The 90,243-nt window shown below is 60.7% G+C and carries 74 protein-coding genes, 8 tRNA genes and 2 pseudogenes (1 of these 84 only partly in view); 26 read left to right on the top strand and 58 right to left on the bottom strand.

Features of this window, described 5'->3' with window-relative positions; translation table 11 throughout:
- From tuf (FFR93_RS25235) to rpsL, 4 genes are all read right to left on the bottom strand, one after another.
- A partial coding sequence (gene tuf / locus FFR93_RS25235) for an elongation factor Tu (protein WP_138395162.1) occupies positions 1–1,148 on the bottom strand: 1,148 nt, incomplete at its 3' end.
- Between the two features lie 68 nt (positions 1,149–1,216).
- The gene (fusA, locus tag FFR93_RS25230; RefSeq protein ID WP_064706974.1) at positions 1,217–3,316 is read right to left on the bottom strand and encodes an elongation factor G; all 2,100 of its coding nucleotides are present in this window, start codon (positions 3,314–3,316) and stop codon (positions 1,217–1,219) included.
- Positions 3,317–3,345: 29 nt separating this feature from the next.
- Positions 3,346–3,816, bottom strand: coding sequence for a 30S ribosomal protein S7 (gene rpsG, locus FFR93_RS25225; protein WP_004669085.1), 471 nt, complete (start codon positions 3,814–3,816; stop codon positions 3,346–3,348).
- A 78-nt stretch (positions 3,817–3,894) separates the two neighbouring features.
- A complete protein-coding gene (rpsL, locus tag FFR93_RS25220; RefSeq protein WP_003547537.1) occupies positions 3,895–4,266 on the bottom strand; it encodes a 30S ribosomal protein S12 in 372 nt (123 codons plus the stop codon).
- A gap of 495 nt (positions 4,267–4,761) precedes the next feature.
- On the opposite strand from rpsL, the gene FFR93_RS25215 reads away from it, so the two are divergent.
- A complete protein-coding gene (locus FFR93_RS25215) occupies positions 4,762–5,055 on the top strand; it encodes a hypothetical protein (RefSeq protein ID WP_064706973.1) in 294 nt (97 codons plus the stop codon).
- Between the two features lie 101 nt (positions 5,056–5,156).
- Here FFR93_RS25215 and rpoC read toward each other — a convergent pair whose 3' ends face one another.
- From rpoC to FFR93_RS25150, 14 genes are all read right to left on the bottom strand, one after another.
- Complete coding sequence (rpoC, locus tag FFR93_RS25210) at positions 5,157–9,365, bottom strand: DNA-directed RNA polymerase subunit beta' (RefSeq protein WP_064706972.1); 4,209 nt, start codon at positions 9,363–9,365, stop codon at positions 5,157–5,159.
- A 189-nt stretch (positions 9,366–9,554) separates the two neighbouring features.
- A complete protein-coding gene (rpoB, locus tag FFR93_RS25205; protein ID WP_064706971.1) occupies positions 9,555–13,697 on the bottom strand; it encodes a DNA-directed RNA polymerase subunit beta in 4,143 nt (1,380 codons plus the stop codon).
- 259 nt (positions 13,698–13,956) lie between these two features.
- On the bottom strand, positions 13,957–14,340 hold the full coding sequence (gene rplL, locus FFR93_RS25200; RefSeq protein ID WP_011424974.1) for a 50S ribosomal protein L7/L12: 384 nt from the start codon (positions 14,338–14,340) through the stop codon (positions 13,957–13,959).
- 56 nt (positions 14,341–14,396) lie between these two features.
- On the bottom strand, positions 14,397–14,915 hold the full coding sequence (rplJ, locus tag FFR93_RS25195; RefSeq protein WP_008521410.1) for a 50S ribosomal protein L10: 519 nt from the start codon (positions 14,913–14,915) through the stop codon (positions 14,397–14,399).
- A 330-nt stretch (positions 14,916–15,245) separates the two neighbouring features.
- Positions 15,246–15,947, bottom strand: coding sequence for a 50S ribosomal protein L1 (gene rplA, locus FFR93_RS25190; RefSeq protein ID WP_064706970.1), 702 nt, complete (start codon positions 15,945–15,947; stop codon positions 15,246–15,248).
- Between the two features lie 4 nt (positions 15,948–15,951).
- Positions 15,952–16,383, bottom strand: coding sequence for a 50S ribosomal protein L11 (gene rplK / locus FFR93_RS25185; RefSeq protein ID WP_064706969.1), 432 nt, complete (start codon positions 16,381–16,383; stop codon positions 15,952–15,954).
- A 177-nt stretch (positions 16,384–16,560) separates the two neighbouring features.
- On the bottom strand, positions 16,561–17,091 hold the full coding sequence (nusG, locus tag FFR93_RS25180) for a transcription termination/antitermination protein NusG (RefSeq protein ID WP_007791989.1): 531 nt from the start codon (positions 17,089–17,091) through the stop codon (positions 16,561–16,563).
- A gap of 17 nt (positions 17,092–17,108) precedes the next feature.
- The gene (gene secE, locus FFR93_RS25175) at positions 17,109–17,309 is read right to left on the bottom strand and encodes a preprotein translocase subunit SecE (RefSeq protein ID WP_064706968.1); all 201 of its coding nucleotides are present in this window, start codon (positions 17,307–17,309) and stop codon (positions 17,109–17,111) included.
- A gap of 193 nt (positions 17,310–17,502) precedes the next feature.
- Positions 17,503–17,578 (bottom strand) — tRNA-Trp (locus tag FFR93_RS25170).
- Between the two features lie 166 nt (positions 17,579–17,744).
- Positions 17,745–18,638 carry an NAD(P)-dependent oxidoreductase gene (locus FFR93_RS25165; protein ID WP_138395161.1) on the bottom strand — a complete coding sequence of 298 codons (894 nt, stop codon included), beginning with the start codon at positions 18,636–18,638 and terminating at the stop codon, positions 17,745–17,747.
- A 172-nt stretch (positions 18,639–18,810) separates the two neighbouring features.
- Entirely contained in the window at positions 18,811–18,945 is a 135-nt protein-coding gene (locus FFR93_RS41975) for a hypothetical protein (RefSeq protein ID WP_009996098.1), read from the bottom strand.
- Between the two features lie 202 nt (positions 18,946–19,147).
- Positions 19,148–20,323 (bottom strand): elongation factor Tu, encoded by a 1,176-nt coding sequence (gene tuf / locus FFR93_RS25160; protein WP_064706966.1) that lies wholly within the window; start codon positions 20,321–20,323, stop codon positions 19,148–19,150.
- Positions 20,324–20,666: 343 nt separating this feature from the next.
- Positions 20,667–20,740: transfer RNA gene (locus FFR93_RS25155), tRNA-Gly, on the bottom strand.
- A gap of 24 nt (positions 20,741–20,764) precedes the next feature.
- Positions 20,765–20,849: transfer RNA gene (locus tag FFR93_RS25150), tRNA-Tyr, on the bottom strand.
- A 202-nt stretch (positions 20,850–21,051) separates the two neighbouring features.
- On the opposite strand from FFR93_RS25150, the gene rlmB reads away from it, so the two are divergent.
- Together rlmB and FFR93_RS41025 are read left to right on the top strand one after the other, a co-directional pair.
- Complete coding sequence (gene rlmB, locus FFR93_RS25145) at positions 21,052–21,966, top strand: 23S rRNA (guanosine(2251)-2'-O)-methyltransferase RlmB (protein WP_138395160.1); 915 nt, start codon at positions 21,052–21,054, stop codon at positions 21,964–21,966.
- 122 nt (positions 21,967–22,088) lie between these two features.
- Complete coding sequence (locus FFR93_RS41025; RefSeq protein WP_171049253.1) at positions 22,089–22,247, top strand: hypothetical protein; 159 nt, start codon at positions 22,089–22,091, stop codon at positions 22,245–22,247.
- A 216-nt stretch (positions 22,248–22,463) separates the two neighbouring features.
- Here the strand turns inward: FFR93_RS41025 and FFR93_RS41595 are convergent.
- Positions 22,464–22,861, bottom strand: a pseudogene (locus FFR93_RS41595) (hypothetical protein).
- A 42-nt stretch (positions 22,862–22,903) separates the two neighbouring features.
- Positions 22,904–22,979 (bottom strand) — tRNA-Thr (locus FFR93_RS25135).
- Positions 22,980–23,134: 155 nt separating this feature from the next.
- Here FFR93_RS25135 and FFR93_RS25130 point away from each other — a divergent pair.
- Genes FFR93_RS25130 through FFR93_RS25120 form a run of 3 tightly spaced genes read left to right on the top strand, consistent with a single transcriptional unit; the run spans position 23,135 to position 25,468 of the window.
- Positions 23,135–23,908: an NAD kinase gene (locus FFR93_RS25130; protein ID WP_064706963.1), complete on the top strand. Its 774-nt coding sequence runs from the start codon at positions 23,135–23,137 to the stop codon at positions 23,906–23,908.
- A 4-nt stretch (positions 23,909–23,912) separates the two neighbouring features.
- On the top strand, positions 23,913–24,416 hold the full coding sequence (locus FFR93_RS25125) for a hypothetical protein (protein WP_064711309.1): 504 nt from the start codon (positions 23,913–23,915) through the stop codon (positions 24,414–24,416).
- Between the two features lie 32 nt (positions 24,417–24,448).
- The gene (locus FFR93_RS25120; protein WP_138395158.1) at positions 24,449–25,468 is read left to right on the top strand and encodes a dienelactone hydrolase; all 1,020 of its coding nucleotides are present in this window, start codon (positions 24,449–24,451) and stop codon (positions 25,466–25,468) included.
- A gap of 53 nt (positions 25,469–25,521) precedes the next feature.
- Here the strand turns inward: FFR93_RS25120 and prfB are convergent.
- The 3 genes from prfB to FFR93_RS25105 form a co-directional block, all read right to left on the bottom strand.
- Positions 25,522–26,653, bottom strand: a protein-coding gene (gene prfB / locus FFR93_RS25115) for a peptide chain release factor 2 (protein ID WP_171049251.1) whose coding sequence is annotated in 2 segments (ribosomal slippage) — positions 25,522–26,583 and positions 26,585–26,653 — 1,131 coding nt in all. Because the reading frame shifts where the segments join, the coding sequence is not laid out codon by codon here.
- 101 nt (positions 26,654–26,754) lie between these two features.
- Positions 26,755–29,214, bottom strand: coding sequence for a penicillin-binding protein 1A (locus FFR93_RS25110; RefSeq protein ID WP_138395156.1), 2,460 nt, complete (start codon positions 29,212–29,214; stop codon positions 26,755–26,757).
- A 361-nt stretch (positions 29,215–29,575) separates the two neighbouring features.
- The gene (locus FFR93_RS25105; RefSeq protein ID WP_064706960.1) at positions 29,576–30,835 is read right to left on the bottom strand and encodes an N-acetylmuramoyl-L-alanine amidase; all 1,260 of its coding nucleotides are present in this window, start codon (positions 30,833–30,835) and stop codon (positions 29,576–29,578) included.
- A gap of 621 nt (positions 30,836–31,456) precedes the next feature.
- Here FFR93_RS25105 and FFR93_RS25100 point away from each other — a divergent pair.
- Positions 31,457–34,321 (top strand): ribonuclease E/G, encoded by a 2,865-nt coding sequence (locus FFR93_RS25100; RefSeq protein ID WP_138395155.1) that lies wholly within the window; start codon positions 31,457–31,459, stop codon positions 34,319–34,321.
- Between the two features lie 261 nt (positions 34,322–34,582).
- On the opposite strand, the gene FFR93_RS25095 is transcribed toward FFR93_RS25100, so the two are convergent.
- Positions 34,583–36,241, bottom strand: coding sequence for an acyl-CoA dehydrogenase family protein (locus FFR93_RS25095; protein WP_138395154.1), 1,659 nt, complete (start codon positions 36,239–36,241; stop codon positions 34,583–34,585).
- 177 nt (positions 36,242–36,418) lie between these two features.
- Here FFR93_RS25095 and FFR93_RS25090 point away from each other — a divergent pair, with 177 nt between their 5' ends.
- The 9 genes from FFR93_RS25090 to rpmG all read left to right on the top strand — a co-directional run bounded on the left by FFR93_RS25090 (position 36,419) and on the right by rpmG (position 47,995).
- Positions 36,419–37,375 carry an aspartate carbamoyltransferase catalytic subunit gene (locus FFR93_RS25090; protein ID WP_064706957.1) on the top strand — a complete coding sequence of 319 codons (957 nt, stop codon included), beginning with the start codon at positions 36,419–36,421 and terminating at the stop codon, positions 37,373–37,375.
- A complete protein-coding gene (locus FFR93_RS25085; protein ID WP_064711227.1) occupies positions 37,372–38,661 on the top strand; it encodes a dihydroorotase in 1,290 nt (429 codons plus the stop codon). The genes FFR93_RS25090 and FFR93_RS25085 overlap by 4 nt, the downstream gene beginning before the upstream one ends.
- 76 nt (positions 38,662–38,737) lie before the next feature.
- Positions 38,738–39,358, top strand: a complete 621-nt coding sequence (gene plsY, locus FFR93_RS25080) for a glycerol-3-phosphate 1-O-acyltransferase PlsY (RefSeq protein WP_138395153.1) — start codon at positions 38,738–38,740, stop codon at positions 39,356–39,358.
- Positions 39,358–40,500, top strand: a complete 1,143-nt coding sequence (gene dprA, locus FFR93_RS25075; RefSeq protein ID WP_138395152.1) for a DNA-processing protein DprA — start codon at positions 39,358–39,360, stop codon at positions 40,498–40,500. The genes plsY and dprA overlap by 1 nt, the downstream gene beginning before the upstream one ends.
- Positions 40,501–40,749: 249 nt before the next feature.
- Positions 40,750–43,404, top strand: a complete 2,655-nt coding sequence (gene topA / locus FFR93_RS25070) for a type I DNA topoisomerase (RefSeq protein ID WP_138395151.1) — start codon at positions 40,750–40,752, stop codon at positions 43,402–43,404.
- Position 43,405: 1 nt separating this feature from the next.
- Entirely contained in the window at positions 43,406–45,778 is a 2,373-nt protein-coding gene (rnr, locus tag FFR93_RS25065; protein ID WP_138395150.1) for a ribonuclease R, read from the top strand.
- 71 nt (positions 45,779–45,849) lie between these two features.
- On the top strand, positions 45,850–46,302 hold the full coding sequence (locus tag FFR93_RS25060; RefSeq protein ID WP_138395149.1) for a DUF983 domain-containing protein: 453 nt from the start codon (positions 45,850–45,852) through the stop codon (positions 46,300–46,302).
- A gap of 248 nt (positions 46,303–46,550) precedes the next feature.
- Entirely contained in the window at positions 46,551–47,735 is a 1,185-nt protein-coding gene (locus FFR93_RS25055; RefSeq protein ID WP_064706950.1) for an MFS transporter, read from the top strand.
- A gap of 92 nt (positions 47,736–47,827) precedes the next feature.
- Positions 47,828–47,995 carry a 50S ribosomal protein L33 gene (gene rpmG / locus FFR93_RS25050; protein WP_003587245.1) on the top strand — a complete coding sequence of 56 codons (168 nt, stop codon included), beginning with the start codon at positions 47,828–47,830 and terminating at the stop codon, positions 47,993–47,995.
- A 743-nt stretch (positions 47,996–48,738) separates the two neighbouring features.
- On the opposite strand, the gene FFR93_RS25045 is transcribed toward rpmG, so the two are convergent.
- Together FFR93_RS25045 and FFR93_RS25040 are read right to left on the bottom strand one after the other, a co-directional pair.
- Positions 48,739–50,112, bottom strand: a complete 1,374-nt coding sequence (locus FFR93_RS25045) for a PleD family two-component system response regulator (protein ID WP_138395148.1) — start codon at positions 50,110–50,112, stop codon at positions 48,739–48,741.
- 18 nt (positions 50,113–50,130) lie between these two features.
- On the bottom strand, positions 50,131–50,502 hold the full coding sequence (locus tag FFR93_RS25040) for a response regulator (protein WP_003547430.1): 372 nt from the start codon (positions 50,500–50,502) through the stop codon (positions 50,131–50,133).
- A gap of 133 nt (positions 50,503–50,635) precedes the next feature.
- Between FFR93_RS25040 and FFR93_RS25035 the strand changes: the two genes are divergently transcribed.
- Positions 50,636–50,944, top strand: coding sequence for a DUF3572 domain-containing protein (locus tag FFR93_RS25035; protein ID WP_064706948.1), 309 nt, complete (start codon positions 50,636–50,638; stop codon positions 50,942–50,944).
- A complete protein-coding gene (locus FFR93_RS25030; RefSeq protein WP_171049255.1) occupies positions 50,941–51,615 on the top strand; it encodes a hypothetical protein in 675 nt (224 codons plus the stop codon). The genes FFR93_RS25035 and FFR93_RS25030 overlap by 4 nt, the downstream gene beginning before the upstream one ends.
- Here FFR93_RS25030 and FFR93_RS25025 read toward each other — a convergent pair.
- Positions 51,596–52,177 (bottom strand): annotated as a pseudogene (locus tag FFR93_RS25025) (GNAT family N-acetyltransferase); the annotation flags it as partial. The gene FFR93_RS25030 and the pseudogene FFR93_RS25025 overlap by 20 nt on opposite strands.
- A 76-nt stretch (positions 52,178–52,253) precedes the next feature.
- Between FFR93_RS25025 and FFR93_RS25020 the strand changes: the two are divergent.
- Entirely contained in the window at positions 52,254–53,546 is a 1,293-nt protein-coding gene (locus tag FFR93_RS25020; RefSeq protein WP_138395146.1) for a DNA polymerase IV, read from the top strand.
- 520 nt (positions 53,547–54,066) lie between these two features.
- Positions 54,067–55,314, top strand: coding sequence for a L,D-transpeptidase family protein (locus FFR93_RS25005; protein ID WP_138395145.1), 1,248 nt, complete (start codon positions 54,067–54,069; stop codon positions 55,312–55,314).
- 3 nt (positions 55,315–55,317) lie between these two features.
- On the opposite strand, the gene FFR93_RS25000 is transcribed toward FFR93_RS25005, so the two are convergent.
- Entirely contained in the window at positions 55,318–55,749 is a 432-nt protein-coding gene (locus tag FFR93_RS25000; RefSeq protein ID WP_138395144.1) for a helix-turn-helix domain-containing protein, read from the bottom strand.
- Positions 55,750–55,853: 104 nt separating this feature from the next.
- Here FFR93_RS25000 and FFR93_RS24995 point away from each other — a divergent pair, with 104 nt between their 5' ends.
- Positions 55,854–57,290, top strand: a complete 1,437-nt coding sequence (locus FFR93_RS24995) for an MFS transporter (RefSeq protein ID WP_138395143.1) — start codon at positions 55,854–55,856, stop codon at positions 57,288–57,290.
- 44 nt (positions 57,291–57,334) lie between these two features.
- Here the strand turns inward: FFR93_RS24995 and dnaE are convergent, their stop codons facing one another.
- Entirely contained in the window at positions 57,335–60,832 is a 3,498-nt protein-coding gene (gene dnaE, locus FFR93_RS24990) for a DNA polymerase III subunit alpha (RefSeq protein WP_138395142.1), read from the bottom strand.
- A gap of 509 nt (positions 60,833–61,341) precedes the next feature.
- Between dnaE and FFR93_RS24985 the strand changes: the two genes are divergently transcribed.
- On the top strand, positions 61,342–61,806 hold the full coding sequence (locus FFR93_RS24985; RefSeq protein ID WP_138395141.1) for a DUF5680 domain-containing protein: 465 nt from the start codon (positions 61,342–61,344) through the stop codon (positions 61,804–61,806).
- A gap of 5 nt (positions 61,807–61,811) precedes the next feature.
- On the opposite strand, the gene FFR93_RS24980 is transcribed toward FFR93_RS24985, so the two are convergent.
- The 26 genes from FFR93_RS24980 to FFR93_RS24855 all read right to left on the bottom strand — a co-directional run bounded on the left by FFR93_RS24980 (position 61,812) and on the right by FFR93_RS24855 (position 85,846).
- Positions 61,812–62,495 (bottom strand): ABC transporter ATP-binding protein, encoded by a 684-nt coding sequence (locus FFR93_RS24980; RefSeq protein ID WP_064706941.1) that lies wholly within the window; start codon positions 62,493–62,495, stop codon positions 61,812–61,814.
- A 14-nt stretch (positions 62,496–62,509) separates the two neighbouring features.
- Positions 62,510–63,814, bottom strand: a complete 1,305-nt coding sequence (locus FFR93_RS24975) for a lipoprotein-releasing ABC transporter permease subunit (protein WP_138395140.1) — start codon at positions 63,812–63,814, stop codon at positions 62,510–62,512.
- Between the two features lie 15 nt (positions 63,815–63,829).
- Positions 63,830–65,152 carry a proline--tRNA ligase gene (gene proS / locus FFR93_RS24970; RefSeq protein ID WP_138395139.1) on the bottom strand — a complete coding sequence of 441 codons (1,323 nt, stop codon included), beginning with the start codon at positions 65,150–65,152 and terminating at the stop codon, positions 63,830–63,832.
- 587 nt (positions 65,153–65,739) lie between these two features.
- The gene (locus tag FFR93_RS24965) at positions 65,740–66,015 is read right to left on the bottom strand and encodes a DUF1467 family protein (protein WP_138395138.1); all 276 of its coding nucleotides are present in this window, start codon (positions 66,013–66,015) and stop codon (positions 65,740–65,742) included.
- A gap of 162 nt (positions 66,016–66,177) precedes the next feature.
- Positions 66,178–66,582: a methylmalonyl-CoA epimerase gene (mce, locus tag FFR93_RS24960; protein WP_138395137.1), complete on the bottom strand. Its 405-nt coding sequence runs from the start codon at positions 66,580–66,582 to the stop codon at positions 66,178–66,180.
- Between the two features lie 2 nt (positions 66,583–66,584).
- Positions 66,585–68,255, bottom strand: a complete 1,671-nt coding sequence (locus FFR93_RS24955) for a ribonuclease J (RefSeq protein WP_138395136.1) — start codon at positions 68,253–68,255, stop codon at positions 66,585–66,587.
- 17 nt (positions 68,256–68,272) lie between these two features.
- Entirely contained in the window at positions 68,273–69,037 is a 765-nt protein-coding gene (locus tag FFR93_RS24950; protein WP_064711216.1) for a biotin--[acetyl-CoA-carboxylase] ligase, read from the bottom strand.
- Complete coding sequence (gene nuoN, locus FFR93_RS24945) at positions 69,037–70,482, bottom strand: NADH-quinone oxidoreductase subunit NuoN (RefSeq protein ID WP_064711215.1); 1,446 nt, start codon at positions 70,480–70,482, stop codon at positions 69,037–69,039. The genes FFR93_RS24950 and nuoN overlap by 1 nt, the downstream gene beginning before the upstream one ends.
- 18 nt (positions 70,483–70,500) lie before the next feature.
- On the bottom strand, positions 70,501–72,012 hold the full coding sequence (locus FFR93_RS24940; RefSeq protein ID WP_138395135.1) for an NADH-quinone oxidoreductase subunit M: 1,512 nt from the start codon (positions 72,010–72,012) through the stop codon (positions 70,501–70,503).
- Complete coding sequence (nuoL, locus tag FFR93_RS24935; protein WP_064711213.1) at positions 72,012–74,012, bottom strand: NADH-quinone oxidoreductase subunit L; 2,001 nt, start codon at positions 74,010–74,012, stop codon at positions 72,012–72,014. The genes FFR93_RS24940 and nuoL overlap by 1 nt, the downstream gene beginning before the upstream one ends.
- A 7-nt stretch (positions 74,013–74,019) precedes the next feature.
- A complete protein-coding gene (nuoK, locus tag FFR93_RS24930) occupies positions 74,020–74,328 on the bottom strand; it encodes an NADH-quinone oxidoreductase subunit NuoK (RefSeq protein ID WP_003587269.1) in 309 nt (102 codons plus the stop codon).
- 23 nt (positions 74,329–74,351) lie between these two features.
- A complete protein-coding gene (locus FFR93_RS24925) occupies positions 74,352–74,966 on the bottom strand; it encodes an NADH-quinone oxidoreductase subunit J (protein WP_038692451.1) in 615 nt (204 codons plus the stop codon).
- A gap of 140 nt (positions 74,967–75,106) precedes the next feature.
- Complete coding sequence (nuoI, locus tag FFR93_RS24920; RefSeq protein WP_004680064.1) at positions 75,107–75,598, bottom strand: NADH-quinone oxidoreductase subunit NuoI; 492 nt, start codon at positions 75,596–75,598, stop codon at positions 75,107–75,109.
- A 40-nt stretch (positions 75,599–75,638) separates the two neighbouring features.
- Entirely contained in the window at positions 75,639–76,682 is a 1,044-nt protein-coding gene (gene nuoH, locus FFR93_RS24915) for an NADH-quinone oxidoreductase subunit NuoH (protein ID WP_064706931.1), read from the bottom strand.
- Between the two features lie 12 nt (positions 76,683–76,694).
- Positions 76,695–78,776, bottom strand: coding sequence for an NADH-quinone oxidoreductase subunit NuoG (gene nuoG, locus FFR93_RS24910; protein WP_138395134.1), 2,082 nt, complete (start codon positions 78,774–78,776; stop codon positions 76,695–76,697).
- Between the two features lie 219 nt (positions 78,777–78,995).
- Positions 78,996–79,679: a 5' DNA nuclease gene (locus FFR93_RS24905; RefSeq protein WP_138395133.1), complete on the bottom strand. Its 684-nt coding sequence runs from the start codon at positions 79,677–79,679 to the stop codon at positions 78,996–78,998.
- Between the two features lie 2 nt (positions 79,680–79,681).
- Complete coding sequence (nuoF, locus tag FFR93_RS24900; RefSeq protein WP_064706928.1) at positions 79,682–80,986, bottom strand: NADH-quinone oxidoreductase subunit NuoF; 1,305 nt, start codon at positions 80,984–80,986, stop codon at positions 79,682–79,684.
- A gap of 10 nt (positions 80,987–80,996) precedes the next feature.
- Positions 80,997–82,160, bottom strand: coding sequence for an NADH-quinone oxidoreductase subunit E (locus FFR93_RS24895; protein WP_138395132.1), 1,164 nt, complete (start codon positions 82,158–82,160; stop codon positions 80,997–80,999).
- Between the two features lie 16 nt (positions 82,161–82,176).
- A complete protein-coding gene (locus tag FFR93_RS24890; protein ID WP_064706926.1) occupies positions 82,177–82,449 on the bottom strand; it encodes a hypothetical protein in 273 nt (90 codons plus the stop codon).
- Entirely contained in the window at positions 82,449–83,639 is a 1,191-nt protein-coding gene (locus tag FFR93_RS24885) for an NADH-quinone oxidoreductase subunit D (protein ID WP_064706925.1), read from the bottom strand. Before FFR93_RS24885 ends, FFR93_RS24890 begins: the two co-directional genes overlap by 1 nt.
- Positions 83,640–83,704: 65 nt before the next feature.
- Positions 83,705–84,307: an NADH-quinone oxidoreductase subunit C gene (locus FFR93_RS24880; protein ID WP_138395131.1), complete on the bottom strand. Its 603-nt coding sequence runs from the start codon at positions 84,305–84,307 to the stop codon at positions 83,705–83,707.
- An 18-nt stretch (positions 84,308–84,325) separates the two neighbouring features.
- Complete coding sequence (locus FFR93_RS24875; protein WP_138395130.1) at positions 84,326–84,910, bottom strand: NADH-quinone oxidoreductase subunit B; 585 nt, start codon at positions 84,908–84,910, stop codon at positions 84,326–84,328.
- Entirely contained in the window at positions 84,901–85,266 is a 366-nt protein-coding gene (locus FFR93_RS24870) for an NADH-quinone oxidoreductase subunit A (protein ID WP_007626195.1), read from the bottom strand. Before FFR93_RS24870 ends, FFR93_RS24875 begins: the two co-directional genes overlap by 10 nt.
- A 247-nt stretch (positions 85,267–85,513) precedes the next feature.
- Positions 85,514–85,590 (bottom strand) — tRNA-Asp (locus FFR93_RS24865).
- A 51-nt stretch (positions 85,591–85,641) separates the two neighbouring features.
- Positions 85,642–85,718 (bottom strand) — tRNA-Asp (locus FFR93_RS24860).
- A gap of 51 nt (positions 85,719–85,769) precedes the next feature.
- Positions 85,770–85,846: transfer RNA gene (locus FFR93_RS24855), tRNA-Asp, on the bottom strand.
- A 412-nt stretch (positions 85,847–86,258) separates the two neighbouring features.
- Here FFR93_RS24855 and FFR93_RS24850 point away from each other — a divergent pair.
- A tRNA-Val gene (locus FFR93_RS24850) sits at positions 86,259–86,334 on the top strand.
- A 310-nt stretch (positions 86,335–86,644) separates the two neighbouring features.
- Positions 86,645–86,857 carry a hypothetical protein gene (locus tag FFR93_RS42080; RefSeq protein WP_138395129.1) on the top strand — a complete coding sequence of 71 codons (213 nt, stop codon included), beginning with the start codon at positions 86,645–86,647 and terminating at the stop codon, positions 86,855–86,857.
- A 25-nt stretch (positions 86,858–86,882) separates the two neighbouring features.
- Here FFR93_RS42080 and FFR93_RS24840 read toward each other — a convergent pair whose 3' ends face one another.
- Positions 86,883–87,431 (bottom strand): glutathione peroxidase, encoded by a 549-nt coding sequence (locus FFR93_RS24840; protein ID WP_138395128.1) that lies wholly within the window; start codon positions 87,429–87,431, stop codon positions 86,883–86,885.
- Positions 87,432–87,911: 480 nt separating this feature from the next.
- The gene (locus FFR93_RS24825) at positions 87,912–88,274 is read right to left on the bottom strand and encodes a hypothetical protein (RefSeq protein WP_064706921.1); all 363 of its coding nucleotides are present in this window, start codon (positions 88,272–88,274) and stop codon (positions 87,912–87,914) included.
- A gap of 164 nt (positions 88,275–88,438) precedes the next feature.
- Between FFR93_RS24825 and FFR93_RS24820 the strand changes: the two genes are divergently transcribed.
- Positions 88,439–89,044: a class I SAM-dependent methyltransferase gene (locus FFR93_RS24820; RefSeq protein WP_138395127.1), complete on the top strand. Its 606-nt coding sequence runs from the start codon at positions 88,439–88,441 to the stop codon at positions 89,042–89,044.
- 5 nt (positions 89,045–89,049) lie between these two features.
- Here the strand turns inward: FFR93_RS24820 and FFR93_RS24815 are convergent, their stop codons facing one another.
- Entirely contained in the window at positions 89,050–89,451 is a 402-nt protein-coding gene (locus tag FFR93_RS24815) for a cupin domain-containing protein (RefSeq protein ID WP_064706919.1), read from the bottom strand.
- A 145-nt stretch (positions 89,452–89,596) separates the two neighbouring features.
- Here FFR93_RS24815 and FFR93_RS24810 point away from each other — a divergent pair, with 145 nt between their 5' ends.
- Positions 89,597–90,243, top strand: the 5' portion of a protein-coding gene (locus tag FFR93_RS24810; RefSeq protein WP_064707081.1) for an aldo/keto reductase. Its footprint extends 340 nt past the window's final position; 647 of the gene's 987 nt are visible here — the first part of the coding sequence; it begins with the start codon at positions 89,597–89,599; the stop codon falls past the right edge of the window.

Raw genomic sequence — 90,243 nt, 5'->3', positions numbered from 1 at the left:
GCGCCGACGGTGCGGCCGCCTTCGCGGATCGCGAAGCGCAGCTTTTCTTCCATCGCGATCGGAACGATCAGCTCGACGTCAACCGTGACGTTGTCGCCCGGCATGACCATTTCCGTGCCTTCCGGCAGCGTCACGATGCCGGTAACGTCGGTCGTGCGGAAGTAGAACTGCGGACGGTAGTTGGTGAAGAACGGCGTATGACGGCCGCCTTCTTCCTTCGTCAGGATGTAGGCTTCTGCCTTGAACTTCTTGTGCGGCTTGACAGAGCCCGGCTTGCACAGGATCTGACCACGCTCGACACCGTCACGGTTAACACCGCGGATCAGCGCGCCGATGTTGTCGCCAGCCTGGCCCTGGTCGAGCAGCTTGCGGAACATTTCAACGCCGGTCACCGTCGTCTTCGACGTCGGACGGATGCCGACGATCTCGACTTCTTCACCAACCTTGACGATGCCACGCTCGACGCGGCCGGTCACCACAGTACCACGGCCCGAGATCGAGAACACGTCTTCGATCGGCATCAGGAACGGCTGGTCAACCGGACGCTCAGGCGTCGGGATATAGGAGTCAACCGCAGCCATCAGTTCGCGGATCGCGTCTTCGCCGATCTTCTTGTCCGAATCTTCAAGAGCAGCAAGCGCCGAACCCTTGACTACCGGAATGTCGTCGCCCGGGAAGTCGTAGGACGACAGAAGCTCGCGAACCTCAAGCTCAACAAGCTCGAGAAGCTCGGCGTCGTCAACCTGGTCGACCTTGTTCAGGAACACAACGATCGCCGGAACGCCGACCTGGCGGGCCAGCAGGATGTGTTCACGCGTCTGCGGCATCGGGCCGTCAGCAGCCGAGCAAACCAGGATCGCGCCGTCCATCTGCGCTGCACCGGTGATCATGTTCTTAACGTAGTCGGCATGGCCGGGGCAGTCGACGTGCGCGTAGTGGCGGTTCGGGGTCTCATACTCAACGTGCGCCGTCGAGATCGTGATGCCGCGCGCCTTCTCTTCCGGAGCCGCGTCGATCTGGTCATACGCCTTGAACTCACCGAAGTACTTCGTGATCGCTGCCGTCAGAGACGTCTTGCCGTGGTCAACGTGGCCGATCGTGCCAATGTTGACGTGCGGCTTGTTGCGCTCAAACTTACTCTTTGCCATTTTCGGCTCTCCGTTTTGCTAGTCCCCGAGGGGATCTAATTCTTGTTATCGGTCAATTGGTATTCCGGTCACTTCTGACCGGAATACTTTGCCTGGATTTCGGTTGCGACGTTCGAGGGGACCGGTGCGTAGTGATCGAAGGTCATCGTGTACTGAGCGCGGCCCTGCGACATGGAACGCAGGTTGTCGACGTACTTGAACATGTTCGCCAGCGGAACGTTGGCGCTGATGACAACCGCGATACCACGGCTTTCCTGACCCTGGATCTGGCCACGGCGGGAGTTGAGGTCGCCGATAACGTCGCCGACGTAATCTTCCGGGGTGACGACTTCGACCTTCATCATCGGCTCGAGGAGCTGAGCGCCGGCCTTCTTGGCTGCTTCACGGAAGCAAGCGCGGGAAGCGATTTCGAACGCCAGGACCGAGGAGTCGACGTCGTGGAAGGCGCCGTCGATGAGGGTCGCCTTGACGCCGAGCATCGGGAAACCAGCCAGGGGACCAGAGGACAGGACGCTTTCGATACCCTTCTGAACGCCGGGGATGTATTCCTTCGGAACGGCACCGCCGACGATCTTGGATTCGAACTTGAAGTCTTCGCCATCCGGGTTCGGTTCGAAGATGATCTTGACGCGCGCGAACTGGCCGGTACCACCGGTCTGCTTCTTGTGCGTGTAGTCTTCTTCGGTCTGGCGCGTGATCGTTTCGCGATAAGCAACCTGCGGCGCACCGACGTTTGCTTCAACCTTGAACTCGCGGCGCATGCGGTCGACGATGATGTCGAGGTGCAGTTCGCCCATGCCGGCAATGATCGTCTGACCGGATTCCTGGTCCGTCTTCACGCGGAAGGACGGGTCTTCAGCTGCCAGGCGGTTGAGCGCAAGGCCCATCTTTTCCTGGTCACCCTTAGACTTCGGCTCGATGGCGATCTGGATCACCGGCTCGGGGAATTCCATGCGCTCGAGGATAACCGGCTTCAGCGGGTCGCAGAGCGTATCGCCAGTGGTGGTTTCCTTGAGGCCGGCGAGAGCAACGATGTCGCCTGCAAAGGCTTCTTCAATGTCTTCACGCGAGTTGGAATGCATCTGCAGCATGCGGCCGACGCGCTCGCGCTTGTCCTTGACCGTGTTCAGAACCGAAGAGCCCTTTTCAAGCTTGCCGGAGTAGATGCGGGCAAAGGTGAGCGAACCGACGAAGGGGTCGTTCATGATCTTGAAGGCCAGCATCGAAAGCGGCTCGGCATCGTCTGCATGACGCTCGATGTCGGCTTCGGTCTTGAAGTCGATGCCCTTGATCGCCGGAATGTCGAGCGGCGACGGCAGGTAGTCGACGACGGCGTCGAGCAGCGGCTGAACGCCCTTGTTCTTGAAGGCGGTACCGCAGAACATCGGATGGAACTTGACGTCGATTGTACCGCGGCGAACGAGCTCACGGATCTTATCGTTGTCGGGCATGTTGCCTTCGAGATAGGCTTCCATCGCAGCTTCGTCGATCTCGACAACGGTCTCGATCAGCTTCTCGCGATATTCTTCAGCCTTGGCCTTCAGGTCATCCGGGATCTCGACGACGTCCCACTGAGCGCCGAGCGATTCGTCACGCCAGATCAGGGCGTTCATTTCGACGAGGTCGACAACGCCCTTGAAGTCGCTTTCAGCGCCGATCGGCAGCTGCATGACGACAGCGGTGGCGCCAAGACGAGTCTTGATCATCTCGACCGAGCGGTAGAAGTCCGCACCGGTCTTGTCCATCTTGTTGCAGAAGATCATCCGCGGAACGTTATACTTCTCAGCCTGGCGCCAGACGGTTTCCGTCTGCGGCTCCACGCCGGCGTTGGCGTCGAGCAGCGCGATGGCGCCGTCGAGAACACGCAGCGAACGCTCGACTTCGATGGTGAAGTCGACGTGGCCGGGAGTGTCGATGATGTTGAAGCGGCGCATCTTGCCGTCACGGCCCTTCCAGAAGGTCGTGGTAGCAGCCGAGGTGATCGTGATGCCACGCTCCTGCTCCTGCTCCATCCAGTCCATGGTGGCTGCGCCGTCGTGGACTTCGCCGATCTTGTGCGACTTGCCGGTGTAGTAAAGGATACGCTCGGTGGTCGTGGTCTTGCCGGCGTCGATATGCGCCATGATACCGAAATTACGGTAGTCTTCGATCTTATATTCGCGAGCCATGGTGGACTGCCTTTCGATACCGTTCGGAATTACCAGCGATAATGCGAGAACGCGCGGTTGGCGTCAGCCATCTTGTGCGTATCTTCGCGCTTCTTGACGGCCGAGCCGCGGTTGTTGGACGCATCGAGCAGTTCGCCGGACAGACGGTCGATCATGGTAGTTTCGTTGCGCTTGCGGGCGGCAGCAATCAGCCAGCGAATGGCGAGAGCCTGGCGGCGCTCCGGACGGACATCGACCGGAACCTGGTAGGTCGCACCACCGACGCGGCGCGAGCGGACTTCAACGTGCGGGGCAATGTTGTCGAGCGCAGAATGGAAAACCGAAAGCGGCTCCTGCTTGGACTTACCCTGGACGGCGTCGAACGCACCGTAGACGATGTTTTCAGCAACGGACTTCTTACCATCGAGCATGATGGCATTCATGAACTTGGTCACGACGAGGTCACCGAACTTCGGATCCGGATTGATCTCGCGCTTTTCTGCTTTATGACGTCTGGACATACTTTTTCGTCTCTTCAACCGTTAAGGCGCTTTACCACGCGGAGGACCTCGCGCAGCGCCGGATTATTCAAACCCGAATTACTTCGGACGCTTCGCGCCGTACTTGGAGCGGCGCTGCTTGCGGTTCTTGACACCCTGGGTATCGAGAACGCCGCGGATGATGTGGTAGCGGACACCCGGAAGGTCCTTGACGCGGCCGCCACGGATCATGACGACAGAGTGTTCCTGAAGGTTGTGACCTTCGCCGGGAATATAACCAATGACTTCGAAGCCGTTGGTCAGGCGGATCTTTGCGACCTTACGCAGAGCCGAGTTCGGCTTCTTCGGCGTGGTCGTGTAGACGCGCGTGCAAACGCCGCGCTTCTGCGGGTTCTCCTGGAGAGCGGGAACCTTATTACGCTTTACGTTCGCCTGGCGAGGCTTGCGGATCAGCTGGTTTACGGTAGGCATTCAACCATCCCTTACGTTTATCTCAGTACCCTTGCGGGCTTGAACTCACGCCGTCTCCGGCAATGACGCACACTTTCTGTCAATGCGCAAAATATGGCCCGATCCGCTTCCGCAGATGGACCACAAGGAGCAGAGGACGCATGAAACCATGCGTCATGCGTGCAGCATCATGACTTCAACGTGCGTTTAGAACCTTGTTTGAGGTGAACTTCAGGGCGCGTCGCTCCGAACAGCCAAGCCTCACATGGGATCTGATGGGCGGGGTACTACTGGTTTCCACCCTTCTCGTCAAGGCCGATTAAGAAATAAACTTGGCCACATCACCTTGATATGCGGGCCGAACGCCCTGTTTTCATCCTTCTAGACGCATTCAGGGACGTGCGCCAAGATAAAAACTTGGGCCTTGCAGCAAAAGCGGTTAAGGAATCAGCAATTGCGGCGTTAGGTCCTCTCAGCGGATTCGACAAAGCGAATCTCCAGAACCGAGGACAGGCGATGATCACGACACCTGACAACGACAATAACTTCGACGGGCCTATGATCTTCATCATCATCGGCAAGGGCTACGAGTCCGAGGCCAGCGAAGGCATCGACCTGCACATTCTGCTGAAGGCGCCCGATGACGACACCGCGGTGCGCGAAGCCTTGAACGCCCTTGCCGAGGAGGGCTTCATCGAGGCTGATCTCGATCAGATCGGCATGCTAACCGAAGTTCCGGCGGAAGAGCCGCACGCCTCGGCCTATCAGGGTGCGATTGATGGCGAGGTCGCGATCATCCGGTTCAACTGACGGGAACGCCTTCCCTCCCCCGATCAATCAGAGAATAGCACAAACGAAAACCGCCCGGATCGCTCCGGGCGGTTTTTCAATTCGTGGGCGTCAGCTGCGAATTATTCCGCGGCCGGAGCGTTTTCAGCCATATCCTGCAGCATCGGGGTGGCAACGGCTGCGCCGCTGCCCTTGCGCCGCTCTTCGAGGATCAGCTCGTCGCGCGAGGTGGCGATACGGCGGATCTGGGTCATGGTGCCACCGGTACCGGCCGGAATGAGGCGGCCGACGATGACGTTTTCCTTCAGACCCTGCAGGCCGTCGGTCTTGCCGGCGATCGCAGCTTCCGTCAGCACCTTGGTCGTTTCCTGGAAGGACGCGGCCGAGATGAAGGACGGAGTCTGCAGCGACGCCTTGGTGATGCCGAGAAGGACCGGCTCGCCGCGGGCGGGCTTCTTGCCCTGCTCGATCAGGTGGTCGTTGACGTCTTCGAGCTCGATCCGATCGACATTGTCGCCGACGATATAGGTCGAGTCGCCTGCATCGGTGATCTCCACCTTCTGCAGCATCTGACGGACGATGACCTCGATGTGCTTGTCGTTAATGACCACGCCCTGCAGACGATAGACTTCCTGGATTTCGTTGACGAGGTAGGAAGCCAAAGCCTCTACGCCCTTGATCGCCAGGATGTCGTGCGGAGCCGGGTTACCATCGAGGATATAATCACCCTTTTCGATATAGTCGCCGTCCTGAAGGTGGAAGGGCTTGCCCTTCGGGATCAGGTATTCGACAGGCTCGACACCGTCTTCAGCCGGCTCGATGATGACGCGACGCTTGTTCTTGTAGTCGCGGCCGAGGCGGATCGTACCATCGATCTCTGCGATGATGGCATGGTCTTTCGGACGGCGTGCCTCGAACAGCTCGGCAACGCGCGGCAGACCACCGGTGATGTCCTTGGTCTTGGCGCTTTCGAGCGGCGAACGGGCGAGAACGTCACCTTGGGAGACCTTCGTGCCCGGCTCGACGGACAAAATCGCGTCGACCGACAGCAGGAAGCGAGCGTCGCCACCGCGAGACAGCTTGGCGACATTGCCATTGGCGTCCTTGATGACGATTGCCGGCTTAAGGTCCGAACCGCGTGGTGTCGAACGCCAGTCGATGACCTGGCGCTTGGTGATGCCGGTGGATTCGTCGGTCGCTTCGAGAACCGAGAGGCCGTCGACGAGGTCTTCGAACTGAACGGTACCGGCGACTTCCGTCATCATCGGACGGGTATACGGGTCCCACTCAGCCAGACGCTGCCCGCGCTTGACCTTGTCGCCTTCGTCCACATGCAGCTTCGAACCGTAGGCGACGCGCTGCGAGGAGCGCTCGACGCCGCGCTCGTCCAGAATCTGGACGGTCATGTTACGGCCCATGGCAACGAGGCTGCCTTCGGAGTTGCGCAGAACGTTGCGGTTCTTGATCTGCACCGTACCTTCGTACGAGGCTTCCAGGAACGACTGGTCGACCACGGTTGCCGTACCGCCAAGGTGGAAGGTACGCATGGTGAGCTGGGTTCCCGGCTCGCCGATCGACTGAGCGGCAATGACGCCGACGGCTTCGCCCATGTTGACAGGCGTACCGCGCGCGAGGTCGCGGCCGTAGCAGACCGAGCAGACGCCCGTCTGGATTTCGCAGGTCAGGGCCGAGCGGATGCGGATCGACTGGATACCGGCCTTCTCGATCTCGATGACATCGGGCTCGAGGATCATTTTGCCGGCATCGACGATGCGCTCACCCGTCACCGGATGGTCGATGTCGTCAAGCGCCGTGCGGCCGAGGATACGGGCGCCGAGCGAAGCGACGACCTGGCCCGCATCGACGATGGCGGTCATGGTCAGGCCGGTTTCGGTGCCGCAATCGACGTGCGTAACAATGCAATCCTGCGCGACGTCGACGAGACGGCGGGTCAGGTAGCCGGAGTTGGCGGTCTTCAGGGCGGTGTCTGCCAGACCCTTACGGGCGCCGTGCGTTGAGTTGAAGTACTCGTTGACGGTCAGACCTTCCTTGAAGTTCGAGATAATCGGCGTCTCGATGATTTCACCCGACGGCTTGGCCATGAGGCCGCGCATGCCGCCCAGCTGGCGCATCTGGTTCGGAGAACCGCGGGCGCCGGAATGGCTCATCATGTAGATCGAGTTCATCGGCTTCTGACGGCCGGTGTTCTCGTCGAATTCCACCGCCTTGATGCGCGCCATCATCTCTTCGGCGACCTTTTCGGTCGCCTTGCCCCAGGCGTCGACAACCTTGTTGTACTTTTCGCCCTGCGTGATGAGACCGTCATTGTACTGCTGCTCGTATTCCTTCACCAGGTTTTCGGTGTCGGCAACGATCTTCGCCTTGGTGGCCGGAATGACCATGTCGTCCTTGCCGAACGAAATGCCGGCGCGGCAGGCGTGGGCGAAGCCGAGCTGCATGATGCGGTCGCAGAAGATGACCGTGTCCTTCTGGCCGCAATGGCGGTAGACCGTGTCGATCATCTTGGAGATGTTCTTCTTGGTCATTTCCTGGTTGCAGATGTCGAAGGGAACCTTGCCGTTCTTCGGCAGTAGTTCGCCGATGAGCAGACGGCCAGGCGTCGTCTCATAGATCTTCGAGTAAGGCTTGCCATCCTCGCCAATCGACTTGAAGCGGCCGCGGATCTTGGTGTGCAGCGTGACGACCTTGTTTTCCAGTGCGTGATGCAGCTCGCCGAGATCGGAGAAGGCCATGCCTTCGCCCGGCTCGTTCTGATTCAGGATCGACAGGTAGTAAAGGCCGAGAACCATATCCTGCGAGGGAACGATGATCGGAGCGCCGTTCGCCGGATGCAGGATGTTGTTGGTCGACATCATCAGCACGCGGGCTTCGAGCTGAGCTTCGAGCGACAGCGGCACGTGAACAGCCATCTGGTCGCCATCGAAGTCGGCGTTGAAGGCCGTGCAGACGAGCGGGTGCAGCTGGATGGCCTTGCCTTCGACCAGGGTGGGTTCGAAGGCCTGGATGCCCAGGCGGTGCAGCGTCGGTGCGCGGTTCAGGAGAACCGGATGTTCGCGGATGACCTCGTCGAGGATATCCCAGACCTCAGGCTTTTCCTTCTCGACGAGCTTCTTGGCCTGCTTGACGGTCGAGGAATAACCTTTCGCATCGAGACGGGCATAGATGAAGGGCTTGAAGAGCTCGAGCGCCATCTTCTTCGGAAGACCGCACTGATGCAGCTTCAGCTCCGGACCGGTGACGATAACCGAACGGCCGGAATAGTCGACGCGCTTGCCGAGCAGGTTCTGACGGAAGCGACCCTGTTTGCCCTTCAGCATGTCGGACAGCGACTTCAGCGGACGCTTGTTGGCGCCGGTGATGACGCGGCCGCGGCGGCCGTTATCGAAGAGCGCGTCGACAGATTCCTGCAGCATGCGCTTTTCGTTGCGGATGATGATGCCGGGGGCGCGCAATTCGATCAGGCGCTTCAGACGATTGTTACGGTTGATGACGCGGCGATAGAGATCGTTGAGATCGGACGTCGCGAAACGGCCACCGTCGAGCGGAACGAGCGGGCGCAGATCCGGCGGGATCACCGGAACGACCTTCATGATCATCCATTCCGGGCGGTTGCCAGACTCCATGAAGTTCTCGACGATCTTCAGGCGCTTCATCAGCTTCTTCTGCTTGAGGTCCGACGTGGTGTCGGCAAGCTCGGAACGCAGATCGCCAGCGATCTTTTCCAGGTTCATCGATGCGAGCATCTCATAGATGGCTTCCGCACCGATCATGGCCGTGAACTGGTCTTCGCCGTATTCGTCGACGGCAAGCATGTACTCTTCTTCCGTCAGGAGCTGGTGCTCCTTGAGCGCGGTCAGGCCCGGCTCGGTGACGATATAGTTTTCGAAGTAGAGGACGCGCTCGACATCCTTCAGCGTCATGTCGAGCAGCGTCGAAATGCGCGACGGCAGCGACTTCAAGAACCAGATGTGGGCAACGGGAGCGGCGAGCTCGATATGGCCCATGCGCTCACGGCGAACGCGCGACAGCGTGACTTCGACGCCGCACTTTTCGCAGATGATGCCCTTGTACTTCATTCGCTTGTACTTGCCGCACAGGCATTCGTAGTCCTTGATCGGCCCGAAGATGCGCGCGCAAAACAGACCGTCGCGTTCAGGCTTGAACGTACGGTAGTTGATGGTTTCCGGCTTCTTGATCTCACCGTAGGACCAGGAGAGGATCTTCTCCGGAGACGCGATCGAAATCCGTATGGAATCGAAATTCTGTGCAGGCACCTGCGGATTGAAAAGATTCATGACCTCTTGGTTCATGCCTGTCTCCTTCATGGGCGAAAGCGCCCTTAGCTTGCGAGGTTGGCGGCAAATCCCGGGAGCCGCGCCATCGCTTAAAACGACAATAACCGCAGAATGCGGCAAAAGCGTCCCTGCCCGGCCGACACGTTACGGGGCCTTGGCGGGAACGGTGTGCGCCCTTTTAAGAGCGCACACCCTATCAAGTGGTTACTCGGCGGCGTCCGGCAGCTGACTTGCAGCCTGCAGATCCTCGACCTTGGAGTTCTCCAGCTCGACCGAGAGACCCAGCGAGCGCATTTCCTTGACGAGAACGTTGAAGCTTTCCGGAATGCCCGCCTCGAAGGTGTCGTCGCCACGGACGATCGCCTCGTAGACCTTGGTGCGGCCGGCGACGTCGTCCGACTTCACCGTGAGCATTTCCTGCAGTGTGTAGGCTGCGCCATAAGCTTCGAGCGCCCAGACTTCCATTTCGCCGAAGCGCTGACCGCCGAACTGCGCCTTGCCGCCCAGCGGCTGCTGGGTCACGAGCGAGTAAGGACCGATCGAACGGGCGTGGATCTTGTCGTCGACCAGGTGGTTGAGCTTCAGCATGTAGATGTAGCCCACTGTCACCTGGCGGTCGAACTGCTCGCCGGTACGGCCGTCGTAAAGCGTCGACTGGCCGGTGTCCTTGAGACCTGCCAGACGCAGCATCTCGTTGACATCGCCTTCGTTCGCGCCGTCGAACACCGGCGTTGCAATCGAAACGCCGCGCTTCCACTGATCGGCGAGACGCAGAACGGACTCGTCGTCGAAGTCCTGGACCTGCTCGGCCTTCGGACCGGCACCGACGACATCGCCGATGGTCTTGCGCAGCGGCTCGATGTTGCCGTTCGCCTTATAAGCTTCGATCAGTTCACCGATCTGGCGACCCATGCCGGCGCAAGCCCAACCCAGGTGCGTTTCCAGGATCTGGCCCACGTTCATGCGCGAGGGCACGCCGAGCGGGTTCAGAACGACGTCGACATGCGTGCCGTCTTCGAGGAACGGCATGTCCTCGACAGGCACAATGCGCGAGACCACGCCCTTGTTCCCGTGACGGCCGGCCATCTTGTCGCCCGGCTGGATCTTACGCTTCACGGCGACGAAGACCTTGACCATCTTCATGACGCCCGGAGGCATTTCATCGCCGCGCTGAACCTTCTCGACCTTATCCATGAAGCGCTGTTCAAGGCGCGACTTGGACTCGTCGTACTGGCCGCGGAGCGCTTCGAGTTCGCTCTGGACCTTCTCGTCCTCGACGGCGAACATCCACCACTGCGAGCGGGGATATTCGGAGACGACGGCGTTCGAAAGTTCGGTACCCTTCTTGAAGCCCTTCGGGCCGGCAATCGAGACTTGGCCGCGCAGCATGTCGATCAGACGACCATAGACGTTACGGTCGAGGATCGCCTGCTCGTCGTCGCGGTCCTTTGCGAGACGCTCGATCTCTTCGCGTTCGATCGCCATCGCGCGCTCGTCCTTCTCGACGCCATGGCGGTTGAAGACACGGACTTCGACGATCGTACCGTAGGTGCCGGGCGGCATGCGCATGGACGTGTCGCGCACGTCGGAGGCCTTTTCGCCGAAGATGGCGCGCAGAAGCTTTTCTTCCGGCGTCATCGGGCTTTCGCCCTTCGGCGTGATCTTGCCGACGAGGATATCACCTGGCTGAACCTCGGCGCCGATGTAGACGATGCCGGCTTCGTCGAGGTTCTTCAGCGCTTCTTCCGAAACGTTCGGGATATCGCGGGTAATTTCCTCCGGGCCAAGCTTGGTGTCGCGCGCCATCACTTCGAATTCCTCGATGTGGATGGAGGTGAACACGTCGTCGGCAACGATGCGCTCGGAGAGCAGGATCGAGTCTTCGTAGTTGTAGCCGTTCCAGGGCATGAACGCGACGAGCGCGTTGCGGCCGAGCGCCAGGTCGCCGAGATCGGTCGATGGGCCATCGGCGAGAATGTCGCCGCGGTTGACGACGTCACCTACGGTGACCAGCGGACGCTGGTTGACGCAGGTGTTCTGGTTCGAACGCTGGAACTTCTGCAGCCGGTAGATATCGACGCCGGACTTGCCGGCTTCGAGGTCTTCCGTGGCGCGGATAACGATACGCGTCGCGTCGACCTGGTCGACCACGCCGCCGCGGCGGGCACCGATAGCGGCACCGGAGTCACGCGCGACGACCGGCTCCATGCCGGTGCCGACGAACGGCGCTTCGGCACGCAGCAGCGGTACGGCCTGACGCTGCATGTTCGAGCCCATGAGGGCGCGGTTGGCGTCGTCATTTTCCAGGAACGGAATGAGCGCTGCGGCAACCGAAACAACCTGCTTCGGCGAAACGTCCATCAGGTTCATGCTGTCGCGGGGCGCGAGCATAACTTCACCCGCGTGACGGCAGACGACGAATTCGTCGACGAAAGAACCATCGGCGTTGAGCTCGGCGTTGGCCTGGGCGACGTAATACTTCGCCTCTTCCATGGCGGAGAGGTAGAGCACGTCGTTCGTCACCTTGCCGTCGACGATGCGGCGGTACGGGCTTTCGATGAAGCCGTATTTGTTGACGCGGGCAAAGGTCGCAAGCGAGTTGATCAGACCGATGTTCGGGCCTTCCGGCGTTTCGATCGGGCAGATGCGGCCGTAATGGGTCGGATGCACGTCGCGGACTTCGAAGCCGGCGCGCTCGCGGGTCAGACCGCCCGGGCCAAGGGCCGAAAGACGGCGCTTGTGGGTGATTTCCGAGAGCGGGTTGACCTGATCCATGAACTGCGAGAGCTGCGAGGAACCGAAGAATTCGCGGACGGCTGCGGCAGCCGGCTTGGCGTTGATCAGGTCCTGCGGCATGACCGTGTCGATCTCGATCGAGGACATGCGTTCCTTGATCGCGCGCTCCATGCGGAGCAGGCCGAGACGATACTGGTTCTCCATCAACTCGCCGACCGAGCGGACGCGACGGTTGCCGAGGTTATCGATGTCGTCGATCTCGCCCTTGCCGTCACGCAGTTCGACCAGCATCTTGACCACAGCCAGGATGTCATCCTTGCGCAGGATGCGAACGGTGTCCTCTACGTTGAGATCGAGACGCATGTTCATCTTGACGCGGCCGACGGCGGAGAGGTCGTAACGCTCCGCGTCGAAGAACAGCGAGTTGAACATGGCTTCGGCCGATTCCATCGTCGGCGGTTCACCCGGGCGCATGACGCGATAGATGTCGAACAGAGCATCCTGACGGTTCTCGTTCTTGTCTGCAGCAAGCGTGTTACGGATATAGGCGCCGACATTGATGTGGTCGATGCCGAGAACCGGGATCTCGTCGAAACCGTTCGCGAGGATAACGGCAAGCGTCTTCTCGTCGATCTCGTCGCCGGCCTCGAGATAGATCTCACCCGTCGAGTAGTTGACGATATCTTCGGCGAGGTAGTTGCCGTAAAGGTCGTCGTCACCGGCCTTCAAGGCCTTCAGGCCCTTCTCCGAGAGCTGGCGCAGCAGACGCGGGGTCAGCTTCTTGCCGGCTTCCACGACGACTTCGCCAGTATCGGCGTCGATCATGTCGGTGATCGCCTTGGCGCCCTTGAGCGTTTCCGGCTTGAAGGGAATGCGCCAGCCTTCGCCGTCGCGCTTGTAGAGCGACTTCGTGTAGAAGGTGTCGAGGATTTCCTCGCCGTCCATGCCGAGCGCCATCAGGAGCGACGTGACGGGGATCTTACGGCGGCGATCGATACGGGCGTAGACGATGTCCTTGGCGTCGAATTCGATATCGAGCCAGGAGCCGCGATAGGGAATGACGCGGGCAGCAAAGAGCAGCTTGCCGGAAGAATGGCTCTTGCCCTTGTCATGGTCGAAGAAGACGCCTGGCGAACGGTGCATCTGCGAGACGATGACACGCTCGGTGCCGTTGACGATGAACGTGCCGTTGTTGGTCATGAGCGGCATGTCGCCCATGTAGACGGATTGTTCCTTGATGTCCTTGATCGACTTCGCACCGGTATCTTCGTCGATATCGAACACGATGAGACGGAGAGTGACCTTCAGCGGCGCGGCATAGGTCAGGTCGCGCTGGCGGCACTCGTCAACGTCGAACTTCGGCGGCTCGAATTCATAGGACACGAACTCCAGCATCGAGGCGCCGGAGAAGTCGGTGATCGGGAAAACGGACTTAAAGACAGCCTGAAGGCCTTCGTCGGGGCGACCGCCCTTCGGCTCTTCAACCATCAGAAACTGGTCGTAGGACGCCTTCTGAACCTCAATGAGGTTCGGCATTTCTGCGACTTCGGGGATCTTACCAAAAAACTTGCGTACGCGCCTGCGACCATTGAACGAAAGGGTCTGAGCCATCGTCGCTCCTTCAAAAATTGCATCCGGGCCTGCAACGGACGGGAACCGATGGCCAGTCGACCCCGCCGATCAATGAGTAGTTCAACCTCGTCCCACCTCCCGAAACGGCCAGGCCGGATTGCCTTGGCGCTTCGGTTCGAGACCATGCTCTTGAAGAACCCATTACCCAAAAGCCGTTTTCACGCGGCTTTTGGGTAATTCGTTCAGAAAAACGGCAAATGGGAGGCAGTAAATGCCGCCTCCCACGTGCAGTTCAAGATTACTTGACGTCGGCCTTTGCGCCTGCGTCTTCAAGCTTCTTCTTGATGTCGGCAGCTTCAGCCTTGGAAACGCCTTCCTTGACAGCCTTCGGAGCGCCTTCGACGAGGTCCTTGGCTTCCTTGAGGCCGAGGCCGGTGATGGCGCGGACTTCCTTGATGACATTGATCTTGTTGGCGCCAGCATCCGTGAGGATGACGTCAAACTCAGTCTTTTCTTCTTCAGCCGGAGCAGCTGCGCCGCCTGCAGCGCCACCAACGGCAGCAACAGCTACCGGAGCAGCGGCGGAAACGCCCCACTTTTCTTCGAGAAGCTTCGACAGTTCTGCAGCTTCCAGAACGGTCAGCGAGGAGAGGTCTTCAACGATCTTTGCGAGATCAGCCATTTTCTAGTTCCTTTTGTTCGGTTCGAACTGTTGAGTATGTACAGCGAAAAACCGCCTTAAGCGGCTTCGTCCTTCTTGGCGTAGGCCGAGAACACGCGAGCAAGCTGGCTTGCCGGTGCTGCAACAACGCCTGCAATGCGGGTAGCCGGGGTCTGGATCATGCCCAGCAGCTTCGCACGCAGTTCGTCCAGCGAAGGCAGGGTCGCGAGCGACTTGACACCTTCGGCGTTCAGCGTTGTCGTGCCCATGGCGCCGCCGAGAACCACGATCTTGTCGTTGGTCTTGGCGAAATCCATGACGACCTTCGGAGCGGTGATCGGATCATTGCTGTAAGCAATGAGGGTCTGACCCTTGAAGAGATTGGAAATCCCTTCCGCTTCCGTACCCTGAAGGGCAATTTTGGCCAGGCGGTTCTTCGCGACTTTGACGGTGCCGCCAGCAGCGCGCATCTTCGAACGAAAATCGTTCATCTGTGCGACTGTAGCACCAGCATAGTGGGCCACGACAACCGAGCCCGAAGCCTTGAAGACTTCGTTCAGTTCCGTGACGAATTCGCGTTTTTCCGCTCTTTCCACTGCCTATCTCCAGTTGGCGGGACCATTTGAACGGCCCCACCGGGTTGCCTTTTGCCCCTTGGGATCAAAAGCGATCCCAAGCGACGCTTGAGGATCCTGTCCCCTCGCGCTCCGCGCCAATCAAGGCTAAAGAGGCACAAGGCATCCAAGGCTCGAACCGAGTTCCTAGAAGCGAACTTCTTGCAATTCGGGTCTTACCCGTCTCATGCAGGCCAAGTGATTAAGGGAAAACCACCTGCAATCTCGGACAGGATTCCGGATTTCTCCGGAATATTCCGGCCCCTTGCGAGGCCGGAAATTCAGTCGCCGGGCGCAAGCCCGACCATAAACTTATGCAGTCGGAGCCGCGGTGACCGAGCCAACTTCGATCTTGACGCCCGGGCCCATGGTCGAGGAAATCGCCACGCGCTTGACATAGTTGCCCTTGGCGCCAGCCGGCTTCGCCTTGATGACGGCGTCAGCAAAGGCCCGGATGTTTTCTTCCAGAGCCTTGGCGTCGAAAGAGGCCTTGCCGATGCCGGCGTGAACGATGCCAGCCTTTTCGACGCGGAACTCGACGGCGCCACCCTTGGAAGCCTTGACGGCTCCGGCGACGTCCATGGTGACGGTGCCAACCTTCGGGTTCGGCATCATGCCGCGCGGGCCGAGAACCTTACCGAGACGACCGACGAGCGGCATCATGTCGGGGGTGGCGATGCAGCGATCGAATTCGATCTTGCCGCCCTGGACGATTTCGACGAGGTCTTCAGCGCCAACAACATCGGCACCGGCAGCCTTGGCTTCGTCAGCCTTGGCGCCACGAGCGAAGACGGCGACGCGAACCGTACGGCCCGTGCCGTTCGGCAGGTTGACGACGCCGCGAACCATCTGGTCCGCATGGCGGGGGTCAACGCCCAGGTTCATCGAAACTTCGATGGTTTCATCGAATTTCGCGGTAGCCCGCTCCTTGACCATGCCGATGGCCTGGGTCAGAGCGTAGAGCTTGGTGGGATCAACACCTTCGTTGATCTTGCGTGTGCGCTTACCAGCCATGATCTTAACCCACCACTTCCAGGCCCATGGCGCGGGCAGAGCCCTCGATCATCGCCATTGCGCCTTCGATATCCGCTGCATTCAGGTCCTTCATCTTGGCTTCTGCGATCGTCTTGATCTGAGCCTTGGTGAGGGAGCCGGCCTTGGGGCCCTTGCCGGGCGTCTTGGAACCGGAGGTGATCTTTGCTTCCTTCTTCAGCCAATAGCTGACCGGCGGCTGCTTCATCGCGAAGGTGAAGGACTTGTCCTGGTAATAGGTGATGACGACCGGGATCGGCATACCCTTTTCCATTTCCTGCGTGGCGGCATTGAACGCCTTGCAGAATTCCATGATGTTAATACCACGCTGACCAAGCGCCGGACCAATCGGCGGGGACGGGTTTGCCGATCCTGCCTTGACCTGAAGCTTGAGCTGGCCTGCAACTTTCTTAGCCATATCTCTCTGCCTTTCATGAACGGCCGGTCGCCCGGCCCGTGATGCCGGATCGCTCCGGCGGCTGCGGTTGCGTGGTGCGGATCATTGAGGCCCGGCTAAGACCCCTCACCTTCCACGCGGATGCGGACCAGGTCCGCTGGAAGCAGGTCACAAGGACCAGCCTCCAATCTCCAGCGATCAGACCTTCTCGACCTGCGCGTATTCCAGTTCGACCGGCGTTGCACGGCCAAAGATCGACACTTCCACCTTCAGGCGTGAACGCTCTTCATCCACATCCTGAACCGTGCCATTGAACGAGGCGAAGGGGCCGTCGGAAACGCGGACCTGCTCGCCGATCTCGAATGTAACGGATGCCTTCGGCCGCTCGACGCCTTCCTGAACCTGGCCGAGAATGCGCTCGGCTTCATAATCGGGAATCGGAACAGGCTTATTGTCGGAGCCGAGGAAACCCGTGACCTTCGGTGTATTCTTGATCAGATGGTAAGCCTCGTCCGTCAGATTGGCGCGGACCAGGACATAACCCGGGAAGAACTTGCGCTCGCTATCGACCTTGCGGCCGCGACGCACTTCCACAACCTTTTCGGTCGGCACGAGGATCTTCTCGAACAGGTGCTCAAGCCCCTTCTGGCGAGCCTTGTTCTCGATGTCTTCAGCCACCTTCTTTTCAAAATTCGAGTACGCGTGGACGATGTACCAACGTGCCGCCATTTTCATCTCCACCCGTATCAGTTGCCGATATTGAGCACGAAGCTCAGGACCCAGCCGATCAACTGGTCAGCGGCAAAGAAAAACAGCGCGGCAAAAACCACCATCACCAGCACCATAACCGTCGAGATCATCGTCTCGCGGCGCGACGGCCATGTGACCTTGGACGTCTCGGAGCGGACCTGCTGCAGAAACGCAAATGGATTGGATTTGGATGCCATCGACTGCCCACGCAATTACGGCGCGTAAAGCTGAAACTATCAGCCCCACGCACCGCGTGTCTGTTGAACCCTAAATAAACACCGATTTCCGAATACACAAGAGGGAAACCGAAGTTTAACGAAATTACTTGCCACCGATCGATCCCCGGCCGGATTGCCGCGAGCACCGCCGCGCTGTCCGCATCAGGGAAGATGGCAGGGGCAGAGGGGCTCGAACCCCCGACCTGCGGTTTTGGAGACCGCCGCTCTACCAACTGAGCTATACCCCTTCATGCCTATCCTTCAGCGCCCGGGCCAAGGCCCGCAAATCGCTGCCGAAATGCATGGCGCTCCCTTTAAGACGGCGGCAGCGGATTGGCAAGCACGATTTTCGATTTTCAAAGCCCTTATGCGCATTGAAAGCGTCCGGCTTTCAAGCGCGTGGCCGGAAAGCCTTCAGACACTCACATATTTCCGCCAGTCGTGTTCTTCCTTGAACCCCAGCACTTCCCGGATCTTGCGGTTCGAAAGCAGCCCTTCATATTCACCGATCTCGCGGGTGAAGGGCACGTTCGGAAAGAATCGCTTTGCAAGCTCCCTCGAGGGCGTATTGGCCGAAACGGTGTCGTTAGCGGCATTGAAGACCTGGTAACCGAGCCCGTCCTTCTCGATGCAGAGATGGCAGATCTGCCCGAGGTCGCGAGCATCGATATAGCTCCAGGCGATGCGCTTGCGCATCTCGGGATGGGCAAAATAGGTGGGGAACCTCTCGTATTCGTGCGGCTCGATAACGTTGCCGATTCGCAGCGCATAGATGTCGAAGCCCGACCTTTCGGCAAAGGCGCGCGCCGTCTTTTCGTTGACCACTTTGGAAAGCCCGTAGGAATCCATCGGATTGACATCGTAATCCTCCTCCAGCGGAAACTGGTGGAAATCGCGATGACCTTCTGCGAAGCAGACGCCGTAGGTCGTCTCGCTCGACGCGACGATGATCTTCCGGATGTCGAGCTTCACCGCCGCCTCGATGACATTGTAGGTGCCCATCGTGTTGATGCGGAAGGTCTCGTTGTCGGGCTTGATCAGGATGCGCGGAATGGCGGCGAAATGCACGACGGCATCGAAGGGCTGAACGCCCCTGCCCGCGTCGAGATCGGGAAAATCGCGATGCATCGACAGCGCATTGAAGACCTGGCCGCTATCAGTGATGTCGGCGATGAGATTGGTGACGCCGGGGCTGTCCAGCGGCACGAGATCGAGGTTGTGAACCTCGTAGCCTGATTTGACGAGCCACGGCACGGCGTGGCGACCTGCCTTGCCGGAACCGCCTGTGAATAGAATCCGCTTCTTCATGGAAATGTCCTCCGCATCATGAAACCGGAGGCATAGTTAGACGCTTCCGCGCGAAGAGCAAGCGAGCGTCCTGCAAGGGGTTTAACCCCGCCGCGCCAGGAGCACCCGATCCGGGAGCACCTGGCCAATTATTGCCCTATCACCGCAGCCCCTGCGATGAGCTGGAAGCACGTCACTTGACGATGCTTACCTCATCCACCTGCACTCCGGCCGACTGAACGACCTCTTGTGGAATCGCAGCGATGAAAAACATCGTGAAAACATACATTGCGAATATCGTCGCAACGAATGTGGCCTTTGGAATCATCCCGACTCTCCTCTTTACAATAAAGAGTCTGGACTAAAATGAGCCAACCACAACCGCTTTCTGAACGTGAGATGAACAAAATACTGTGACGGGCATTTTTAACGATATTTTTACAACACCTGTTAAACCGCTCGGATCAATCAAAAACGAAAAACCCCGCTGTTTCCAGCGGGGTCTCCGTGACTGTGGATAACCTGAAAGGTTACTCGACGATCGAAGCGACGATACCTGCGCCGACGGTGCGGCCGCCTTCGCGGATCGCGAAGCGCAGCTTTTCTTCCATCGCGATCGGAACGATCAGCTCGACGTCAACCGTGACGTTGTCGCCCGGCATGACCATTTCCGTGCCTTCCGGCAGCGTCACGATGCCGGTAACGTCGGTCGTGCGGAAGTAGAACTGCGGACGGTAGTTGGTGAAGAACGGCGTATGACGGCCGCCTTCTTCCTTCGTCAGGATGTAGGCTTCTGCCTTGAACTTCTTGTGCGGCTTGACAGAGCCCGGCTTGCACAGGATCTGACCACGCTCGACACCGTCACGGTTAACACCGCGGATCAGCGCGCCGATGTTGTCGCCAGCCTGGCCCTGGTCGAGCAGCTTGCGGAACATTTCAACGCCGGTCACCGTCGTCTTCGACGTCGGACGGATGCCGACGATCTCGACTTCTTCACCAACCTTGACGATGCCACGCTCGACGCGGCCGGTCACCACAGTACCACGGCCCGAGATCGAGAACACGTCTTCGATCGGCATCAGGAACGGCTGGTCAACCGGACGCTCAGGCGTCGGGATATAGGAGTCAACCGCAGCCATCAGTTCGCGGATCGCGTCTTCGCCGATCTTCTTGTCCGAATCTTCAAGAGCAGCAAGCGCCGAACCCTTGACTACCGGAATGTCGTCGCCCGGGAAGTCGTAGGACGACAGAAGCTCGCGAACCTCAAGCTCAACAAGCTCGAGAAGCTCGGCGTCGTCAACCTGGTCGACCTTGTTCAGGAACACAACGATCGCCGGAACGCCGACCTGGCGGGCCAGCAGGATGTGTTCACGCGTCTGCGGCATCGGGCCGTCAGCAGCCGAGCAAACCAGGATCGCGCCGTCCATCTGCGCTGCACCGGTGATCATGTTCTTAACGTAGTCGGCATGGCCGGGGCAGTCGACGTGCGCGTAGTGGCGGTTCGGGGTCTCATACTCAACGTGCGCCGTCGAGATCGTGATGCCGCGCGCCTTCTCTTCCGGAGCCGCGTCGATCTGGTCATACGCCTTGAACTCACCGAAGTACTTCGTGATCGCTGCCGTCAGAGACGTCTTGCCGTGGTCAACGTGGCCGATCGTGCCAATGTTGACGTGCGGCTTGTTGCGCTCAAACTTACTCTTTGCCATTTGAATGCTTCCTGTGAACGAAATGGTGGCCCCGGCGAACCGGTTTAGTGCCGCCGTTTAAGGCTTTCGGCGAAATTGCGCAAGACCTAATTACAGACGCCAATCTTGGCGTGACAGCGCATATGGGAGACAATTCGCCGCCTGCAAGGCGATTCGCCTCGGCCCTTCCAAAATTCGCTGGAATCTTAGAGAAAATCGAATGCATCGCCAAGAATGACCCGCAGCCGCCGGCATTGAAACCCCTTGCCTGCGGCAACAGGGGCCAGCCTTACCCGTGCGGCTGGAAAACGTCGCTCGTGACGATTGCGGCTGCGATCGCATCAGCTGACTTTACAGGGGGGACTGGAGCGGGTAGCGGGAATCGAACCCGCGTATTCAGCTTGGAAGGCTGCTGCTCTACCATTGAGCTATACCCGCGGGATGGTCAGATCCGATGACGAATGGTGGAGAGAGTTGGATTTGAACCAACGTAGGCTGAGCCAACGGATTTACAGTCCGTCCCCTTTAACCACTCGGGCATCTCTCCAGTTTTCGTCCGGATCTTGAAGACCAAGTTCGTCAGACTTCGAAGCGTTGCCGCCCGTCGTCTGCGCCGCGTATATGACCGGAGCATTTCCGTCTGTCAACACGATGACAATGGAAAAAACACGAAAAATTTCATTCACTGCCGAAAGCCGGCACATGAAAGAAAGCCTATGCGGCAGCGAACGCCATGGCTATAAAGCCGCATGAGCAAAGACAACAAATCCGGCGGCAAGGCCGCGTCAGACCCATCAGCCAAGGATACGCACTACGCCAATCTGAGGCGTGCGCACCGTGACGCCAAGCGCGAACGCGGGGAGATTCCGACGCCCCAGCCACAGAAGCGCAGGCGTGGAGCCGAGGACTGGAAGCCGCCGGCGCTCGCGCCCGACCAAGTGTATCTATACGGCCTGCATACGGTGCGCGCCGCCCTCGACAATCCAGAGCGCAAGAAGATCAAGCTGTTTACGACCCAGAATGCGCTCGCGCGTCTGGAAATCGATGTCGATACGCTCGGCATTCCCTTCGAAATCGTCCCGCCGCACGAGATCGACAAGGTGCTGGGTCCCGACGCTATCCATCAGGGCGTCATGCTTGAAACACGGCCGCTACCGACGCGCCGGCTCGAGGCGCTAAAGGACAGCCCTCTCCTGCTGGTGCTCGACCAAGTCACCGATCCGCACAATGTCGGCGCGATCATGCGCTCGGCAGTTGCCTTCAATGCCGGTGCCGTTATCACCACCCAGAGACATAGCCCGACCGAGTCAGGCGTGCTCGCCAAATCCGCCTCGGGTGCTCTGGAGCTGATACCTTATATACAGATCACCAATCTCGCCGATGCGATCGGTGAGTTGCACAAGCTCGGCTTTTCCACGATCGGCCTCGATTCGGAAGGGCCGGCGCCGCTCGAAAGCACCTTCTCAGGCGACAAGGTGGCGCTGGTGCTCGGCTCGGAGGGCAAGGGGCTGAGGCAGAAGACGCGCGAAACCGTTAGCGCGCTTGCCCGCCTTGACATGCCCGGCGCAATCAAATCGCTGAACGTTTCCAATGCCGCGGCAATCGCGCTTTATGCGGCGCGGCTCTACCTCAAGCCGGAGTCCGGCGCAAAGGCTGCGCGCTGATCGCGACGCAAGGCTAGAGCCGGGAAAAAGCCAGTTCTGCCTTGGAATGACCTTCTGGAGCTTTATGATCGGGCAGTGATCGATCGTAGCGACCGGTCACAAGCAAGAAGGAGGATTCCTATATGGCCATTCGACCGCTGATTTTCGGTATCCTCTTCATTGCGGCGTTGGTGGGAATCATCCTCAGCATCATCTGGGTGGACACGTCGCATCCCGTCCGCCAGCCCGACCCCCTGTCGCCGACGACGCCCGGCCCCGCGACGCCGGGACCGGTGCAATAGGCCAAGAGGAACGCGGACGACGATTGCGCGTTAATCCCCAGCCGAACGAGGATTAAACGCTTATGCGCATAATGATCGCCATCGTCGCCGTCATGGTCGCCTCTGTGCTCAGCATCGCGATGATGTCACCTTCCGGTGCCGGACAGACCGGCAATGGCGACAGGATTGAGGCGAGAGTCAACGAACCCGTCGCGCATTGAGCCGAACGCCTTATGCTCAGCTGCGGTATAGCCGCGGCATGTCGCGATCGTAACGGCGCCACTCGCGGCGCTCTTCCCAGCGCTCTGCACGCCATGGCCGCCAATGGCGGCGTTCATAACGCCATTCGGATCGGCGCCAATCGCGGCGATCGCCCCAGTCACGATCACCGCGCCAGTCACGGTCGTCTCGCCAACTGTCGTGTCGCCAGCTGTCATGAACCTGGACGATACCGTTTTGCGCGGAGACCGGCGGCCGGCCGACGGGCATGGTTGCGGCAGGCGCAAAGGCCGCAAAGGCCGCACCGAGGGAAATGGCTGCGGTCAGAAAAGCGCGAACTTCATGGCTGTTTCCTCATTGACGATGAGGAGACACTGCGCCGCAGCGGCTGAATTGCTGCTGAAGCAATCCTTCAGGCAGGTTCATCAAGGAAAACGCGCCGGTCGCGCAAAGAGGGATGGTGCCCCCGGCAGGGTTCGAACCCGCGACCCCCTGATTACAAATCAGGTGCTCTACCAACTGAGCTACAAGGGCAATAGCTGCCCAACTAACAGATTCTGCGATCCTGTAAAGGGAAATCCGTGCCGGCGCAGGCAGGTCGGCGTATCCAAAACGCCTTCTCATGCAAAACGGCCTTGTCGCAACTGCCATTTATCCTTTAGCTAGAGCAGCTTCACAAAGGGCATTGCATGGGCCGTTCATTCCAGACGCTTTCCTTTATCGCTTCGCCGACGATGGAGGCGCTCGCAGCGCGCGAAGAGCTGATTCGCATCTACGGCGACGTGCCGGAAGACCAGGCTGATGTCATTGTCGCGCTGGGCGGCGATGGCTTCATGCTGCAGACGCTGCACAGCACTATGAATTCGGGCAAGCTGGTCTACGGCATGAATCGCGGCTCGGTCGGCTTCCTGATGAACGATTACAGCACCGAACGGCTTCAGGAGCGTATCTGCGTCGCCGTCGAAAACGCCTTCCGTCCCTTGAAGATGACGACGGCCAACGCCGATGGTACCAGTTCCACGGCGCTCGCCATCAACGAGGTCTATCTTTTCCGCCAGTCTTATCAGGCTGCCAATCTGAGGGTCGTGGTCGACGGGCGCGTGCGTCTGGAGGAACTGATCTGCGATGGGCTGATGGTGGCCACCCCTGCCGGATCGACGGCCTATAATCTTTCCGCCCATGGGCCGATCCTGCCGCTCGAGGCGCCACTGCTTGCCATGACGCCGGTCAGCGCTTTCAGGCCGCGCCGCTGGAGGGGCGCCCTGCTTCCGAACAAGGTGACTGTCGATATCGACGTGCTCGAGCCGGTGAAGCGGCCGGTGAATGCGGTGGCAGACAATACGGAAGTCAAATCCGTGTTGCATGTCCGCATCGCCCAGTCGGAGCATATGACGGCGCGTATCCTCTCCGATCCGGACCGCTCCTGGTCCGACCGTATTCTCGCCGAGCAGTTCAAGGATTGATATGATAGCAATGCGCCTGACATTGATGACCGCGATTTTCCTCGTCGGATGCTTCGCCGCGATCGCCGCTCCCGCGCAGGATGCAATCCTGCCGGCTTCTGTGATTTTCGCGACCAGCACCGGCTACTGGGAGGACGACGGGAATGCGCCGGCCGTCGAGCGGGCGCCCGCTGCTGCTGAGAGCGTTTCCGACCCTGAGGGGAAGCGCCACGGCTACTATAAGCTCTTTGCCGTGCGTCAGCCGGACAGGACGTCGAAAGTCTATCTGCAGCAGGTCGCCCAGACCGAGACCGGTCCGGCGATTGCCTCAACCGTCGAGCTGCAGGAGATCAGCGATCTGAAGCCTTACGTGACCGATATCCGCCCGGAAAATTCGCGCGGCGTCATCAAGCAACCCGGCCTCTTCGCCACAATCTATCTGAAGACCGATCCTGCGGCCGAGCCGGATGGCTGGACCGTGCTGATCGACGAACTCGGTGACATCACCATCGAGAAAGCGACCAATTAAGCAGTGAGACGCTGTTCGCACAGGCGGCAATGATGAAACTCGGCTTTCGCGAGGGCGTCCTATACGACGACCAAAGACCGAATTGGGACGCAGCCGGTCCAAGGCCGGTCCGCTGGTCGCTGTGGTATCCGGCCGCCGATGACGTGCGGGAATGCGATATCCAGGAAAGAAGCTGGTTTCGGAAGGCGGCGGTCGCTCGCGACGCACCGATCCGGCCCTCGGGCAGGCCTTATCCCCTCGTCCTTCTGTCACACGGCACCGGCGGATCGGCGGCAGGGCTGGAATGGCTGGCGCGGCGCCTCGTCGATCGCGGATTTGCGGCGCTCGGCGTCGACCATCACGGCAATACAAGCAACGAGCCCTATCGTGCCGAAGGTTTTGCCTGTCTCTGGGAACGGGCGCCGGACCTGAGCTTGATGCTCGACCGCTGTGACGATTGGCTCGGCGATCTTGCGGGTGGGATCGATGCGGACCGTGCATTCGCGGCCGGATTTTCGGCCGGAGCCTATAGCGTGACGCTGCTTCTCGGCGCTATCGCCCAGTTCTCGCAGTTCGAACCGTCAAGGCTGAAGCCTGGGGGTCCGCGAGGGCCAAGGGAATTTCCCGACCTCGCCGATCATATCCCCTCATTGCTTCGCACCAGCGATGTGTTTCGCGAATCATGGTCCCGGATGTCACGATCCTATCGGGACGACAGGATCACAGCGGCGGTTCTCTGCGCGCCCGGCCGCTCCGTACTCGGCTTCGGGGAGGAAAGCCTGAAGATTGTCGGGGCGCCCACTCTTATCCTTGTCGGCGACGCCGACAAGGCGGCACCGGCCGAGGAATGCTCTTCGTGGCTTCATCACCGGTTGACCCGTAGCGTCCTGAGAATCTTCGGAGGCGGCTTCGGGCATTATGTTTTTGTGCCCGAGGGCACACGGCTCGGCCTTGCCTTTGCGGCCGAGCTCTTCACCGATCCGCCGGGCATCAAGCGGGCGGCCGTTCATGACGAGATTGCCGACCTATCGGCAGCGCTGTTTCATCATGGCGACGTCGGCGCGATAGCCTGAACAAAAGAAAAGCCCCGTTTCCAGAGCTTTTCTGATTTCCATAATGCTGACTATCAGTCGACATCTTCGACGACGGCATCGGCGGCGCCGCTGATGCGATGGGCAAGTGCAGCTTCCATGAACTCGTTCAGATCGCCGTCGAGCACGTCGTCCGGAGCGGTGCTGGCGACGCCGGTACGCAGGTCCTTGACCAGCTGGTAAGGCTGCAACACGTAGGAGCGGATCTGGTGACCCCAACCGATATCCGTCTTGGAAGCGGCTTCGGCGTTCGCGGCCTCTTCTCGCTTCTTCAACTCTGCTTCGTACATCCGGGCACGCAGCATTTCCCACGCCTTGGCGCGGTTCTTGTGCTGCGAACGTTCCTGCTGGCAGGCCACCACAATCCCGGTCGGGATGTGGGTGATGCGCACGGCCGAGTCCGTCGTGTTGACGTGCTGGCCGCCAGCACCGGACGAACGATAGGTGTCGATGCGGCAATCGCTTTCGTTGATCTCGATGTTGATCGAGTCGTCGACGACCGGATAAACCCAGATCGATGAGAAGGACGTATGGCGACGCGCATTGCTGTCATAGGGCGAAATGCGCACCAGACGATGCACGCCCGATTCCGTTTTCAGCCAGCCATACGCGTTGTGGCCCTTGACGAGCAGCGTCGCGGACTTGATCCCCGCCTCTTCGCCGTCATGGACTTCGAGAAGTTCGACCTTGAAGCGCTGGCGTTCCGCCCAGCGGGTGTACATGCGCAAAAGCATGTTCGCCCAATCCTGGCTTTCGGTGCCGCCGGCGCCCGAATGAACTTCGAGATAGGTGTCGTTGGCATCGGCCTCGCCGGACAGCATCGCCTCCACCTGGCGGCGCGCGGCCTCGGTCTTCAAAGCCTTCAAGGCATCCTCGGCCTCTTTGACGATGCCTTCGTCGCCTTCTTCCTCGCCGAGTTCGACCAGCTCGACATTGTCTTTCAGCTGCTGTTCGAGCTGCCGGACGCCGTTGACGCCGTCATCGAGCTGCTGGCGCTCGCGCATCAGTTTCTGCGCTTCGGCAGCGTCGTTCCAGAGGTTCGGATCCTCTGCCTTGTTGTTCAACCAGTCCAGTCGCCTTATCGCCTGGTCCCAGTCAAAGATGCCTCCTCAGCAGGGTGATAGCCTGCTTGGTTTCATCGACCACGTTTTCGATTTCCGCTCGCATTTTCCGCTTCTCTGTCTCGGTCTTCTCAAGTGCTGGTGACATAGAGACGCCCGCCGCGGATGTAAAGGGCCGCGGCGGGCGTTCAAAAATTCAGATCTCGGTCAGAACAGACCGGGCGTGCCGGTCTGGACGGCCTGGTTGGCCTGCGGCGAGGTCTTCAGGATCTCCTCCGGGGCCATGGTGCTGTCCATGCCGATGACGGAGAAGCTGTCGGCCGGGCCGGTGCCGGGTTTGAAGGCCTCGACGATGGTGTTCGGATCGCCGTCGGCGGCTGCCATGCCGGTCTTGCGGTCGATCGGGATCAGGTTCATGCCTGATGGAATGACGAACTTCGATTCCGGCATGTCCTTGACGGCGGTCTGCATGAATTCGTTGAAAATCGGGGCGGAGAGACCGCCGCCCGTACCGCCGCGGCCAAGCGGCGCCGGTGTATCGAAACCCATATAGAGGCCGGCGACCAGATCCGGCGTGAAACCGACGAACCAGGCATCTTTCTCGTCATTGGTGGTGCCGGTCTTTCCGGCGACGTCACGGCCGCCGAGATCGATCTTGCCTGCGGCGGTGCCGCGCTGGATGACGCCCTGCATCATCGAGGTGATCTGGTAGGCGGTCATCGGGTCGAGAACGGTTTCGCGGTTGTCGACGACATTAGGCTCTTCCTGGTTCTGCCAGTCGCCGGCATTGCAGCCCTCGCACAGGCGCTCCTCATGCTTGAAGATCGTCTTGCCGTAGCGGTCCTGGATGCGGTCGATCAATGTCGGCTTGATCTGCTTGCCACCGTTGGCGATGACCGAATAGGCCGAGACCATACGCAGCACTGTCGTATCGCCAGCACCGAGCGACATGGAAAGAACCGGCAGCATGTGATCATAGATACCGAAACGTTCGGCATATTCGGCAACGATGTTCATGCCGAGATCGTTGGCGAGGCGCACCGTCATCAGGTTGCGCGAATGCTCGATGCCCGAGCGCAGCGTCGACGGGCCGCCGACATCGCCGCCATAGTTTTCCGGCCTCCAGACCTGGCCACCCGAAACGATCTCGATCGGCGCATCCATGATGACGGAGGCCGGCGTATAGCCATTGTCCATAGCCGCTGCGTAGACGAAGGGCTTGAAGGACGAGCCCGGCTGGCGCATCGCCTGGGTGGCCCGATTGAATTCGGACTGGGCATAGGAGAAGCCGCCGACCATGGCGAGCACGCGGCCGGTCTTCGGATCCATGGCGACAAGGCCGCCCTGCACCTTCGGCGGCTGGCGCAGACGGTAGGAGGTCGAGGCGTTGTCACCGAGCTTCTCGACATAGACGACGTCGCCCGCACTCAAGACTCCGGCCGGAGATTTCGCCGTCTTGCGGGAGCCGTCCGCCGAACGGAAAGCCCATTGCATGTTCTTGGCGTCGATGGTGCCGCGCTGACGGTCTGCCGCTACCTTGCCGCTCCCGTTCTTGGCCGGCTGCAGGCCGATGTCGACGTTATCGTCGGAGACGGCGAGCACGACTGCGAGGCGCCATTCCGGAACGTCGGACAGGGCGGGAATATCGGCAAGCGCCTTGCCCCAGTCGCCGCTCGCGTCGATCTGCTTGATGGGCCCGTGGAAACCACGGCGCTCGTCATAGGTTACGAGGCCATCCTGCAGCGCCTTGCGGGCGGCGAGCTGCATCTGCGGATCAAGCGAAGTGCGCACGGAAAGGCCGCCCTCGTAGAGAACCTTCTCGCCATATTGATCGATCAGCTGGCGGCGCACGGCTTCGGCGAAATAATCGGAAGCGAAGAGCGAGGGACCGGTGGTGCGGGCGGTGACGCCAAGCGGCTGCTTCTTAGCTTCCGCGCCGTCACTCTGGCTGACATAGCCGTTCTCCACCATGCGGTCGATGACCCAGTTGCGGCGCTCGAGCGCTGCCTCGGGATGGCGGAACGGATGATAATTGGCTGGGCCTTTCGGCAGCGATGCCAGGTAGGCGGCCTCGGCGACGGTCAGTTCGGTGACCGACTTGTTGAAGTAGGTGAGCGCGGCGCCGGCGATGCCATAGGAATTCAGTCCAAAGAAAATCTCGTTTAGGTAGAGCTCGAGAATCTTGTCCTTGCTGTAGGCCTGCTCGATACGGAACGAGAGGATTGCTTCCTTGATCTTGCGGTCGATCGTCTGGTCCGAGCTCAAAAGGAAGTTCTTAGCCACTTGCTGGGTGATTGTGGAAGCACCGACGGGACGACGGCCGGAACCGAAATTCTGCAGGTTGACGAGAATTGCGCGGCCGAGACCGGTAAGGTCGACGCCCGGATGATTGTAGAAATTCTTGTCTTCGGCTGACAGGAAAGCGGCCTTGACGCGATCTGGAACGGCCTGGATCGGCAGGAAGAGACGCTTTTCCTTGGCATATTCGGCCATGAGAGCGCCGTTTCCGGCATGCACGCGGGTCGTCACCGGCGGCGCGTAGCTGTTCAGAACGGCGTAGTCCGGGAGATCCTTGGCGACATTGGCGAGATAGATGGCAATACCCGCCGCCGCGACCAGAAACAGGACACAGGCCATTCCGAAGAAATATCCAAGAAGTCTAACCATATTTTCAGCTACCGGTCTCTTCGATCTTCAATCGGCGCAGTCGCAACGATTGCACAGATCGAGGCAATTTGCACGTTTCGCGCGGCTTACTCCATGAGCGCTACCGCCACAAGTCGTTTCCGCTCCTCAGACTGCGAAACATAAGCCGGAGTAACGGCGCGAATGTGAGCAAAATAGGGCTCCGCCCGCCGCATTCACCGCTGCGGCAGCGTTTCATCAGGACTGTCACATCCAAGCAACGCCCTTCCCCGCCGACAACCCGAAGTACGCCGCTCAGAGCATGATTCATCGGATGCGGCCAAGTCTCTGTTTTCATGGATGCCGACTGAGCAAACGCGCTGGGATTTTCGGGCGGCGTTCTTCAGCCGCCATTCGCCACGACGCCGGTGCGGTATCGCTTCACCGCCTCGGTCAGGAGATCGGCGATCCTGTTGCGCCAGCTTTCGTCGAGCAGCAGTTTCTCGTCTTCGGCATTCGACAGGAAGCCGAGCTCGAGCAGAATCGATGGCACATCGGGCGCCTGCAGCACGCGGAAGCCGGCGTGGCGGTGCGGATTGTTGATGGTGCCGACCTGGTCCTTGAAGGAATTCAGCACGCTCTCGGCCAGCGAGATCGAGAAGGCCTGCGTCTCACGCCGCGTCAGGTCGAGCAGGATGTCGGCAACCTCGGGCGGCTCGGCGACTGTCTCCTTGCCGGCGATCTGGTCGGAAAGGTTTTCGCGCTCGGCAAGATCGGCGGCGAGCTTGTCGGAGGCCCTGTCCGAGATCGTATAGACGGTCGCGCCGCGAATATCCTTCTGTTTCAGCGTGTCGGCATGCAATGAAATGAGCAGGCCGGCATGGTTCTGACGCGCGATCAGCACGCGCTGGGAAAGCGACAGGAATTCGTCATCGCTGCGCGTCAGGACCGCCTTGATGCCCGGCTCCTTGTTCAGCCGATCGGCCAGAGCCTTGGCGAAGGCAAGCGTCACCTGCTTTTCCTCGGTCTTGGTATCGACGCCGATCGCGCCGGTATCGATGCCGCCATGGCCGGCATCGACGGCAATGACGAAATCACCAGGAGCGGTTTTCTCCGGTGCCGGAATGGCGCTTGTCGTCCGGGCCGCCTCGGCCCGATCGTCCCAGGATTGGGTCTTGACCAGTTCGGCAAAGGCCTGCTTGTCGATCATCTCGGCATCGAGTACCAGGCGATGGCCCCTGCCCGCCTCGTCAGCCTGCACCTTGGCTAGCGAAAGTTTCACCGGCCCTGTCGTTGTCAGCACGATGCGGGCGCTCTCCTCGTCCATCTTGCCGTAACGAATATCCTTGAAGAGGCCGCGGGCGGCGAAATCGTTTGCCGGAAAACCGAAAGCGGTGGCCGGCAGATCGACAACGATGCGCTCCGGATTGGCGATATAATGGACGGAGAAACGCGGTTCGCGATCGAAATCGATGACGATGCGCGTTCTGGCATCATCGCCGATGATGCGCGCCCCATAAGCGAGCAACGGATCCTTCGTCTCGGCCGAACCCGCAAGGCCAGGCAGGAGGCAACCTGCAAGGAGCACCGCCGTCTGAACCCGCCTTACGAATGTCGATCGCCGCGTTGCGGACTGCGCCGCGATCCGAGCCCTCTTAAACAATTAGCCGCCACACCTTATCTATACCGCGATGGACCGGACATGACCGGAGCGGACGCCCGAGAGCGAAACGCTTTGCCGCCTGCCGAATCGCAATCGCTTGTCCCCAGCTTCTATGCGTTTCGAAATCCATCAATATTATGGCACATTTGGCTTTTCCCTTGCTATTGTGACTGAGAAAACATACAACGAATTTTAGGGTAGAAGTGTTGACGGGATAGAGTCGCCGCAAAGGCTGCCAGCCAGATCTGGACCTGGCGCCACCTCGGCCATCGTCCGCCGTCTCATGCGCTTCAACCCGAGAACTGGATCCTGATTTTCCGGCTTCTGTCGGAACTTCATTGGTGGATCAGCCACCACGCTCTCAGGGAGCAAACTCATCGGACCCGAAACGGGTCTTCGTATTGTCGATCACGCTTGGTTGTTGATGGTTTCGCAGCAGGTTTTATCTGAAGTGTACAGGCCCCGGACCGAAATGGTTCCGGCTGCGGTCTGGCTGCTGCTCTCCCCTTCGCATCAGGCGCGACTTTCATTATCCGGCGCGGCCACGGTGGACCGCATTCTTTCTGTTTCAACAGCAGTCGGGAATGCGCTCTCGCGGCCACGCCGAGGAGCACAGCTTACATGGCAGACAAAATGCTTATCGATGCGTCTCACGAGGAAGAGACGCGCGTCGTTGTCGTTCGCGGGAACCGCATAGAAGAATTTGACTTCGAGTCGCAGCACAAGAAGCAGATCCGCGGCAATATCTATCTCGCAAAGGTAACAAGGGTCGAGCCCTCGCTGCAGGCCGCCTTCGTCGATTACGGCGGCAACCGGCACGGCTTCCTGGCCTTCGCCGAAATTCACCCCGACTATTACCAGATACCGCTCGCCGATCGTCAGGCCCTGCTTCGGGCCGAAGCCGAGGAGCATCGCCGCGACGAAGACGTTGAACACGTCGAAACCGCGCCGGTCGTCGATCTTTCGACCCAGGACCAGCCGGATGTCGGTATCGTTCCGGCAGAGGCTGGCGAAGCGGCCGACGTCACCGAAGAGGCTGTCGCAGCAGAGGCCGCGGCATCGCCGGAGACCGTCGAGGAAGCGCCGGCCAAGAAGGCAAGGCCGCGCCGCAGCCGCAAGAAGACGGCAGAAGCGACTGTCGAGACGACTGCGACCGAGGATGCCGTTCCCACGGACGTCGAAGCCGAAGGCGCTGCGAATATTGACAACGAGGATGACAGCCCCGCCGGCGGCGCGATGGCCGCCATGGTGGAAACCGACTCGATCTCCGAGGATGTCGATGCCAGCAAGCGTCACCGCGACGACGACGATGACGACGACGACCACGGCGAAGAGGAAGTCATCGAATCCGTCGGCGCCGAAGACGCGATGGAAGAAGTGCCGGACCGCGTCCAGCGCAAGCCCCGCAAGCAGTACCGCATCCAGGAAGTCATCAAGCGCCGGCAGATCCTGCTGGTGCAGGTTGCCAAGGAAGAGCGCGGCAACAAGGGCGCGGCGCTGACCACCTATCTCTCGCTCGCCGGCCGCTATTCGGTTCTGATGCCGAACACGGCTCGCGGCGGCGGCATTTCCCGCAAGATCACCAACCCGCAGGACCGCAAGCGGCTGAAGGAAATCGCCCGCATGCTGGAAGTTCCGCAGGGCATGGGCGTGATCCTGCGTACCGCCGGCGCCAACCGCACCAAGGTCGAGGTCAAGCGCGATTTCGAATATCTCATGCGCCTGTGGGAGAACGTGCGCACGCTGACGCTGGCGTCTACCGCTCCCTGCCTCGTCTATGAGGAAGGCTCGCTGATCAAGCGATCAATCCGCGACCTCTACAACAAGGACATCGGCGAGATCATCGTTGCCGGCGAAGAAGGCTATCGTGAAGCGAAAGACTTCATGAAAATGCTGATGCCGAGCCACGCCAAGGTGGTGCAGCCCTATCGTGACATCCACCCGATCTTCTCTCGCTCCGGCATTGAGGCCCAGCTCGACCGCATGCTGCAGCCGCAGGTGACGCTGCGTTCCGGCGGCTACCTGATCATGAACCAGACGGAAGCACTGGTCTCGATCGACGTCAATTCCGGCCGCTCGACACGCGAACACTCGATTGAGGACACCGCGCTGCAGACGAACCTCGAAGCTGCGGAAGAAATCGCCCGCCAGCTTCGCCTGCGCGACCTCGCCGGCCTGATCGTCATCGACTTCATCGACATGGAGGAAAAGCGCAACAATCGCGCCGTCGAGAAGAAGCTGAAGGAATGCCTGAAGAACGACCGCGCCCGCATTCAGGTCGGCCGCATTTCGCATTTCGGCCTGCTCGAAATGTCGCGCCAGCGCATCCGCGCTTCCGTTCTCGAATCGACCACCCAGGTCTGCTCGCATTGCGGCGGCACCGGCCATGTCCGTTCTCAGTCCTCCGTCGCCCTGCATGTGCTGCGCGGCATCGAGGAATATCTGCTGAAGAATACGACGCACAACATCACCGTGCGCACCACGCCCGACATCGCGCTCTACCTGCTCAACCATAAGCGCCAGACGATCGTCGATTACGAAGCCCGCTTCGGTGTAGCGATCATCATCGACGCAGACGGCTCGGTCGGTGCGCAGCATTTCGCAATTGACCGCGGCGAAGCCGTAGAAAATCCGGTCAAGATCGAAAGCCTCTTCAACTTCGCAGCCATTCCGGAGGATGACGACGACGATATCGTCATCGAGGCGGATGAGGATGAAGACGAGGAGCTCGAAGAAAAGGCCGCTGCGGCCGAGCGCCCCGCCACGGCGCGTTCGGAAAGCGAAGGCGAAGGCAACCGCAAGCGCAAGCGTCGCAGGCGCCGTCGCGGCCGCAACGGCACTGCCGAGCAGCCGGCATCGGCGGCAGGAGAAGCTGGCGACGAGGAAGAGGACGGCGAGGACGAAGGCAGTGAGGGCGATGAAACCGCCGCTGCTGCGCCCGAGGCCCGCGCCGAAAATGAGGAATCACAGCGCCGCAAGCGCCGTCGTCGCGGCAAGCGCGGCGGTCGCCGCAATCGCGAGGACGGCTCCGAACTGACGGCCGGTGAAGCCGGCGAAGATAACGGCAGCGACGAAGACGAAGGCGCTTCGGATGACAACGCTCCCGGTGAAGCCGAAATTGTCGAGGCGGTTGCCGAACAGGCCAGCGAGAGCCAGGCCGTAACGGCCGCTGTCGAAGGCGCTGCCGTCGCCACGGAGGAGGTGAAACCCGCCCGTGGCCGCGGCCGCCGTAAAGCCGCCGCATCGCCGGTCGAAGAACCGGTAGCAGAGGCAGCGCCCGCCGTCGAAGCCGAGCCGGAGGTGGTCGAAGCCTCCGCCGATCTCGGAGCACCTGCCCAGGAAGAAGCAAAGCCGGTTCGGGCCAATCGCGAATCCAACATCTCCTCGTCCGAGCCAACGGTGAAATCCACCCGCAGCGAAAATGGCGAAAGCGACGAAGGCAAGCCAAAGAAAGCCGGCTGGTGGCAGCGCCGTGGCTTCTTTTGAACGCTGATTTTCGGACGTAAATAATGAGATCCGGCTGCGGCGACGCGGCCGGTTTTTTTGTTTGCGGTGGTCGCATCGCTGGTCTGGAACCCGCGAAGCCGATGTGTATCTCCAAGAACTTATACACATGCAGCAAAGATGCGGACGAACGCAGATATGGCTGATGCCATGCCCGGCGCAGCAATGACCGCCACGGGATTAGCCACTAACATTTAGATTCGAACAGGCAAGCCGGGCAACGAGCGTCATTCTTACTTGCGATCAGGCCGCGGGCGGATAGAGCAGATCGACGATGTAGCTTGCGTCGAAGCGGGAATCGAGCATGCCGTAGGTGGAGCGCCAGCCGCCGGCCAGGCGCGTCTCGATGAAAGCATCGGCAATGCGCCCTGCCCCGAGCCGGTAGAGTTCGGCGGCGCCGGCGGCAAGAGCCAGCTGCTCGACGAGCAGGCGTGCCGCGCCTTCATCCTGTTCGCAGAGCGCGATTGCGGCGCGCAATACGTCGATCGTCTTCTTGCCGGCGGGGCCGAGATCGCGCGCCAGACCCGAGAAAACCGTCTCGAATAGATCCTTGCCGCGGTTGAGCACACGCAACACATCGAGCGCCATGACATTGCCGGAGCCTTCCCAGATGGCATTGACGGGAGCCTCGCGGTAATGACGGGCGATTGGACGCTCTTCGATGTAGCCGTTGCCGCCGATGCATTCCATCGCCTCGTAGATCAGCGCGGGCGCGATCTTGCAGCACCAGTATTTGGCGACCGGCGTCATGACGCGGGCATAGGCCGCTTCCTCGGCATTGCCGCGCGCCTTGTCGAAGGCGTCGGCAAGGCGGAAGGACAGCGCGGTGGCGGCAGCGACATCGAGCGCCATGTCGGCGAGCACGCGCGTCATTATCGGCTGGTTAACGAGCATTTTGCCAAAGACGCTGCGGCCGCGGGTGTGATGGACGGCCTCGGCAAGCGAGGCGCGCATAATGCCAGAGGAGGCAAGCGCGCAGTCGAGCCGCGTCAGCGTCACCATGTCGAGAATGGTGCGGATGCCGGCATCCGGGCCGCCGAGCAGGAAACCGAACGTGTCTGAGAATTCCACCTCGGAAGAGGCGTTGGAGCGATTGCCGACTTTGTCCTTCAGCCGCTGGAATTGCAGTCCGTTGGCGGAACCGTCCTCCAGAAGGCGCGGCACGAGGAAGCAGCCCATGCCCTCCTTCGTCTGCGCCAGCATGATGAAAGCATCGCTCATCGGCGCGGACATGAACCATTTGTGACCTGAGAGCCGGTAGATGCCTTCGCTGACCTTTTCGGCAGCCGTTCGGTTGGCCCGGACATCCGTGCCGCCCTGCTTTTCCGTCATGCCCATGCCGATGGTAACGGCAGACTTTTGCATGGCGGGCCGGTTCGACGAATCATATTTGCGCGACAGGATCTTCGGCGCCCAGTCCTTCTGCACCGCGGGCGAAGCCGACAACGCGGCAACCGAAGCGCTCGTCATTGTCAGCGGGCAGAGGTGACCGGATTCCAGCTGTGCCGTCAGGTAGAAACGCGCGGCGCGTACCTTGTGGGCCTCATCCTTGGCTTCGGTATCGGCCTGCGGGTCCCAGACCGAGGAATGCAGGCCGACCGACATGGAGCGGCGCATCAGCGCGTGCCAGGCCGGATGGAATTCCACCACGTCGAGGCGCTCGCCACGCGGGCCGTGGGTGCGCAGTTGCGGCGTGCCCTGGTTTGCCATGCGCGCCAGCTCCTGCGCCTCCGGCGAGGTGACGTAGCGGCCCATATTTTCCAGGTCTTCGCGGATGCCGCGCGGCAGGGCCGCCGTCAGATCGACGATCAGGGGATCGGACCGATAGGCGTTGATGCCGGACCACAGGCTCGGCTGGTTGAGTTCTGCGAGTTTGTCGTCAGTCCGGTTGGCGGAGGTCATTGTTCGCTTCTATTGCAAGAACCCGGCAAGGGAAACCGGAAGTTATGATTCGCTCCCATCTGCTCTATCGGAATTCGGACGAAAATGCATGGGACATAAGCCTTTGCCCACAGCGCGTGCTTGCCCCGGCGGGCGGCACTCATTATAGACCCGCAAGAGACAGCAAGAGGCAGGGTCATGGTCTTTTTCCCCCACCGCCACCTCATCGGCATCAAGGGCCTCACCGAGCAGGATATCACCTATCTTCTCGACAGGGCCGACGAAGCCGTCAAAATCAGCCGCCAGAGAGAAAAGAAGACGTCGACCCTGCGCGGGCTGACGCAGATCAATCTCTTCTTCGAGGCATCGACCCGCACGCAGGCCTCGTTCGAGCTCGCCGGCAAGCGGCTCGGCGCCGACGTCATGAACATGTCGGTCGGCAATTCCTCGGTGAAGAAAGGCGAAACGCTGATCGATACGGCGATGACGCTGAATGCGATGCGCCCGGACGTGCTGGTGATCCGCCATTCAAGCGCCGGCGCGGCCGCCTTGCTCGCGCAGAAGGTCTCCTGCTCGGTCGTTAATGCCGGTGACGGCCAGCACGAACACCCGACCCAGGCGCTGCTCGACGCGCTGACGATCCGCCGCGCCAAGGGCAAGCTCTCGCGCATCATCGTGGCGATCTGCGGCGACGTGCTGCACTCGCGCGTGGCGCGCTCCAATATCCTGCTGCTGAATGCCATGGGCGCGCGCGTGCGCGTCGTTGCGCCCGCCACCCTCCTGCCCGCCGGCATCGCCGACATGGGCGTCGAGGTTTTCCATTCGATGAAGGAAGGGCTGAAGGACGCCGACGTCGTGATGATGCTGCGGCTGCAGCGCGAGCGCATGTCCGGCGCCTTCGTGCCGTCGGTGCGCGAATATTATCACTTCTACGGACTCGACGCCGAAACGCTGAAGGCCGCCAAGGATGATGCGCTGGTAATGCATCCCGGACCAATGAACCGGGGCGTCGAGATCGCCTCCGAAGTGGCCGACGGTCCGCAGAGCGTGATCGCCGAACAGGTGGAAATGGGGGTTGCAGTACGCATGGCTGTCATGGAGACGCTGCTCGTCTCGCAGAACCAAGGCCCCCGAACCGACGGAATGATGGCATGAGCAATCCGATCGTCCTCAAGAATGTCCGCATCGTCGATCCCTCGCGCAATCTCGACGAGATCGGAACGATCATTGCTAAAAATGGCGTGATCCTTGCAGCCGGCAGAGAGGCGCAGAACCAGGGCGCGCCGGAAGGCGCTGCCGTGCGCGACTGCACCGGCCTGGTGGCGACCCCCGGCCTCGTCGATGCGCGCGTCCATATTGGCGAGCCCGGCGGCGAGCATCGCGAGACGATCGCCTCGGCGAGCCGGGCGGCGGCAGCCGGCGGCGTCACCTCGATCATCATGATGCCTGACACAGATCCCGTCATCGACGACATCGCGCTCGTCGAATTCGTCAAGAAGACGGCGCGGGATACCGCCGCCGTCAACGTTTATCCGGCAGCCGCCCTCACCAAGGGTCTAGCCGGCGAGGAGATGACGGAGATCGGTCTCTTGATGCAGGCGGGTGCGGTCGCCTTCACCGATGCCCATTCCAGCGTCCACAACACACAGGTGCTGCGCCGGATCATGACCTATGCGCGCGAATTTGGCGCCGTCATCTCCTGCGAGACGCGAGACAAATATCTCGGTGCAAACGGTGTCATGCATGAGGGGCTTTTCGCCAGCTGGCTCGGGCTCTCCGGCATTCCACGGGAAGCCGAACTCATTCCGCTCGAACGCGACCTCAGGGTGGCAGAGCTGACGCGAGGACGTTATCACGCCGCCATGATCTCAGTGCCGGAATCGGTCGAGGCCATCGAACGCGCCCGCAGGCGCGGCGCCCAGGTGACCTCGGGCATCTCGATCAACAATCTGGCGCTCAACGAGAACGACATCGGCGAATACCGCACTTTCTTCAAGCTCTATCCGCCGTTGCGCCCGGAAGACGACCGGGTTGCCATGGCCGAAGCGCTTGCACGCGGCGCGATCGATATCATCGTCTCCTCTCATGATCCGCAGGACGTCGACACGAAGCGCCTGCCGTTCGGCGAGGCGGCCGACGGCGCGGTCGGGTTGGAAACGATGCTGGCGGCGGCCCTCAGACTTCACCATGGCGGCCATGTCAGCCTGATGCGCCTGATCGACGCCATGTCCACCCGCCCGGCACAAATTTTCGGCCTAGATGCCGGCACGCTGAAGCCGGGTGCTGCGGCCGATATCACACTGATCGATCTCGACGAGCCTTGGCTTGTGGCCAAAGACATGCTTCTCTCCCGCTCGAAGAACACGCCGTTCGAGGATGCGCGCTTCAGCGGGCGAGCGGTTGCGACCTATGTCTCGGGAAAGCTTGTCCACGCAGTTTAGAATCGACATCATCGCCATTCATCCCAGAGGGGGAAAAGGCTGGACTTGGGGTAGCCACGGAGGGCTGAGGGGGCACATGTTATCCAATCTCATGTCATGGCAGATCACGCTGCCGATCGCGCTTGCCGCCGCCGTCATCGGCTATCTCTTCGGCTCGATCCCTTTCGGCCTGATTCTCACGCGCGCCGCCGGCTTCGGCGATGTGCGCAGCATCGGCTCCGGCAATATCGGCGCGACCAATGTGCTCAGAACCGGAAACCGGAAGCTCGCCGCTGCGACGCTGCTGCTCGATGCTCTGAAGGCATCGGCGGCAGCCTGGGTTGTCGGCTATTTCCTCGGTGACGAGGCCGCGATCATAGCCGGCTTCTTTGCCTTCATAGGCCACCTCTTTCCCGTCTGGATCGGATTCAAGGGCGGCAAGGGCGTGGCCACCTATATCGGCACACTTCTCGGCGTCGCGCCAATCATGGTGGTGCTCTTCGCCGCTGTCTGGCTGGCGGTCGCCGTCACTACCCGCTATTCCTCGCTGTCGGCGCTCGTCGCCATGCTCGTCATTCCGGTTGCCCTGCTGATACTGGGCAATGAAAAGGTGGCGGCAGTGATGGCGATCATGACGCTCATCTCCTACTGGAAACACAGGGCAAATATTTCGCGCCTGATGGGGGGAACGGAAAGCAAGATCGGGGCGAAGGGATAATGGATGCGCCGAGCGCGGGATCGAAAGGCACAGTGCTGAGCGAAAGGCAGAGGATTGCCTGGCTGCGCCTGATCCGTTCCGACAATGTCGGCCCTGCGACCTTTCGCGATCTCATCAATCATTTCGGTTCGGCCGAGGCGGCACTTGCGGCGCTGCCAGAGCTTTCAGCGCGCGGCGGCGCGACGCGGGCCATCCGGGTTGCCAGTGAAGCCGAGGCGCACCGGGAACTGGAGGCGGCGCATCGTTTCGGCGCCCGCTTCGTCGGCATCGGCGAGCCGGACTACCCGCAGGCGCTGAAACAGATCGACGGCGCGCCGCCGCTTCTTGCCGTCAAGGGCGCGCTCGCTGCCGCCAAACGACCGGCCGTTGGCATCGTCGGTTCCCGCAACGCCTCGGCCGCAGGCGCCAAATTCGCAGCGATGGTGGCGCGCGACTGCGGCCGGGCAGGTTACACGGTCGTCTCCGGCCTGGCGCGTGGCATCGACACGGCAGCGCACCGGGCAAGCCTCGGCACGGGCACGATCGCGGCCCTTGCCGGCGGTCTTGACAAGCCCTATCCGCCGGAAAATCTCGGCCTCATCGAAGAGATAACAGGCGGCAACGGCCTGGCGGTGAGCGAAATGCCCTTCGGCTGGGAGCCCCGCGCCCGCGATTTCCCGCGCCGGAACCGGCTGATCGCTGGCATCGCGCTCGGCGTGGTGATCATCGAAGCAGCGATGCGCTCGGGCTCGCTGATCACGGCCCGCCTTGCCGGCGAGTTCGGCCGCCTGGTGTTTGCCGTGCCCGGCTCGCCGCTCGATCCGCGCTGTCATGGCACAAACGGTCTGCTCAAGGATGGCGCGTCGATCGTTACTGAGCCTGCCGATGTCATCGAAGCCCTGGCGCCGCTTGCGCAACTCGACCTCTTCCCTTTGTCGATGGCGGAGGAGCCGGCACGCGAGAGCAGGGCAATAGCGATGCCGCCCGGCGATTCAGACCGGATGCGCATCATCGACGCACTCGGGCCGACGCCTGTCGAGGTCGACGACGTCATTCGCCACACCGGCCTTTCGGCATCGGCGGTCTATCTCATCCTTCTGGAACTCGATATTTCGGGCAGGCTGCATCGGCATCAGGGCGGCCTCGTCTCGCTTTCCGATTGAAGCTCGCGCGATATGAGCGAGTGGCCTTGCGAACTGCAGTAGCAGCGTGTCGAATCCGGTGTCTGCGCGACTTGAAATTGCATTCAGCACACAAACTCCCCTCGATTGCACCGTAGGCAAGAAGTAAAATTGTAGCAAACCCCTTGACCGCGGCGATTTCCCTGTCCATGTCGGAGGGCCAGTATCCAAGTTGCGCTGCGTGTTGCGCTGGCTCCCACGCCGGCGCGGAGTCTTTTTTAGAGAATCATCATGAATGTTGTAGTGGTGGAATCGCCTGCCAAGGCCAAGACGATCAACAAGTATCTGGGCTCGGGATACAAAGTGCTCGCCTCCTTCGGCCATGTGCGCGATCTGCCTGCCAAGGACGGCTCTGTTCTCCCCGATCAGGATTTCGAAATGCTCTGGGAGGTCGACGGCGCCTCGGCCAAGCGGATGAAGGACATCGCCGACGCGGTGAAGTCGTCCGACGGGCTATTTCTCGCGACCGACCCCGATCGCGAAGGCGAAGCGATTTCCTGGCACGTCCTCGACATGCTGAACAAGAAGCGCGTGCTGAACGGCAAGTCCGTCAAGCGCGTCGTCTTCAACGCGATCACTAAAAAAGCCGTGCTCGACGCGATGGCCGATCCTCGCGATATCGACGTGCCGCTGGTCGACGCCTATCTCGCACGCCGCGCACTCGACTATCTCGTCGGATTCAATCTTTCGCCCGTGCTGTGGCGCAAACTGCCGGGCGCACGTTCGGCCGGTCGCGTCCAGTCGGTGGCGCTTCGCCTGGTCTGCGACCGCGAAACCGAGATCGAGCGCTTCATTTCGGAAGAGTACTGGAATATCTCGGCGCTGCTGAAGACGCCGCGCGGCGACGAATTCGAGGCAAGGCTGGTTTCGGCAAACGGCAAACGGCTGCAGCCGCGGGCGATAGGCAACGGCGAGGATGCAGGCCGCCTGAAGGCATTGCTCGAAGGCGCCAGCTATATCGTCGAAACGGTCGAAGCAAAACCGGTCAAGCGCAACCCGGGCCCGCCGTTCACCACTTCGACGCTGCAGCAGGCGGCATCATCCAATCTCGGCTTCTCCGCTTCGCGCACGATGCAGATCGCTCAGAAGCTCTATGAAGGCGTCGATATTGGCGGCGAGACCGTCGGTCTCATCACCTATATGCGTACCGATGGCGTACAGATGGCGCCGGAGGCGATCGACGCGGCACGACGCGCAATCCTCGAACAGTTCGGCGAACGCTACCTGCCTGACAAGGCCCGCTTCTATTCCACCAAGGCGAAGAACGCCCAGGAGGCGCACGAGGCGATCCGCCCGACAGATTTCAACCGCTCGCCCGATCGTCTGCGCAAATTCCTCGACGCCGACCAGATCCGGCTCTACGACCTGATCTGGAAGCGCGGCATCGCCAGCCAGATGGCTTCGGCGGAAATCGAGCGTACGACGGCCGAAATCATCGCCGACAATAAGGGCGAGAAGGCAGGCCTGCGCGCCGTCGGTTCGGTCGTCCGCTTCGACGGCTTCATCGCCGCCTATACCGACCAGAAGGAGGACGGCGAGCAGAGCGACGATGCCGACGAGGATGGTCGCCTGCCGGAGATCAATGCGCGCGAGACGCTTGCCAAGCAGAAGATCAATTCGACCCAGCATTTCACCGAGCCGCCGCCGCGCTATTCGGAAGCGTCGCTGATCAAGAAAATGGAAGAGCTCGGCATCGGCCGCCCTTCCACCTATGCCGCGACGCTCGCGACGCTACGCGATCGTGAGTACGTGACGATCGACAAACGCAAGTTGATCCCGCAGGCCAAGGGCCGGCTGGTGACGGCTTTCCTCGAAAGCTTCTTCACCAAATATGTCGAATATGATTTCACCGCCGACCTCGAGGAAAAGCTCGACCGGATTTCCGCCGGGGAGTTGAACTGGAAGCAGGTGCTGCGCGATTTCTGGAAGGATTTCTTCGCGCAGATCGAAGACACGAAGGAACTGCGCGTCACCAACGTGCTCGACTCGCTGAACGAGGCGCTGGCGCCTCTCGTCTTCCCGAAACGCGAGGATGGCGGCGACCCCAGGATCTGCCAGGTCTGCGGCACCGGCAATCTTTCGCTCAAGCTTGGCAGATACGGCGCCTTCGTCGGCTGTTCAAATTATCCCGAATGCAACTACACCCGCCAGCTCTCCTCCGAAAATGGTGGAGAAGCAGAGGGTGTCGCGCTCAACGAGCCGAAGAGCCTCGGCGCCGACCCCACGACCGGTGAGGAACTGACGCTCCGTTCCGGCCGCTTCGGTCCCTATATCCAGCGCGGTGACGGCAAGGAGGCCAAACGTGCCTCGTTGCCGAAGGGCTGGAAGCCTGAGGATATCGACTATGAGAAGGCGATGGCGCTGATCTCGCTGCCGCGCGATATCGGCAAACATCCCGAAACCGGCAAGATGATCTCGTCGGGCATCGGCCGCTACGGTCCGTTCCTTCTGCATGACGGTTCCTATGCCAATCTGGAATCCGTGGAGGACGTCTTCTCCGTCGGCCTCAACCGTGCCGTGACGCTGATCGCCGAAAAAGCCAACAAGGCGCCGGGCCGGGGCTCGCGCAGCACACCGGCGGCGCTGAAGACGCTCGGCGATCACCCCGATGGCGGCGCCATCACTGTTCGCGACGGCAAATACGGCCCCTATGTCAACTGGGGCAAGGTCAACGCAACGCTGCCGAAGGGCAAGGATCCGCAGGCAATCACCATCGAAGAGGCGCTTGCGCTGATCACGGAAAAAGCCGGCAAGGCCCCCGCAGGCAAGACGGCCAAGGCGAAAGCCAAGCCGAATGCGGCGGCGGCCGAAGCCAAGGCAACCAAGACGGCCGCCAAGCCGAAAGCAACGAAGGCGAAGGCGCCCGCAAAATCGAAAAAGAGCTGACGTGAGCAGGACACCGCGCGACAGAACGAACCTATCGGGCAAGCGCCCGGGCAAGATCGGCCGCGACGGCAAGGATGCTTCCGTCGTCGACCCGCTCAACATCGTCCACGGAACGCTGCCCTCGCGCGAAGTGATCCTGCGTTTCATCGCCGAACATCCGCAGAAGGCTTCAAAGCGTGAACTTGCGAAGGCTTTCGGTCTGAAAGGCGACAGCCGCGTCGAACTCAAGCATATGCTGCAGGAGCTCGAGCAGGAAGGCATGCTGCAAAAGAGCCGCAAGTCGCTTATTCGTCCCGGCGCCCTTCCCCCCGTCACCGTTCTCGACATCACGACGCGCGATAAGGACGGCGACCTGATTGGCCGGCCGGCGGAATGGCCGGAGGACCAGGGTGTGGCGCCTGCCGTCGCCATCCGCCAGCAATCGCCCGCAGACCGCCAGGGCAAGGGCAAGGCGCCCGTCGCCGGCCTCGGCGACCGCATCCTGGCGAAGATCTTCCCGGCCGTCGATCGCGGCGGGCCGGCTTATACTGCCCGTATCATCAAGGTGATCGACAGGCGCCGCGGCGCCTTGATGGGCGTCTTCCGTAGTACGCCGGGCGGCGGCGGCCGGCTGCTGCCGATCGAACGGCGCGGCGAAGAGATGGTGATCGATCCCGACTATACCGGCGACGCCAAGGACGGCGACCTCGTCGAGATCGAAGTCGCGCGCCTCGGCCGCTTCGGCCTGCCGCGGGCCAAGGTTCTCTCTGTCGTCGGCTCCGTCGGCTCGGAAAAGGCGATCTCGATGATCGCGATCCATGCGCACGGCATCCCGCACGTCTTCCCGCCTGATGTCATTGCCGAGGCGGAAGCAGCAAAACCGGCGACCATGTCGCATCGCGAAGATTGGCGCGACGTGCCGCTGATCACCATCGATCCGGCCGACGCCAAGGACCATGATGACGCAGTTTACGCCGAGCTCGACCCCTCGCCCGATAATCCCGGCGGCGTCATCGTCACTGTGGCGATTGCCGACGTCTCCTGGTATGTCCGCCCCAATTCGCCACTCGACCGCGAGGCGCTGAAGCGCGGCAACTCCGTCTATTTCCCCGATCGCGTCGTGCCGATGCTGCCTGAGCGCATCTCCAATGATCTCTGCTCGCTGAAGGAAGGCGTCGACCGCCCGGCGCTCGCGGTGCGCATGAGCTTCTCGGGCGAAGGCCGCAAGATCGGCCATACATTTCATCGCATCATGATGAAGAGTGCCGCCAAGCTCTCCTATCAGCAGGCACAGGCGGCAATCGACGGAAGACCGGATGACAAGACCGGACCGATGGTCGAGCCGATCCTGAAACCGCTCTGGCACGCTTACGGGGTGATGAAGCGGGGACGCGACCGGCGCCAGCCGCTGGAACTCGACATGCCGGAGCGCAAGATCCTGCTGAAGCCCGACGGCACCGTTGATCGAGTTTTCGTGCCGCCGCGGCTCGATGCGCACAAGCTGATCGAAGAAATGATGATTCAGGCGAATGTCTGCGCCGCCGAAACGCTCGAGAAGAAGCGCCAGCCGCTGGTCTATCGCATCCATGACGGCCCGACGCTGGCCAAGCAGGAAGTCTTGCGCGAGTTCCTCGCGACACTCGGCATCTCGCTCGCCAAGGGCGGCAATGTGCGCGCCAACAGTTTCAACGGCATTTTAGCAAAGGCGGAAGGCACGGCGCACCAGACCATGGTCAACGAGATGGTGCTGCGCTCGCAAAGCCAGGCGATCTACAGTCCCGAGAATATCGGCCATTTCGGCCTCAACCTGATGAAATACGCCCACTTCACCTCGCCCATCCGCCGCTACGCCGATCTCATCGTGCATCGCGCGCTGGTTGGCTCGCTCGGCTTCGGCGAAGGCGGCATCACCCCCGACGAAGAAGCCTCACTCGACGATATCGCCGCCGAGATCTCGACCTTCGAGCGCCGAGCGATGGCGGCCGAGCGCGAGACCATCGACCGGCTGATCGCCCATCATTTGAGCACCCGAGTCGGTGAGGAGTTCGCCGGCCGCGTCTCCGGAGTTACAAAATCCGGGCTCTTTATCACGTTGCCGGACTATGGGGCCGACGGTTTCGTCCCTATATCTACGCTGGGCACCGATTATTTCATCTATGACGAGGCGCATCAGGCGCTCGCGGGTGAAAAGACGGGCGTCGGCTATCGTCTTGGCGACAGCGTCACCGTAAAGCTTGCGGAAGCAATCCCACTTGCCGGCGCGTTGCGCTTCGAGATGCTGAGCGAAGGGCGCGAGATGCCGACGGCGGCGCGGTCCTTCCATAAAGCCGGCCGCCGCGAAAGGGGCCAGGTGCGCAAGAAGGCGGGAACGCGGCCTCCGCGCGGACGCCGTTAAGCCGTTGTGACGAAAAGCTGCAATGGCCCGGCCAGGAGCTTCGTGCTTTTGACCTGAAAGAGGAAGATGCGATGAGCACACCGACCGATCCGGTTGCCCGCTACGGGGATAGGCCCGAGGCCGAGCGTCCGCTCGGGCGTTCGATCAGGCGCGGGCTGATGAACCGCTGCCCGGCCTGTGGCAACGGCAAGCTGTTTCGCGCTTTCCTGAAGCCTGTCGATCATTGCGCCGCCTGCGGCGAGGCGATGCATCACCATCGCTCCGACGACCTGCCGCCCTATATCGTCATCCTGGTCCTCGGCCACGTCCTCGTCGGCGGCTACATGCTGACCGATCTGACCTTCGTGTTGCCGGTTTGGGTCCATCTTGCCGTATGGACACCGATCACCGTCATTACCGCGCTCGCCTCGATCCAGCCGATCAAGGGCGGCGTCATCGGCCTGCAATGGGCGCTGCGTATGCATGGTTTCGGCGGAGAGAGCGACAGTCCCGATGATTACGACCTTCCCCGCCGGCCGGATTGAGCGCCTTCACCTTCCAGACATATTTAGCGTGTAGTCCCAGCCTCCACCGACCACCACCGACACGCGGAAGTCAATGATCCGCAACGACTTGACATGGTAAGCTTTTCTTGTCTGAACAGGCTTTACATTCCGCAGATCACATCGGAAATACTGCGAAACGCTGCTCGTCACCTGGATTTGGCACGTCTGTGTCCTTCTATGTGAGACGAGAGGTCGATTCGCTCGCTCAGCTTTGTAAGGATGGATAAATGTCTCAGCCGAGAAACGGCACACCAGGCGATATCGAAGAAATCCATTGGCCTTCTCTGGTGGCAGCCATCTCGTCCATTTCAGCCGTTGGCATAGCAATCGGCCTCGGCCTCCCCCTCCTCAGCATCATCCTCGAAAAACGCGGCATCTCGTCCACCCTGATCGGCCTAAACACGGCGATGGCAGGCATTGCAGCGATGGCCGCGGCACCTGTTACCACCAAGCTTGCCCATAAATACGGCGTTGCGCCGACGATGCTGTGGGCGGTGCTGATTTCAGCGCTGAGTGCACTCGGCTTCTACTATGCCCAGGATTTCTGGATGTGGTTTCCGCTGCGCTTCGCCTTCCATGGCGCAACGACGACGCTGTTCATCCTCTCCGAATTCTGGATCAACGCCGCCTCGCCACCATCCAAGCGCGGCTTTGTCCTCGGCATTTATGCGACCGTGCTTTCCCTCGGCTTCGCCGCTGGCCCCCTCCTCTTTTCCATGCTCGGCAGCGACGGCATCTTCCCCTTCCTGATCGGCGCCGGCGCCATCCTGCTTGCCGCCATTCCGATTTTCATCGCCCGCTACGAAAGCCCGATACTCGAGGAAAAGCCCGAACTGCATTTCATGCGCTACGTTTTCCTGGTGCCGACGGCGACGGCGGCCGTCTTCATCTTCGGCGCGGTCGAAGCGGGCGGGCTGTCGCTCTTTCCGATTTTTGCCGTGCGCGCCCATTTCACCGAATCGCAGGCGGCGCTGCTGCTCACCATGATGGGCGTCGGCAACGTGATCTTCCAGATTCCCCTCGGCCTCCTCTCCGACCGCATCGGCGATAAGCGGCCGCTTCTGGCCGCGATGGCGCTGATGGGCTTTGTCGGCTCGATGATGCTGCCGATCCTCGTCAACAACTGGCTGCTGATGGCCGGGATCCTGCTCTTCTGGGGCGGCTGCGTCTCCGGCCTCTACACGGTCGGCCTCAGCCATCTCGGTTCGCGGCTCACGGGCTCTGATCTGGCCGCGGCCAATGCCGCCTTCGTCTTCTGTTATGCGATGGGAACCGTGGCCGGGCCACAGGTGATCGGTGCAGCGATCGATGTTGCCGGAAACAACGGTTTTGCTTGGGCGATTGCCGCCTTCTTCGGTCTCTATGCCATACTTTCCGGCATCAGATTGATGTTCATTCGAAAACGGACTTGACTTTTCGGGCGAGATTCGTAGTTTCGCGCCAGAATTTGCCGTGGAGCCCATCCGGCTTCCACGGCTTTCATTTTCTTAAAGGCAGGACGACCATGGCCAAGGCTACAACAATTAAGATCAAGCTGCTGTCGACAGCCGACACCGGTTTCTTCTACGTCACGACGAAAAACAGCCGCACGATGACGGACAAGATGACGAAGACGAAGTATGACCCGATTGCTAAGAAGCATGTCGAGTTCAAGGAAACCAAGATCAAGTAATCGCTTGGCCTGACGGATTTCGAAAAGCGCGCGCCTTCGGGTTGCGCGTTTTTTTGTCCCTGCCCGTGCAAAATGGATAGTGCAAACAGACAAACGCCGCCCTTCCATCTTCCGGAAGCGGCGGCGTTTTTCTGAAAGGGGGTCGGCCAGCATGCAAAACGGCACGAGGAACCGTTATGACTTGCCTACTAGCCGACCGACCCCACGACCCAGGAGATGCGGCGGACCTGAGCATCATGGGGTATCGACAGCTCCTCTGCGGGAGCGCTTCTTTTATGAGCCGATAATTTGCGCAGAAATGAAAGAAAATCAACAAATTCTTAATGATGAATTTTCTGAGCTTGATTCTATGGTTAAAAGTCCAGTTTTGGCACATACAAAGATTTGACGGCTGTGCTTGATGACAAAGCCTAGCCGTGACGAAGTCGAAGAAATTCGACAATATAACATGATAACTTAAGCATCCCCTCCCCTTACGTAAGGTGATGCCGCCGCGCTCTATTTCAGTCTGTTGGCAGTGGACATAATTTTATAGTCCGCATTTCATTTTGAGCGGGCCTCCAGCATGCCGGAAACTGTCGCACCGCAGCATATCCGCAGCAACGCCGGGAGTCCATTTTTGGGCTATCGGATTGCAGAATTTTCAGGCTGTGCCGCACGGGCGAAGGTTAAAGATCCGTAATAAACCGCTTACCGCAGTGGAAAACCCGCAAATGGAGCGTATGGCCACCCAGAGTGATTCGTCAGGCAGCCGCAGCGACCACGCGATTGCGGCCGGTATTCTTGGCCTCGTAAAGAGCAAGATCGGCCTGCTTCATTAGTTGGTCTGGGGTCAGCACCGCGCCAAAGCGCGAGGCGATGCCGAAGGAAGCGGTAACGCTCAGCGCTTCACTTGATCGCTTCAGCATGAAAGGGGCGCTTTCGACAGCCGCGCGGAGACGCTCGGCGACAGCGGCGGCAACTTCCGGAGAGGTGTCCGGCATTACCACGACGAATTCCTCCCCGCCGTAACGGCAGGCGAGATCGGCGCCGCGGATAGTAGAACGGACGCGATTTGCGAATTCGCGCAACACTTCGTCGCCGCCGTCATGGCCGTAGGTATCGTTCACCTGCTTGAAACGATCAATATCGGTAATCAGCACCGAAAGCGGCCGTCCCCGCGCCATCGACCGGTTGAAGAGCACGTTCAGGTGATTGTCGAGATAACGTCTGTTGTAAAGGCCAGTCAGCGGATCGGTCACCGCAAGCTCGATCGTCTGCTTGACGCTGGCGCGCAGTCGATCATTGTAACGCTTTCGACGGATCTGCGTCAGGCTGCGGGCGACGAGCTCGTTAGGATCGACGGGACGAATGATGTAATCGTTGACGCCGAGATCAAGAGCGCGGACGACCATGTCGTCAGCGCCCTGCTCGGTAATGATCAGGATCGGCAGAAAGCGCGTGCGCTCCAACGAGCGCAGTTGGGAGCAAAGGCGAAGCGGATCGTGATCGTCGAAATTGGCATTGACGATAACGAGATCGAACGTGTTCTCGGCCGCCTCGAACAGGGCGGCCTGCGGATCGGATAGCGCAAGCACATCGGCAACGGGCTTCAGCGCCCTGATGATGCGCTCTTGCGAATTGGCGCGGCCATCGACCAATAGGACCTGGCCGGCCTCGTCGCCACGACCCTCGCCTGCCCGCATGAGATCGCCCATGCCCATGGTATGAGCGGTGTCGGCGCGGATGCGCAGCTCGTCGCTCAATGTCTTCAGCCGCAGCAGGCTCTTCACCCGCGAGATCAGCTGCAGATCGTTGACCGGTTTGGTGAGAAAATCGTCGGCGCCGGCCTTCAGACCGCGTACGCGATCGGCCGGCTGGTCGAGTGCGGTGACCATCACGACAGGAATATGGGCAGTCTTCTGACTGGCCTTCAGCCGCTCGCAGACCTCGAAACCATCGATACCGGGCATCATGATGTCGAGCAGGATCAGATCGACCTGGTTGCGTTCGCAGATCGCCAGCGCTTCATAACCGTCGGCGGCGGTCATCACGTCGAAATACTCCGCAAGCAGCCGCGCTTCAAGCAGCTTCACGTTGGCCGGAATATCGTCAACCACCAGTATTCGCGCGGTCATAAGCGTCTTTCCGATGCGTCAGGCATCGCCCAGATAGGTCTTGATCGTCTCGATGAATTTCGGAACCGAAATCGGTTTGGAGACATAGGCTTCGCAGCCGCCCTGGCGGATCCGTTCCTCATCGCCCTTCATCGCGAAAGCCGTCACGGCGATGACGGGAATGACGTGCAACTCGTCGTCTTCCTTCAGCCATTTCGTGACTTCGAGGCCGGAGACCTCCGGCAGTTGGATATCCATGAGGATGAGGTCGGGACGATGCTTGCGCGCCAGATCGAGCGCCTCCATGCCATTTCTGGTTTGGATCGTGGTATAGCCGGACGCCTCGATCAGGTCGCGAAAGAGCTTCATGTTGAGCTCGTTATCTTCTACAATCATCACCTGTTTGGGCATGACAAGCTGTCCCTACGTCCGTTCGCGCAGCGGTTCGTCCCATGAGAAATGCACATGCGGATGAATAGCTCCGTGAAACCGATAGCGCACGCTACCCGTATTTGGTTGAAGAAAAGGTAACTTACCCCCCGAAATGCAAAGCAACTTCAAGACCTCGAAACAACAGGCGGCCGACCCGCACGAGACGGCGATTGCCGTGCTCGGCTGGCTTGCCGCCGATCCCGACATGTTCGGCCGCTTCCTCGCCCTCACCGGAGTGGCGCCCGAGCAGGTGCGCAACGCGGTCAACGACCCGGGGTTCCTCTCAGGCATGATGGATTTCCTGATGAACCACGAGCCGACGGCGATGGCCTTCTGCACGGCGAGCGGTCTTAGCCCGGAGACGGTGACCGCCGCCTGGCGGCATTTCTCCTCGCCGGGGCTCGATTCGGGGGAATACTGAGCGTGACCGAGCTCGATGTTTCGCACATTCACCTCGGCAAGCGGCCGCTCATCGTTTGCGACGTCGATGATGTCGTGCTGCAGTTCATCGACCCCTTCCAGCACTTTCTTCAAAGCCTGGGTCACGAATTCCTGCCGCGATCGTTTCGACTTCACGGCAACATCGTTTCGAAAGCGGACGGCACGGAGATCGAGGGCCAACGGGTCAGCCGGCTTATCGAAGATTTTTTCGACGCGCAGGAATTGTGGCAGACGCCGGTCGACCGCGTCGTCGAAACGCTTGGCCGGCTTTCGAAGGAGGCCGATATCCTTTTCCTCACGGCGATGCCGCCACGGTTCCAGGTTCAGCGCCGCCGGCTGCTGGACAGCGCTGGCCTGCTCTATCCGCTGCTTGCCAGCGAGCAACCCAAGGGGCCGATTGTTCACGCGCTGCATGCCAGCCGCTCCTTTCCCGTCGTCTTCATAGACGATATGGCGCACAATCTGCACTCCGTCAGGGAATACATGGCCGATTGCCTGCTCATTCACCTAATGCCGGATTCGCCCGTCCATCGTTTCGCGCCGGCGGCAGCCGACGACATCACCCGTGCTGCCGACTGGGGACATGCGGCCGAGCTGATCGAAGCCCATTTCCTTTCCGGCGCCTTCCATCGCGCAGTTCCAGCCGCATGAGCGGCCGGCCGTCCTTGCGTCTGGCAATCGTCTTGAAGCCGGCTGCGTCGAAGATTGCCGTCGAGCCTATGCAGAGCGTCACCGATTTCGACTGCTTCACATGATCGATCGGGCAAGCTTCGACCAACCGCGCTCCCTGGCACCGCGCGTAGTCGATCGCGCCGGCAAGCAGCCGATGGCTCATACGCCTGCCCCGCAGTTTGGGCAGCAGAAAAAAGCAGCTCACCGCCCAGATGGAGGGATCATGCGCATCGTCCTCGTCCAGTGGCCGCGAGACGGTGCGCGGTGAATTGAACTGCGGCACGTCGTGGCGCGGCCCGACCTGCACCCATGCGACCGGTCCGCCATCGTCATAACAGAGGATCCCAGGCGGCGGTCCCGCCTCGATCCGCTCCCGCATATGCGCCTTGCGCTCGTCTGCCGTCATCGCAGTCCTCATCGAATGCGGCAAGCGCAGCGCGACACACCAGCAATTACAAAAAGCCCCCTGAGGGCCGAACAAGGTTTCGAAGTCGCCCCACCGTTCTGCCGTCACCGGCTCGAAACGAAAATCTTTATCCAAAGGCAAAGCTCCCGCCCTCTCTTGTGACTCGCCAGCTTAAGGCGTAGTGTCGCGGCGTTCAACCTTTGTTCTCACCATGACCGCCGCGCCTGACAAGACACCCGGCTTCTGTCGCGACTGCCTTGCCGAGCAGAAGGCTGAGGCGCGCCGCTGCATTTCTTGCGGCAGTCCGCGCCTAGTGCGCCATCGCGAGCTCTATGCGCTGACACTTGCGCATATCGATTGCGATGCCTTCTACGCAGCCGTCGAGAAGCGCGACAATCCCGAACTTGCCGACAAGCCCGTTATCATCGGCGGCGGCAAACGCGGTGTCGTCTCCACTGCCTGCTATATCGCCCGCATCCACGGCGTGCGTTCCGCCATGCCGATGTTCAAGGCGTTGGAGGCATGCCCCCAGGCGGTCGTCATCCGCCCGGACATGGAGAAATATGTCCGGGTCGGTCGCCAGGTACGCGCGATGATGCAGGATCTGACGCCGCTGGTGCAGCCGCTGTCGATCGACGAAGCATTCCTGGAACTTGGCGGCACCGAGAGGCTGCATCACGACCCGCCGGCGCGCACGCTCGCCAAGTTCGCCCGCCGCGTCGAAAAGGAGATCGGCATCACCGTCTCCGTTGGGCTTTCCTATTGCAAATTCCTCGCCAAAGTTGCTTCCGATCTGCAGAAGCCGCGCGGCTTCTCCGTCATCGGCCGCGAGGAAGCGATTGAATTTCTGGCGCCACGTCCCGTCACCACGATCTGGGGCGTCGGCAAGGCCTTTGCCGCGACGCTGGAGGCGGATGGCATCCGCACGATCGGCCAGTTGCAGCAGATGGAGGAGAACGACCTGATGCGCCGCTACGGCAGCATCGGCCAGCGGCTCGCCCGGCTGTCGCGCGGCATCGACGACCGCGAGGTGCATCTCAACGATGCCGCCAAGAGCGTTTCGGCAGAAACGACCTTCTTCGACGACATTGCACGCTACGACGATCTGGTGCCGATCCTTCGCAATCTTTCGGAAAAGGTTTCCTGGCGGCTGAAGAAGAACGACATTGCCGGGCAGACTGTGGTGCTGAAGATGAAGAGCGCCGACTTCAAGACGCGTACCCGTAATCGCAAGCTCGAGGATCCGACCCAGCTTGCCGACAGGATCTTCCGCACCGGGCTCGAGCTTCTCGAAAAGGAGACGGACGGTACGAAATTCCGCCTGATCGGCATCGGCGTCACCGATCTCGGCGACGCTGCCCGCGCCGATCCGCCGGATCTCATCGACCGGCAGTCGGGACGGCGGGCGGCAGCCGAAGCGGCGATGGACAAGCTGCGCGACAAATTCGGCAAGAACACAGTCGAGACCGGTTTCACCTTCGGCGGCAGCAAGCGCGATCGCTAGAGCCTTTCCTGTTAGATTGAAGCATTCTGCCGGAGCAGGTTTTCGTCAGGGCAAAGGCGATTGGCGACGGGCATCCCCAAGGTACGTCCGAGCCGATCGCCTTTGATCCTGGCTAGAGATGCCCCGCCCCCACGCTTCGCCGTGGCGAAGCGACAAGTGCGTCCGGCGATTCTGCGGGAGGTTGGCTGAAACGGGCCGCCTGATCGACGACCGGCTTGGCCGTAGGGCTTGGCTACGACGCGCGCCGGCCGGTCGACCATCCGACTCCGTTTGAGCCAACAGAATGCTTCAATCTAACCCGGAAAGGCTCTAGAACATCTCTGCGAGGCCCATACAGAACAATGGCCTAAAGCAAACCGCTCAGACTTTGATTCACCGACATGCCTTGCCATTGTCTTCTGCGCGCCGATATCGCGGAACTGCTGCAGCCCTCCGGGCGAACGAACGACCTAGGGTTTAAAACCTTCCTTAAACTTCGTCCCATAATGTGCCGGACCAGTATTGCGTATGGTTGGGTATCATGGTCTCGCGTCTCGTCTTCGGCCTCGGCTTGCTGTCGGCCACCGCCCTCGTACACCCTGCTTTTGCCGCGGAAGCACGGACCCTGCAGATCTTCGTCTCGAAGAACAAGCAGTCGCTTGTGGTTTATGATGGCACCGAGGTCGTCGCCACCTCGAAGGTCTCGACCGGCAAGGAAGGCCACACGACGCCGAGCGGCATCTTCTCCGTCATCGAAAAGAAGAAGTACCACGAATCCAACCTCTATTCGAACGCGCCGATGCCTTTCATGCAGCGACTGACTTGGTCCGGCATCGCACTGCATGAATCCAATTCGGTGCCGCGCCATCCGGCTTCGCACGGCTGTGTGCGCATGCCCGGCGCCTTCGCAAAGATGCTCTATGGAATGACCGACGCCGGTGTTCCGGTCATTATCAGCGACGGCGAACTGGCGCCGCAGCCGATCGACCACCCCAATCTTTTCCATCCGGACTCGCCGGCAGCGATGCCGCTCCTCTCGGATGTCGAGCTGCGGCCCTCGATACCAAGCTATCCCGAAGCACCGGTGCAGGTGGCGATGAACAACACGGCTGTAATGCCGATGCCGGTTGCGCCCGAGGAAGCCAAGGCGCCATCCGAGCCGATCAGCATGCTCATCACGCGCCGGACGCTGCGCGAAACGGTAATCGACATCCAGGCCCTTCTCAACCAGCTCGGCTTTTCTGCCGGCGATCCGGACGGTCTGCTCGGTCCGACGACCGTGCAGGCAATCAAGGCTTTCAAGGCGCTGCGGTTTACAGAATTTGCCGGTGACAGGAACCTGATCTCCGACAACCTGCTCAAATCGCTCTATGCGGCGGCCGGCAGGGGTGAGCCGCCGAACGGCGTCATCATGGTGCGACAGTCCTTCGAGCCGATATTCGAGGCGCCGGTGATAATCGCCGATCCGAGCCTGGCACTCGGCACGCATTTCCTGACGCTGCATGCGATCGATGCGACCGCCGGCACGGCGGACTGGCTCGGAGTGACGCTCACGAACAATCTCTCCCGTGAGACGATGAAGCGGCTCGGCATCACCAATCAGGAAAGCTCGATCATCAGCGGCCGGCCCGTCGCCAAGGCGCTCAGTCGAATCTCGATTCCGGACGAAACCCGTCACCGGATCGACGCGTTGATTTCGCCCGGCTCGACTTTGACAATCTCGGATACGGGCATCGGCTCCGAAACAGGCGAAGGTACCGAATTCATTACTGTCACCCGCGAGAACTGAGACCTACCAAAGCTTCTCGACGGCGCGCTCGTCGTAGCTTCGGCGGGCCGCAATAATCTTTGCCTGGTTCGCTTCCGTCCAGACGACGAGCGCCTTGATCGTATCGTGCAGCGTGCAGCCGAGATCCGTCAACGCGTAATCGACCCTTGGCGGCACCACTGGATAAACCGTCCGCTCGATTAGACCGTCACGCTCGAGCTGACGCAACGTCGTCGTCAGCATGCGCTGGCTGATGCCATCAATACTTTTGCGCAGTTCGGTAAAGCGAAGGGTGCGCTTTTCGAGCAGCGCAATGACCAGCAGCGACCATTTGTCGGCAATGCGATCGAGGATCTGACGCACCTCGCACTCCTCCCGCGCATCCCACTGGTGGATGTCGTAATCGCGCTCGGTGCTGCAGCAGTCACTCGGTGAGTTTGAAGTGCCTTCTTCCATGGGTTCGAACCATGCCCTATGTCAGCCTTGGTTACAATAGGGAACCGAGGATCAATATGTAACCATCCTCGTTCTTCCCTGCTTCACGCATAAGGAACTTCATGATGTCTACAAGTCCTCCCTTGGCAGCAGAGAGCGCGAGAATGGGCGCCGGAGCTGCCGGTATGCTGACCGTGCTCTGTGGCGCGATTTTTCTCGAAGGTGTCGATGCGGCCATGCTCAATATCGCCCTGCCCTCGATCCGGGCCGAACTCGGCCTTTCGACGACAACATTGAGCGCCGTTGTCTCGGCCTATGTGCTTGCCTATGCCGGCCTGATGCTGCTCGGAGGGCGAGTCGCCGATATGTACGGCAAGCGCAAGGTCTTTTTGACGGCGCTCACGGTATTCCTGCTGTTTTCTGGTCTCGGCGGTTTTGCGACCGAGGGCTGGATGCTGCTGGCGGCTCGCTTCGTGACAGGTGCGGCGGCTGCCTTCATGACACCGGCTGGCCTTGCCCTTATCAACGGCAACTTTCCAGAGGGACCGCAGCGCAACAGGGCCGTGCTGATCTATGCCGGCACCGCCTCGGCCGGCTTCTCGCTCGGCCTTGTCATTGGAGGGCTTCTATCAGCCATCGGCTGGCGCTGGGTGTTCTTCGCACCGGTGATCTTCTCCGCTATCCTGCTGCTGGCCGGCATGAAGCTGATCGTAGAGAAGAAGGAAGACGCCGCCCAGCGGCAAAAATTCGACATTGCGGGCGCGCTGACGTTGACCGGCGCCATGTTGCTTGCCGCCTATGCGCTGACACGGATGGAACACGCGGCCAACGATCTGACTTGGACGATCGCGGCAGCAGGGGCGAGCATGGTGCTCTGGTTCGCCTTCGCTCTCACTGAACGCAAGTCGCGCGCGCCGCTGATAAGGCTCGGGATTTTCCGATCTGCCGTTCTTGTGCAAGCCAATCTCGGGGCGATGCTCTTTACCGGCGCCTTCTTCGGTTTCCAGTTCGTCGTCTCGCTTTATCTGCAGGAGCTACTGGGCTGGTCTTCCTTCGAAACCAGCCTCGCGCTGATCGTTGTTGGCATGGATGCCATTCTGGCTCCGCTGCTCACGCCCCTGCTCGTCGAACGCTTTGGCAACGGACGCGTCGTACTTGGCGGCTTTGCTTTCGCCATCGCCGGCTACGCGCTCTTCCTCGGCATGGGCCTCGACTGGACCTATGCCGCCATGTTGCCGTCAATGGTTCTGCTCGGCCTCGCCTTCTCGTTAGGCTATGGACCGCTGACGATCATCGCGACGGAAGGTATTGCCGAAGACGAACAGGGGCTGGCAAGCGGCCTGGTGAACACCTCGTTCCAGTTCGGTGCAGCCTTGGGCCTGTCCGCCGTCAGCGCCGTCGGCACGCTTGCCCTCGGCGATGGTGACAGCCCGTCCGAACGGCTGGACGCACTGCGGACTGCCCTGATCGTGCCAGTCGGAGCGACGCTGATCGGCATGGTCATCATGGGCTTTGGCAGAGGCCGCTGTGCGGACGCGTCATGCCGGCTACGGGCCGGCTGAAAGCAAAGGACAGGCAGCCGGGCTTGTCCCGGTTGCCCTGTTCGTCAGACAAGTTCGACGTCAACGACGCCAGGGGCGGCGCGAAGGGCGGCCGCGATCTCCGGCGTGATGCGGTATTTCTCCGGCAGCGCCACTTCCACCTCGCGTTTGCCCTCCTCCTTGATGACGATGAAGGAAACCAGGCCGTCGCCCTTGGCGTTCAGATGGCCGGCAACCATTCTCAGCGGTCCGGAATCTCTGACATAGACGCGCAGCGCCTTCTGCATCTGCAGCGACTTTTCCTCAAGCGACTGGATCGTCTGGATACGCAGGCCGATGCCCTCCGGCCGCTCCTCCCCGGTCGCGGTCAGCAGGAAGGATTTTCCGGACTCGAGCACATCGCGATACTGGTTCAGCATCTCCGAAAACAGCACCGCCTCGAACTGGCCCGACGAGTCGGAAAAGACGATGATGCCCATCTTGTTGCCGGTGCGGGTCTTGCGCTCCTGCTTCGAGATGACGGTGCCGGCAAGGCGTGCATTGGCAGCCCCCTGCTTGATGGCCGCAGAAAACTCGGCAAAAGTCTGTACACGCATCTTCTGCAGGATGTTGCTGTAGGAATCGAGCGGGTGCGCCGTGAGATAAAAGCCCAGCACCTGGAACTCCTTGAGCAGCCGCTCCGAAGCCAGCCAGGGTGAATAGGGCGGCAAGGAGATCTTCTCCGGACCTGACGTCAAGGTACTGCCGAAAATATCCGATTGGCCGCTCAGCTTGTTTTCCTGGGCGCGCTGGGCATAACCGAGGATGCGGTCGAGGCCGGCCGCCAACTGGGCGCGGTCGGTGCCGAAACAATCGAAGGCGCCGGCATAGATCAGGCTTTCCAGCACGCGGCGGTTCACCTGGCGCGGATCGATGCGCAGACAGAAATCCTCGATGCTGGCGAAGGGCTTGTCGCCACGCACCTCGACGATATGGTCGACGGCGGATTCGCCGACGCCCTTGAGGGCGGCCAGCGCATAGTAGATCCGGTTGTCGCCGGTCTCGAAATGGCGGAAGGAGGTCTGCACCGAAGGTGCGATCACCTCGATGCCGAGGCGTTTGGCATCTTGACGGAAATCATTGACCTTTTCCGTGTTGGACATGTCGAGCGTCATCGAAGCGGCGAGGAACTCGACCGGGTAATGCGCCTTCATATAGGCCGTCTGGTATGAGACGATGGCATAGGCGGCGGCATGCGACTTGTTGAAGCCGTAATTGGCGAATTTCGCCAAGAGATCGAAGATGACGTCCGCCTGCGGCTTCTTCACACCGTTCTTCACCGCGCCATCGACGAAGCGCTCACGCTGCTGGTCCATCTCGGCCTTGATCTTCTTACCCATGGCGCGGCGCAGAAGATCGGCTTCACCCAATGAATAGCCGGACAGGACCTGGGCGATCTGCATCACCTGTTCCTGATAGACGATGACGCCCTGGGTTTCCTTGAGCAGATGGTCGATCATCGGGTGGATCGATTCCACCTCCTCCTCGCCGTGCTTGCGGGCATTATAAACCGGGATGTTCTCCATCGGGCCCGGGCGGTAGAGCGCCACCAGCGCGATGATGTCCTCGATGCAGTCCGGCTTCATGCCGATCAGCGCCTTGCGCATGCCGGCACTTTCCACCTGGAACACGCCGACCGTCTCGCCACGCGACAGCATCTCGTAAGTCTTCTTGTCATCGAGAGGAATGGCCGCAAGATCGACTTTAATGCCGCGTTTGGCGACGAAATCGACGGCGACCTTCAGCACGGTCAACGTCTTCAAGCCGAGGAAGTCGAACTTGACGAGGCCTGCCTGCTCCACCCATTTCATGTTGAACTGGGTGACGGGCATGTCGGAGCGCGGATCGCGATACATCGGCACGAGCTTGGACAGCGGGCGGTCGCCGATGACGATGCCGGCAGCATGCGTCGAGGCGTGACGATAAAGCCCTTCAATCTTCTGGGCGATGTCGAGCAGACGCGCGACCACCGGCTCCTTCGCCGCCTCCTCCTGCAGCTTCGGCTCCTCCTCGATCGCCTTGGAGAGCGGCGTCGGATTGGCCGGATTGTTCGGCACGAGTTTGCAGATCTTGTCGACCTGGCCGTAAGGCATTTCCAGCACGCGGCCGACATCGCGAAGTGCGGCGCGTGCCTGCAGCGAACCGAAGGTGATGATCTGCGCCACCTGCTCGCGCCCATATTTCGCCTGAACGTAGCGGATCACCTCTTCGCGGCGGTCCTGGCAGAAGTCGATGTCGAAGTCAGGCATCGAGACGCGTTCCGGATTGAGGAAGCGCTCGAAGAGCAGCGAGAAGCGCAGCGGGTCGACATCGGTGATCGTCAAGGCATAGGCGACCAGCGAACCGGCGCCCGAACCACGGCCCGGACCGACGGGAATATCATGCTGCTTGGCCCACTTGATGAAGTCGGAAACGATCAGGAAGTAACCCGGGAAGCGCATGCGCTCGATAACGCTGAGTTCGAACTCGAGGCGCTCGCGGTAATCCTTTTCCTCGTAACCCGGCGACATTCCGAGCGTGGCAAGCCGCATGTCCAGCCCTTCCACCGCCTGGCGGCGCAATTCGCCCGCCTCGGCGCGTTCGGCCTCCTCGGCATCGTCGGTGGCGCCAGTGAAGCGCGGCAGGATCGGCTTTCGCGTCTTCAACACGAAGGAGCAGCGCTTGGCGATCTCGATCGTGTTATCGAGCGCTTCCGGCAGGTCGGCAAAGAGCTTGGCCATCTCGGCCCGGCTCTTTAGGTAGTGATCCGGCGTCAGGCGAAAACGGCTGTCGTCGGAGACGATGGCGTTATGCGCAACCGCCATCAGCGCATCATGGGCGTCGTAATCGTCGCGAGCCGGAAAGAAGGCTTCGTTGGTGGCGACGAGCGGCAGGTCATGCGTGTAAGCAAGCCTGACGATCTTCTGCTCGTGCCGCTTGTCGTAGGTGCCGTGCCGCTGCAGCTCGACATAGAGTCTGTCGCCGAACAGACGCTTCAGCGTGAGCAGCCGGGCTTCCGCCTGAGCGGGATGGCCTTCCCTGAAAGCCGCGTCAACCGGCCCAGTCAGGGCGCCGGTCAAGGCGATCAGCCCTTCCGTGCCTGCCTCTTCCAGCCAGGAGGCTCTGATATGAATGGCCTGGTTGCTATCACCGCCGAGATAGGCGCGGCTGACGAGATCAACCAGCCTTTCGTAACCGGCGTCCGTCGCCGCAAGAAGAACGATCGACGGCAGCTTGATCAGTGCCTGCTGACCGCCGCGCTTTTCACTTTCCAATCCGTCTTCCATGTCGATCGAGACCTGGCAGCCGATGATCGGCTGCAGGCCCTCGTCCATTGCCTTCTGGGAGAATTCAAGGGCGACAAAGAGATTGTTGGTGTCGGTGATGGCGATCGCCGGCTGGCTGTCGCCGGTCGCCTTGTAGAGGATCTTCTTCAGAGGCAAGGCGCCCTCAAGCAGCGAATAGGCGGAGTGGACCCTCAGGTGGATGAAACCCGGCTCGCCACCGGTCGCCTCACCAATTGAACCCTTTTGCGTCTCCGCCATGATATGCCTTTCAATCAGCCGAAATGAATCGGACGCATTGTCGGCATTGAGGGCGATGATGTCCAGAAGAAGACCGGCGTGCGAACCGCATGACTGCCATGCGATCCCCCGAAAACTTTAAATCGCGATGACGATAAGCGAGAAGCTGGCAACGAACATTGCGATGGAGGTGAATGCTGCGATATCACGGATCATGTCAGTCATCTGGCTCTCCTTTACTCGTTATGTATTCAATTTGTTCCATGTATGTTCCCATGTCAACAGGAATCTTTTCCTCCCCGCTTGCCTTTGAAGAAATGCCGCTTGCGAGCCGCGAATCGAACCTCGCATCGCGCCAGTCTTGACATGTTCTCCAACCGGCCCTGCATCGCCTGGACGAACCGGTCGGGCCAACGCATCCTGTGCCTGATGCCTGCCTCTGGCTTCTAGCAATGCGAACCCTTTTGTTTTTCTTATGTTCTCAGCATTCTGCTATATCGGCATCAGGTGAGGCAGGGAGGAAGATGATAATGCTCGACACCGCTATGCTGAACGACTTCATCGTAGAGGCTAAGGCCGCGACCTATATCGGCGGGGGTGTGCCTCGCCCGCCCTGCCGGCCGGGCGCTCACGATATTGGCTATGAACGCGGCGACTGGTCATATCTCGACAGTTACGTCGGCGGCACCGATTTCGCCGGACAGGAAGTGGTGTGGTTTGCCGGCGAACCCGTCTGGGCGATGAATTATTTCGGCTGCGTCGTCGCGGCCGATCTCATCGATGGCAGTGCCGCCGGAACTGTGATCAAGGCGGCGCTGTCGGCGATGTATGGGGAGGGCCGCTTTCTCGGCGGAATGGAATTCGATCATCCGTTCGGCCGCTATATCGACCGCAGCGAAGGCGGCTGCGACCGATTCAGCGGCCATGAATGCATCATGGTCGGCGGCCGGAAGGCTTATGTGCTCGGTTACCGCGGCGGGCTTGTCATCCCGTAATCGAATTAGAAGTCGACAACCTTGCCATCGGAGATCGTGACGCGCCGATCCATGCGTCCGGCCAGTTCATGGTTGTGAGTGGCGATGAGGGCCGCGAGGCCGGACTGGCGCACCAGCGCCTCGAGCGCGTCGAAGACGTAACTTGCCGTCTCCGGATCGAGATTGCCGGTCGGCTCGTCGGCGAGAAGCAGCGTCGGGGCATTGGCGACGGCGCGGGCGATCGCGACGCGCTGCTGTTCGCCGCCGGAAAGTTCGGCCGGACGATGCGAACCGCGATGGCCGATGCGCATATAATCGAGAAGCTGGCCGGCTCGCTCGCCGGCTTCCTTCCAGGACAGGCCGGCGATCAGCTGCGGCATCATGATGTTTTCAAGCGCCGAAAATTCCGGGAGGAGGTGATGGAACTGGTAGACGAAGCCGATCTCGCTGCGGCGGATCGCGGTGCGTTTCTCGTCTGAAAGGCCGTCGCAGGCATGGCCATTGATGGTGACCTCACCGCCATCGGGATGTTCCAAGAGCCCGGCAATATGCAGCAGCGTAGACTTGCCGGTGCCGGAGGGAGCGACGAGAGCGACGATCTCACCTTTCGACAGTGAAAAATCCGCGCCCTTCAGAATCGGGAGCAGCGTATCGCCCTGCCCGTAATGGCGCTCGACGCCGGTAAGCTTGAGAACGACGTTGCGATTCATGAAGACGGCATTCCTTATTCGTAGCGCAGGGCCTGCACCGGATCGAGCCTGGAGGCGCGCCAGGCCGGAAAGATCGTCGCGATGAAGGAGAGCGTCAGCGCCATCACGACGATCGAAATGGTTTCGCTGAGCTGCATCTCGGCCGGCAGCTGGCTGAGGAAATAGACCTGCGGATTGAAGATCTCGGTGCTTGATATCCAGGAGAAGAACTGGCGGATGGATTCGATGTTGACGCAGACGAGAACACCGAGCAGCACGCCGCCAATGGTGCCGACGATACCGATCGCCGCCCCGGTCATGAAGAAGATGCGCATGATCGAGCCGGCGCTGGCGCCCATCGTGCGCAGGATCGCGATATCGCTGCCCTTGTCCTTCACCAGCATGATGAGGCCGGAGATGATGTTCAGCGCCGCCACGAGCACGATCAGAGTCAGGATCATGAACATGACATTGCGCTCGACCTGGAGTGCGGAGAAGAAGGTCTGGTTGCGCTGGCGCCAGTCGGTGAGGTTGATCTGGCGGCCAGCCGCCTCCTCCACCTTCGGCCTCAGAGCGGCGATATCATCGGGGTGATCGGCGAAGAGCTCGATCGACTGCACCAGCCCAGCGGCATTGAAATAGAGCTGCGCCTCCTCGAGCGGCATGAAGATGATCGAGGAGTCGTATTCCGACATGCCGATCTCGAACAGCCCGGAGATTTTGTAGGACTTGACGCGCGGATTGACGCCCATCGGCGTGATGTCACCTTCCGGCGAGGTCAGGGTGATGAGGTCGCCGACGCGCAGACCCAGTTGATCGGCCATGCGAGTGCCGATCAGCACACCTTCACCGGCGGCAAAGCCCACCATATCGCCGGATTTGATGTTATCCGAGACCGTTTGGAGCTTGGTCAGGTCTTCAGCGCGGACGCCGCGCACCAAGGCGCCGGTGCTGCCGCCGGCCGAGGCGGAGGCGAGCACCTGGCCTTCCACCAGGGGCAGCGCCATCTTGATACCGGGCACGCCGGCGAGCCTACTGGCGAGGTCGGGATAATCGGTGAAAGGACCATCGACCGGTTGCACGATCATGTGGCCGTTGATGCCTAGAATGCGCGAGACGAGCTCGGTGCGGAAGCCGTTCATGACGGCCATAACGATAATCAGCGTCGCAACGCCCAGCATGATGCCGACGAAGGAGAAGCCGGCGATCACCGAAATAAATGCCTCCTTGCGGCGGGCGCGCAGGTAGCGCCACGCCACAAGACGCTCAAAGGTGGAAAATGGCTTGCCAGCCGGACCCAAGCCGGATTTTGAACTCCGGTCCACTGCTGCCTCTGCCATTTCGCCTCCGTTTCCTTACGCCACGAACCTGTTGATCGCCGCTTCGATGGTCATCGTTTCGCGGGCGCCGGTCTTGCGGTCCTTCACTTCGACCTCGCCGTTTGCGACCGCACGCGGACCAGCGATGATCTGGACAGGTACGCCGATCAGGTCGGCGGTCGCGAATTTCGTCCCAGCCCGGTCGTCGGTGTCGTCATAAAGCACATCCTTGCCGGCCTTGGTCAGCGCAGCGTAGATCAGCTCGCAAGTATCGTCGCAGGCTTCGTCGCCCGACTTCATGTTGATTACGACAACATCGAAGGGTGCGACCGACGCCGGCCAGATGATTCCGTTGTCGTCATGCGATGCTTCGATGATGGCGGGAACAAGGCGTGTCGGACCGATACCGTAGGACCCCATGTGAACGAAATGTTCCTTACCATCCGGCCCCTGCACTTTCGCGCCCATCGGCTCGGAATATTTCGTGCCGAAATAGAAGATATGGCCGACCTCGATGCCGCGGGCGGAAAGGCGCTCGCCCTCGGGGATGGCGTTGAAGGCTGCCTCGTCGTGCATCTCCGAGGTCGCGGCATAAAGAGAGGTCCACTTGTCGAAGATCGCCTGCAGGCCTTCGACGCTGTCGAAATCGGTCCGTTCACCAGGAATATCGAAGCCTACGAAGTCCTTGTGGCAGAAAACCTCGGATTCACCGGTATCGGCGAGGATGATGAATTCATGGCTGAGATTGCCGCCGATCGGGCCGGTATCGGCACGCATCGGGATGGCGCGCAGGCCGAGCCGATCGAAGGTTCTGAGATAGGCTGCGAACATCTTATTATAGGAATGCTCTGCTGCTTCGCGCGTCAGATCGAAGGAATAGGCATCCTTCATCATGAACTCGCGCGAGCGCATGGTGCCGAAACGCGGACGGATCTCGTCGCGGAACTTCAGCTGAATGTGATAGAGATTGAGCGGCAGGTCCTTATAGGATTTGACTGAGGCGCGGAAAATATCCGTCACCATCTCCTCATTGGTAGGGCCATAAAGCATCGGCCGCTCCTGGCGGTCCTTGATGCGCAGCATCTCCTTGCCGTAGGCGTCGTAACGGCCGCTTTCCTGCCAAAGCTCCGCGGATTGCAGGGTCGGCATTGAAAGCTCGATGGCGCCGGCGCGGTTCTGCTCCTCGCGGATAACGGCGTTGACCTTGTCCAGCACACGCTTGCCGAGGGGCAACCAGGAATAAATGCCCTGTGACTGCTGGCGGATCATGCCGGCGCGCAGCATCAACCGGTGGGAGACGATCTCCGCCTCCTTGGGGTTTTCCTTAAGGATGGGCATGAAATAGCGAGACAGGCGCATGGCGATTCCGAAGCAGTTGAGATCCCGCAGACGAGCGGAATCGAAGGTACATCGTTATGTGGGAGCGTTCATAGCCGCTTCGCGGCAGGAAGGAAACCCGCAACTGCCGTCGGCCGCCTCCCGGACACGCATGTTCGCGCCCGCAAAATGAAAGGGCGTGAAAAAGCGCGTGTTTATAAGGACTTGAACGAAAATCTTGTCAACAGAAAAATTTTGCTGGAGTGTAGCAAAAATGCAAAAAAAGCTAATGACAAAGCCCAATGTTTGAGCTAGCTTTAGCTCACAAAACAGGCAGGAAGTTAAATTCTTGCCGAATTCGCGGTCAAGTCTTGGGAGGATCAGATCTTAGGCGCGCTCGTCGCAGCCCCGGCAACGGTTACAGATCACGCGATACTTAAAACAAGGCTTCCAGCCTTGTTTTTTTTTGGCTTTTCGCCCTCTTCTCCCATTCAAACTCCGAATGGCTTCCGTAAAGGAACCCTCTTATTCCGTTACGCGAGCTCTTTGCGGCAACGGCATGACGGCGGTATGACGAAACCGATTTTTCCTTGAATTTACATCTGCTCAAAGTTTGAGCAAAAGCTACGTCAATAGAAGCTAGGCCCGAGTTGTGGAAGGGCATCGAAGCCCCAGCCAAGATAGGTGTCGCAGACATACCAGAGACCGTAGATCAGCGCCGAGATCAGCGTCGTCAGCGAAAAGACGAAGGCGGCGCGAAAGCGGGTGGGCGCGCTTGGCACCGTGCCGAGCACGATTTCGTCGTCTTCCGCCTGGGTACGCAAGCCGATCGGCAGGACGGCGAAAAGCGTCATCCACCAGATGATGAAGTAGACAGCGAATCCCTGAAGGAAGGTCTGGAGCATTATCTTTCCCGGTAGTGTCTTGCCGACAGAACGCATGAAGCGCTGTGTCGCTTGGAACTGGCGCACTTATACGGCGGAATAGCGTCCAACTCAAAGCGAACGAACCATTTCGCCGCCTTCAGGTCACTCTGCCGCAGCGAAGCGCTTCCGATTGTATTTGGTTTAGGCTTGTTCGAGCTCGATCAGCGTGCCGAAGAAATCCTTGGGGTGCAGAAAGAGCACCGGCTTGCCATGCGCGCCGGTTTTCGGCTCGCCGCCGCCCAGCACCCGCGCCCCGGCCGCGAGCAGGCGGTCACGGGCGAGGATGATATCGTCCACCTCGTAACAGATATGGTGCATGCCGCCGGAAGGGTTCTTTTCGAGGAAGGCTTCGATCGGCGAGTCCTGCCCGAGCGGCTGCAACAATTCGATCTTGGTGTTCGGCAATTCGACGAAGACGACGGTGACCCCGTGTTCCGGTAGAGGCTGTGGCTGCGATACGGCGGCCCCCAGCGAGTCGCGATAAGCGGCCGTCGCCGCTGCGAGGTCGGGAACGGCGATGGCGATATGGTTCACCCGGCCGAGCATGGTCAGACCTTGGTTACGAAGGCGGTGACAACGGGCTTTTTGCCCCAGGCGTGATTTGCAGCCGCGCGAATGGCGCGGCGCACGGCCTCCTGCAGCATGTCGATATCCTTGCGGCGGGCGCGCGGAATGCTTTCGATGGCGCTGATCGCCGCATCGTAGAGCGTATCCTCCATCTCCTCGCCTTCGTCATCATAAACCGGCAGGCCGATCGAGACGAGGTCCGGATCGCCGAGAATGTCATAACGGGCGTCGAGCACGACGCTGACCGCGACGTGGCCGACATAGGAGAGTTTCCTACGCTCGCCGATACCCATTTCGTCGAAATCGCCGATTAGCAGGCCGTCCTTGTAGATCCGGCCGTGCGGCGCTTCCCCGATCACCTCGACCGGACCTGGCGCCAGCCGCAGGATATCGCCGTTGCGCACCCGCGGCACGATCGCGATGCCGGATTGCTCGGCAAGCTCCTTGTGCGCCGTCAGATGCGTCGCCTCGCCATGCACCGGCACGACAATTTTCGGCCGCGTCCACTCATACATCCTCTGCAACTCATTGCGGCGTGGATGGCCGGACACGTGAACGAGCGCCTCGGTATCGGTGATGATATGCACGCCCTGCTCGACGAGGCCGTTCTTGATGTCCTGGATCGCCTTCTCGTTGCCTGGAATGGCGCGCGAGGAAAAGACGACGATATCGCCTGCCGCAAAGGCCACATTGCGCATCTCGTCACGGGAGAGCTTGGCAAGGGCCGCGCGCGCCTCACCCTGGCTGCCGGTCAAGATGACGACGACCTTGTCGCGCGGGATATAGCCGTATTCGTCCTCGGAAATGAAAGGTTTGACCCCTTCCATCAGGCCGATATCGCTAGCGACGTCGACGACGCGCTTCAGCGAGCTGCCGAGCAGCAGCACCTCTCGGCCTGCCGCCTCGGCAGCCTCGGCAACGGTGCGAATACGACCGACATTCGACGAGAAAGTGGTGATCGCCACCCGGCCCTCGGCATCCTCGATGATCTTGCGCAGGCTTTCCGACACATCCTTCTCGGAGGGAGAAACACCGTCGCGCAGGGCATTGGTGGAATCGCACATCAGCGCCAGCACGCCCTCGTCGCCGAGCTGGCGGAAGCGCGTCTCATCGGTCAGGGGGCCGAGCGAAGGCTCGTGATCGATCTTCCAGTCGCCTGTATGGATCACATTCCCAGCCGGCGTGCGAATCATCAGCGACATCGGCTCAGGAATCGAGTGGTTGACAGCGACGCCTTCGATGCTGAAAGGGCCGACATTGATCGTGTCGCCTGCCTTGAACGGCGTCACCGGCACTTCGCCGATCGTTGCCTTCTCGAAGTTGCGCTTGGCTTCAAGCAGACCCGATGTGAATGCCGAGGCGAAAACCGGAACGTTGAGACCTGGCCAGAGGTCGGCAAGCGCGCCATAATGGTCTTCATGGGCATGGGTGATGATGATCGCCTTAAGATTCTTTCGCTCGCTGGCAAGGAAGCGGATATCTGGCAGCACGAGATCGACGCCCGGCAGGTCCGGTCCGGGAAAAGTCACGCCGCAATCGACCATGATCCACTGGCGATGCTCGGGCGGGCCGTAGCCGTAAAGGGCAAGATTCATCCCAATCTCGCCGACGCCACCCAGAGGCAGGAATACCAACTCGTCCTGTTTCGCCATGTTTTCGTTTTTTTCCGCTATCCAAAAAACACATCACCGGCGGCAATAGACATGATCCTGCCAGCGCCGGTATCGAGCATCAACAAGCCATTATCATCAATTCCGGCGAATTGTCCGGAAATCGATTGGTCCGGCAAATTCACCGTAATCTTTTCGCCGATGCCACATGCAATGGCGCGCCAGCGGGCGGTGATCTCGGCAATGCCGCGGCCCTGATCCCATACTTCGAGCAGTTCCGCCATCGCCGCGAAGAGATGAGCGAAGAGTTCCTCCGGCGAAGCTGCGCTTGCGTGCTGGCGCAGGCAAGTGACGGGATAGAGCGGATTGTCCGGCATGACCGAAACATTGATGCCGATACCGACGATCAGCGCATAACGGCCGTCCGGCAACCCCTCGCCTTCGACCAGGATGCCGCAGGTCTTCTTTCGGCCGATGAGAATATCGTTCGGCCATTTGACCTCAAGCGGTTCGCCACCAGGCGGCAGCACCCTGTGGATGGCCTGGTGAACGGCAACGGCAACGGCCAGCGGCAGCGAGCCGAGGCGCTCCATCGGAGCCGGGTCGATCAGCAAAAGAGACGCATAGAGATTGCCGCGTTCGGAAACCCAAAGCCTGCCGCGACGGCCGCGGCCGCCGGTCTGCCTCTCGGCCGTCACCCAGAGATTGCCTGGATCGCCCGCCCGGGCCCGGGCGAGGCATTCGCTATTGGTGGACGATGTTTCCGACAGGGCCTCATGCCTGAAATCGTCGAGCGATATTCGGCGCTGCCTGCCGGAGACCATCAGAAGAGCGTCGCCGCGGCAAGCTCTGCCGCACCGCCGATCGGGCCGCCGATGAGAACATAGGCGGTGACGAAAAGACCGGAGAGACCAAATACCAGGCGCAGAGAGCCAGAAACACGAGCGAATTCGTCGGTCGCCTCATCGAACCACATCAGCTTGATGACACGCAGATAATAGTAGGCGCCGACGACCGAGGCGAGAACGCCGATGATGGCAAGCGCATAAAGCTTGGCTTCGATCGCAGCTACGAAGACGAAGTACTTCGCAAAGAAGCCGGCGAGCGGCGGAATACCGGCCAGCGAAAACATCAGCGCCGTCAGCACCACGGCCATGAACGGGTTCGTGGTGGAAAGGCCGGCGAGATCGCTAACATTCTCGACGACAGTGCCGTCCTTGCGGCGCATCGACATGATGATCGCAAAGGTGCCGAGCGTCATGATCATGTAGATGACCATATAAAGCATGACGCCGGAAACACCGGTCTGGTTGCCGGCGGCAAGGCCGACAAGCGCATAACCCATGTGGCCAATCGAGGAATAGGCCATCAGCCGCTTGATGTTCTTCTGGCCGATCGCGGCAAAGGATCCGAGCAGCATCGAGGCGATCGAGATGAAGACGACGACCTGCTGCCAGTCCGCGAGAACCGGTTGAAAAGCGGTGATGACGATACGGGTCATCATCGCCATGGCAGCAACCTTGGGGGCTGCGGCAAAGAAGGCGGTGACCGGCGTCGGCGCGCCTTCGTAAACGTCGGGCGTCCACATGTGGAAGGGGACGGCCGAGATCTTGAAGGCAATGCCGGCAAGGATGAAGACCAGGCCGAAGATAAGGCCGAGCGAACGCGCGCCCTCGACGGAAAGCGCCTGGGCGATCTCGGAGAAGTGGGTATGGCCGGTGAAGCCGTAAACCAGTGACATGCCGTAGAGCAGCATGCCGGAGGACAGCGCGCCGAGTACGAAATATTTGAGGCCGGCTTCGGTCGACTTCAGGCTGTCGCGGTTGATCGCGGCGACGACGTAGAGCGCCAGCGACTGCAGTTCCAGCGCGAGATAGAGTGAGATCAGGTCGTTGGCCGAGATCATCAGCAGGATGCCGAGGGTCGCCAGCACCAGGAGAACCGGGAACTCGAACTTGTCGAGCTGGTTTTCACGGGCGTGGCCGAGCGTCATGAACAGGGCGACCAGCGAACCGATCAGCGCCACCAGCTTCATGAAGCGAGAGAAGCCGTCGGCCATATAGACGCCGCCGAAGGCAAGGCCTTCCGTGGGCACGAAGAGCAGCCACAGGCCGGAGGCGAGCAGCAAGACGATAGCGAGGCCGGTGACGACGGGGCCTGACCGCTCGCCCGAGAAGACGCCGACCATCAACAGGACAAGGGCGCCGACCGCGAGGATGAGCTCCGGCGCGGAAAGATGCAGACTGAGGAGAATTGTTTCAGCGGTCATGTGCGATAAGTCCCGTCATCATTTCATAGACAGCGCAACATTCTGCGCTGCGTGCACGGCGGCCGTGTAGTTGTTGACAAGCAGATCCACCGAGGCGGCCGTCGCGTCGAAGACCGGAGCCGGGTATACGCCGAAGAAGATCGTCAGTGCGACGAGCGGATAGAGGATCAACTGCTCGCGTGGCGAAAGATCGAGCAATGCCTTCAGCTTTTCCTTCTCCAGCGCACCGAAGATCACCCGGCGATAGAGCCAAAGCGCGTAAGCGGCCGAGAGGATGACGCCGGTGGCGGCAAAGAGCGCGACCCAGGTGTTGACCCGGAAGACGCCGATCAGCGTCAGGAATTCGCCGACGAAGCCGGAGGTGCCGGGAAGTCCGACATTGGCCATGGTGAACACCATCATCGCGACGGCATATTTAGGCATGTTGTTGACGAGACCGCCATAGGCATTGATCTCGCGGGTGTGGGTACGGTCGTAGACGACGCCGACGCAGAGGAAGAGCGCGCCGGAGACGATGCCGTGCGACAGCATCTGGAAGATCGAACCCTGAACACCCTGCATATTGGCAGCGAAGATGCCCATGGTCACGTAGCCCATGTGCGCCACCGAGGAATAGGCGATCAGCTTCTTGATGTCGTCCTGCATCATCGCCACCAGCGAGGTGTAGATGATGGCGATGACGGACAGAGCGAAGACGAGCGGCGCGAAATAGTCGGAGGCGACCGGGAACATGCCGAGCGAGAAGCGAATGAGACCGTAGCCGCCGAGCTTCAGGAGCACGCCGGCCAGGATCACCGAGCCCGCCGTCGGCGCCTGAACGTGCGCATCGGGCAGCCAGGTATGGACCGGCCACATCGGCATCTTCACCGCAAAGGAGGCGAAGAAAGCAAGCCAGAGCCAGGTCTGCAGCGCGGGCGGGAACTTGTAAGCGAGCAGCGCGGTGATGTCCGTCGTGCCGGCCTGCCAGTACATCGCCATGATGGCGAGCAGCATCAGCACCGAGCCGAGCAGCGTGTAGAGGAAGAACTTGTAGCTCGCATAGACACGGTCCTTGCCGCCCCAGACCCCGATGATCAGGAACATCGGAATGAGGCCTGCCTCGAAGAAGACGTAGAAGAGCACGATATCGAGCGACACGAAGACGCCGACCATCATCGTTTCGAGGATGAGGAAGGCGATCATGTATTCCTTCAGGCGCTTCTCGATCGAGAGCCAGCTCGCCAGCACGCAGAAGGGCATGAGGAAGGTCGACAGGATGACGAACAGCATGGAGATGCCGTCGACGCCGACGTGATAGCCGATGCCGGTGCCGAGCCAATCATGCTTTTCGAGCATCTGGAAGCCCGGATTGGCATTGTCGAAGCCGATCCAGAGGAAGAGCGAGACGACGAAGGTGAAGACAGTGGTGATCAGCGAGATCCACAGCACGTTCTTCCGGCCGCTTTCGCTGTCGCCGTTCATCAAGAGCAGGAGCACCACGCCGACAAGCGGCAGGAAGGTGACCGTTGAAAGAATAGGCCAAGCGGTCATCAGAAGGAACTCCCGAGCATCATCCAGGTAACGAGCGCCGCAATGCCGAGCAGCATCGCGAAGGCATAGTGATAGAGGTAACCGGTCTGCAGGCGGACCACCCTGTCGGTGACGGCGACGACGCGGGCTGCGACGCCGTTCGGGCCATAGGTATCGATGACGCCGACGTCACCCTTCTTCCACAGGAAGCGGCCAAGTGCCCTTGCCGTACGGACGAAGAGGAAGTCGTAGAGTTCGTCGAAATACCACTTATTGAGCAGGAAATTGTAGAGAACCCGGTGCTGTCTGGCGAGGACGCGCGGCGTCTGCGGCGAGCGGATATACATGTACCAGGCAATGACGAAGCCGAGCAGCATGGCGATGAAGGGGCTCAAGGCCACCAGCGCCGGCACATGATGGAACTCTTCCACGAGCTCGTTCTCAGCGCTGGTGAAGAGCGCGCCCTTCCAGAACTCGGCATACTCCTCGCCGTAGAAACGGCCCTCGAAGATCACGCCCGCCAGCACCGCGCCGATCGCGAGCAGATAAAGCGGTACCAGCATGACCTGCGGCGACTCGTGAACGTGGTGCATGACCTCGTGCGACGCGCGCGGCTTGCCGAAGAAAGTCATGAAGATCAGCCGCCAGGAATAGAAGCTGGTGAAGAGAGCCGCGATCACGAGCAGCGAAAAGGCGAAGCCCGCGACCGGCGAATGTGAAGCATAGGTCGCCTCGATGATCACATCCTTGGAGAAGAAGCCGGCAAAGCCGATCGGCGTGAAGGGAATGCCGACGCCGGTGATCGCCAGCGTGCCGATGATCATCAGCCAGAACGTCACCTTGATGTGTGGCCGCAGGCCACCCATGTAGCGCATGTCCTGCTCGCCATCGACGGCATGGATGACCGAGCCGGCGCAGAGGAAGAGCAGCGCCTTGAAGAAGGCGTGGGTGAAGAGATGGAAGATCGCCGCGCCATAAGCCCCTACCCCCAGCGCCACGAACATGTAGCCGAGCTGCGAGCAGGTGGAATAGGCGATGACGCGCTTGATGTCGTTTTGTACGAGGCCGACGGTTGCCGCGAAGAAGGCGGTGATCGCACCGATCACGGTGACAACAACGAGCGCATCGTGCGACAGTTCGAAGAGCGGCGACATGCGGGCGACGAGGAAAACGCCGGCGGTGACCATGGTGGCGGCATGGATGAGGGCCGAGACCGGGGTCGGGCCCTCCATGGCGTCCGGCAGCCAAGTGTGCAGCAGGAACTGGGCCGATTTGCCCATGGCGCCCATGAACAGCAGCAGGCAGATGCCGGTCAGCGCGTGCGCCTTGTCGAGTTGCATGCCGAAGAGGTTGAGGATCACCTCGCCCGCCTCGCCGCCGCCTTCATGCGGGGCGAAGTTCGACGCGTTGGCGAAGATCGTGTCGAAGTTGATCGAGCCGAACAGAACGAAGACGCCGGCAATGCCGAGCACGAAGCCGAAGTCGCCGACACGGTTGACGATGAAGGCCTTCATCGCCGCTGCCGTCGCCGAAGGCTTCTTGAACCAGAAGCCGATCAACAGATAGGAGGCGAGACCGACGCCTTCCCAGCCGAAGAACATCTGGGCCAGGTTGTCCGAGGTCACCAGCATCAGCATCGCGAAAGTGAAGAGTGAGAGATAGGCGAAGAAGCGCGGACGATGCGGATCGGTGTGCATGTAGCCGATCGAATAGATATGCACCAACGTCGAGACCGTGTTGACGACGATCAGCATGACGGAGGTCAGCGTATCCACACGCAGCGACCATGAGGCGTCGATGCCGCCGGACTGGATCCAGCGGAATACCTCGACCTTGATCGGCCCGCCTTCAAGGTGGCCCATGCCGACGGTGAAGAAGACGATCCAGGACAGGATGGCGGCAATGATCATCAGGCCGCTGGTGACATATTCCGAAGCTTTGGCGCCGATGGCGCGGCCGAAAAGGCCGGCGATGATCGCGCCGATCAAGGGAAGAAAGACAATAGCCTTATAGAGGAACATGAGCCACTCAGCCCTTCATCATATTGACGTCTTCGACCGCGATCGAGCCGCGGTTGCGGTAGAAGACAACGAGAATTGCAAGACCGATCGCCGCTTCGGCAGCCGCAACCGTCAGAATGAACAGTGCGAAGACCTGGCCGACAATGTCGTTCAGGAAGGAAGAGAAGGCGACCATGTTGATGTTGACGGCAAGCAGGATCAGTTCGACCGACATCAGGATGACGATGACGTTCTTCCGGTTCAGGAAGATGCCGAAGACGCCGAGCGTGAAGAGGATGGCGCTGACCGTCAGGTAGTGGGAAAGTCCGATGACCATGTTCTTTGTTCCTTGACCTGCCTTTAGACGCCCTGCCCTGGCTTGACCGTAACCACCTCGACGGCGGTGGCGGGCGTACGGGCAACCTGCCTGGAAATATTCTGCCGCTTGATGTTGGTGCGATGTCTCAGCGTCAGCACGATCGCGCCGATCATGGCGACCAGCAGCACCAGGCCGGCAATCTGGAAGAAATAGACGTAGTTGGTGTAGAGCACGTCGCCGAGAGCGGCCGTATTGGTGCGTTCGGTCAGCGCAGGGATCGGCATGGCGACTGATTTGGCGATGTCAGGCGAGATGACGCTGCCGCCGATGACGACGATCAGCTCGGCCGCCAAAATGATCCCGATCAATCCGCCGATCGGCGCATATTCGAGAACGCCGGCCCTCAATTCGGTGAAGTCGATGTCGAGCATCATCACCACGAAGAGGAAAAGAACGGCGACCGCGCCGACATAGACGACAAGCAGGATCATCGCCAGGAACTCGGCGCCGAGCAACAGGAAGAGGCCGGCCGCGTTGAAGAACACCAGGATCAGAAACAGAACCGAGTGAACCGGGTTCTTCGCCCAGATAACCATGAACGCCGACGCCACTGCGACAAAGGCGAAAAGATAGAAAAATAGAGCCTGCAGACCCATGTTGGTGCCTTTTTCATCTTCCCCCGGGCAGCCGGGAGTTTCCCTGCCCGATGAAGCTTCGCGGCACTCGCCGGCAAAGCTCCTGTGCATATTGACCGCGGCAGGAGCGAGCAGCTCCATCGCGGCATTTCAGATCTCACTCAGCGGTACGGCGAGTCGATCGCGATGTTGCGGGCGATTTCACGCTCCCACCGGTCTCCGTTATCGAGAAGGCGCGCCTTGTCGAAATAGAGCTCTTCGCGGGTTTCCGTCGCAAATTCGAAATTCGGGCCTTCGACAATCGCGTCAACCGGGCAGGCTTCCTGGCAGAAGCCGCAATAGATGCACTTCACCATGTCGATGTCGTATCGCACCGTGCGGCGCGTGCCGTCGTTGCGGCGCGGACCGGCCTCGATGGTGATCGCCTGGGCAGGACAGATCGCCTCGCAGAGCTTGCAGGCAATGCAGCGCTCCTCGCCGTTCGGATAACGGCGCAGCGCATGTTCGCCGCGGAAGCGCGGGGAGACCGGACCCTTTTCGAAAGGGTAGTTGATGGTCGCCTTCTGGCGGAAGAAATAACGCATCGACAGAAAGAACGCGCCGAAGAATTCCTTGAGGAACAGCGAGTTGATGGAGCTGGACAAGCTTGCCATCTTCAACCTCCAATTTTGCCGGAAACGAGAGCGGGCATCATTACGCCCACCCCATCAGTTTCAGCACGAATGCAACGATGATGACCATGGCGAGCGACAGCGGCAGGAAGACCTTCCAGCCGAGGCGCATGAGCTGGTCGTAGCGGTAGCGCGGGACGAAGGCCTTGACCATCGCAAACATGAAGAACACGAAGCAGGCCTTCAGCATGAACCAGATGATGCCGGGGACCCAGTTGAGGATCCAGATATCGACCGGAGGCAGCCAGCCGCCCAGGAAGAGGATCGTCGTGAGCGAGCACATCAGGCAGACGGCGGCATATTCGCCGAGCATGAACATCATGTATGGCGAGGAGCCGTATTCGACCATGAAGCCGGCGACGAGTTCCGATTCGGCTTCCGGCAGATCGAAAGGCGGACGGTTCGTCTCGGCGAGCGCCGAAATGAAGAAGATGATGAACATCGGGAACAGCGACAGCCAGTGCCAGTCGAGGAACGAGGCAGGCAGGCCGAGCATGGTGCCGACGCCATTGTGCTGTGCATTGACGATGTCGGTCAGGTTGAGCGATCCGACGCAGAGCAGAACAGTGACGATGACGAAGCCGATCGAGACTTCATAGGACACCATCTGTGCGGCCGAGCGCAGCGCACCGAGGAATGGATACTTCGAGTTCGACGCCCAACCGCCCATGATGATGCCATAGACTTCGAGCGATGAGATCGCAAAGATATAAAGGATGCCGACATTGATGTTGGCGATCACCCAGCCGTCGGCGAGCGGCACCACCGCCCAGGTCGACAGCGCGAGAAGCACCGTCACCAGCGGCGCCAGCAGGAACACCGCCTTATTGGCGCCGGCCGGAATGATCGGCTCCTTGAAGACGAACTTCAGAAGGTCGGCGAAGGACTGGAACAGGCCGAAGGGACCGACGACGTTCGGACCGCGGCGCAGCTGCACCGCCGCCCAGATCTTACGGTCGGCAAGCAGCACGTAAGCAATGAAGACGAGCAGGCAGACGAGAAGCAGCAGCGACTGACCGATCATGATGATCCCCGGCCAGACATAGGTTGAGAAGAAAGAATCCATGAGTTCCTGCCCTTACTCTGCCGCGACTTTGAAGTTGTTGCGGGCCAATGCCGAGCACTCGGCCATGACAGCCGAGGCGCGCGCTATCGGGTTCGTCAAATAGAAGTCTTTGACCGGTGACGCAAACCCTGACTTGTTCATCTTGCCGGCTTTTTTCGCGACTGCGGCAATTTGGGCGCTATCGGTTTCGGCGATCTCGTCGATGGCGGCGAAATGCGGGAAAGCGGCATAGAGCCGGGCGCGCAGTTCACGCAGCGAATCGAAGGGGAGCTTCTTGCCGAGCACGTCGGACAGGGCACGAATGATCGCCCAGTCCTCACGGGCATCGCCCGGCGCAAAGCCCGCGCGGTTGCCCATCTGGACGCGCCCTTCGGTGTTGACCCAGGTGCCGGACTTTTCGGTATAGGCTGCGGCCGGCAGGATGACGTCGGCGTGATGGGCGCCGTTGTCGCCATGCGAACCGATGTAGACGGTAAGCCCGGCTTTCTTGGTCGTAAAGTCGAGTTCGTCGGCGCCGAGCAGGAAGAGCACGTCCATCGTCGTCAGCATTTCGGCGGCATTGACGCCTTTGGCGCCCGGCACGAAGCCGAGATCGAGGCCGCCGACACGCGAAGCGGCCGTATGGAGGACGGCAAAGCCGTTCCAGCCGTTGACGACCGCACCGACCGAACCGGCAAGCTTGGCGGCACTTGTGAGAACGCCGGCGCCATCGCTGCGCGACAGCGCGCCCTGGCCGATAATGATGATCGGCTTGGCGGCGTTCTTCAGGACGTCGGCGAAGGCATGGTTCCCGTCGACCAGATCCTTCAGCGTGTCGGGACCGCCGCCGAGATAATCATAGTTGTAGCGCAGTTCGCCGGACTCACCGATCACGCCGATCGGGAACTTGCCGCGGCGCCAGCGCTTGCGGATCCGGGCATTGAGGATGGCCGCTTCGAAACGCGGATTGGCGCCGATGATCAGCAGCGCATCGGCCTCATCAATGCCCGATATGGTCGGGTTGAAGATGTAGCTTGCACGGCCGAGCGACGGATCGAGTGCCGTCCCATCCTGTCGACAGTCGAGATTCTCCGATCCCAGCGACTTCACCAGTTCCGACAGCGCATACATTTCCTCGACCGAAGCAAGGTCGCCGGCGATTGCACCGATCTTGTCGCCGGAGGTGGCGCCGACCGCGGTCTTGATGGCGGCAAAGGCCTCTGCCCAGGTCGCGGGCTGCAGGCGGCCGTCGCGGCGGACATAGGGCCGGTCGAGGCGCTGGGTCTTAAGACCGTCCCAGATGAAGCGGCTCTTGTCGGAAATCCACTCCTCGTTGATCGCCTCGTTGACACGCGGCAGGATGCGCATGACCTCACGGCCGCGAGTGTCGACGCGGATTGCGGAACCGACGGCATCCATCACGTCGATCGATTCGGTCTTGTTCAATTCCCAAGGGCGCGCGGTGAAGGCGAAGGGCTTGGAGGTGAGCGCGCCGACCGGGCAGAGGTCGACGACGTTGCCCTGCAGTTCGGAGGTCATCGCCTGTTCGAGATAGGTGGTGATCTCGGCATCCTCGCCGCGGCCGATCAGGCCGAGTTCGGAAATGCCTGCGACCTCGGTGGTGAAGCGGACGCAGCGTGTGCAATGAATGCAGCGGTTCATCACCGTCTTGACGAGCGGACCGATATACTTGTCCTCGACGGCGCGCTTGTCTTCCTGGTAGCGCGAGGTGTCGATGCCAAAGGCCATCGCCTGGTCCTGCAGATCGCATTCGCCGCCCTGATCGCAGATCGGGCAATCCAGCGGATGGTTGATCAGCAGGAACTCCATCACGCCTTCGCGGGCCTTCTTGACCATCGCGGTATTGGTGAAGACCTCCGGCAGCTCGCCGTTCGGGCCGCCGCGGATGTCGCGCACGCTCATGGCGCAGGAGGCCTGCGGCTTCGGCGGACCGCCCTTCACTTCGACGAGGCACATGCGGCAATTGCCGGCGACCGAGAGGCGCTCGTGGAAGCAGAAGCGCGGAACTTCAGCACCGGCCTCTTCGCACGCCTGCAATAGCGTGAAATGATCCGGAACTTCGATCTCGTTGCCGTCAATCTTCAGTTTTGCCATCGTCGCTCAGTCCTGTTTCCCGTTTGCCGGATGCCGACAAACAAACCTGTTTTGCAACATTCTCTTTGCCGAGCCGGACCTTTCGTCCTGCCGACAGCCGATGTCGCCCAAATTCTCTGTCGCGCGTTCCAGACGCGGAACCCGCACCGGCATCTGCAGCGTGAGGCCCCGCCCCTTCGCCGATCCGCCATATCTCCGGCCAGTTCATGGCCGGACAGTTCATTTCCTTCTGCGACCCCGCCCGGCCAGAACCTTCGCCTGACCAATCCAGTCGTCACGCGCGATGCGGCCGCTAAAGCCAAGCTCCGCGTCCAGCCGCGCGATATCCTCATCGGTCAAGGCGGCGATCTCGGCGAAGCTGCGAATGCCCTTGGCATTCAACACCTGCTCCAGCTTCGGGCCGATGCCGGCGATCAGCTTGAGATCGTCGGCCTTTGCAGCCCGCTGAGCAGCTTTCGCCTTCACAGCCGGCTTTGGCTGGCTTGCCGGAACCGGCGCGCTAGTCGGCTTGACAACCGTCAATCTCGGCCCCGCTCTCCTCTCGACCACAGGCTTCTCGGCCGCGGGCTTGCTGAGAGCTTTGCCGGCCGTACGGATATTCTCCGGTTGGATGTCGACTTCAGGCGCCGGCTCGTCCGGCGGCGTGTCATCAAGGGCTGCAGCGAGCTTCCCGGTGGTTTCCAGAGCGCTCTGGAAGGCTCCGAAAACGGCGCCCGCCATCTGCGTCGAGAAGCCGAAGCCGATTGCCGTTGCGGCGGCAAAGGCTGCGGCAGGGTGCGCCATTAGCGGATGCACAGGCATCGCCTGCGCGTTTTCCAGCATCTCCGCGGCAAGACGGCCGAAGCCGGCCGCGAAATCGGCAGTCTCTTCCTTCTTCCCACTCTTGGATGCCTTGTCCGTCATGATTATTCAGCCGCCTCCAGAACCGCGCCGTGGTCGAGGGCGCTTGCCGTATATTGGTCGATGCGTTTTTCGATCTCGGGACGGAAGTTGCGGATCAGGCCCTGAACCGGCCATGCGGCGGCATCGCCGAGGGCGCAGATGGTGTGACCTTCGATCTGCTTCGTCACCTGGAACAGCATGTCGATCTCGCGCTTCTGGGCATTGCCCTTGGCCATGCGCTCCATCACCCGCCACATCCAGCCCGTGCCTTCGCGGCAGGGCGTGCACTGTCCACAGCTCTCATGCTTGAAGAAGGAGGAGATGCGGGCAATCGCCCTGATGACGTCGGTGGACTTGTCCATAACGATCGACGCGGCCGTGCCGAAAGAGGAGCCGACGCCGCGCAGGCCGTCGAAATCCATCGGGCAATCGATGATATCCTTGGCCGGAACGATCGGGCAGGATGCGCCGCCCGGAATGACGGCGAGCAGATTGTCCCAGCCGCCGCGGATGCCCCCGGCGTGGCGGTCGACCAGTTCGCGGAAGGTGATGCCCATTTCCTCTTCGACCGTGCACGGCTTGTTGACGTGGCCGGAGAGCATGAACAGCTTGGTGCCGACGTTGTTCGGACGACCGATGGCGGAGAACCAGCCGGCGCCGCGGCGCAGGATCGTCGGCGCGACAGCGATCGACTCGACGTTGTTAACAGTCGTCGGGCAGCCGTAGAGGCCCATATTGGCGGGGAACGGCGGCTTCAGGCGCGGCTGGCCCTTCTTGCCCTCGAGGCTTTCGAGCAGCGCGGTTTCCTCGCCGCAGATATAGGCGCCGGCGCCGTGATGGACGAAGATGTCCATGTCCCAGCCAAGCTTGTTGTTCTTGCCGAGCAGGCCATAATCATAACATTCGTCGATCGCCGCCTGCAGCGCTTCGCGCTCGCGGATGTACTCGCCGCGCACATAAATATAGGCGGTATTGGCGCCCATGGCGAAGCTTGCAACGACGCAGCCTTCGATCAGCGTATGCGGATCGTGGCGCATGATGTCGCGGTCCTTGCAGGTGCCAGGCTCCGATTCGTCGGCATTGACGACGAGGTAATGCGGGCGGCCGTCGCTTTCCTTCGGCATGAAGGACCATTTGAGACCCGTGGGGAAGCCGGCGCCGCCGCGGCCGCGAAGGCCAGAGGCCTTCATCTCGTTGATGATCCAGTCGCGGCCCTTTTCGAGGATCTGCTTGGTGCCGTCCCAGTGGCCGCGGCTCATTGCGCCCTTCAGGGACTTGTCCTTGAGGCCGTAGATGTTGGTAAAGATGCGGTCTTTATCTTGTAACATGCTTCACCTCTTACCGCGGCTTCTTGCCGAAGACCTTGATATATTCCGCTTCGCCGCCCTTGGCGAGCGCCTTGGCCTGCTTGACCCAGTCGTCGCGTTCGATGCGGCCGCGGAAATTCAGGTAGCCATCGACCCATTCGCGCTCGGCCTTCTTCCAGCCCGCGACCTGCGAGAAGGTGAAGATGCCGATTTCATTCAATGTCGCCTCGATCTTCGGACCGACGCCCGAGATCATCTTCAGATCATCCGGTGCGGCGGGCTTTTCGATGCCGGCCGGCCGGTTCTTGTCGGTCAGGCTGGGCTTGGCCGCCGGGGCGGTTTCGGCCTTGGCGGCGGCCGGCGCCGGCTCGGCAGGCGCTGTGCCGGAAACCGGCTGCTCCTCGGCTGCCTTGGCGTTCTTCGCAGCCGCCTTCGGAGCCGTTGCCGGCGTCTTCAGCGCGGCATTGGTTTCGGCATCGGTGCTCTTCGGGCGGGCGGCCTCGGAAGGCGGGACCGGCGCGCCGTCAGCGGGAGCCGACACGGTTCCGGCATCGGCCTTCTTGGCGCGTGCCCTTGCCTTCGGCTCTTCCGTCGTCAGCGAGGTCGGACCGCCTTCGGGCGCCGAGAATATGCGGTCGATCTGCGTGCCCGGCTTGATGCTCGCGCCACTGCCTGCGGCAAAGGCATCGATGATCTCTTCGAGACGCTCGGGCGTCAGATCCTCATAGGTGTCCTTGCCGATCATCACCATCGGGGCGTTGACGCAGGCGCCAAGACATTCGACCTCTTCCCAGGAGAGCGTGCCTTCGGCATTTCGCTCGAAGGGATGAGCATGGATCTTGCTCTTGCAGACCGACATCAGCGCTTCCGAACCGCGCAGCATGCACGGCGTCGTGCCGCAGACCTGGACATGGGCGCGCGTGCCGACAGGATGCAGCTGGAACTGCGTATAGAAGGTCGCGACCTCGAGCACTCTGATATAGGCCATGTCGAGCATGTCGGCGATCTTTTCGATCGCCGCGCGCGTGACCCAGCCGTCCTGTTCCTGCGCCCGCATCAGTAGCGGAATGACCGCCGACTGCTGGCGGCCGGCGGGGTATTTCTGGATCGTCTTGTCCGCCCAGACCGCATTTTCATCGCTGAAAGCGAATGCGGCAGGCTGAAATTGATCTTCGGCTAATCGACGAACGGACATTCTTCCTCACGCCTTGTCAGTTTAGGGTTCCACACCGCGAAGCGGTCAAAGACTGCATTTCGCAGGCATAGGCCGACTGGTCTTTCTGCATAAATACGACGAATTTGCCGCCATTCGGAATGGCGGCCTTGATCTGATAGCCCTTGGACAAAAGCTCGCCCATGGACGATTGCTGCCCCGGCGGCGTCACTTCCTTATGACCCAGCGGCGTGCCGAGGGTGTCGGCCTCCTGGGCCGAAACCCCGGACGCCGAGAGAAGGATTGCGACGGCCAGCGGCAGAAGTCGCATCAGCGGTCCACCTCGCCGAAAACGATGTCGAGTGAGCCGAGGACGGCGGCGATATCGGCAAGCTGATGGCCGCGGCACATGAAGTCCATCGCCTGCAGATGGGCGTAACCAGGAGCGCGGATCTTGCAGCGATAAGGCTTGTTGGAGCCGTCGGAGACGAGATATACGCCGAACTCGCCCTTAGGGGCCTCAACGGCAGCATAAACCTCGCCCGCCGGCACATGGTAGCCTTCGGTGTAGAGCTTGAAGTGGTGGATCAGCGCTTCCATCGAGCGCTTCATCTCGCCGCGCTTCGGCGGAACGACCTTGCCGTCGATCGACGAGTAAGGACCGGTCTTCGCATCGGAGAGCAGGCGGTTGACGCATTGCTTCATGATGCGGACCGATTCGCGCATTTCGATCATGCGGATCAAATAGCGGTCGTAATTGTCGCCGTTTTTGCCGATCGGGATATCGAACTCGAGGTCGGAATAACATTCGTAGGGCTGGGCGCGACGCAAATCCCAGGCAGCACCCGAACCACGCACCATAACGCCGGAGAAGCCCCAGGCCCAGCAATCCTCAAGCGAGACGATGCCGATATCGACGTTGCGTTGCTTGAAGATGCGGTTGCCGGTCAACAAGTTGTCGATGTCGTCGAGCGCCTTCAGGAAAGGATCGCACCAATCGCCGATGTCCTGCACGAGCTTTTCCGGCAGATCCTGGTGGACACCGCCCGGACGGAAATAAGCCGCGTGCATGCGCGAACCGGAGGCGCGCTCGTAGAACACCATCAGCTTTTCACGCTCTTCGAAGCCCCAGAGCGGCGGCGTCAGCGCGCCGACGTCCATGGCCTGCGTCGTGACGTTCAAGAGATGCGAGAGGATGCGGCCTATTTCCGAGTAGAGAACGCGGATCAACTGGCCGCGGATCGGGATCTGGATGCCAAGCAGCCTTTCCACGGCGAGCGCATAGGCATGCTCCTGGTTCATCGGCGCGACATAATCGAGGCGATCGAAATAGGGCACAGCCTGCAAATAGGTCTTGGTCTCGATCAGCTTCTCGGTGCCGCGATGCAACAGCCCAATATGCGGATCGACCCGCTCCACAATTTCGCCGTCAAGCTCCAGGACAAGACGAAGAACGCCATGCGCCGCCGGATGCTGCGGTCCGAAATTGATGTTAAAGTTGCGGACGTTATGTTCGGTCATGCTGCGTGCTCCGCTATTGCAGGCATTAGCCAGTGGGCAATAGGCAATAGTGTAGTTTTTAGATCCTACTGCTTCGCCTTTTCGTCGCCAGGCAGAACATATTCAGTTCCCTCCCATGGCGACATGAAGTCGAAGTTGCGGAATTCCTGCTTCAGTTCCACTGGCTCATAGACGACGCGCTTTGCCGCGTCGTCGTAACGGACCTCGACGAAACCGGTGGTCGGGAAGTCCTTGCGCAGCGGGTGGCCTTCGAAGCCGTAGTCGGTCAGGATGCGGCGCAGATCCGGATGGCCGGTAAAGAGCACGCCGTACATATCCCAGGTCTCGCGCTCGAACCAGTCGGCGCCGGGATGGACGGCGCAGGCCGAAGGCACCGGCGTATCCTCGTCGGTAGCCACTTTGACGCGGATGCGCAGGTTTCTCTTCGGCGACAGCAGATGGTAGACAACATCGAAGCGCAGCTCACGCTGCGGCCAGTCGACACCGCAAATATCGATCAGGTTGACGAAGCCGCATTTGGCGTCGTCGCGCAGGAAGGTCAGCAGCGCGATCAGGTTTTCACCCGTCGTCGTCAGCGTCAGCTCGCCGTACTTCATCTGCGATGCGGCGATCAGGTTGCCGCGCGCTTCGCCAAGATAGGAGGCAAGCTCAGTCAGGGCTTCACTCATATGCCTTGTCCTTAACCCTTAGCGTTCGATCGTGCCGGTGCGCCGGATCTTCTTCTGCAGCAGAAGCACGCCATAAAGCAGCGCTTCCGCCGTGGGGGGACAGCCCGGCACGTAGATGTCGATCGGCACGACGCGGTCGCAGCCACGCACCACGGAATAGGAATAGTGATAGTAGCCGCCACCATTGGCGCAGGAGCCCATCGAGATGACGTAGCGCGGCTCGGGCATCTGGTCGTAGACCTTGCGCAGAGCCGGCGCCATCTTGTTGGTAAGCGTGCCGGCGACGATCATCACGTCGGACTGGCGCGGCGAAGCGCGCGGCGCAAAACCGAAGCGTTCGACGTCATAACGCGGCATGGAGAGCTGCATCATTTCGACGGCGCAGCAGGCCAGTCCAAAGGTCATCCACATCAGCGAGCCGGTGCGGGCCCAGTTGATCAGCTCGTCCGTCGAGGTGACGAGGAAACCCTTGTCGGCGAGCTCGTTGTTGATCTCGCCAAAAAATGCGTCATTGCTGCCGATCGGCTTGCCGGTCGAAGGGTCGATGACCCCCTTCGGCTGCGGCGCGACGAGCGGCTGATTGCTCACAGCGGTCACTCCCATTCCAGGGCTCCCTTCTTCCATTCATAGATAAAGCCGATGGTCAGCACAAAGAGGAAGACCATCATGGACCAGAAGCCGAACCAGCCGATGGCGCCGAAGGAAACGGCCCAGGGAAAGAGAAAGGCGACCTCGAGATCGAAGATGATGAAGAGGATCGACACGAGATAGAAGCGGATATCGAACTTCATTCGGGCGTCGTCGAAGGCGTTGAAACCGCATTCGTAAGCCGAGAGCTTTTCCGAATCGGGCGCTTTGAAAGCCACGGCGAACGGCGCAATGAGCAGCGCCAGGCCGATAACGAGCGCAATGGCGATGAAGATAGCGATCGGAATATAGGAACTGAGCAGTTCAGTCATCATGTTCATCCTTGCTTGCCGGAGGCGCCAGGCGGCGCATTTGGGCAATTGCCCGGCAAGCGAACGTGCGTTGCAACAAGCCGTGGTTAGCGCAGCCGACGCCCCGGCGCAAGACTTTTACAGAGGCAATTCGACGCGCCGCGCGCGGACATTATCAAGCAGATGCAACGATGTCGCGACAAATCCGCAGAAGCCGATTCAAGCTGCATGCCTGACCCCTGGAAATTGCATGGCTTTTCGGAAGGAATGGCGCGAGTGACGGGGCTCGAACCCGCGACCTCCGGCGTGACAGGCCGGCACTCTAACCGACTGAGCTACACCCGCGCATGACGGACGGAAGAGCCGGACGGCGGCGATTGGACGCCTGCTTTGAAATGGCGCGAGTGACGGGGCTCGAACCCGCGACCTCCGGCGTGACAGGCCGGCACTCTAACCGACTGAGCTACACCCGCGCATGACGGACGGAAGAGCCGGACGGCGGCGATTGGACGCCTGCTTTGAAATGGCGCGAGTGACGGGGCTCGAACCCGCGACCTCCGGCGTGACAGGCCGGCACTCTAACCGACTGAGCTACACCCGCATTCATTTCAAGCAATCCGGATGCCTTCGCACCCCCACCAAAACGGCTGCCCGTTTCGATGAGCGGCTAACTACGGGGTTCGCCTTTTAGTGTCAAGCAGGTTTGGAGACAAAACCATGACAGCCGCTGAATTGTTTTGACAAAGCCGCCGCCTCGCCACCGGAAAGCCGGCAATTCCGTAATCCGCAGCCCTACCAGAGCATGTTCGAAGCCGGCAGCACGGCAAAACTCATACGCCCGCCGCCTTCCCCTTCCCTTTTTCCACAGCCCGGTCGCGCCCGATCCATACGGCAAGGGAGACGACCACCGCCAAAAAAATCAAAAATTCTTCACAAACACTCTTGCGGTTTTGCCGCGATCCGCATAGATCACGGCCACCAACGCAGCAGGCCGATCCGGCTTCGCCAGCGAAGGGCGATTAGCTCAGTTGGTAGAGCGCCTCGTTTACACCGAGGATGTCGGGAGTTCGAGTCTCTCATCGCCCACCATTCCTCCCCCTCACATTCCCAAGAGTGATGTCGACTGCCGCGGTCACATGTGCGCTGATTGGCTCATGCAGGTAACTGCCTCTGAAGCCGTCGGCTATGAACGCGACGCAGCATTCGGCAAGACGTTCCTGCGCAGCATAGCTGTCCGGCAGGTCAAATACGCGCCGTCTGGAAACGGATCTCCACCAAAACGGACTACTCCAGCCTCCGCGCACCTCCTATTGGGCGAATGGATGGGGGCGCGCAAAAGTGAGACTATTCGTCGCCCGGAAGTCTCCACGGTTGAAGGCTTGCGGCGCGGGGGGGTGCCATGAGAACTCTATGTTCCGCATTGACGTTGTGCATCGCGATTGCCCTTTGCGCGCCAAGCGCGACATATGTCAGTCTGCCCGGATACGCATTCAAGACGAATCCGAAATGCCTGCGCCACGTACCGAAGACGAAGTTTGACAGAAGGTGCGACCAGCCGAGACTGGGCTTCAAGGACTTTACGCCTCCGCTTGTGACCGTGCTCGGGATCTGAAGATCCTGCTCAGCCTGCTGGCAACTCATCCCTTCGCCAGTTCCTGATCCACCGCCGAAACTAGCCGCGAATCATCTGCCGTCACATCGGGCGCAAAGCGGGCGACGACCTTGCCGTCGCGGCCAATCAGGAATTTTTCGAAATTCCAAAGAATGTCGTCCTCGTCGCCGCCTGAAATGCCATGGGCTTTCAGGCGTTCGCGCATCGGACCATCGCCCGTCGTCTTCACGCCCGATTTGGTCAGTTGCCGGTAGAGCGGGTGCTGGGCCTCACCCTTGACCGAAATCTTGGCGAAGATCGGGAAGGTGACGTCGTAGGTGCTGGTGCAGAAATCGAGGATTTCGGCGTCGGTGCCAGGTTCCTGACCCTTGAAATCGTCGGCGGGGAAAGCGGCGATGACGAAGCCGCGGTCGCGCTTTTCCCTATAGAGCCTTTCAAGCCCCTCATATTGCGGCGTGAGCCCGCATTTCGAGGCGACGTTGACGATCAGGAGCACCCTGCCCTGGTATTCATTCATTGTGGTCTGTCGACCATTCAGTGATTTCACCCGCATATCCAGCACATTGACCGTCACGGGAACCTCCAAATTGGCAAGGATCGTTCCGGGAGCTTAGAGCTTTTCCGGGTTACATTGAAGCATTCTGCCGGAGCAGGTTTTCGTCAGGGCAAAGGCGATCGACGAAGGGCATACCCAAAGGTACGTCCGAGCCAATCGCCTTTGATCCTGGCTAGAGATGCCCGGCCCACCGGCCGCACCGCTTGGCCGTGGCGAAGCGACAAGTGCGTCCGGTGATTCTGGGGTCGTGCAGATTTGCCACGCAAATCTGCGGGAGGTTGGCTGAAACGGGCCGGCTGATCGACCGGCCGGCTTGGCCGCAGAGCTGGGCTACGCCGCGCGCCGGCCGGTCGACCAACCGACTCCGTTTGAGCCAACAGAATTCTTCAGGCTAACCCGGAAAAGCTCTAACGATATCGCCGCCATTGTCATCAGGGTTAGGGATCAACTCGGCGTCAGCGCGCCCGGCGTCGCCTCCGCCAACGCCGGGGCGGCCCGTCAGGCGGGCGAGGTTTCCCTTACGTCATCGAGCAGGAAATGCACGACGAGGTAATCCGTCTTGTAGTGGCGGCCGCTGTCCGAGACGGATTCGACGCTGCCGCCATCCTTTGGATGCCAGGGATGGTAATGAGGGTTGGTAGTGATGAGGGTGATGGCCTTGCCGGCGAATTTCTCCTCGCTCAACCGGAAACGCATCTCGGCGAGCGGCCAGATTCGCTCGTAATCTTCCATGGTGATGCGCGCCTTCAGCGCTTTCCGGTGCAGCGGCTCGCCGGCGCCTGTCTCAGCGGACGATTCCAGCATCACTTCTTCGGCATCGGCTATGATTGCATTGAACTCTTCAGGCCACGTCCGTCTCATGAAATCGCTCCTCCCAGGGCTCTTTCGTCGGTCTACAGGCAAAACTTAACGCTTTGTCGGAAAGAAGCAAATTCTTGTCATGCCGTTGTCATCCGCATCGGCTGCTCCTACGTTCCCCTCGAACCGCATCAGGGCCGTCAGCCGCCCCAATTCCGAGATCAGAGATGAAGACACGTGAAGAAAGGCAGGCACTGCGGGCGAGCATGCCGCGCACCCCGCTCAGCGCCCATCATTTGGAAAACGCCCGGCTGCTGCCGAATCGCGGCGAGTTGCTCTACCGGATTCCGAATGGCGGCATCGGCGTCGAGGTGGGCGCAGCTTTTGGCGAATATACGGCGGAGATCCTGGAAAAAAATCGCCCGGCGCAGCTTTATCTCATCGATCCCTGGTCGATGGATCGCTACAGCTCCGGGCTCGACGCGATCCACACGAATTTCGCCGCCGAGATCGAAGCCGGCCGGCTGCACCTGATGCAAGGCACGTCGCTCGAACAGCTCGCCGAATTCGAAGACGACTTCCTCGACTGGGCCTATATCGACACCGACCATTCGTTCGAGCTCACCTGGCAGGAGCTCCTGCTCTGCGATAAGAAGGTGAAGCGGACAGGACGCATTGCCGGCCATGATTTCTGCACCGGCAACACGGTCAAGCCAATCGTCTACGGCGTCGTCGAGGCGGTTACGAAATTCTGCAAGGATTATGGCTGGCAATTCGAATTCCTGACGGTCGAATCGCATGCGCATTTTTCCTATTGCCTGAAGCGCCTTTGATCAGCTTACGGCTTGCCGGAATATTGTTCGTCGCTGACTTTTTCCATCCAGGCGACATGGCTGCCGTCCAATGCCTCGTGAATGGCGATGTGCGTCATCGCCGTGTCCGGGCCAGCGCCGTGCCAGTGTTTTTCGCCCGGCGCAAACCACACGGTGTCGCCGGCGCGGATCTCGCGAATGTCGCCGCCCCAGCTCTGGGCGAGGCCCTTGCCTGAGGTGACGATCAGCGTCTGGCCGAGCGGATGCGTGTGCCAGGCCGTGCGAGCGCCCGGTTCGAAGGTGACAGAGGTTGCCCTCACCCGGGCCGGCGCCGGCGGCTCGATCAGCGGATCCTGGCGCACGGCGCCGGTGAAATAGTCGGCGGGCGGTTTCATCGAGGGGCTGGAGCCCGCGGGTTTGATCTCCATGATCGTTCCTTTCCTTCCATGCTGTTGAAGCTCTGCGGTACGACGATATTTGATCGAGGCGACACGTCAAAGCCGGATCGGCAATTGCCGCACGGCCGCCCGCCTGATAGGCCAGCATTTCTTCATAACCTGGGGAGATTTTTTCATGAGACACCATGCTTTCGGCCGCATGCCTTTCACCGTCACCAATATCGGCTTCGGCGCCTGGCAGATCGGCGGCTCCTGGGGCGATATCAGCGAGGCGGACGGGCGGGCGGCGCTGAATGCCGCACTCGATGCCGGAATGACGTTCATCGACACGGCGGATGTTTACGGCGATGGTCGCTCGGAAAAGATCATTGCCGATGTGTTGAAGACGCGCGGCGGCGAGCGCCCGATGGTCGCGACCAAGGCAGGCCGCCGCCTCAACCCACATGTCGCGGAAGGCTATAGCAAGGCCAATCTCGAAGGCTTCATCGACCGCAGCCTCAAGAATCTTGCGGTCGACAGTCTCGATCTCGTACAGTTGCACTGCCCGCCGCGCGAAGTGCTTTACCAGCCCGAGGTCTTCGAGGGCCTCGACGCGCTACAGAAGGCCGGCAAGATCAAGGGTTACGGCGTCAGCGTCGAAAAGGTCGAGGACGGGCTGAAGGCGATCGAATATCCTGGCGTCGTTAGCACCCAGATCATCTACAACATCTTCCGCCAGCGCCCCGACCATCTGTTCTTCACGGAAGCGCGCCGCAGGAACGTGGCGATCATCGCCCGCGTACCGCTGGCAAGCGGCCTTCTCTCCGGCAAGATAAGTCGCGA

The organism is Rhizobium sp. MHM7A (genome assembly GCF_005862215.1).
GTDB lineage: Bacteria > Pseudomonadota > Alphaproteobacteria > Rhizobiales > Rhizobiaceae > Rhizobium > Rhizobium bangladeshense.
This window is presented reverse-complemented; position numbering and strand designations above follow the sequence as displayed.

Bases quoted from the DNA above. Each gene is read 5' to 3' on its own strand.
- FFR93_RS25090 (WP_064706957.1), top strand. From the start codon at position 36,419: ATGGTCTTTTTCCCCCACCGCCACCTCATCGGCATCAAGGGCCTCACC.
- FFR93_RS24890 (WP_064706926.1), bottom strand. From the start codon at position 82,449: ATGCGACTTCTGCCGCTGGCCGTCGCAATCCTTCTCTCGGCGTCCGGG.
- mce (WP_138395137.1), bottom strand. From the start codon at position 66,582: ATGCTCGGCCGGGTGAACCATATCGCCATCGCCGTTCCCGACCTCGCA.
- rpoB (WP_064706971.1), bottom strand. From the start codon at position 13,697: ATGGCTCAGACCCTTTCGTTCAATGGTCGCAGGCGCGTACGCAAGTTT.
- rpsL (WP_003547537.1), bottom strand. From the start codon at position 4,266: ATGCCTACCGTAAACCAGCTGATCCGCAAGCCTCGCCAGGCGAACGTA.
- FFR93_RS25060 (WP_138395149.1), top strand. From the start codon at position 45,850: ATGAGCACACCGACCGATCCGGTTGCCCGCTACGGGGATAGGCCCGAG.
- nuoF (WP_064706928.1), bottom strand. From the start codon at position 80,986: ATGTTACAAGATAAAGACCGCATCTTTACCAACATCTACGGCCTCAAG.
- FFR93_RS24820 (WP_138395127.1), top strand. From the start codon at position 88,439: ATGAAGACACGTGAAGAAAGGCAGGCACTGCGGGCGAGCATGCCGCGC.
- secE (WP_064706968.1), bottom strand. From the start codon at position 17,309: ATGGCATCCAAATCCAATCCATTTGCGTTTCTGCAGCAGGTCCGCTCC.
- FFR93_RS25000 (WP_138395144.1), bottom strand. From the start codon at position 55,749: ATGGAAGAAGGCACTTCAAACTCACCGAGTGACTGCTGCAGCACCGAG.
- FFR93_RS24885 (WP_064706925.1), bottom strand. From the start codon at position 83,639: ATGACCGAACATAACGTCCGCAACTTTAACATCAATTTCGGACCGCAG.
- FFR93_RS24995 (WP_138395143.1), top strand. From the start codon at position 55,854: ATGTCTACAAGTCCTCCCTTGGCAGCAGAGAGCGCGAGAATGGGCGCC.
- fusA (WP_064706974.1), bottom strand. From the start codon at position 3,316: ATGGCTCGCGAATATAAGATCGAAGACTACCGTAATTTCGGTATCATG.
- FFR93_RS24965 (WP_138395138.1), bottom strand. From the start codon at position 66,015: ATGCTCCAGACCTTCCTTCAGGGATTCGCTGTCTACTTCATCATCTGG.
- FFR93_RS25040 (WP_003547430.1), bottom strand. From the start codon at position 50,502: ATGCCCAAACAGGTGATGATTGTAGAAGATAACGAGCTCAACATGAAG.
- FFR93_RS25005 (WP_138395145.1), top strand. From the start codon at position 54,067: ATGGTCTCGCGTCTCGTCTTCGGCCTCGGCTTGCTGTCGGCCACCGCC.
- FFR93_RS24825 (WP_064706921.1), bottom strand. From the start codon at position 88,274: ATGAGACGGACGTGGCCTGAAGAGTTCAATGCAATCATAGCCGATGCC.
- FFR93_RS24925 (WP_038692451.1), bottom strand. From the start codon at position 74,966: ATGGGTCTGCAGGCTCTATTTTTCTATCTTTTCGCCTTTGTCGCAGTG.
- nusG (WP_007791989.1), bottom strand. From the start codon at position 17,091: ATGGCGGCACGTTGGTACATCGTCCACGCGTACTCGAATTTTGAAAAG.
- rplK (WP_064706969.1), bottom strand. From the start codon at position 16,383: ATGGCTAAGAAAGTTGCAGGCCAGCTCAAGCTTCAGGTCAAGGCAGGA.
- rpsG (WP_004669085.1), bottom strand. From the start codon at position 3,816: ATGTCCAGACGTCATAAAGCAGAAAAGCGCGAGATCAATCCGGATCCG.
- rplL (WP_011424974.1), bottom strand. From the start codon at position 14,340: ATGGCTGATCTCGCAAAGATCGTTGAAGACCTCTCCTCGCTGACCGTT.
- FFR93_RS41975 (WP_009996098.1), bottom strand. From the start codon at position 18,945: ATGATTCCAAAGGCCACATTCGTTGCGACGATATTCGCAATGTATGTT.
- FFR93_RS25110 (WP_138395156.1), bottom strand. From the start codon at position 29,214: ATGGTTAGACTTCTTGGATATTTCTTCGGAATGGCCTGTGTCCTGTTT.
- FFR93_RS25165 (WP_138395161.1), bottom strand. From the start codon at position 18,638: ATGAAGAAGCGGATTCTATTCACAGGCGGTTCCGGCAAGGCAGGTCGC.
- FFR93_RS25085 (WP_064711227.1), top strand. From the start codon at position 37,372: ATGAGCAATCCGATCGTCCTCAAGAATGTCCGCATCGTCGATCCCTCG.
- nuoG (WP_138395134.1), bottom strand. From the start codon at position 78,776: ATGGCAAAACTGAAGATTGACGGCAACGAGATCGAAGTTCCGGATCAT.
- dprA (WP_138395152.1), top strand. From the start codon at position 39,358: ATGGATGCGCCGAGCGCGGGATCGAAAGGCACAGTGCTGAGCGAAAGG.
- FFR93_RS24895 (WP_138395132.1), bottom strand. From the start codon at position 82,160: ATGTCCGTTCGTCGATTAGCCGAAGATCAATTTCAGCCTGCCGCATTC.
- FFR93_RS24950 (WP_064711216.1), bottom strand. From the start codon at position 69,037: ATGGTCTCCGGCAGGCAGCGCCGAATATCGCTCGACGATTTCAGGCAT.
- FFR93_RS24985 (WP_138395141.1), top strand. From the start codon at position 61,342: ATGCTCGACACCGCTATGCTGAACGACTTCATCGTAGAGGCTAAGGCC.
- tuf (WP_064706966.1), bottom strand. From the start codon at position 20,323: ATGGCAAAGAGTAAGTTTGAGCGCAACAAGCCGCACGTCAACATTGGC.
- rpoC (WP_064706972.1), bottom strand. From the start codon at position 9,365: ATGAACCAAGAGGTCATGAATCTTTTCAATCCGCAGGTGCCTGCACAG.
- FFR93_RS24955 (WP_138395136.1), bottom strand. From the start codon at position 68,255: ATGGCGAAACAGGACGAGTTGGTATTCCTGCCTCTGGGTGGCGTCGGC.
- FFR93_RS24815 (WP_064706919.1), bottom strand. From the start codon at position 89,451: ATGGAGATCAAACCCGCGGGCTCCAGCCCCTCGATGAAACCGCCCGCC.
- topA (WP_138395151.1), top strand. From the start codon at position 40,750: ATGAATGTTGTAGTGGTGGAATCGCCTGCCAAGGCCAAGACGATCAAC.
- FFR93_RS25035 (WP_064706948.1), top strand. From the start codon at position 50,636: ATGCAAAGCAACTTCAAGACCTCGAAACAACAGGCGGCCGACCCGCAC.
- FFR93_RS25100 (WP_138395155.1), top strand. From the start codon at position 31,457: ATGGCAGACAAAATGCTTATCGATGCGTCTCACGAGGAAGAGACGCGC.
- nuoH (WP_064706931.1), bottom strand. From the start codon at position 76,682: ATGGATTCTTTCTTCTCAACCTATGTCTGGCCGGGGATCATCATGATC.
- FFR93_RS25120 (WP_138395158.1), top strand. From the start codon at position 24,449: ATGAAACTCGGCTTTCGCGAGGGCGTCCTATACGACGACCAAAGACCG.
- FFR93_RS25045 (WP_138395148.1), bottom strand. From the start codon at position 50,112: ATGACCGCGCGAATACTGGTGGTTGACGATATTCCGGCCAACGTGAAG.
- FFR93_RS25055 (WP_064706950.1), top strand. From the start codon at position 46,551: ATGTCTCAGCCGAGAAACGGCACACCAGGCGATATCGAAGAAATCCAT.
- plsY (WP_138395153.1), top strand. From the start codon at position 38,738: ATGTTATCCAATCTCATGTCATGGCAGATCACGCTGCCGATCGCGCTT.
- nuoN (WP_064711215.1), bottom strand. From the start codon at position 70,482: ATGACCGCTGAAACAATTCTCCTCAGTCTGCATCTTTCCGCGCCGGAG.
- FFR93_RS24940 (WP_138395135.1), bottom strand. From the start codon at position 72,012: ATGACCGCTTGGCCTATTCTTTCAACGGTCACCTTCCTGCCGCTTGTC.
- FFR93_RS25095 (WP_138395154.1), bottom strand. From the start codon at position 36,241: ATGACCTCCGCCAACCGGACTGACGACAAACTCGCAGAACTCAACCAG.
- FFR93_RS25215 (WP_064706973.1), top strand. From the start codon at position 4,762: ATGATCACGACACCTGACAACGACAATAACTTCGACGGGCCTATGATC.
- rpmG (WP_003587245.1), top strand. From the start codon at position 47,828: ATGGCCAAGGCTACAACAATTAAGATCAAGCTGCTGTCGACAGCCGAC.
- FFR93_RS24980 (WP_064706941.1), bottom strand. From the start codon at position 62,495: ATGAATCGCAACGTCGTTCTCAAGCTTACCGGCGTCGAGCGCCATTAC.
- rlmB (WP_138395160.1), top strand. From the start codon at position 21,052: ATGAGCAAAGACAACAAATCCGGCGGCAAGGCCGCGTCAGACCCATCA.
- rplA (WP_064706970.1), bottom strand. From the start codon at position 15,947: ATGGCTGGTAAGCGCACACGCAAGATCAACGAAGGTGTTGATCCCACC.
- dnaE (WP_138395142.1), bottom strand. From the start codon at position 60,832: ATGGCGGAGACGCAAAAGGGTTCAATTGGTGAGGCGACCGGTGGCGAG.
- FFR93_RS24975 (WP_138395140.1), bottom strand. From the start codon at position 63,814: ATGGCAGAGGCAGCAGTGGACCGGAGTTCAAAATCCGGCTTGGGTCCG.
- FFR93_RS42080 (WP_138395129.1), top strand. From the start codon at position 86,645: ATGAGAACTCTATGTTCCGCATTGACGTTGTGCATCGCGATTGCCCTT.
- FFR93_RS25130 (WP_064706963.1), top strand. From the start codon at position 23,135: ATGGGCCGTTCATTCCAGACGCTTTCCTTTATCGCTTCGCCGACGATG.
- nuoI (WP_004680064.1), bottom strand. From the start codon at position 75,598: ATGGCAAGCTTGTCCAGCTCCATCAACTCGCTGTTCCTCAAGGAATTC.
- nuoL (WP_064711213.1), bottom strand. From the start codon at position 74,012: ATGTTCCTCTATAAGGCTATTGTCTTTCTTCCCTTGATCGGCGCGATC.
- FFR93_RS25020 (WP_138395146.1), top strand. From the start codon at position 52,254: ATGACCGCCGCGCCTGACAAGACACCCGGCTTCTGTCGCGACTGCCTT.
- FFR93_RS24905 (WP_138395133.1), bottom strand. From the start codon at position 79,679: ATGACGGACAAGGCATCCAAGAGTGGGAAGAAGGAAGAGACTGCCGAT.
- proS (WP_138395139.1), bottom strand. From the start codon at position 65,152: ATGCGCCTGTCTCGCTATTTCATGCCCATCCTTAAGGAAAACCCCAAG.
- FFR93_RS24875 (WP_138395130.1), bottom strand. From the start codon at position 84,910: ATGGGAGTGACCGCTGTGAGCAATCAGCCGCTCGTCGCGCCGCAGCCG.
- FFR93_RS41025 (WP_171049253.1), top strand. From the start codon at position 22,089: ATGGCCATTCGACCGCTGATTTTCGGTATCCTCTTCATTGCGGCGTTG.
- FFR93_RS24880 (WP_138395131.1), bottom strand. From the start codon at position 84,307: ATGAGTGAAGCCCTGACTGAGCTTGCCTCCTATCTTGGCGAAGCGCGC.
- FFR93_RS24870 (WP_007626195.1), bottom strand. From the start codon at position 85,266: ATGACTGAACTGCTCAGTTCCTATATTCCGATCGCTATCTTCATCGCC.
- nuoK (WP_003587269.1), bottom strand. From the start codon at position 74,328: ATGGTCATCGGACTTTCCCACTACCTGACGGTCAGCGCCATCCTCTTC.